Here is a 115,343-nt window from a genome sequence, read left to right as displayed (position 1 = left end):
GGACGCGGTGCTGCTGGCCGAAAAACTCGCTGCCGTGCGCGACGCGGGCGCCACTGCGCTGGCGATTGAGGTAAGCTCCATCGGGCTCGGGCAAGGCCGTACCCTGGGCATGCATTTTGACGTTGCGCTGTTCACCAACCTGACGCGCGACCACCTCGATTATCACGGCACCATGGATTGCTACGAAGCGGCGAAGGCCAAGCTGTTCGCGTGGCCAGGATTGAAAACAGCAGTGCTTAACCTCGACGACCCGGCTGGACAGCGCCTGGTCAACCAACTGATCTCCCAGCCTGGCGGTGCTCCTTCCGTGACCGGCTACACCCTGCGCGACGTTGCGGCCCAGCCCGACATCGCCGGCGTCACCATGCTGCGCGCCTCGCAGTTCCGCAGCCGCCATGCGGGCACCGAATTCCATCTCGATTCGCCGCTCGGCAGCGCCCAGGTCAAGACGCGCCTGGTGGGCCACTTCAACATCAGCAACGCGCTGGCGGTACTGGGCGCGCTGCTGGCCAAGGGCGTGGCCCTGCGCCCCGCGCTCGACGCCATCGAAGCACTGACCCCGGCCCCGGGCCGCATGCAGCAGATCGGCGGCCAGGACGCGCCGATGGTGGTCATCGATTACGCCCACACGCCGGACGCGCTCGAGCAAACGCTGGGCGCGCTGCGCCAGGTCGCGCACGAACGCGGCGGCCAGCTGTGGTGCGTGTTCGGCTGCGGCGGCGACCGCGATCCGGGCAAGCGCCCGCAGATGGGCGCCATCGCCCAGATCGCCGAACACGTGCTGGTCACCAGCGACAACCCGCGCAGCGAGGAACCGGCCGCCATCATCGCCCAGATCGTCGCGGGCATGGATGCGGCCCATCCGACATCGCGCTTCCAGGCGATCGAAGACCGCGCCGCCGCGATCCTGTCGGCGATCAAGCACGCGGCCAAGCCCGATGTGATCCTGCTGGCCGGTAAAGGCCACGAGCCGTACCAGGAAATCAAGGGCCGCAAGATGCCGTTTTCCGACGCCGACCACGCCGCGCTGGCGCTGGCCGCGCGCGTGACCATGATGAGGACTAACTGATGCGCGGCTCGCTCGCGCAACTGGTCGCCGCCATTCCGGGCGCGCGCATGACGGCCGACGCTTGCTTCGAGAGCGTCTCGACCGACAGCCGCAGCGCCGGCGCCGGCGCGTTGTTCGTCGCCCTGCGCGGCGAGACCTTCGACGCCCACGATTTCCTGGAGCAGGTGGCCGCCAGCGGCGCCGCCGCGGTGGTGGTGGAGAGTCTGCCGGACGGCTGGACCCTGCCGGCCATCGTGGTGCCCGATACGCTGGCCGCATTGGGCCGCATCGCCCATCACTGGCGCGCGCAATACGCCATTCCCGTGATCGGCGTCACCGGCAGCAACGGCAAGACCACGGTCAAGGAAATGATCGCCGCGATCCTGGCGGCCGGCCTGTCCGACGAGACGCGCCTGGCCACGCGCGGCAACCTGAATAACGAAATCGGCGTGCCGCTCACGCTCATGCGCCTGACCGCCGCACACAAGGCGGCCGTGGTCGAACTGGGGATGAACCACCCGGGCGAAATCGCGCGCCTGACCGCCATCGCCGCGCCGACCATTGGCCTGGTCAACAACGCCCAGCGCGAGCACCAGGAATTCATGCACACGGTCGAAGCGGTCGCGCGCGAAAACGGCGCCGTGCTGGCCGGCCTGGCGCAAGACGGCGTGGCCGTGTTCCCGGGCGACGACGAATACACGCCGCTGTGGCAGGGCATCGCCGCCGGCCGCCGCACGGTCACCTTTGGCCTTGACGCCGCATCGAACGTGAGCTGCGTGCACCGCGCCGCCGATTTCGGCAGCGAACTCGATGTGACCGTGCGCCTTGACGGCGCACCGCTGCGCATGTTCGTCGTCAGGCTGGCCGCGGCCGGGCTGCACAATGTGCGCAATGCGCTCGCCGCGATCGCCTGCACCATGGCCGCCGGCGTCAGCCCCGACATCGTGGCGCGCGGCCTGGCCGCGTTCGAGCCGGTCAGCGGCCGCCTGCAGCGCAAGCAGGCCGCCGGCGGCGCCACCGTCATCGACGACACCTACAACGCCAATCCGGATTCGGTGCGCGCCGCCATCGACGTGCTGGCGCAGGCGCATGCGCCGCGCATCCTGGTGCTGGGCGACATGGGCGAAGTGGGCACGCAGGGGCGCGAGTTTCACGAAGAAATCGGCGCCTACGCGGCCGCGCGCGGCATCGACACGGTGCTCGTCACCGGCGAACTGACGCGCCACATGGCCGCCGCGGGCGCACGGCATTACACGCAGTTCGACGAATTATTGGCAGCACTCGATACTCTATTGGGCAGCACATCTGACGCAACTGTACTGGTGAAGGGCTCGCGTTTCATGAAGATGGAACGCGTCGTCGCTCACCTTGTCGGATCAATCAACACAAGTAAGGAAGCCCACTAACATGCTGCTCTGGCTCGCACAAATGTTCCAGGACGAACTCGGTCCTCTGCGAATCTTCAACTTCATCACGTTCCGCGCGGTGTTCGCCACCATCACGGCGGTGCTGATCGGCCTTGTCGCCGGCCCCGCCGTGATCCGCAAACTCACCTCGCTCAAGGTCGGCCAGGCAGTGCGCCAGGACGGTCCGCAGACGCACCTGAAAAAACACGGCACCCCGACCATGGGCGGAGTGCTGATCCTGATCGCCATCGGGGTTTCGACCCTGCTGTGGTGCGACCTGTCGAACCGCCTGGTGTGGCCGGTGCTGGTCGTGACCCTCGGGTTTGGCGCCATCGGCTGGGCCGACGACTACCGCAAGGTGGTGTACCAGGACCCGGAAGGCATGCGCTCCGGCGAAAAATACTTCTGGATGTCCCTGATCGGCGTCGCCGCGTCGCTGTACCTGGCGTTCTCGGTGTCGGCGCCGACCCCGGGCAAGGTCTGGGAACTGTTCTATGCGTGGGTGCAGTCCGGCTTTTCGCTCGACCTGCCGCCCAAGGCCGACCTGATCGTGCCGTTCGTGAAAACCATCAGCTATCCGCTCGGCGTGTGGGGCTTCATCGCGCTGACCTACTGCGTCATCGTCGGCACCAGCAACGCGGTCAACTTCACCGACGGCCTCGATGGCCTGGCAATCATGCCGACCGTGATGGTCGGCTCGGCCCTGGGCCTGTTCGCCTACCTGACCGGCAGCGCCACCTACTCGAAATACCTGCTGATTCCGCACATTCCGGGCGCGGGCGAACTGCTGATCTTCTGCGGCGCGATGGCCGGCGCGGGCCTGGCCTTCCTCTGGTATAACGCGCATCCGGCCCAGATGTTCATGGGCGACGTCGGCGCGCTGGCGCTGGGCGGCGCGCTCGGCACCATCGCCGTCATCGTGCGCCAGGAGATTGTCCTGTTCATCATGGGCGGCGTGTTCGTGGCCGAAACGGTCTCGGTGATCATCCAGGTCAGCTGGTTCAAGTACACCAAGAAGCGTTACGGCACCGGGCGCCGCGTATTCCTGATGGCGCCCTTGCACCACCACTTTGAACAAAAAGGCTGGAAAGAGACCCAGGTCGTCGTGCGTTTCTGGATTATCACGATGATGCTGGTGCTGGTCGGCCTGTCCACCCTGAAGCTGCGCTGATGAACCACCTCGAACAATACGCCGGCAAGCACGCCCTGGTCCTCGGGCTGGGCGAATCCGGCCTGGCGATGGCCCAGTGGCTGGCGCGCTGCGGCGCGCGCGTGCGCGTGGCCGACACGCGCGAAGCGCCGCAGCGCCTGCAGGCGCTGCGCGAGGCGCTGCCGGGCGCCGAATTCATCGGCGGCGGACTCAATGCGGAATTTAGCGAGACGCTGCTCGACACCATCGACTTCGTCGCCGTCAGCCCGGGCCTGGCGCCCACGCGCGAACTGGCCGCCATCGTGCCGGCCGCCGCCACGCGCGCCATTCCGGTGTGGGGCGAGATCGAACTGTTCGCCCAGGGCCTGGCCGCGCTCAAGGAAGAACGCGCCTATGCGCCGAAAGTCATCGCCATTACCGGCACCAACGGCAAGACCACCGTCACCAGCCTGACCGGCTTGCTGTGCCAGCGCGCCGGCCTGTCGACCCGCGTGGCCGGCAATATCAGCCCGGCGGCGCTCGACGTGCTGCGCGAAGTGCTGGACCAGGCCGGGGGCGCAGACGACGTGTTCGATCAGACCCTGCTGCCGCAAGCCTGGATCCTGGAGCTGTCGAGCTTCCAGCTGCATTCGACCTTCAGCCTGCGCGCCGATGCCGCCACGGTACTGAACATCACCCAGGATCACCTGGACTGGCATGGCGACATGGCCGCCTACGGCGCCGACAAGGAACGCATCTTCGGGCCATCGACGGTGCGCGTGCTCAATCGCGACGACGCGCTGGTCGCGCGCATGGCCGCGCCGGGCGCCGACGTGCGCACCTTCGGCACGGGCGAGCCGAAAGAAGCCGACAGCTTCGGCCTGCACAACGAACGCGGCGTGCTGTGGCTGACCGTGGCCGTGGCCGGCGAAGAGAGCGAGAAGAAGCGCAAGAAAAATGAACCGGCCGAAGTCGTGCCGTGCACGATCAGCCGCCTGATGCCGGCCGACGCGCTGCGCATCCGCGGCCTGCACAACGCCGCCAACGCGCTGGCCGCGCTGGCCCTGTGCCGCGCCATCGGCCTGCCGTTCGCGCCGCTGCTGCACGGCCTGCGCGACTATCAGGGCGAGCCGCACCGGGTCGAACTGGTGGCCGCCATCGACGCCATCGATTACTACGACGACAGCAAGGGCACCAATGTGGGCGCCACCGTGGCCGCTTTGACCGGCCTGGGCAAGGCCTTCGGCGGCGAATCGCAGAAAATCGTGCTCATCGCCGGCGGCGACGGCAAGGGCCAGGAGTTCGAACCGCTGGCCGAACCGTGCTCGCGCTACGTGCGCGCGGTGGTCCTGATCGGGCGCGACGCGCCGCTGCTGCGCGCGGCCATCGAGCCGTCCGGCGTCGAGATGATCGATTGCGCGACCTTGCCTGAAGCGGTGCGGCGCGCAGCTTCCATGGCGCAGGGCGGCGATTGCGTGCTGCTTTCGCCGGCCTGCGCCAGCTTCGACATGTTCACCGGCTATGCGCAGCGCGCCCAGGTGTTCGTCGACGCCGTGCGCGAACTGGCGCTGGAAAAAGGACAGGATCTCTGATGGCCTTCCAGTTTCCATTCAAATTCGCCGGTTCGGCTTCGGACGCTCTGTCCGGGGACCGCACACGCCCGTCGAAAATGATGGAATACGACCAGCTGCTGGTCTGGGTCACCGTGCTGCTGATGCTGTTCGGGATGGTGATGGTGTACTCGGCCTCGATCGCGCTGCCCGATTCGCCCAAGTACGCCAACTACAAGACAAGCTACTTCCTGCAGCGCCAGGCCATTTTCATCATGGTCTCGATGCTGGCCGGGTACTTCGTGTTCCGCATCCGGATCGCGCTCTGGCAGCGCTACGCGTCCGTCATGTTCGTCGGCAGCCTGGCGCTGCTGGTGCTGGTGCTGGTGCCGCACATCGGCTTTTCGGTCAATGGCGCGCAGCGCTGGCTGGACCTGAAACTGTTCAAGCTGCAGCCGTCCGAAGTGATGAAGATCGCGGCCGTGCTGTACGCGGCCGACTACACGGTGCGCAAGCAGGAATACATGCACAAGCTGACCAAGGGCTTCCTGCCGATGGCCGGCGCCATCGGCCTGGTGGGCCTGCTGCTGCTGCTCGAACCCGACCTGGGCGCGTTCGGCGTGATCGTCTGCATCGCCATGGGCATCCTGTTCCTGGGCGGGATCAACGCGGTCTGGTTCGGCGGCATCGGTGCGCTGCTGGTGACCATTTTCGGCGCCATCATCTTCTTTTCTCCATTCCGGCGCGCGCGCATTTTCGCCTACCTGGACCCGTGGAAGGAAGGCAATGCGCTCGACAAGGCTTACCAGCTGACCCACTCGCTGATCGCCTTCGGGCGCGGCGAATGGTTCGGCGTGGGCCTGGGCGCCAGCGTCGAAAAACTGCACTACCTGCCCGAAGCGCATACCGATTTCCTGATGGCCGTCATCGGCGAAGAACTCGGCCTGGTTGGCGTGCTGGTGGTTATCGCCATGTTCTACTGGCTGGTCAAGCGCGCCTTCGATATCGGCCGCCAGGCCATCGCCATCGACCAGATCTTCGCCGGCCTGGCCGCCAAAGGCATCGGCATCTGGCTCGGGGCGCAGACCTTTATCAACATGGGCGTGAACCTGGGCATCCTGCCGACCAAGGGATTGACCTTGCCGTTGATGAGTTACGGCGGTTCGGGCGTCCTGATCAACTGCGTCGGACTGGCGATTTTGCTGCGTATCGATTATGAAAACCGTGTGTTGATGAGAGGTGGACGGCCATGAAGCGTTTGATGATCATGGCAGCCGGCACCGGCGGGCATATCTTCCCGGGGATCGCGATCGCGCAGACCATGCGCCAGCGCGGCTGGGACGTGAGCTGGCTGGGCACCTCGCACGGCATGGAGCAGGACCTGGTGCCGAAGAACGGCATCGCCATCGACAGCATCGATTTTTCGGGCATGCGCGGCAAGGGCCTGAAGCACAGCGTGACGGGCGCGTTCAAGATGGCCGCCAGTTTCGTGGCTTGCCGCCGCTTCATCAGGCAGCGCAAGCCCGACGTGGTGCTCGGCATGGGCGGCTACGTGTGCGTCCCGGGCGGCATGATGGCGCGCTTGGCCGGCGTGCCGCTGGCGCTGGTCAATGCCGACGCGGCGCTGCTGTTGTCGAACAAGACGCTCGCGCCCCTGGCCAGCAAGGTGATGTTCGGCTTTCCCGCCGATTTCGGCAGCGCCGCCGCCAAGGCCATCGTCACCGGTAACCCGGTGCGCAAGGAAATCCTGGCCATGACGGCGCCGTCGCAGCGCTTCGAGGGCCGCAGCGGCGCGCTGCGTATCCTGGTGGTCGGCGGCAGTCTGGGCGCCAAGGTATTGAACGACAGCGTGCCGGCCGCACTGGCGCTGCTGCCCGAAGAGCAGCGCCCGCACGTGACGCACCAGTCGGGCAAGAAGAATATCGATGCGCTGCGCGAATCGTACGCCAAGGCCGGCGTGACGGCCGACGTGGTCGACTTCATCGACGATATGGCCGGCGCCTACGCCGCGGCCGACGTGGTGATCTGCCGCGCCGGGGCGATCACCGTGTCGGAACTGACGGCCGCCGGCGTGGCCAGCGTGCTGGTGCCGTTCGTGGCCAGCACCACCAGCCACCAGCGCGACAACGCGCAGTGGATGGACAAACAGAAGGCGGCAATCCATTTGCCGCAAACGGAACTGAGCGCGCAGCGCGTGGCGCAGCTGCTGCAAGGCCTTGGCCGCGATGCCTGCCGCGCCATGGCGCAGGCCGCGCTCGCGGTCGGCAAGCGCAACGCCAATGAAGCAATCGCGGATGTACTCGAACAACTGGCAGGATCGACAGACAGAATTGAAACAAGAACATGAAACATAAAATCAAGAACATTCACTTCGTCGGCATCGGCGGCAGCGGCATGAGCGGCATCGCCGAAGTGCTGCTCAATCTGGGCTACAGCGTGTCCGGCTCGGACCTGGGCAGCAACGCGGCCAGCCAGCGCCTGGCCAGCCTGGGCGCGCAGGTCATGCTCGGCCACGCCGCCGACAATATCCTCGGCGCCGACGCCGTGGTCACCTCGACCGCGGTCAAGGAAGACAATCCGGAAGTGGTGGCGGCGCGCGCAGCGCAGATTCCCATTGTGCCGCGCGCGATTATGCTCGGTGAATTGATGCGCTTAAAGCGCGGCATCGCCATTGCCGGCACCCACGGCAAGACCACCACCACCAGCCTGGTAGCCTCGGTGCTGGCCCAGGGCGGGCTCGATCCGACGTTCGTCATCGGCGGACGCCTGAACAGCGCCGGCGCCAACGCCAAGCTGGGAACGGGCGAGTACATCGTGGCCGAAGCCGACGAATCGGACGCCTCGTTCCTGAACCTGACGCCGATGATCGAAGTGATCACCAATATCGACGCCGATCACATGGAAACCTACGAGCACGATTTCGAAAAGCTCAAGCAGGCGTTCGTGCATTTCACGCACCGCCTGCCGTTCTACGGCCGCGTGATGCTGTGCATCGACGACCAGCATGTGCGCGACATCATTCCCTTCGTGACCAAGCCGATCACCACCTACGGTTTTTCGGAAGCTGCCCAGGTGCGCGCGGTCAATGCCAGCGCCATCGGCCTGCAGATGCATTTCACGGTGGTCCAGGAAGGCTATCCGGATACACAGTTCATCCTCAACCAGCCCGGCATGCATAATGTGCAGAATGCCTGTTCGGCGATTGCCATCGCGCGCGAAATCGGCATCGACGACAGTGCGACACAGCAGGGCCTGGCGGAGTTTCACGGCGTGGGCCGGCGCTTCACGCGCTACGGCGACGTTGCCATTCCGGGCGGCGGCAGCTTCGCGCTGGTGGACGACTTCGGCCACCACCCGGTCGAGACGGAAGTGACGTTGGCCGCCGCGCGCGGCGCCTACCCGGGCCGGCGCCTGGTGCTGGCGTTCCAGCCGCACCGCTATTCGCGCACGCGCGACCTGTTTGAAGACTTCGTCAAGGTGCTGGCCACGCCCGACGTGCTGCTGCTGGCCGAAGTGTATGCCGCCGGCGAAGCGCATGTGGTGGCCGCCGATGGCCGTGCGCTGGCGCATGCGCTGCGCGTGGGCGGGAAAATCGAGCCGATTTTTGTCGAGGCGATCGCCGACATGCCGGCCGCCATCATGAACGTGGTGCGCGACGGCGACGTTGTCATCACCATGGGCGCCGGTTCGATCAGCGGCATTCCGAATAAACTGCTTACCCCTGTGGAGGCTTGAAGATGAGTGTATTTAATTCCGGCGACGCGGCCGCACTGGGCAAAGTCGGCGTGCTGTTCGGCGGCCGCTCGGCCGAACGCGACGTGTCGATCATGTCCGGCACCGGCGTGCTCGCGGCGCTGCGCAGCAAGGGCATCGACGCCCATCCGTTCGACACCGGCCAGCGCAGCATCACCGAACTGGCGGCCGAGGAATTCGACCGCGTGTTCATCGCGCTGCACGGCCGCTACGGTGAAGACGGCACCCTGCAGGGCGCGCTCGAGCAGCTCGGCATTCCCTACACCGGCAGCGGCGTGATGGCGTGCGCGATCGCCATGGACAAGATCTACACCAAGATGATCTGGCTGATGCGCGGCCTGCCGACGCCGCGCTACGCCACGCTGGCAGCCGATACCGACCTGGCGCAGGTGGTGCAGCAGCTTGGCCTGCCGCTGATCGTCAAGCCGCCGCACGAAGGTTCGAGCGTGGGCATCACCAAGGTGCGCGCCGCCGCCGACTTCAAGGTGGCCTATGAGGTGGCGGCCGGTTTCGACGAAGTGGTGCTGGCCGAGGAATTCGTCACCGGGCGCGAGCTGACGGTCGCGGTGCTCGGGCGCGGCGCGACTGCGCGCGCGCTGCCGATCGTCGAAATCGTGGCGCCGGACGGCAATTACGATTACCAGAACAAGTACTTCACCGACGACACCAAGTATGTTTGCCCGGCCGAGCTGGACGAAGCGACCAGTGCGGAAGTGGCGCGCCTGGCGGTGGAAGCCTACCGCGCCGTCGATTGCGAAGGCTGGGGCAGGGTCGACGTGCTGCTGCGCGCCAGCGACAACAAGCCGTTCCTGATCGAGGTCAATACCTCGCCGGGGATGACCACTCACTCGCTCGTGCCGATGGGCGCGCGCGCGCTGGGCATCAGTTATGAAGACCTGTGCGTCGAGATTGTGCGTTCGGCACGCTTGAAAATGGCCCAGGGCCAGGGTTAATACAGTAATGTGGCATGACGTAAGAGCTTTGAACGCAAGCGCGAGCGGCCTGATGGCCGTGGTGGTGATCGCCTGCCTCGCGTCTGCCGTGTGGTGGTTGTCGCAGCTGCCGATGTTCACTCTGCGCACGGTGCGGGTCGACAGCGTGCATGGGATGGAACTGAAGCACGTGAACAAGCTGACCTTGCGCGCCGGCGTGGTGGGCCGCATCAAGGGAAATTTTTTCACGACCAACCTGGAACAGGTGCGCACCGCCTTCGAAGCGGTACCCTGGGTCAGGCGGGCCACGGTGCGGCGCGAATGGCCGGACCAGCTGATCGTGGAAGTCGAGGAACACGAGGCGCTCGGCACCTGGGGCGAGGATGGGCGCCTGTTGTCGATGAAGGGTGATGTATTTACCGCCAACCTGGCCGAGGCGGACGAGGATCATCCGCTGCCGGCGCTGGACGGACCGGAAGGCAGCGAGAAGGAAGTACTGGCGCGGTTCCTGGAGTTGCGCGCGCTGTTTTCGCCGATCGCGCTGGTGCCGGAAAAGCTGGACCTGTCGAGCCGTTACGCGTGGACCGTGAAACTCGATAACGGCATGAGCGTGGCGCTGGGACGGGAGCAGGACAAGACGACGCTGAAGAAGCGGGTGCAGCGGCTGGTGGGGATTTATCCGCAACTGGCCAGCCGCCTGCAGGACGGCATCGACACGATCGACATGCGGTATCAGAACGGCCTGGCGCTTTCCGCCGCCGCCCTGGTGCTGCCGAGCGATCCGCACAAGCCTGTGAAGGCGGCAGTAAAAAAAGAAGTGAAACCGAACAGCAGATCAACCAGCAGCAAGACAAAGCAAAGACAGTAGGCGACAGCACATGACAAAAGACGCGAAAAACCTGATCGTCGGCCTCGATATCGGTACCTCGAAAGTGGTGGCCGTGGTGGCCGAAGTGATGTCCGACGGGCGCCACGAGGTGATCGGACTGGGTCAGCACGAGTCGCGCGGACTGAAAAAAGGGGTGGTCGTCAATATCGAGGCGACCGTCGAATCGATCCAGCGCGCGCTCGAAGAAGCCGAGCTGATGGCCGACTGCAAGATCCGCAATGTGTACGCGGGCATCGCCGGCAGCCATATCCGCTCGTTCAATTCGAGCGGCATGGTCGCGATCAAGGACAAGGAAGTCACGGCCACCGACGTGGCGCGCGTGATCGAAACGGCCAAGGCGGTCAACATCCCGACCGACCAGCAGTTGCTGCACACGGTGCCGCAGGAATTCATCGTCGACAGCCAGGAAGACGTGCGCGAGCCGATCGGCATGAGCGGCATCCGCCTGGAAGTGCGGGTGCATATTGTCACCGGTGCGGTATCGGCGGTACAAAACATTGTAAAGTGCGTGCGCCGCTGCGGCCTTGAAGTGTCGGACCTGATCCTGCAGCCGATGGCATCGGCCGATGCGGTGCTCACGCTCGACGAAAAGGAACTGGGCGTGGTGCTGATCGACATTGGCGGCGGCACCACCGACATCGCGGTGTTCTCCGACGGCGCGATCCGGCATACGGCGGTCATTCCGATCGCCGGCGACCAGATCACCAACGACATCGCCATGGCGCTGCGCACGCCCACTTCCGAAGCCGAAGAGATCAAGATCCGCTATGGTGTAGCCAAGCAGGTGCTGGCCGATCCGCACGAGTCGCTCGAAGTGCCGGGACTGGGCGACCGCGGTCCGCGCAACCTGTCGCGCCAGGCGCTGGCGGCGGTGATCGAGCCACGCGTTGAAGAATTGTTCGCAATGGTGCACCAGGTGGTGCGCGAGTCGGGTTACGAAGGCGTGCTCTCGTCGGGCATCGTGCTCACCGGCGGTACCGCGATCATGCCCGGCATGGTCGAGATGGCGGAAGATATTTTCCTCAAGCCGGCGCGCCTCGGCACGCCGGATTACCGCGGCCAGCTGGCCGACGTGGTGCGCAGCCCGCGCTACGCGACCGTGCTCGGGCTGCTGCTCGAAGCGAAGAAGCAGTATCTGCGCGGGCATATCGTGACGCGCCAGGACGGCTCGGTGAAAGCGGTCTGGCAGCGCATGAAGGAATGGTTTTTAGGGAATTTTTAAGTCGGCACAATTTGGAATACTACGCACACGGGTTCTTGTTATTTAACGGTTAACGCAGTTTTCAACCTCCAGGTTTCATACGACTATGAGTCCTGGCGCTTGGAAACCGCACTTTGATTAGGAGTTCATCATGGAGTTTGATATGGTCGATAACGCAGCACTAGGAACCGTCATCAAGGTCGTCGGCGTCGGCGGAGCAGGTGGCAATGCGGTTCAGCACATGATCAACAAGGGCGTGTCGGGCGTTGAATTCATCGCGGCCAATACCGATTCGCAGGCACTGGCCGCGTCGAGCGCCCACAACATCATCCAGATCGGCGAGTCGGGCCTGGGCGCCGGCATGAAGCCGACCGTCGGCCGCCAGCTGGCCGAAGAGTCGCGCGCGCGCATCGAAGACGCGCTGCGCGGCGCGCACATGGTCTTTATCGCAGCCGGCATGGGCGGCGGCACCGGTACCGGCGCAGCGCCCATCGTGGCCGAAATCGCCAAGTCGCTCGGCGCGCTGACGGTGGCCGTGGTGTCGAAGCCATTCTCGTACGAAGGCCAGAAGTGCATGGACGTGGCCGAGAGCGGACTCGAAGAACTGTCGCAGCACGTCGATTCGCTGATCATCATCCTGAACGAAAAACTGGAAGAGATCTACGAAGACGAAAGCATGATCGAGTGGATGCGCCATGCCGATGATGTGCTCAACAACGCAGTGGCCGGCATCGCCGAGATCATCAACGTGCCGGGCCACATCAACGTCGACTTCAACGACGTCAAGACCATCATGGGCGAGCAGGGCAAGGCCATGATGGGCACCGCGACCGCCAGCGGCGTCGACCGCGCGCGCATCGCGGCCGAGCAGGCAGTCGCGTCGCCGCTGCTCGACGGGATCGACCTGTCGGGTGCGCGCGGCGTGCTGGTCAACGTGACCGCCAGCCGTGGCCTCAAGGGTAAGGAAATCAAGGAAGTCATGGCTGCCGTGCGCGCGTTTGCGGCGCCCGATGCGTCGATCGCGCAGGGTATCGCGTACGACGACGACATGGGCGACGACATCCGCGTGACCGTGGTGGCGACGGGCCTGGGCAAGGCCAAGAAGGCCATGCAGCTGGTGCAGCAGCCGATGCTGCGTACCGGTACCCACAATGGTCCGATGATGGCCGGCGGCGGCGCTGGCGCCACCGTGGGCGTGTCGATGGGTGCCGGCTCGGCCAGCGGCCACGCGATGGAAGGCATGAAGCAGCCAGCCGTGTGGCGCCGCGAGCAGGCTTCCGAGCAGGTGCAGGCGATGCAGCGCAATGGCGTGGAAACCTACGACATTCCGGCGTTCCTGCGCAAGCAAGCCGATTGATCGGATCGCAGTGCTGACGAAGCCGGGGTTCGCCCCGGCTTTTTTTACGCCGTTTTTTCCGGACGCGGACAGTGCGGCGGCGCGCCAGGGAGGCGCCGGCCTGCAAGGTCGGCGAGGATCAGGCATACTAGCCGTCTTATCAATCCCATATTATGGAGCCTCGAATGACTATTAAAATCGGCGACCGCCTGCCGGAAGGCACCCTCTCTGAATTCGTCGAGACCGAAACCGAAGGCTGCTCGCTCGGCCCGAACACCTTCCAGGTAGCTGATCTGGTCAAGGGCAAGAAGATCGCCATTTTCGGCCTGCCGGGCGCCTACACCCCGACCTGCTCCGCACAGCACGTGCCGGGCTACGTCAAGCTGGCCGACGAACTCAAAGCCAAGGGCGTCGATGAAATCTGGTGCATCTCGGTCAATGACGCTTTCGTCATGGGCGCCTGGGGCCGCGACCAGAAAGCCACCGGTATCGTGCGCATGATGGCCGACGGTAACGCCGCCTACAGCAAGGCACTGGGCCTGGACGCGGACTTCTCGAAGTTCGGCATGGGCACGCGCTCGCAGCGCTACTCGCTGCTGGTCGACGACGGCGTCGTCAAGCAGCTCAACGTGGAGCAGGGCGGCGCGTTCGACGTATCGAACGCCGAAACGCTGCTCAAGCAAGTCGCTTAACTACCCACCCGGAACCACTTCCGCAAAGACGGCGCCGCGGCGCCGTTTTTTACATCGCCATGCATATTCGAACCGAAACCCCGCGCCAGAGCGACATCATCGCCATGCTCGAACGGCTGGACGCCTATTTTGCCGGCCTCTATCCGGCCGAGAGCAACCACCTGATGGATGTCGACTCGCTGACCCGGCCCGGCGTGGTGTTCCTGGTCGCGCGCGACCTTGACGGCCGCGCGCTCGGCTGCGGCGCCTATGTCGACCGTGGCGGCTACGGCGAAGTCAAACGCATGTACGTCGATCCGGCCCGGCGCGGCAAGGGCGTGGGCGGCAAGCTGCTGGCCGAGATCGCGCAGCGCGCCGCCGCCGCCGGATTGCCGGCGCTGATGCTCGAAACCGGCATCAGCCAGCCCGAAGCCATCGGCCTGTATGAGCGCGACGGCTTTATCCGCTGCGCGCCGTTCGGCGACTATCAGGCCGATCCCCTCAGCCTGTTCATGGTCAAGCGCCTGTGACGCAGGGCAAAGGCAACCTGCGCGCGATCTACGCGATGCTGATCGCGGTGGCCATGTTCTCGCTGATGGACACGGTGATGAAGCTGCTGTCGGCGCATTATCCGGCGCTGCAGGTGGCCGCCCTGCGCGGCCTGTCGTCGCTGCCGCTGGTGTTTGCCTACGTGGGCTGGCGCGGCGCCTTCGGCACTGCCCTGCAGGTGCGCTGGCCGCTGCACCTGCTGCGCGCGGGCCTGAGCATCACCATGCTCGGGCTATTCGCCTTTGGCCTGCGCAAGCTGTCGCTGGCCGAAGCGTATGCAATCTTCTTCATCGCGCCCGCGCTCATCACCGCCTTGTCGGTGGTGTTCCTGAAAGAGAGCGTCAACCTGGCGCGCTGGATCGCCATCGCGGTCGGCCTGGGCGGGGTGCTGGTGGTACTGCGTCCGAGCGGAACCGGCATGCTGACCCTGGGCGGACTGGCGGTGCTGGGCGCGGCCGGCTGCTACGCGGTGTCGGCCATTACCACCCGCATCGTCGGGCGCACCGACCGCGCCGAACACATGGTGCTGTGGCTGATGGTGTTTTTGGCCATCGGCGCAACCACCCTGGCCGCGCCCAACTGGGTGCCCGTGCGCGGTGCCGATGTCTGGCTATTGTGCGCGCTGTCGCTCTCGGGCTTCCTGGGCCAGCTGGCGGTCACGGAAGCGTTCAATTCGGGCGAAGCGTCGCGCGTGGCGCCGTTCGAGTATTCGGGCCTGGCCTGGGGCGTGGCGCTGGACTGGATCCTGTGGCATACCTTGCCCGACCGGTACACGCTGATCGGCGCGGCCATCATCATCGGCAGCGGCATCTACCTGGTGCGGCACGAGCGCTCGCATGCGCAGGCCGAGCACCCCTAGACGCCCGGCAGCGCCGGCCCATCAAGTTCGCTATAATCGGCGGATGTTAAAACAAAGAACCGTCAAACAGCTGGTGCGCACCGTCGGCGTCGGGCTGCACTCCGGGACCAAGGTCGAACTGACCCTGCGTCCGGCCGCGATCGATACCGGCATCGTGTTTCGCCGCGTGGACCTGAACCCGGTGGTGGAGTTTCCCGCCAGCGCAGGCGTGGTGGGCGACACCCGCATGGCCTCGGTGCTGGTCAAGGACGATGCGCGCGTGTCCACGGTCGAGCACCTGATGTCGGCCTGCGCCGGGCTCGGGATCGATAATCTGTACGTGGACGTGTCGGCCGAAGAGATTCCGATCATGGATGGCTCGGCCTCGTCGTTTGTCTTTTTGCTGCAACAGGCGGGCGTGCAGGAGCAGGACGCGGCGAAGAAATTCATCCGCGTGCTGAAAGACGTGGAAGTACGCCAGGGTAGCGGCGCCAACGAAAAATGGGCGCGCCTGACCCCGTACGATGGCTTCAAGCTCGATTTTTTCATCGAATTCAACCATCCGGCGGTGGACGGCACGACCCAGCGCGCGTTTGTCGACTTCGGCGACGTATCGTACGTGCACGACGTGGCGCGCGCGCGCACCTTCGGCTTCATGCAGGATGTGGAAAGCCTGCGCGGCATGGGCCTGGCGCGCGGCGGATCGCTCGAAAACGCGATCGTGATGGACGAGTACCGGATTCTCAATTCCGATGGCCTGCGCTACGACGACGAGTTCGTGCGCCACAAGATCCTCGACGCGATCGGCGACTTGTACCTGGTCGGGCACCCGCTGCTGGCCGGCTACGAAGCGCACAAGTCGGGCCATGCGCTCAATAACCTGCTGCTGCTCGAACTGCTCAAGCATCCGGATGCCTACGAGATCGTGGGGTTCGAGAAGCCCGGCAGCGCGCCGCCGTCGTACGTGCGCCAGATGGCGCGCGAGTGGGCGCTTACCTAAGTACCTTCAGGCTTGTGGTCACGATATTCAAACGCAAAGCGCTCTAGCGCTGGCGCGCCGCCATTGCCTTGACGGCAGCGATCAAGGTGGCGTTGGCCGCCGTTTTCGGCAGCGCGTCGCCGAGCGCTTCAAAGGCCGACAAGGCCGTGCCGGGCAAAATCAGCTGATGCGTGTGCACCACCGGCGCGATGCTGCGCGTGACCTGCACTTTCAATTTGATCTCGTCGATATGCCAGCCGCGCTTTTGCAAGGCGCCCTGCAGCTTGGGCAGTTGCTGTTTGAGCTTGGCCGCCACGGCCGAACTGGGCGTGGCCAGCACCAGGCGCGCGTCTTCGAACGAGAGCACGTCGCAGTTGCCGAACATCGGCGGCAGCGCCTTGGCGCAGTCGCTCTGCAGGCTGGCCATGCGCATCGCCGTCGGCAGCAGGGCCGCGATCTTGTCATTGCGCTTGAGAAAATCGGTGGCGACAATCGAGGTGCGGCGCGTCTTGGTTCCGTAGATATGCATAAGGCGCAACATAGCACAGCGCGCGCCGCCCCGCCATAGCGCCCGGAACGCGTTGTCGGAGTCATTTTATTAACTTTGTTTTGCCCTCGCCCCTTGAGTTCCGGGCCAATATCCCCAAGTGTGGCGAGATCGCATGATAAAATCACAGTCTTTTTGCCATAGTCGGCCGTTGGGTGATATGTTTTTGCTATCATTACGGCTTCTTTTTGCGGCGTCTTTTTCAAGAATTCAAGCATGTCATTACTGACCCAGATTTTCGGTAGCCGCAACCAGCGGCTGCTTAAGCAATATCAAAAAACCGTGCGCGAGATTAACGCGCTCGAGCCACAGATCGAAAAGCTGTCGGACGCTGAACTTCAAGCGAAGACGCCGCAGTTCAAGGAGCGCGTCGCCAAAGGCGAAACGCTCGACCAGCTGCTGCCGGAAGCGTTTGCGGTCTGCCGCGAGGCGGCCAGGCGGGTGCTCAAGATGCGCCATTTCGATGTCCAGATGATCGGCGGCATGGTGCTCCACTACGGCAAAATCGCCGAAATGGGCACCGGCGAGGGCAAGACGCTGATGGCGACTTTGCCGACCTATCTGAACGCGCTGTCCGGCAAGGGCGTGCACGTCATCACGGTCAACGATTACCTGGCCCAGCGCGATGCCGAGTGGATGGGACGCCTGTACAGCTGGCTCGGCCTGACGACCGGCATCAACCTGTCGCAGATGGACCACAGCGTCAAGCAATCGGCTTACGCGTCGGATATCACCTACGGCACCAACAACGAATTCGGTTTCGACTACCTGCGCGACAACATGGTGTTCGAGGCGGGCGAGCGGGTCCAGCGCGGCCTCAATTTCGCCGTGGTCGATGAAGTCGACTCGATCCTGATCGATGAAGCGCGTACGCCGCTGATCATTTCGGGCCAGGCTGAAAACCATACCGAGCTGTATCACCAGATCAATTCGCTGCCGGCCAAGCTGACCTTGCAGGTCGGCGAAGAAACCCCGGACGGCAAGGGCGTGATCTCGGTCCCGGGCGACTATACCAAGGACGAGAAGGCGCACTCGGTGCTGCTGACCGAACGCGGTCACGAGAACGCCGAGGCGATGCTGACCCAAATGGGCTTGCTGCCGGAAGGCGCCTCGCTCTACGACGCCGCCCACATCACCCTGATTCACCACCTGTACGCGGCCCTGCGCGCGCACGCGCTGTACCACAAGGACCAGCATTACGTGGTGCAGAACGATGAAGTGGTGATCGTCGATGAATTCACCGGCCGCCTGATGACCGGGCGCCGCTGGTCCGACGGCCTGCACCAGGCAGTCGAAGCGAAGGAAGGCGTGCGTATCCAGAACGAGAACCAGACCCTGGCCTCGATCACGTTCCAGAACTACTTCCGCATGTACACCAAGCTGTCCGGCATGACCGGCACGGCCGATACCGAAGCGTACGAATTCCAGGAAATCTACGGCCTCGAGACCGTGGTCATTCCGCCCAACCGTCCGTCGCAGCGCAAGGACCGCCAGGACCAGGTGTACAAGTCTTCGGACGAAAAATACAACGCCATGCTGATCGATATCCGCGATTGCTACGAGCGCGGCCAGCCGGTCCTGGTGGGTACCACCTCGATCGAAAACTCCGAGATGCTCTCGGCGATCCTCGACAAGGCCAAGCTGGCGCACAACGTCCTCAATGCGAAGCAGCATGCGCGCGAGGCTGAAATCATCGCCCAGGCAGGCCGTCCGAAGATGATCACCATCGCCACCAACATGGCCGGCCGTGGTACCGACATCGTTTTGGGCGGTAACGTCGAAAAGCAGATCCAGATCATCGAAGCCAATGCGGCCTTATCAAGCGACGACAAGGCCGCCCAGGCCGAAAAGCTGCGCAGCGAGTGGAAGTCGCTCAACGAGCACGTGGTGACCGCCGGCGGCCTGCACATCATCGGCACCGAACGCCACGAATCGCGCCGCGTCGACAACCAGCTGCGTGGCCGTTCCGGCCGCCAGGGCGATCCGGGTTCGTCGCGCTTCTACCTCTCGCTCGACGACGCGCTGCTGCGCATCTTCGCGGGCGACCGCGTGCGCGCCATCATGGACCGCCTGAAAATGCCGGAAGGCGAACCGATTGAAGCGGGCATCGTCTCGCGCTCGATCGAGTCGGCCCAGCGCAAGGTCGAGGCGCGCAACTTCGACATTCGCAAGCAGCTGCTCGAGTACGACGACGTGTCCAACGACCAGCGCAAGGTGATCTACACCCAGCGTAACGAACTGCTCGAGACGACCGACATCAGTGAACTGATCGCATCGCTGCGCGCCGGCGTGTTCACCGACGTGGTGCATGCGTACGTGCCGGAAGAATCGGTCGAAGAGCAATGGGACATCGCCGGCCTGGAAGCGACCCTGGCCAGCGAATGGCAGCTCAGCGTGCCGCTGGCGCAGATGCTGGCGACCGATACCAGCATGACCGACGACGACATCCTGGCGCGCGTGCTGGCCGCGGCCGACGCTTCGTACGAGAGCAAGATCGCCATCGTCGGCAAGGAATCGTTCGGCGGCTTCGAGCGCAACGTCATGCTGCAAAGCGTGGACAGCCACTGGCGCGAACACCTGGCGGCGCTGGACCACCTGCGCCAGGGTATCCACCTGCGCGGCTATGCGCAGAAGAACCCGAAGCAGGAGTACAAGCGCGAAGCGTTCGAGCTGTTCGGATCGATGCTGGACATGATCAAGAACGAAGTGATCCGCATGGTGATGACGGTGCGCATCCAGTCGCGCGAAGAAATCGACGCCGAAGCGGCGATGCACCAGTCGCACGTGGAAAACGTCAGCTACCAGCACGCGGACTTCAACCCCGACGCGGCGCCGGAAGATTTGCTGGCGCCGCTCGGCAATCCGGGCGAAGACGAGATGCCCGGACCGAAGGTCGGCCGCAACGATCCATGCCCTTGCGGCAGCGGCAAGAAGTTCAAGGCATGCCACGGCAAGCTCGCATAAAGCGCCCGGCATGACCAAAAGGGGAGGCAGAACGTGATGTTCGGCCTCCCTTTTTTTACGCCCACATCAGATTACATTCCTATCCAATCAAGGAGCCTCTCATGACCTCTCCGGTTCACCGCAGCGCCCTGGCGGCGTGCGCGCTCGCACTCGTCATTTCTTCGCCGCTGGCGCACGCGGGAAAATACGATGCCGACCGCCCCGGCAGCGCCGATCATCCGCTGGTGTCGCGCTATGCCGGCTCCACCTTGTACCTGCATGGCGAAGAAAACTACGCCGGTGCGCGCACGCTCGTTGCCGGTAAAAACGGCCCGGTCGAGAAAACGGTCGAAGGCAAGATCTCGAACCGGATCTATTTCGGACCGAAGGGACGCGGGTCGCTCGAGATCTTCCGCAATTACCAGGCCGCGCTGCGCAGCGCCGGCTTCGACACCCTGTACGAATGCGAGGCGGCGCAGTGCGAGAAAGACCGCACCCAGTCGAAGATCGTGCGCTGGGCCCAGGGCGCGCAGTGGGTCGACAATGGCAATAGCGATGCCTATGTGATCCGCCTGTTCGAATACAAGCCGGGCTTCCACTACATCCACGCGCGCAAGGATGCGCCGGCGGGCCCGGTGGAGGTGCAGATTGCGCTGCGCACGGGCGAGGAGAGCGACGCCAACGTCCAGGGCCGCGCCCAGCAATTCATGCAGGTGATCGAGTCGGCCAGGGTAGAACAGGGCAATGTGACGGTCGACGCCAGCGCCATCGGCTCGGCCCTCAAGAAGGATGGCCGCATCGCCTTGTACGGCATTCTGTTCGATACCAGCAAGGCGGTGATCAAGCCGGAATCGAAGGACACGCTGGAACAAATGGCCAAGTCGCTCAAGAACGACCCGGGCGTGAACGTGTTCATCGTCGGGCACACCGATAACCAGGGCGCGGTCGATGCCAACCTTGCGCTGTCGCGCAAGCGCGCGCAGGCGGTGGTGGACGCATTAAGTGGGCAGTATGGGATTGCGGCGGCGCGCTTGCAGCCGCACGGCGTGGCCAACCTGGCGCCGGCGGCAAACAATGCCGGCGACGATGGGCGCGCGCGTAACCGCCGCGTTGAAATGGTGGTGCGTTGATGCGCATCCCATTGACGCTGCTGGGCGCCCTGCTGGCCGGGGGCGCGGTCGCCGCCGCTCCGGCGATCGAGCAGATCCTGCCGCCGGCCGGCTTGTACCGGCTCGATTCGGCATCCACCAGCAGCATTCCGGCGCCGGCGCCGGCCAACCGGGTCGACACCAGGGTCAATGGCGCGAACGGCGACATCGTGCGGCGCGAACGCGTCGCCGGGGCCGACTCGGGCGAGAAGCTGTATGAAGGCAAGGGGCCGGTTACGCATTGCATCCGGCCGCGCCGCATCTCGGACGCGCTGTATTCGTCGGCGCTGGCGCTGGCGTCCTGCCCGGACCAGTCCAGCCAGGTCGGCGCGGATGGGGTGGTGGTGCATACGGCGAACTGTCCGGCGGCGGTGGTCACGCTGACCATCCGCCGCATCGACAAGGTCACGTGGGAATACGATACCGTCAGCGCCACCCGCGCCGGCGATCCCGCGGCGGACCTGGCATGGATGCGTCCCGTGCTTGAACGCGAAGCGGCCGAAGGCAAGACGCCCGAGGCGCGCGCCAGGGCGGCGCAGCAGTTGCTTGACTTGCCACGCCTGCAGCGCGAACTGGCGGAAAAGCAGGTGGCGGTCAATGTGCAGTACGCAAAAGCCCTGCGCGAGGCGAAGACGCCCGCGCAAGCGGCAGCGGTGCGCGCAACGATGGCGCAATCGGGCAAATCGGTGGCTACCGAGGCGCGCCAGCGGGTGCGCTGGACCCGTATCGGCAGCAACTGTGCCGCCGGCGCAGGCAAGTGAGGCGGACGGCCGGCGTCGTGCCGGCGCCACGCTCGTGTCATTGCTGATAGGTAAGATTGGTTTTAGTTGATGACACACAACAATAGCAAGCGCGCTTCCTGCAATGGTTAGGTTTCATTGCCAACCAGGAGGACGTTATGAAAGCCATTTTCGCCGCTGTCGCTGTTTCGGCATGCTTGCTGCTCGCGGTGCTGGGAGGAGTGCTCCCGTTGCGATCCGCACCAACCGACGCGGGTGCGGACGCTCGGCAGAGCGGCCTGCGGTGCCCGGCTAACAGCATGTTGGAAGGAAACCGGTGCGCGTGCCCGGAAGCGACCAGCTGGACCGGGTCGGAATGCATGCAGGTGTGGTCCAGTTCCGGCCGCAAGGTGGCCGCCGTGGCGCCACCGCAGCCGGCGCAGCAGTAGCGTGCTGGCGCGCTGACGTAAAGAGATTGAGGCGGCCATCGGACGATGGCCGCCGCTTGATGCTTATTGCTTACTTGACGCGGCGCTTGGCCGGCTTTTTGGCGCCAGCCGCCGGCTTCTTGCTGTCCGTCGGCAGGGCGATCGCCTTGCCGTTGACGGTCAGCTTGCCCGCCTTGAATTCAACCATCGATACCAGCACGCCATCTTCCAGGCGCGCATAGCCGTCGGCGGTTGCCTTGTCCACTGCCATGTCGGCCAGGCTCTTGGCGGTCGAGTCCAGCAGCTCCGTCGATGGCGTTTCGCCCTTTTTGGTGGCCTGGGCCTGCGCCACATTGCGCGCGATCGCGGTGACCAGCGCCACCGGCACGCGCATTTCAAAGCGCCCGTCCAGCTTTTTCATCAGGGCCGCGGTCGAGTTGAAGTCCTTGTCGGCCATCTTGCCCAGGGCCAGGCGGCCCTTCATCAGCGCGCGGTGACCGCGGTAGCCGGCACTCATCTCGGTGATTTCGATCGCCGTGCCGCGTGCCGCCATGCCCTTGGCGAAGGCCTTGAGCTGCGGACCGATAGCGGCCAGGTCCGGCTCGGCGCCGGGCTTGGTCGTCCTTTGCATGGCTTTGCTCAACTGCTCCAAGGACATCATGTCGAGTTTGGTCATCCGGAACGACATGCGCATGTCGTCGATCTTTTCATCCATGACCGTGATCAGCCTGATGCCGAAGTCGCTCCCGACGTCGTAATCCTTGCCGTTCTCGGACACCTCGGAGGTGACCGACAGGCCTTCCATTTTCATGACCACCGGCTTGTCCTTGCCGGTTACGTCGATCGACTTGACGTCCGCCCGCGCCGTGCCGAGCCATACATCGTCGCTGTTGCGGCGCTGGCTGGTTTGCATGGTCATGTCGTTGACGATGACGTCGGCGCTTTTCGCGTTGACCGTGAGGCTTGGCCAGGTGCCGGTGCCCGTCATGGTGCGGCCGGCCTCGTCGGTCACCACGTTCATCTTGAGCGCGTCCCACGACCAGTTCTGCTCGTTCAAATCGGCGTAGCTGTGCGCCGGAAGCGCAATATCGAAGCCGACCATGCCAGCCGCCGCCGGCGCGCGCGTCACGCTGTACGGCCGTGCCGAGCCAAAGACCGTTTTCAGTTTCGCGGCGGTCGGCGCGGAGAACTCGAACACCGCCAGCTTGTCGAAAATGGGAATCGGATTGCCCTTGGCCCAATAGAAATTGCGTTCAAGTTCGTCCGCTGCCGCCGCAACGGCCTCGGCCATGTTCGATTCGATCCTGGCCACGGGCGCCTTGGCGGTGTCGGGACGTTGCGCGGCGAAGGCGGGGAAGGAGGTCAGCAGGGCTGTGCAGAGGAGAAGTTTTTTCACTGGGTTCATTGGTAAATAGTTAATGTTTAACATTATCAAGCAAATGACTTTACTTGTCATCAAGCATTTTTACGGTTGTGATTAAGCAACAAGCCAATTGCCCGGCCTCAGTCCGCGGGGAAAGTCGGGGTCTCGAAGCCGTATTCCAGGAACTTGCGTTGCATTTCCGCGACATTGGCGCGCTGGCTTGCGTTCAGTCCGGCCCACGCTCCCGGCAGTACCTTGCGCAGGTAGCGCGCCCCCTTGTCGAAATCCTCGCGCGCCTCATCCTTGCGCCCCAGCGCTTCGAGCGCCTGGCCGCGCATCCAGTACGCATCCGTATAGTCGGCTTGGGCGGGCAGACCGGCGGTGATGGCGCTGACGGTTTCCTCGTAGCGTTTCAGCGTGAAGAAGGCGCGCGCGAGCTTGTATTGCACCGGCATGCTGACCCAGCCCATGGCACGGTCCAGCTCCTCGGCCTTGTGCAGCGTTTCCAGTTCTTCCCTGTATTCCTTGCGGCCGCGCTGGGCCGCGGCGTGCTGCATCGTCTCGGTGAGCAGGCGCCGCAGCCGCACCTTGCGCGCGGCCGCCTGCTTGCTGTCGAACTGCGGATCGGCCAGCGTGCTGGTGGCGCAGCGGGCATGGGTCGCCGCGCCATTCTCGCCCCACGCGCGCAGGTCGATCTGCTGGCCGAGGCGCGCGAGCACGGGCGCCATGGCGCCGACATCGTTGGCCAGGCAGGCGAAATAGGCGTACGCGTTCAGGTTCCACGGGTCCGGATACTGCGCGACCAGGGCCTCGAAGCTGGCGCGCATGGTCGGCCAGTCGGCCTGGCTGACCTCGAAGATTTTTCCCTTGTAGGCCGATTGGTCCATGTACCAGTACAGGCGCGCATACATGGCGCCCTGTTCCTTGCCGCCGACATTGTTCAGGTCTTGCGCGAGCTGCTCGACCGCGTCCGGCGCGCCGCCCCAGTGGGCCATCGAGTATCCGGCGGCCGTGAAATACGCTTCGTGGTAGTTGGGATGGCGCGCCATCGCCGCGCCAATCTTCTTCTGGTAGCGCTCTTGCGTGAACTGGCTCGTCAATGGCAACACCTTGAGCATGGCGCGATGCCATTCCGGGTCATCGGCTTTGGCGGCCAGCGCCTGCGTTTCTTCCAGCACCCGCATGGCCGCCGCCGAACCCTGGCTCAGATCGCGCCGCTGCTTTTCCGTGAGCGTGTCGTAGTAACCCGAACCGCGGTTCGCTTCGGCGCGCTTGATCAGCATATAGGCCTCGAACAGCCGCGCCGGCACCGACTTGGGATATTGTTTCTGCCACGCCTTGGCCTGACCCTGCACCGTGTCCCAATAAGCCGCATCGGTGCTCCACTGGCCGAATCCGCGCAGCTGGTTGTAGAACTGCGCCTGTTTCCAGATGCCGCTGGGGGTGCGCTGGCCGGACCCCCGGATCTTCTGATACAGCGCTTCGAGGCCCTTGTAATCGCGCGCCTGCAGATAGCGCAGCGTTTCGCTGGCCAGCGCTTCGCGCGCATGCATGTCGGCGCTGCCTTGCACTGCCGTGGCGGCTGGCGGCTGCGGTGCGGCTTGGCTGAGCGAAGGCGCGGCGAGGCAGGCCAGCAGGATGGCAAGGCGGGCCGGCCGGCGCGCGCGTGAAAACAGGGTCGGAAGAATCAAGGCAGTCCTTTGGATCGATGATGTTCGGGCGGCGCCCGGCGGCGTGGCGCCGGCGCTGACGGTGATGCCAGATGGATATTGTTACACATCAGCACAGCGGCGCCCCGGTATCGCGTTCCGGCCGCCCCGCCACCGGCCGCACGCTGCGCCGTGGCAGTTGCATCCCGCATATCGTTTCAAGCGTTACAATAGCGCCTTCCCACTTCACTGCTAGAGAATCCGCCATGGCCGTTAATTCCCCTCTCCCCGTCGCCGCCGACCTGAAGCCCGTCAACGGGATCGAGATCGGTTTTGCCGAAGCCGGCATCAAGAAGCCGAACCGCAAGGATATCCTGGTGATGAAGCTGGCCGACACGGCCACCGTGGCCGGCGTGTTCACCACCAACCGCTTCTGCGCCGCGCCGGTGCAGGTCAGCAAAGCCAACCTGGCGGCCGTGGCCGCGGGCGGCGCGCCGATCCGCGCGCTGGTGGTCAACACCGGCAACGCCAACGCGGGCACCGGCGAGACGGGCCTGGACAGCGCCAACGCCACCTGCGCCGCGCTGGCGCGCCTGCTCGACTGCGAGCCGCACCAGATCCTGCCGTTTTCGACCGGCGTGATTCTCGAACCGCTGCCGGTTGCCAAAGTCGTCGGCGCGCTGCCGGCCGCCATCGCCAACCTGAAGGCCGACAACTGGTTCAGCGCCGCCGAGGCGATCATGACCACCGACACCCAGCCGAAGGCGGCGTCGCGCACGGTCGACATCTGCGGCCACAGCGTCACCATGACCGGCATCAGCAAGGGCGCCGGCATGATCCGGCCGAACATGGCGACCATGCTGGGCTACCTGGCGATCGACGCCAAGGTTTCGCAAGACGTGCTCGATGAACTGGTCAAGCATGCGGCCGACCATTCGTTCAACTGCATCACCATCGACGGCGACACCTCGACCAACGATTCGTTCATGCTGATCGCCACCGGCACCGGCAGCCTGGCCATTGCCAACACCGATTCGACCGAATACGCCGAACTGAAAACCGCCGTGACCGACATCGCCCGTTCGCTGGCGCAGATGATCATCCGCGACGGCGAAGGCGCCACCAAGTTCATCACCGTCACGGTGGAAGAGGGCGGCAACATGGAAGAGTGCCGCAAGATCGCCTACTCGATCGCCCACTCGCCGCTGGTGAAAACCGCGTTCTTCGCGTCCGATCCGAACCTGGGCCGCATCCTGTGCGCGATCGGCTATGCCGGCGTGGACGACCTGGACGTGACCAAGCTCGATCTGTATCTCGACGACGTGCTGGTGGCGAAAAGCGGCGGGCGCAATCCCGCCTACCAGGAAGCCGACGGCCAGCGCGTGATGCAAAAGAGCGAAATCACGGTGCGCGTGCGCCTCGGGCGCGGCGCCCACAGCGCCACCGTCTGGACCTGCGACCTGTCGCACGAGTACGTGACCATCAACGCCGACTACCGTTCCTGAGCCGCGCCTTGACCACGCCACTCGAACAGTTCCTGCTGCGCGCCGAAGCGCTGCTGCAGCGGGTCGAGGCGGTGCTGCCGCCCGCGTATCCGCGCGAGCCGGACTGGCGCCTCTCGACCGCATTCCGCTGGCGCAAGCGCGCCGGCAGCGGCGTGAGCTACCTGCAGCCGGTGCTGCATGCCTCAGGCATCGCGCTGTCGGACCTGCACAACGTGGCGCCGCAAAAGCTGCAGATCGAGCGCAACACGCGCCAGTTCGTGCAGGGACGCCCGGCCAACAACGTGCTGCTGACCGGCGCGCGCGGCACCGGCAAGTCCTCGCTGATCAAGGCTTGCCTGAACCAGTTCGCCGCCGATGGCCTGCGCCTGATCGAAGTCGACAAGGCCGACCTGGCCGAACTGCCCGACATCGTCGACCTGGTGGCCGGGCGTCCGGAGCGCTTCATCATCTTTTGCGACGACCTCTCGTTCGAGGAAGGCGAGGGCGGCTACAAGGCGCTCAAGGTGGCGCTCGACGGCTCCATCGCGGCCCAGTCGGACAATGTGCTGATCTACGCCACCTCGAACCGGCGCCACCTGCTGCCCGAGCGCATGAGCGACAACGCCAGCTACAGGCATGACGGCGACGGCGACCTGCATCCGGGCGAAACGGTGGAAGAGAAGATATCGCTGTCCGAGCGCTTCGGCCTGTGGCTGTCGTTCTATCCGTTCAAGCAGGACGACTACCTCGGCATCGCCGCGCACTGGCTGGCCAGCTACGGCTGCAGCGCGCAGCAGATCGAGCAAAGCCGCCCGGAGGCCCTGCAATGGGCCCTGCAGCGCGGTTCGCGTTCGGGCCGGGTGGCGTGGCAGTTCGCCAGGGATTACGCTGGAAAGCTGCCTCAATGAGCGATAAGACTGGAAAGAAGCCGATCGATGTCGCGGTCGGCATTTTAATGAAACCCAATGGCGACGTGCTGCTTGGCCAGCGTCCCGCCGGCAAACCGTACGACGGCTATTGGGAATTCCCGGGTGGGAAAGTAGAAACCGGCGAAGCCATACTCGACGCGCTCAAACGCGAATTCGTCGAGGAGCTTGGCGTTCATATCCTGAGCGCGAGCCAATGGTGCGGGGTGGAGCACGTGTACGAACACGCGCATGTACGCCTGCACTTCTTTATCAGCCGCGAATGGCGCGGCGAGCCGCAAAGCCTGGAAGGCCAGGCCTTTGCGTGGCAGGGCGTGGTCGGCGTGTCGCCGCTGCTGCCGGCCACCATTCCGCTGCTCGAATGGCTCGACCAGCTGCGCTATCCGTAGCGACGTTCTTTTTCCGCCCTTACGCAATAACGCACCGCAAGGAAGTCCGTGAAAATTATCGTCTTGGGCAGTGGCGTGGTGGGTACCACGTCGGCCTATTTTCTGGCCAAAGCCGGGCATGAAGTGACCGTCATCGAGCGCCAGGGCGGCGCCGCGCTGGAAACGAGTTTCGCCAACGCAGGCGAAGTCTCGTCGGGCATGGCCGCGCCGTGGGCGGCGCCGGGCATTCCGATGAAGGCGCTGCGCTGGCTGGCCATGAAACACAGCCCGCTGGTGATCCGTCCCTCGTTCGATCCGCGCATGTGGCGCTGGCTGTTCCAGATGCTGGGCAACTGCAATCCGGCCAGCTATGCCGTCAACAAGAGCCGCATGGTGCGCCTGGCCGAGTACAGCCGCGATTCCCTGATCGCGCTGCGCAAGGAAACCGGCATCGCCTACGACCACCGCAGCAAGGGCACCTTGCAGGTATTTCGCAATCCGCGCCAGCTCGATGAAGCACTGGAAGACATCGCGGTGCTCAAGCGCTATGGCGTGCCGTACGCGCTGCTCGATCCCGCCGGCTGCGAAGCGGTTGAGCCGGCGCTGGCGCGGGTGCGCGGCAAGATCGTCGGCGGCCTGCACCTGCCCGGCGACGAGACCGGCGACTGCTTCAAGTTCACCCAGGCGCTGGCGCAGATGGCGGCCGGCGCGGGCGTCGTTTTCCGCAATAACGTGGAGATCCGGCGCCTCGTGACCGACGGCGGCGCGGTCAGCGCCGTCGACACCTCGCAAGGGGAGCTCAGGGCCGATGCCTTCGTGATGGCGATGGGGAGCTATTCGCCGCTGATGCTGGCGCCCCTGGGGATCAGGATACCGGTGTATCCGGTCAAGGGATATTCGATCACGCTGCCGATCGTCGATGCGGCCAGCGCGCCCGAGTCGACCATCATGGAAGAGACGTACAAGGTCGGCATCACGCGCCTGGGCGATCGCATCCGGGTTGGCGGCACCGCCGAAATCGCCGGTTACGACCTGCGCCTGCATGCCGCGCGCCGCGCCACGCTGGTGCACGCGGTAAGCGAGTTGTTTCCGGGCGGGGGCGATGTGGACAAGGCCACCTTCTGGTGCGGCTTGCGGCCGATGACGCCGGACGGCACGCCGGTGATCGGGCCGACACCGTATCGCAACCTGTTTCTCAATACCGGGCATGGGACGCTGGGGTGGACCATGTCGTGCGGTTCGGCGCGGGTGCTGGCCGATATGGTGTCGGGCCGCGCGCCGGACATCGATACCGAAGGCTTGCTGATGACGCGCTACGGGCGCTGACGACGCTGACTTTGAAACCGGGGCCGTGGCAATTGCCAGCGCCGCATTTGCGCCACCATCGTCGCCCCGGCGCGGAGAATCAGCCCTCGGCGCTTTTCGGCGCGCGCGGCAAGTGCGCCGTAAAGGTCGTGCCGCACTCCGCGCTGGACGTCACCGTCAGGGTGCCGCCATGCGCCGCGGCGATCTCGCGCGCGACGAACAAACCCAGTCCCAGGCTGGTGCGCGGCCGTTCCTCGGCTTCACCGTCGCCCGGCAGCTGGATCAGCGGACTGAAAATGCTTTCGAGCGACGCTGGCGGAATCACCGGGCCGTCATTCGTCACGGCCACCGTCACCGCATCCGGATGGGCGCGCGCCTCGATGCGCACGGCGGTGCCGCGCGTGCCGTACTGGGCGGCGTTGACCATCAGGTTGGTCAGCAGCTGGTGCAGGCGCACGGCGTCGTACTGGCCGCTGAGCGCTTCATCGGCATCCATCTCGAACCGGGTGGCCGGATGGGTGGCGTGGGCGTCGGCCAGCGCCGCGCGGCACACATCGCCCAGGTTGACCTCGCGCAGCTGGGTCGGCATGCCGCCGCCGAGCTGGGTGCGGGTGTATCCGATCAGGTCGTCCACCATGCTGCTCATCAGGCGCGCACCGCGCTTGACCCGGGCGCCGATCTCGCCAGCCTGGGTGGCATCGACCTGCGTGCGGGTGAGCAGGTCGCCCGCCATCGACATGCTCGACAGCGGCGCGCGCAGGTCGTGTCCGAGGATGGCCAAAAACAGCTCGCGCATATGGTCGGCGCGCGCCGAATAGGTCACCACCGATTCGGCCAGGGCCTGGTCGATGGCTTCGTTAAAACGCACCATTTCGTCGGCGGCGTCGGACGTCATGCGGCTCACCTGCGGCAGCCACAGGCGCAGCACGGTGGCGCGCAGGGCGCGAAATTCCGCACTGAGCTGGAGCAGGGAAAAATTGCTGGCCTGGCGCAGCGCGCCGTGGATCGAGGCCGCGCTTTCGCCCTCGACGGTGTCGGGTGCGAGGCCCTGCGACTTGGCGATCTGCTGTTCCGGATTCTGGAACGTTTCGATGTCGAGCGCGATGGCCTGCAGGATCTGGCGCGCGTGGTCGCGCAGCGCCAGATCGGTCATCTGGCTCGCGGCCGGCAGCAGGGTCTGGGCGAATGCCTGCCACTCAGTCAGGATTTCTTCCATGCGCTCATTGATGAAACGGTCGAGTCTCATCGCACTGCCCTTGGCATTGACATCTGGTTGCATCCTTTGCATGATGAGCGGTCAGTCATTGTAAGCTGTTTGCGCCGCTCCGGCAAAAGATGGACGCAGCGCTACTGGGGCAGGTTGTCGTCGTCGAGCAGGGGATCGGAAGGGGCGGCGCCGGGAATGGTGTATTTTTCTTCGGCCCAGGCGCCCAGGTCGATCTGTTTGCAGCGTTCCGAACAAAACGGGCGGAACTTGTTCGCCTCGATCCATTCGACTTTCTTGGCGCAGGTGGGGCAGGTAACGACGGTCATGGCAACATGGGATCTAAAAATTACAGAGCGTGAGCTCGAACGGGACATCTTCTTCCAGCGGCTTGGGCTTCAAGTCCCCGCCCTGCGTGGTAAAGCGTACCCACAACATGTATTTGTTGGCGGAAATCTCGGGAATCGCCCCCATCGCTTCATCCATGGTCAGGCGCAGCATCTGGTAGACCTTGCCTTGCAGCATTTGCTGGTAGCTGCCGGCGATGGCGATCATCTTGACCGGGCCGCCCGAATCGCGCAGCAGGCGCAGCACCAGGGCCAGGGCGTCGAACAGGGGCGCCAGCGGGGCGAACCAGTTGACGATATCGTTGAAGCGCTGCTCGGCCGGGCGCTTTTGCCAGGCGTAGTAGGACGGCAGGTCGAATTCGCAGGCGCCGCCGGGAATGATGGTACGGCCGCGGATGCTCATCAGCCATTCATTGTCGCGCACGTTCTGGCCGGTCTTGCCCTGGGCCGCGACCAGCGCGCTGCTGACCGTTTCGACTTCAAGCAGGACGGCGTCGAGCATGTCGGCGGCGACGTTTGGATTGGACCGGTAACTCAGCAAGCTTTGCTTCTGGCGTTCGAGTTCCTGCAGCAGGTCGGACTTGAGATCGGCGCGGCCGGCCACTTCGAGCATGTCGAAGATGGTGGCCAGGGCGACGTGATGCTGCATTGCATGTTCCTGGTGCACAAAGAACTTGAACTTCTCATACAGGTCTTCCAGCCGCAACAACGTGCGTATGCGCTCGTTGAAAGGGTATTCGTAGACGATCAAAATGACATCCCTTTACATGGCAGGAGAAGAATCCCGTGATTCTGAACCAAGCGAAGCAAAATTACAAACGCTGCACCGGGAATAGTGCCATTCTCTCGGAAAATGCCATATATTTAGCATGCATTAGAGCAATTTGACGGTCCAGCGCCTCCAGGCCGCCATCGTTGGTGATCACATCGTCGGCCGCTGCCAGCCGCTCGGCGCGGCTGGCCTGGTTGGCCATGATGGCGCGCACCTGGGCTTCGCTCATGGCGTTGCGGCGCATCACGCGCGCAATTTGCAGTTCTTCAGGGCAATCGATGACCAGCACGCGCGCCACCCGCTCGCGCCAGCCGCCGGACTCGATCAGCAGCGGCACCACGTAGATCAGGTAGGCGCCGCTGGCCACAGCGGCGGCGGCAGCGGTGGCGGCGCGGATGCGCGGGTGCAGGATCGCTTCCAGGCGCGCCTTGGCGGCCGGGTCGGAGAACACCAGTTCGCGCATGCGCACGCGCTCGAGCGCGCCGTCGGCGGTGACGAACTCCGGGCCGAACTCGTGCAGGATGGCCTCCATGGCGGCACCGCCGGGAACGGTCAGCGCATGGGCGATGAGGTCGGTATCGATGATGCTCGCGCCCAGCGCGGCAAAGCGGTCCGAAACGGCCGTCTTGCCGCAGCCGATGCCGCCGGTCAGGCCGACGCTGAACTTGCCGGCATCAGGGATGGGCGTGCTGTTCACTCAGCTCGCCAACTGCTTGAGGATGATCTCGGTCATGACGCCGATCGGTTTGCCCCACACCATCACGATGAAGCCGGCCGCGGCCAGGTAAGGGCCGAAGGGAATCTTGACATTGCGCGCGCGCCCGCCGAACACGATCAGGCAGATGCCGACCACCGAGCCGACCGCCGACGAAATCAGGATGACGCTCGGCAGCACGGTCCAGCCCATCCAGGCGCCCAGCCCGGCCAGCAGCTTGAAGTCGCCATGGCCCATGCCGACTTGCCCGCGCACCTTCTCGTACAGCGTGGCCACCGACCACAGCGACAGGTAGCCGACCGCCGCGCCGATGACGGCGTCCTGCAGCGGCACGAAGCTGGCGTTGACATTCATCAGCAGGCCGATCCACAGCAGCGGATAGGTCAGTTCGTCGGGCAGCAGCTGGGTATCGGCGTCGATGAAGGTCATCGACAGCAGCAGGTAGCCGAACACCAGGGTGGCCAGACCCGCATAGCCGCTGCCGAAGGTCCATATCAGCAGGGCCGACATCAGCCCGGTCACCAGTTCGATGATCGGATAGCGCGGCGAAATCTTGGCCTTGCAGCCTTTGCACTTGCCGCCCAAGACCAGATAGCTGATGACGGGGATGTTTTCCAGCGCGCCGATCTTGTGGCCGCAGTGCGGGCAGGCCGAGCGCGGCGCCCACAGGCTGAATTTGTCGGTGTGCACCTTGCGGGTGCCGCAGCCGCAGCCGTACTCGCCGGCCAGGTAGTCGTTGTATTCGCGATCCATGATCTTGGGAAGGCGGTAGATGACGACATTCAGAAAGCTGCCGATCAGCAGGCCGAACAGGCCGGCGGCGAGGGCCGGGCCCAGGGAGCCGGGGGCGGCGAACAAGAGTGTTTCCGGTAGCATGATGCTCCACGTTAAGAATTGATCAAAGCAGTTCTGTACAACAAGGTATTTTAGGGCGTTTCGCGCACTTTGGGGGAGGCCGATCGACGCTTGGCCCGGCGCAAGGCCGATGTTGTGGCATTTGGACCGCCGAAGGCGTGAGCGCGCCAAACTGGACGCCTGACCGTTCGATGCGCCAAGGTTGCGATGATTGCTAAGGAGAACTACTTTTATCTGCTCGACGGTATTCGGGGCGTGGCGGCGCTGGTGGTGATGGTGCGCCACACCGGATATTTCTGGGGCAGCTGGACCATTCCGCAAAGCTATCTGGCGGTCGATCTCTTCTTCGTCCTGAGCGGCGTGGTGGTGGCGAATGCCTATGAGTCGCGCTTGCACGGCGGCATGTCGGTGGGCCGCTTCGCCATGGCCAGGCTGATCCGCATGTATCCGCTGTATTTCCTGGGCAGCGCCGTCGGCCTGCTTCCCGTCATTGCCGCCATGCTGGGGCTGGTGCCGTCATCGATCACGGCTCCCCTGCCGCTGGTGCTGCTGGCGGCCGGGCTGATGCTGCCCCTGGTATCCGAACCGAACCTGTTTCCGCTCAATTCGCCGTCCTGGTCGCTGTTCTTCGAGCTGGCCGCCAACCTGGCGTACGCGGCCTTGCTGCGCCATCTGAACGGCATGCTGCCCGCCGCGCTCATGCTGGCCTGCGCATGCGGCCTGGCGCTGGCCTTGCAGGCCGATCCGGGCGCCGGCCTGCACGGGGGCTTTTCCCCCGAGACCATGGCGGTCGGCCTGTACCGGGTGGGGTATGGATTTTTTGCCGGCGTCGTGCTGTTGCGCCAATTCAGGCGCGCCACGCGCGCACCGGTGGCGGGCGGCGGCCTGCGCGCAGGGCTGTGCGGCGCGCTGTTGCTGGCCTTGCTGCTGGCACGGCCGTCGCCGGCCCTGCGTCCCTGGTTCGACTTCATGGCCGTGACCATGGCCTTTCCGGTGCTCGTTTACGTGGCGATGGGCTGCCGCATGACGGGCCGCGCGGCGCGCGCCTGCGCGCTGCTGGGCGCCATCTCGTATCCGCTGTATGTCCTGCATGTGCCGCTGGGCAGGCTGGTCAACGGCGTGCTGGGCAAGCTGCCCATGGCGCCGTTGCCGGTGCCGTGGGCCGGGCTGGCGTTCGTCGCCGTGCTGCTGCCGCTGTGCTGGCTGCTCGACCGGCGCGGGCCGCGAACAACCGCCGTAGCGGGAGGGGCGCGCAGCACCCATGATGTTCGATCGTACGGCATCCGGCGCGGCGCGAACCGCGCCATGTAAAAGGCAGCAGGTTTGCGCGGCAATCCGTGCAAAACTGCTGCCAATGAGATGCGAAGCACTGCAATGGTTCCAAGATGCCGCGAGGCATCTTGAAAACCCGCAGGTGTGTCTTACACCACCGCGCCCAGTTTGAAGATCGGCAGGTACATGGCGACGACCAGGCCGCCGATGATCACGCCCAAAATCACCATGATCAGCGGTTCCATCAGCGACGCCAGGGTGGCGACGGCCTCGTCGACTTCATCTTCGAAGAAGCCGGCGACCTTGCCCAGCATCGAATCGAGCGCGCCCGATTCTTCGCCGATGGCGACCATCTGGGTCACGATCGGCGGGAACACATTGGCGTTCTGCATGGCGGCGGTCAGGCTGGTACCGGTGCTCACCTCGTTCTGGATGCGCTTGGTCGCTTCCAGGTACAGGGCATTGCCGGCCGCGCCGCCGACCGAGTCGAGCGCTTCGACCAGCGGCACGCCGGCCGCGAACATGGTGGCCAGGGTCCGGGTCCAGCGCGCAATGGCCGCCTTGCGGATCACGCTGCCGAAAATCGGCGCCTTGAGCAGGGCCAGGTCCATGAAGCGCTGCATCTTGGCCGAACGCTGCCAGGTCTGGAAGAAGAAATACAGGCCGGCAAACAGGCCGCCGAAAATCGCCCACCAGTACGAGACGAAGAAGTCGGAAATGTCCATCACGATCACGGTCGGCGTCGGCAGGTTGGCGCCGAAGCTGGAAAACACCGATTTGAACGCCGGTACCACCCAGATCATGATCACGGCGGTGACGATGAAGGCGATGCCCAGGATCGACACCGGATACATCAGCGCCGACTTGATCTTGGCCTTGATGGCCAGGGTTTTTTCCTTGTAGATCGCCAGACGGGTGAGCAAGTCTTCCAGAATACCGGCCTGTTCGCCGGCGCCGACCAGATTACAGAACAGCGGGTCGAAGTAGAGCGGGTACTTGCGGAAAGCATTGTTCAGGCTGGTACCGGTTTCGATGTCCGAGCGCAGCTCGAGAATCAGCTTGGCCATCGAGGGATTCGAGTGGCCCTTGCTGACGATGTCGAACGATTGCAGCAGCGGCACGCCGGCCTTCATCATCGTGGCCAGCTGGCGCGTGAACAGGGAAATATCCTTGTCCGTGATCTTCTTGCCGCTGCGATAAGTCTTTTTCTTTACCTTGGTCACCATGACACCCTGGCGCCGCAAGGTCACATTGACCACGGCTTCGCCGCCGGCGCGCAGTTCGCCGCGCACGGTCTTGCCGGTCTTGTCCTTGCCTTCCCAGGCGTAGACCGACTCCTTGACGGCGGCGGCGGTTTTAGATTGAGCGAGTGCCATACTGTATTTTCCTATTCGTTGGTGCAGCCAAGAACTTCTTCAAGGCTGGTCAAGCCTTGCTTTACTTTCATCAGGCCGGAACGGCGCAGGGATTTGACGCCTTCCAGCTCTGATTGCGCGGCAATTTCCATCGAATTGCCGTGCGCCAGAATGATTTTTTCGATCGCCGAGGTGATCGGCATGATCTGGTAGATGCCGACCCGGCCCTTGTAACCGCCGCCCAGGCAACGGTCGCAGCCGACCGGACCGTAAGGCTTCCAGCCGCCTTCCAGTTCCTCTTCCCGAAAGCCCGCCGCGAGCATGATTTCGCGGCTGGTTTCAACCGGTTTCTTGCAGGTGCACAAGCGCCGCGCCAGGCGCTGCGCCGTGATCATGATCACCGACGAGGCGATGTTAAACGGCGCCACGCCCATGTTCATCAGGCGCGTCAGGGTCGACGGCGCATCGTTGGTGTGCAGGGTCGAGAACACCATGTGGCCGGTCTGGGCGGCCTTGATGGCGATGTCGGCCGTTTCCAGGTCGCGAATCTCGCCGACCATGATGATGTCCGGATCCTGGCGCAGGAAGGACTTGAGCGCGACCGGAAAGGTCAGGCCGGAGCGTTCGTTGATGTTGACCTGGTTCACGCCCGGCAAGTTAATCTCGGCCGGGTCTTCCGCCGTCGAAATGTTAATGCCCGGCTTGTTGATCACGTTCAGGCAGGTGTACAGCGACACCGTCTTGCCGGAACCGGTCGGGCCGGTCACCAGCACCATGCCGTACGGGCGCTGGATGGCTTCGAGCAGCAATTCCTTCTGGTCCGGATCGTAGCCGAGCGCATCGATGCCCATCTGGGCCTGCGTGGCGTCCAGAATCCGCATGACGGTCTTTTCGCCGAACAGGGTGGGGCAGGTGCTGACCCGGAAGTCGATCGCCTTGGTGGGCGAGAGGATCAGGCGCATGCGGCCATCCTGCGGCACGCGCTTTTCGGAAATGTCGAGCTTGGAGAGCACCTTGATGCGCGAGACCAGCTTGTCGCGGATCGTGATCGGCGGCTGGGCATGTTCTTTCAGCATGCCATCGACGCGCAGGCGGATGCGGTAGAATTTTTCGAACGGTTCGAAGTGGATATCGGACGCGCCGAGGTTGATCGCGTCCATCAGGATCTTGTTGAGGAACTTGACGATCGGCGCATCTTCGATATCGGCGGCTGCGGCCTGGTCGACCACCGTCGGCGCATCGTCCTCGCCGAACTGGATGTCTTCCTGGTCGCCGACCATGTCGTTCAGATTCTGTTCGGCGTTGCGGCCCAGGCTGGCCAGCAGGGTCAGCAGGGCGTCGTGCAGCACGATCACCGGCTCGACCGACGCTTCGCTCTGGAACTTGATCTGGTCGAGCGCCTGGATATTGGTGGGGTCCGAAATGGCGACCGACATCTTGTTGCCGCGCTTGGCCAGGGCGATCACGCGCTGGGTCTGCATCAGCTTGCCGTCGATGGCGTTCGGCGGCAGGGCGTCGATATTAAAGCTTTGCAAATCCATCAGCGGGTAGCCGAAGGTTTCCGCGCAAAAGGCGGCCAGGGTGCGCGCATCGAAGGTACCCGTGAGCAGCAGGGTATCGATGAACGGACTCTTGTCGGTCAGCGACTTCTTGTGCAGCGTATCGGCTTGCTGCGCGCTGAGGCGGCCAGCCTGCATCAGGGCGCGGGCCAGGCCCGGCATGGGCGTTCCGGGGGTCGTGTTGGGGAGGACTGCAGCCATATGCGCGCTTGGTTTAAATAGTACGGAGAACGACAAAGCGCCGTCCAGTGGTGACTGTTGCGGCGAACTGCCTTGGATCATGCCTCCGAGCATCACATTTGTAAAGTGTTTGCTGCATGGGGGAGGCAACCATACCACGTAGCCAAAATGGAACGTTCAGTTGCTACTTGGAACTTCTATGGCTGAACTGAAATTGTTAGTGACAGTCTGATTAGTGCGCCGGCGGGCGAGTCAGCTTGACGACCTTGATTGCCTGGTCTTTGACCTGGATGACTTCGATCACAACATTGCCGATTTTCAGGCTGATCGGGGCGTCGGGAATCTCCTGCAATTGCTCCAGCATCAGGCCGTTGACGGTCTTGGGGCCGTCCAGCGGAAAGGCCAGGCCGAGCCGTTTATTGATCTCGCGCAAGGGCGCCGTGCCTTCGAGCAGGCATTCGCCGCGCGCATCCCAGCAAACGCTGTCGCCGCGCGCCGCGCCGGGCACCGAGGTGGTGAAATCGCCAATCATTTCCTCGATGATATCGTCGAGGGTGACCAGGCCTTGCACTTCACCATACTCGTCGACAATGATCCCCAGGCGCTCCTTGTTTTCCTGAAAATATTGTAACTGAGTAAAGACGCTCGTATCCTGGGGAATGAAATAGGGTGTTGTTAATAGTTCACGAAAATGAGCGATGCTCAGTTCGTCTTCCTCGTTGAGCAGGGCCACCGCGTGGCGCACGTGCAGGATGCCGATGATGCGGTTGATCTCGCCTTCATACACCGGCAGCTTGTTGTGGTAGCAAGTCGTCAGCTGGGCCTTGAGCTCGGCCACCGGCACGGCCAGGTTGAGGGCCTCGATCTGGGAACGCGGGGTCATGATGTCTTCGATCGAGACGGTTTCCAGGTCGAACAGGTTGAGCAGGATGCTTTTGTGCTTCTGCGGAATGAAATTGCCGCTTTCGAGCACGATGGCGCGCAATTCTTCCGGCGAGACGCGGTGCTGCGCCGCGCCGTCGACCGGCTTGACGCGCAGGATCGCCAAAAACAGGCGCACGAACAGGTTGACGAACCAGATCAGCGGCTTGGACACGGCCATCATCGGCCTGAGCAGGGTGCTGGCCACCAGCGAAATGGTTTCCGGATAGGTGGCGCCGATGAACTTGGGCGCGATTTCCGCGAACACGATCAGCACGAACACCAGGAGCGCGATGGCGATCGCGATGACGCTCTCTTCATAGCCGAACAGCAAAATCGCAATTGCGGTCGCCAGCACCGTCGCCATGGCGTTGACCAGGGTATTGGCGATCAGGATCAGCGAGAGCAGCTTGTCGGTGCGCTCGAGCAGCCACAGGGTGGTGATGGCGCCGCGGTGGCCGCGCTTGGCCAGGCTGCGCAGGCGGAATTTGTTGGCGGCCATGAGCGCCGTTTCCGCCATGGCGAAAAAGGCTGAACACAGAATCAGGAAGACAAGCGCGGCGACGAGCACCCAGGGCGACACGGTATCCAAGGGTCAGCGTACCGCGGTGGTGGAAAAACAGGGGAGCATGAAAAGCGGGCCAAGCCCAGAATGGTGCGCTCGCCGGAACGGCAACCGCAGAGCTGCTGATTTTAAGTCAAGCCCCGTCTCCATGCAAGTTTGACCATGATTTGTGTGTCACGTAGTGCGGCAACTTTTTACCGCCGCGCTATCTCCCCCTTAGCCGTTCCACCAGTGCGAGGTGGTGCCGGCGCCCGGCAGGCGCGCCTGCGTCGCCTTGTGGATGATGCCGGCCGTCACGGCCTGCTCGGCGTCGTAGATGCGCGCATTGCCGAACAGATTGGTGCGGATATCGTCCTGGGCGCCGGCCTCCCTGGTCGCTTCCTCGAAAATGCAGGCATAGCGTTCGGCGTCGAAGTCGAGGCAGTCGCGCCATTCGCTCACGCGCGAGTGGTCGGCCGCGACCAGGCTGCCGAAGCCCCAGTGCAGGGGATGGACCAGGAAACGCGTGCCGGGACAGGCGTAGCGCTTGCCGCCGGCGAGGAAAATCACCACGCCCACCGATTCGACGCTGCCGATATTGTGGGTCGTCAGCGGCAGGGGCAGCGACTTGAGGAAGAAATACAACGCGAAGCCGGCCGTCATGTTGCCGCCTTCGGTCGACATGTGCAGCTCGATCTCGCTGGCGCCGCTCTGCAGTGCCTGCAGGCAGAGGTTGCGGATGGTGCATACCGCGCTATGATTGATGGGGCCGATAAAGTGAACGATGTGCAGCGACATTATCTCTCCTGAAGCTTTCTGCCCAAGAATAGCAAGTTTTTGCCCGCTGCACGGTTTCCTTGGTATTTCAGCTACCGCGATACGTGGAATACGACCACGGCGTCACCACCAGCGGCACGTGATAATTCTGGGCCGGATCGGCAATCCCGAAGGCCAGTGTCACCTGGTCGATGAAGCGCGGCTCCGGCAGGTTCACGCCCTGGGCGGCGAAATAGTCGCCGGCGGCGAACACCAGCTCGTAGCGTCCGGCCCGCATGGCGTCGCCTTCGAGCAGGGGCGTATCGACGCGGCCGTCGCGGTTGGTGGTGACGGTCTTGATCAGGGTGCGCGCGCCCGAAGCGACGGCGTACAGTTCAACTACCACCCCGTCCCCGGGTTTGCCTTGCGTTGTGTCAAGCACGTGCGTACTAAGTTTTCCCATGGTTCTTCCTATATGACAATAATGACGCTTGTTATCTGGCAGATCATATACTGAGGTGTGAACACCAATATATGATGCGAACTATACCCTCCATGCATTACCTTCCATCCCGAGCTTGCCCATGACGACTTATGACAACTACCCACGCGACCTGACCGGCTACGGGCGCACGCCGCCCCATCCGCAATGGCCGGGCCAGGCGCGGGTGGCGCTGCAGTTCGTGCTCAACTATGAAGAGGGCGGCGAAAACAATGTGCTGCACGGCGACGCCGCCTCCGAAACTTTTTTGTCGGAAATTATCGGCGCGGCTGCGTTCCCCATGCGCCACATGAGCATGGAGTCGTTGTACGAATACGGCTCGCGCGCGGGCCTGTGGCGCCTGCTGCGCATGTTCGAACAGCGCAAGCTGCCCCTGACCGTGTTCGGCGTGGCGATGGCGCTCAAGCGCAATCCGGAGGCGGTGGCCGCGTTTCAGGAGCTGGGCCACGAAATCGCCTGCCATGGCCTGAAGTGGATTTCCTACCAAAACGTGGATGAAGCGACCGAGCGCGCCCACATGCTTGAGGCCGTGCAAATCATGCGCGAACTGACCGGCTCGGCCCCGCAGGGCTGGTACACCGGACGCGACTCGCCCAGCACGCGCCGCCTCGTGGTCGAGCACGGCGGCTTTGCCTACGATGCCGATCATTACGGCGACGACTTGCCGTTCTGGCAACACGTCGAGCACGCGGGCGGCGTGACCCCCCATCTGGTGGTGCCCTACACGCTCGACACCAACGACATGCGCTTCGCCGCCATGCAGGGCTTCAACTCCGGCACCCAGTTCTTCGATTATCTGAAAGATGCCTTCGACGTGCTGTACGCGGAAGGCGACCCGGATGGCCTGAACCAGCCGAAAATGCTCTCCATCGGCCTGCACTGCCGCATCGTGGGACGTCCGGCACGCGCGGCGGCGCTGGCGCGCTTTCTCGATTACGTGCAAAGTCACGACAAGGTATGGATCACCCGGCGCATCGATATCGCCGAGCACTGGAAGGCCGTGCACCCGGCATAGTGCTTTTTGCTGATAAGCGACATCTGCAAATAGATATAATTGCGGATGCCCCGGGTGTTAGCCTTGCAGACTGGGATAAAGCCGAGGCAACAATGTCAGAACCGATTCGTTTTTACTATCAGGGCGCCGTGCGTGTAGTGACGCAGGCCGCGCCGACGCAGACCATCCTCCAGCATTTGCGCGAGGACCTGCACTGCACCGGCACCAAGGAAGGCTGCGCCGAAGGCGACTGCGGCGCCTGCACGGTTGTCATCGGATCCCTGGGCGCGGACGGCCAGGTCGAGATGAAGGCCGTCAATTCCTGCATCCAGCTCACCCCCACGCTCGACGGCAAGGCCCTGTTCTCGGTCGAAGACCTGGAGCAGCCCAACGGCTTGCTGCACCCGGTGCAGCAGGCCATGGTCGAATGCCACGGCTCCCAGTGCGGCTTTTGCACGCCCGGTTTCGTCATGTCCCTGTGGGGCATGTACCTCAAGCAGGAAGGACGAACGCCCGCCCGCTGCCAGATCGACGACGCCCTCTCGGGCAATCTGTGCCGCTGCACCGGCTACCGGCCCATCATCGAGGCGGCCAAACGCATGGGCGAACTGCCCGCCGTGCACTTCGACCGCGCCGCGCTGGCGGCACAGCTGGCACCCCTGCAGCGCGGCGCCATGGCCACCTACAGCGCCGCCGGCGCGCACTTTCACGCCCCGCGCACGCTCGATGAACTGGTGCGCATCCGCGCCGGCAAGCCCGATGCCGTGCTGCTGGCCGGATCCACCGACATCGGCCTGTGGGTCACCAAGCAGATGCGCGAGCTGGGCGACATCATCTACCTCGGCCACGTCGACGCGCTCAAGCGGGTATCGCAGCAGGACGGCATGATCGACATCGGCGCCGGCGTGACGCTGGAAGAGGCCTACAAGGCGCTGGCCGCGCACTATCCGGCCGAACTGTCGGCCATGTGGCAGCGCTTCGCCTCGCTCCCGATCCGCAACGCCGGCACCCTGGGCGGCAACGTCGCCAACGGCTCGCCCATCGGCGACTCGATGCCGTGGCTGATCGCCCTCGGTGCGCGCGTCGTGCTGCGCGGCGCCGCCGGCGAACGCGAGATGGCGCTGGAAGACCTGTACCTCGGCTACCAGAAAAAGGACATGCAGGCGGGCGAATTCGTCCAGTCCGTGCGCGTGCCGCTGCCGCGCGCCGGCGTGCAGTTCCGCACCTACAAACTGGCCAAGCGCTTCGACCAGGACATCTCCGCCGTGTGCGCCGCCTTTGCGCTGCGCGTCGACGGCGATGTGGTGGCCGAGGCCCGCATCGCCTTCGGCGGCATGGCCGCCACCCCCAAGCGCGCCGCGCAGACCGAAGCCATGCTGGTGGGCCAGCCGTGGAGCGAAGCCACGGTGGATGCCGCCATGGCCATGCTGGCGCAGGATTACGCGCCGCTGTCGGACATGCGCGCGTCGAGCGAATACCGCATGAAGGCGGCGCAGAACCTGCTGCGCCGCTTCTGGTTCGAGACCCGTCAACACAACCCGCTGGCGGCCGATGCCGTCAACGCCTTTGCCGTGCGCGCGTAAGGAGAACACCATGAACGACGCAGCTACCCCAGCGCTCAAAGCGGCGGCGTGGACCGGCGTGGGCGTCTCGCGCGCGCACGAATCGGCCGCGCTGCACGTGCTCGGCCAGGCCACCTACACCGACGACATCCCGGAAGTGCAGGGCACCCTGCACGCGGCGCTCGGCTTGTCGAGCAAGGCGCATGCCAATATCACCGCCATCGATCTCGCCGCCGTGCGCGCCAGCGTGGGCGTGGTGGCCGTGCTGACGGTCGACGACATCCCAGGCACCAACGACTGCGGCCCCATCATCCACGACGACCCGATCCTGGCCGATGGCCTGGTCATGTACGTGGGCCAGCCGATCTTCATCGTTGTCGCCGACACGCACGACCATGCGCGCCGCGCCGCGCGCTTAGGCCACGTCACGTACGAGGAACTGCCCGCCATCCTGACGCCGCAAGCCGCGCGCGCCGCGCAATCGTACGTGCTGCCGCCGATGCGCCTGGCACGCGGCGACTACCAGGCCGCCTTCGAGAAGGCGCCGCGCACGGTCAAGGGCGAGCTGTATGTGGGAGGGCAGGAGCAGTTCTACCTGGAAGGGCAGATTTCGTACGCCATTCCGAAGGAAGACAAGGGCATGCTGGTGCTCTGCTCGACCCAGCACCCTAGCGAAATGCAGCACGTGGTGGCGCATGCGCTCGGGGTGCACTCGCATAACATCGTGGTCGAATGCCGGCGCATGGGCGGCGGTTTCGGCGGCAAGGAGTCGCAATCGGCGCTGTGGGCGGCCGCTTCCGCGATCGCCGCGTCCAAACTCAAGCGCCCGGTCAAGCTGCGCGCCGACCGCGACGACGACATGCTCGTCACCGGCAAGCGCCACTGCTTCCACTACGAATACGAAGTCGGCTACGACAACGACGGCCGCATTGTCGCCGCCAAGGTCGACATGGTCACCCGCGCCGGCTATTCGGCCGACCTGTCGGGGCCAGTGGCCACGCGCGCGGTCTGCCACTTCGACAACACCTATTATTTGTCCGACGTCGACATCCGCGCCGCCTGCGGCAAGACCAACACGCAGTCCAATACCGCCTTTCGCGGCTTCGGCGGCCCGCAGGGGGCGATTGCCATCGAATACATCATCGATGAAATCGCGCGTACCCTCGGACGCGATGCGCTCGACATCCGGCGCATCAATTTCTATGGCCGCGACGAGCGCAACGTCACGCCGTACGGCCAGGTCGTGGTCGACAACGTGATCCACGCACTCTCCGCCGAACTGGAAGAGACGAGCGAATACCGCGCACGCCGCGCGGCGATTGCCGCTTTTAACGCCACCAGCCCGGTGCTCAAGAAAGGACTGGCGCTCACGCCCGTCAAATTCGGCATCGCCTTCAACGTCACGCACCTGAACCAGGCCGGCGCACTGGTGCACGTGTACGTCGATGGGTCCATCATCGTCAATCACGGCGGCACCGAAATGGGGCAGGGCATCAACACCAAGGTCATGCAGGTTGTCGCCCATGAACTGGGTGTGGACATCGTGAACGTGCGCGCCACCGCCACCGACACGAGCAAGGTATCGAACACCTCGGCCACGGCCGCATCGACCGGCGCCGATTTGAACGGCAAGGCGGCCCAGGACGCGGCGCGCCAGATCCGCGAACGCCTGGCCGCCTACGCGGTCAAGCTGTATGGCGGCGAGGCGGGCGAGGTGGTGTTCGCCGGTGACACGGTGTTCGTCAACGGCCACGAAGTTGCCTTCCCGGTGCTGGTGCAAAAAGCCTACCTGGCGCGTGTGCAGCTCTGGTCCGACGGGTTTTACGCCACGCCCGGCCTGCACTGGGACCCGAAGACCATGAATGGCCGCCCATTCTCGTACTACGCTTACGGCGCCGCCGTGGCCGAAGTGGTGGTCGATACGCTCACCGGCGAATGGAAACTGCTGCGCGCCGATGCGCTGTACGACGCCGGCAAGTCGCTCAACCCGGCTATCGATATCGGCCAGGTCGAAGGCGCCTTCATCCAGGGCATGGGCTGGCTCACCACAGAGGAACTGTGGTGGAACCCGGCCGGCAAGCTGATGACGCACGCGCCGTCGACCTACAAGATTCCGGGCGTGTCCGACTGTCCGGAGGATTTCCGGGTGCGCCTGTTCGACAACCGTAACGTCGAAGACAGCATCCACCGCTCCAAGGCCGTGGGCGAGCCGCCGCTGCTGCTGCCGTTCTCGGTGTTCTTTGCGATCCGCGATGCGATTTCCAGCGTCGGCGGGCACAAGGTCAATCCTCCGCTGAACGCCCCGGCCACCAGCGAAGAAATCCTCAAATCCATTTCCGCTGTCGAGGCGGCGCTCAAGGCGGCGTGATGGACGACTGGCTCAGCGCCACCGGTCCAGCCGTGCTGGTGACCGTGGCCATCGTCGAAGGCTCCGGGCCGCGCGAGTGCGGCGCCAAAATGCTGGTCGGCGCGACCCGTGTATTTGACACGATCGGCGGCGGCCATCTGGAGCATCGCGCCATCGAGACCGCACGCGCCATGCTGGCAGGCGCCCGCACGCGCCACTTCGAACGCTATGCGCTCGGCCCAAGTCTCGGCCAGTGCTGCGGCGGCGTGGTGCACCTGGCGTTCGAACTGGTCGATGCGGCGCAGCTTGCAGTGCTCGGGCAGCGCCGCCAGGACGATAGCTGGCGCGTGGCCGCCATCGACGGCGCGCCGGACAGCGCGCTGTTCGATGGCGATGGGCGCTGGCTGCTTGGAGCCCGCCCGCCCGTGTTCGCGCGCGACCGCGGCGCCTACGTCATGCAGGAGCCGGACGGGCGGCGCTGGCTGGTCGATCCCGTGTTCGCTCCGCGCGCGCACCTGGTGCTGTTCGGCGCCGGCCACGTGGGCACGGCCATCGTGCGCGCACTGGCGCACCTGCCGTGCCACGTCACCTGGGTCGACGAACGCGACGACATGTTCCCCCAACAGGTGCCGGCCAACGTCACCATCGAAGCGTCCGACGTGCCCGAAGCACTGGTCGCCGCGGCGCCAGCCGGTGCCAGTTACCTTGTCATGACGCACAGCCACGCGCTCGACCAGCGCCTGACCGAAGCGATCATGGCGCGCCCGGATGTGGGCTGGTTCGGCCTGATCGGATCGAAAACCAAGCGCCGCCAGTTCGAGCATCGCCTGCGCGCGCGTGGCGTGGACGCGGCGCGCATCGACGCCATGGTCTGCCCGATCGGGCTGGCCGGCATCACCAACAAAGCGCCGGCGGTCATCGCCGCTTCCGTCTGCGCGCAATTACTGACCGTGTGGGAAGCCATGCAAAGGACGCCCACAGCGTCCCGGCAAGCCACGGCCGCAATCACCGAAAGAGTCTGATGTCTACCGTACCGCCAACCACCGTGCAAGCCTACCGAGCCAGCTTGCTGCATTTTCACGCCGACCCGGCCTTCAACCCGGATGCCTGCCTGTGGCATGAAGATGGGCTGCTGATCGTCGCCGACGGTAAAGTCAGCGCGGCCGGCGACTACGCGCAGCTGTTTCCGACGCTGCCGGCCGGCGCGCTGGTGATCGATTACCGCGGCAAGGTGATCATGCCGGGCTTTATCGACACCCACCTGCATTTTCCGCAGACCGACATGATCGCCTCGCCGGCGCCTGGTCTGTTGCCATGGCTGGAGACGTACACCTTCCCGACCGAGCGCCAGTTCGGCGACCCGGCGCACGCGCGCGAAGTGGCCGACTTCTTCCTCGACGAGCTGCTGCGCTGCGGGACCACCACAGCCATGGTGTACTGCACCGTGCACCGCGAATCGGTCGACGCGTTTTTCGAGGCCAGCGCAGCGCGCAACCTGCGCATGGCGGCGGGGAAGGTGCTGATGGACCGCAACTGCCCCGAATTTTTGCGCGATACGGCCGAAAGCGGGGCGCGCGACAGCGAAGACCTGATCAAAAAATGGCACAACAAGGGCCGCGCGATGTACGCGATCACCCCGCGCTTTGCGCCCACCTCCACCGAGGCGCAACTGCGGATGACGGGCGAGCTGGCGGCGGCCTATCCGGACACGTTCATCCAGACCCACGTGTCGGAGAACGCGGACGAGTGCAGCTGGGTCAAGTCGCTGTTTCCGGACGCGCGCAGCTATCTGGACGTGTACGACCACTATGGGCTGATGCGCGAGCGCGCCATGTTCGGCCACTGCATCTGGCTCGACGACCGCGATTTCGCGCGCATGGCCGACACCGGGTCGGCGGCGGCGATCTGCCCGACCTCCAATTTCTTCCTCGGCAGCGGCTTGTTCGATTTTGAAAAGGCCGACGCGGCGCGGGTATCGCTGTCGCTGGCGACCGACGTGGGGGCGGGGACTTCCTTCTCCATGTTGCAAACTATGAATGAAGCCTATAAAGTAGCGCGACTGAAAGGCAGCTACCTGCCGGCCGCGCGCATGTTTTACCTGGCGACGCTGGGCGCGGCGCGCAGCATGCAACTCGAAGGGACCATCGGCAGTTTCGTGGCCGGGGCGGAGGCCGATTTCATCGTGCTCGACCCGAAAGCGACGCCGTTGCTGGCGCGCCGCACGGAGCGCTGCAATAATCTCGAGGAGCTGCTGTTCGCGCTGGCGCTGCTGGGCGATGACCGGTGCGTGGGTGCGACCTACGCGGCCGGGCGAAAGGTGCATGAGCGCGCGAGTACAACGCAAGCGTAAATACCGCTCCGTCGCTCCCGCCGAGTGCCGCCTTGGCGCGGGAGCGACGTTATTAATTGAGAGAAGAAACCCATGATCCGTAAAACGAGCAGCCTGTTGATCGCCCTGGCCGCCAGCGCGTATGCCGCCAACGCGCACGCCGCCGCGCCGACCGCCAAATCGAAGGCCAACGAAGCGGCCACCGCGCGCCATCTGGCGGGCCTGATCGCCGGCGCCGAGCCGAAACTGTCCGAACTGACCCTGTTCTTCTCGCAGATGCCCAAGGGCGCCGACCTGCACCACCACTACTCCGGCGCCCTCTACGCCGAACAGTACGTCGACTTCCTCGACAAGCAGGGCCTGTGCGTCAACAAGCAGACCTACCGCATCGAGACCAGCAAGGCCGTGATCGACGCCCAGCGTGCGCTCCCCGCCGCCGAGCGCACCTGCCTGTCTTCGGCCGAGGTGCTGGCCGACGACTTCACCTACCGCGAGCTGCTGCAGCGCTGGTCGAGCAAGGACTTCGACAACCACGGCGCGATCCAGCCGCCGCCGGACCGCCAGTTCTTCCAGACCTTCGGCTTCTTTGGCCCGGTCTCGAACGCCAATTACAACGAAGGCTTGCTGGAGCTGAAAAAGCGCGCCATCGCCGAAAACGTCGGCTACATCGAAACCATGTTCAAGCTCGCGCCCATGACGGGCAACGCCGATGCCGACAGCGCCATGTGGAAAGCCGGCGACGACGCCGCGCTCACCGCCGCCATGCGCGGCTGGATGGAGACGCTGGAAAAAGACCCCACCTTCAACCAGAACCTGGCCGAGTACGTCGAGCGCATCAAGGCCAACCACGCCAACATCGACGACGAGCAGTTCACGATGCGCTACCAGGCGTATGTACTGCGCCTGCTCAATCCCTCGCTGGTGTTCTCGTCGATGCTGGCCGGCTTCAAGGCCGCCAGCCAGAGCGAGCTGGTTGTCGGCGTCAATATCGTCGGCCAGGAAAGCCTGGCGCCGTCGATGCGCGACTACGCGCTGCACATGAAGATGTTCCGCTTCCTGAAAACCCGGTATCCGAAGGTGAAGCTGTCGCTGCACGCGGGCGAGCTGGCGCTGGGCGACGTGCCGCCGGAAGGGCTCAAGTTCCACATCGACCAGGCCCTGAACGTGGCCGGCGCCGACCGCATCGGCCACGGCATCGACCTGGCGCACGAGACGAATGCGACCGGGATCATGAAGACGATGCGTGAAAAGGACATTCCGGTCGAGATCAACCTGACCAGCAATGCCTTCATCTCCGGCATCAAGGGCGCTAACCATCCGGTGACCTTGTATCGCAAATTCGGCGTGCCGTACGTGATTTCGACCGACGACGCCGGCGTCACGCGTCACAACCTGTCGCAGGAATACACGCTGTTCGCCAGCCGCTACCAGCCTTCGTACGCCGAAATCAAGAAGGTTTCGTACAACGGCGTGCGCTACGCCTTCCTGCCGGAGCAGGAAAAGCAGCGCCTGACGCGCCAGCTCGACGAGCGCTTCGCGCGCTTCGAGGCACAGGTGGCCTCCTGGCCAGCCGCCGCCAGCGCCACGCCACGCGCGCGCTGAGCTGTTTCGCCCCGTCGTTTCCGCCGCTGGCAGGAACGACGGGGGCACCGCCCCGGCTCGCCGGGTCTGCCGCGCCCCCAATTCTGCCGTTTCCCCGCTCCGACCTCCCAAACGCTGCACAACTTCAGCCGCGCACCTTGCGCGGCACCAGACATCCCTTCGTTTGTTGTGAAAAATGATTTACGGAATGGAAAGTTTGTGGCCGTCCCGCTACACATTTGCGCGTCCGGGCAAACGTTTGTCGAAAATCCATATGAAAGGATTTCACCTTGGAAGGGACGATTTATAATCCGCCAAGGCAAGAAGCCCGGAAAAATGCCTGCCTCAGTCGATCTAGCACTACTTTATGCATGAATTTATATGATCGATATATAAATGCATAAACGAAATGGTATTTGTCAGCCGCGCGGGCGCTGCTGCATAGTTGGCTGAGGATGTTTCGGGAAACAGGAATATTGGCTGTTGCCCCATGGTCATGGTGGTGACACATTCGGCAAGTAGACTTGCGCGCTGCGCAGGAACACGCCACGGCCGGGCGCTCTCGCTCGACGGGCACGACGGATGACAATCAAGACGGCTTCGCTTTATTTGACAGGCTTTTTCGTGGTGGCGCCACAAGCGCCGCCAGCGCAGATTTGCAACAAAGTACAGAGGGAAGGCTCCACGGCTTTCCACCATAACATGTCTTTTTTTGGGATTACACAATGATCAAACATAATCGGATGCAGGTCACCAAGCTGGCTCTGGCGCTATCGATCGCGCTGGCGACCTTGCCGGCCATGGCGCAGAACACCACGTCGGCCATCGGCGGACGCATTTCCGCTGCCGACGGCAAGCCTGCCAGCGGCGCGACCGTGTCCATCGTCCACGCAGAATCCGGTTCCGTCAGCAATGTCGTCACCGACGGCGAGGGACGCTACGTTGCGCGCGGCCTGCGTTCGGGCGGTCCGTACACGATCATCGTCACCAAAGACGGCATCACCGAAAAACGCGAAGGCGTGTTCATTCAGCTGGCCGAGACCGCTTCGGTCGATGCCACCCTGGGCGCGCCAATGCAGTCCGTGACCATCGCCGGTTCGGTTGCCCGCTCCGACAAGTTCTCGAAATCGAGCATGGGCGCCGGCACCAACATCGGTTCGGCCGAGATCGCCACCCAGGCATCGATCCAGCGCAACCTGCAAGACTACGCCCGTGCCGACCCGCGCGTGGCCCAGACCGACAAGGAACGCGGCGAAATCTCCGTGGCCGGCCAGAACTCGCGCTACAACTCGCTGACCATCGACGGCGTGGCCGTCAACGATACCTTCGGCCTGGAATCGAACGGCAGCCCGACCGCCAAGCAGCCGATCTCGATCGAAGCGATCCAGACCGTGCAGGTCAACGTCGCCAACTACGACGTCACGCAAAAGGGCTATACCGGCGGCAACATCAACGCCGTCACCAAGTCCGGCACGAACACGGTCAAGGGCAGCCTCTACTACGTGTTCCGTAACGACAAGATGTCCGGCGACCGCTTCAACAACGCCAACAGCAGCTACTACGCGCCGCCATCGTCGAAGGACACCACCGCCGGCTTCACCCTGGGCGGCCCGCTGATCCAGGACAAGCTGTTCATTTTCGCTAACTACGAGAAGCTCGAATCGAGCCGTTCGGCGCCGGCCTTCGGCCCGCTGGGCAGCTCGCTGACCAACGTCGGCATCACCCCGTCGCTCATTTCCGCGGCCCAGGGCATCGCCAAGAACCAGTACGGCTTCGATGCCGGCACCACCGATGTGCCGAGCGGCGCCAAGCTGAACGTGGAAGATGCACTGGTCAAGGTCGACTGGAACATCAACGACGACCACCGCGCGATGTTCCGCTACGCGAAGACGTCGCAGTCCGAGCCGCAATTTGCCGGCATTTCCGCCACCGGCCTGTCGCTCAACTCGCAGTGGTACGCGCAGGACAAGACGATCGAAACCTTCGTCGCCCAGCTGACGTCGGACTGGAGCCCGAACTTCTCGACCGAATTCAAACTGTCGCAGCGCGACTATGACAGCGTGCCGACCCTGAACTCGCGCCTGCCGGCGATCAGCCTGTCGATGACCGGGCGTAATCCGGATGGCACGCCGGCAACCGTGCCGACCACCAACCGTTCGCTGAGCTTCGGTACCGACAGCAGCCGTCACCGCAACATTCTCGCTACCAAGACCGACGACGTCTATCTGGGCGCGAACTGGGGCCTGGGCGACCACGAAGTCAAGTTCGGCACCGACTACAGCAACAACACCATTTTCAACGCTTTCCAGCAAAACATCTACGGCAACTATTCGTTCAACTGCCAGAACAGCAGCGCGGCCTGGACCTACAGCTTCGGCGCGATCACTTGCGCCAGCGCGACGCCGGCCCAGGTTGAACAAGCCATCCTGGAAAACTTCGCCAAAGGCCGTCCAAACTCGTACCAGGTGCAGGTCGCCGCTCCGGGCGTGAACCTGAACAATGCCGTCGCCAACTTCTCGCTGAAGAACTACGGCGCCTTTGTGCAGGATACCTGGACCATCAGCCCGCGCCTGACGGTCAGCGCCGGCGTGCGTCTTGATGCCGCCCGCATCAGCGACCGTCCGCTGCGCAACAATGCCGTCGCCGCACCTAAGATCGAAGGCAATGTTGCCACCGGCCTGCGCGAAAAGGGTGGCTATGGCATGGACAACACCAACACCTTCGACGGCCAGAATCTGATACAGCCGCGTTTCGGCATCAACTACAACTTCGACACCGCCCGCAAGATGCAAATCCGCGGTGGCGCCGGCCTGTTCCAGGGTAACGCTGCCGCGGTATGGCTGTCGAACCCGTTCTCGAACCCTGGCGTGGCAACGACGACCGTCGGTTGCGGCACCGGTAACTTCGCAGCGTGCGGCGGCGCCAGCATCTTCAACGCCGATCCGGACCAGCAAAAAACCAGCTTCGGCGGCAGCGCTGCCATGCCGGCGGCCAACGTCGACATCCTGGCGCAAGGCTTGCGCCAGCCGTCGGTCTGGAAAGCCAATATCGCGTTCGACATGGAACTGCCATGGTACGGCCTGGTCTTCGGCGCCGAGTACCTGCACGTCAAGTCCAAGGACGCCATCTTCTATCAGAACCTGAACCTCGGTGCCGCAACGCGCCAGGGCAGCGATGGCCGTTCCCTGTACTACACCAGCCAGGGTTACAACTCCGCGTGCTGGAGCGCGACCGGCAATGCCATCACCAGCGGCACCGGCTGCGCTGGTTTCCGTTCGAAAGCACTGAGCAACGAATCGTTCGCCAACGTGCTGCTGGCGCAAAAAACCGACCAGGGCGGCAGCGGCATGGCTACCCTGTCGCTGAGCCGTCCGATGACGGCGGGCCTGGGCTGGTCGATGGCGTACACCTACACCGACGCCAAGGAAGTGTCGCCACTGACCTCGTCGACCTCGAACTCGAACTTCACCGGCCGTTCGATCTTCAATCCGAATGAAGAAGTCAACGCCAATTCGAGCTACCTGGTCAAGAACCGCGTCAACGCGATCGTCAACTTCCAGAAGAGTTTCTTCGGTGCGTACAAGACCCGCTTCGGCATGTTCTACGAAGGCCGTTCGGGCAAGCCATACAGCTGGACCGTCAACAACGACTTGAACGGCGACGGTTCCGGTGGTAACGACCTGATGTACATCCCGTCGGCGCCAGGTTCGGGCCAGGTGGTGTTCGCAGGCGACACGGCAACGAGCCACGCCAACGAAGACAAGTTCTGGGGCGTCGTCAACAGCAACAGCGTGCTGAAAAATGCCGCCGGCGGCGTGGTTGGCCGTAACTCGGACTTCTCGCCATGGAGCAATAGCTTCGACATGCGTATCGCCCAGGAACTGCCAGGTCTGTTCGCCAAGAACAAGGCCGTGTTCAGCCTCGACTTCTTCAACTTCGGCAACTTGCTGAACAAGAAATGGGGCCGTATCAATGAAGTCGCCTTCCAGGGCGCGGGCGCCCAGGCGCGCAGCTTCGTCGACTACGTCGGTCTCGATGCGAACGGCAAGTACATCTACAAAGTACGCGACAACGTCGAATCGCTCGACGTTCGCCAGACCAAGGGCGAGTCGCAGTGGGCCATTCAAGCGACCGTCAAGTACGAATTCTGATGCGGCGCTAGCGTAGTTTGAAGAACGGCCGGTGGCGACACTGGCCGTTTTTTTTCGTCCCGCCTGTGCGTGATTTTTTGCCTTGATCGATACATACCCGATACATATTGGAGGGCGTGGCGTCCGCTGCGGCGCGCGCTCTTCGGTTATCCTATACCCTATGACACTATTCTCAAGGCCCCTCTGCGCCGCGCTCGCCGCGGCCTTCCTGTCGGCGGGCTGCGCCACGCGCCCGACGGCCCCGATCGAGATCAACCTGGTTGCCCTGAACGACTTCCACGGCCACCTCGACTCCACCAAATTCCAGTACCACAGCATCCATGCCAGCGGCCAGCAGACCGCGCAGGCCGGCGGCATCGATACCATCGCCGCCGCCGTCCAGGCCTGGCGCAAGGAAGACAAGGACTTGCTGTTCGTCGGCGCCGGCGACCTGATTGGCGCTTCCCCCGCCATGTCGTCGATGTGGGCCGATGAGCCGGCGCTTGAAGCGCTGACCCTGGCCGGCATGCGCATCTCCTCGGTCGGCAATCACGAATTCGACAACGGCCGCGCCGAACTGCTGCGCCAGCAGCGGGGCGGCTGCGACTCGGTGCGTCCCGAAAAAGCCTGCCAGTTCACCAAAGACTTCCGCGGCGCCGGCTTCACTTACCTGGCCGCCAACGTGATCGACGACGCCACCGGCAAGCCGTTCCTGCCGGCTTACCGGATCGAAGACGTCAAGGGCGTCAAGGTTGGCCTGATCGGCGCCGTGCTGCGCAACACTGCATCGGTGGTGCTGGCATCGGGCATCGTGGGCTTGACGTTCGAGGACGAGGCGACGGCGATCAACCGCGTCATCCCCGCCATGCGCGCGCAGGGCGCACAGGTGTTCGTGGTGCTGATTCACGAGGGCGGACACACGCCGGAACCGTTCGACAAGCCCGATTGCAGCGACCTGAAAGGCCCGATCGTCGATATCGTCAAAAAGCTCGATCCGGCGATTCGCGTGATCGTCAGCGGCCACTCGCACACGGGCTTCCAGTGCAAGGTCGATGGCCGCGTGGTGACCCAGGGCGAGATGGGCGGCCATGTGCTGTCGCGCATCAAGATGATGGTGGACCCGGCCAGCGGCGCGGTGGGCGACATCGGGGTGCGCAACGTGGTGATGAAAGCGGGCCAGTATCCGCCGGATGCGCGCGTGTCGGCCTACCTCAAGCAAGCCAGGGAGCGCAGCGAGGCGGCGCTGGCGCGGCCGGTGGCGCGCGTGGCCACCCGTTCGATCAACCGCAAGGAAAGCGCGGGCGGCGAAACCGTGCTCGGTGGCCTGATCGCCGATGCCGTGCTGGCGGCCACCAAATCGCTGGGCGTGCAGATCGGCTTCATGAACATGGGCGGCATGCGCCAGGACCTCGATGTGGGCGCCAGTCTTACCGCCACCTACGGCGACGTGCAGATCGTGCTCCCGTTCGGGAATACGATCGTGGCGATGGACATGACCGGCGCCCAGATCCGCGCGCTGCTCGAGCAGCAGTGGGCGCGTCCGGGTGCGAGCAGCGTCTCGGTGCTGCAGGTATCGGACGGCTTCAGCTACCGCTGGAACCCGGCCGCGCCGCCCGGCCGGCGCATCATCCGCGACAGCGTCACCTTGAACGGCAAGGTGCTGGACGATGGCGCCGTGGTGCGCGTGGCGGGCAACAACTTCCTGGCCGAAGGCGGCGACAGCTTCCCGGCATTCGCCGCCGCGACCAACAAGCGCGATACGCAGATCCGCGATATCGACGCCGTGGTCCAGTTCATGATCAGGCAGGACAAGGCGGGCAAGCCGGTGGGCGCGGCCACGCCGGCAGGGCGCATCGGGACGGTGCAATGACGCCGCTTCGCCGTGCGCTGGCCGCGCTGCTGGCGCTGGTCCTGGGGCCGCAGGCGCAGGCCGGGTTTTCCATTCCCGGCTATGAACTGGTGCACACCGCGCCGGTGGAGACCACGCTCGTCAACGCCGACCTGCGCAGCAGCGCGGCAGTCTGGTCGCAGCTGTTCGACGAGGCGCGCAGCGAGATCGTGATCGGCCAGTTCTATGCCATCAGCAAGGCCGGCACGCCGTTCGAGAAAGTGGTGGAGCGGCTGGAGGCGGCCGGCGCGCGTGGCGTGAAGATCCGCTTTTTGCTCGACAAGAAGGGCATCGGCCTGTCCGATCCGGCTACCCTGGAGCGGCTGCGCAAGATCCCCAACCTGGACATGCGCGTGCTCGATTACGCGCAGCTGACCGGCACCGGCATCATCCACGCCAAGTACATCGCGGTGGACAAAAAATCGGCCTTTATCGGCAGCCAGAACTTCGACTGGCGCGCCTTTACCCATATCCAGGAGACAGGCCTGTTGATCACCGATGCCGCCATGGTGGCGCAGGTGCGGGCCGTGTTCGAGCGTGACTGGCAGGCGCAGTCGCTGCTGGCGTCCAACCTGGCGGTGCCGCGCGCAGCACTTGTGGCCATGGCGGCGCCCGGGGCCGCCCAGCTGGTCGCCAGCCCGGCCGCTTTCAATCCGCCCGGCGTGGCCGATTCCGAAGTGGTGCTGCCGGCGTTGCTGGCCGACGCCAGGACCGAGGTGCGCATCCAGCTGCTCGACTACGCGCCGCTGGGCTACGGGCCTGACAGCACGCGCCCGTACTACGGCGTGATCGACAACGCGGTGCGCGCGGCGGCCGGGCGCGGGGTGAAGATCAAGCTGATGGTCTCGAACTGGAGCACCGGCCAGCCGGGCATCGCCTACCTGAAAAGCCTGGCGCTGCTGCCGAATGTGGAGGTGCGCATCGTCACCTTGCCGCTTGCCGCGAGCGGACCGATTCCGTTCGCGCGCGTCATCCACAGCAAGACCATGTCGATCGACGGCAAGCTGGCCTGGATCGGCACCAGCAACTGGGCCGGCGGCTACTTCGACAAGTCGCGCAACCTCGAAGTCGTGCTGCGCAACGAGAAGATGGCGCAGCGCCTCGGCGCGCTGCACGAGCAGACGTGGAGTTCCTCGTACGCCCAGCCGATCGAGATCGGCAAAGACTATCCAAAACCGAACAAGGGAAACGAATAATGAAAAAACTGGCTTGTGTACTGGCGCTGTCCGGCGCCTTCGTCTCGGTGGACGCGCTGGCGTGGGGCGCCGAAGGGCACCGCGCGGTCGGCGCCATCGCGGAAAAACTGATCAAGGGCAGCAACGCCGAAAAGCAGGTCGCGGCCTTGCTGCTGCCGGGCGAAAGCCTCGAATCGATCACGGTGTGGGCCGACAGCGCCAAGGGCGGCGCCGGCTACACGCCGCCGACGCCGGAGATGAACGCCTATACGGCGGTCAATCCGCGCCACAACGAATACCACTACACCGACATCCCGTTCCAGAACGAGCACTATCACGATGGCGCGGTGGGCACGGCCGATGTGGACATCGTGCAAACGCTCAAGCAGGCTATCGCTGTCTTGCAGGGCAAGACCGATCCGGCGCTCAACCCGCACAAGCTGACCAAGCGCCAGGCGCTGCTGCTGGTGGCGCACATGACCGGCGACATCCACCAGCCGCTGCACGTGGGTGCGGCGTTTGTCGGCAAGGACGGCAAGTTCGTGGTGCCGAAGAAGCACGAGGATATCGATAGCCTCAACATCTACGATTCGCGCGGCGGCAACAGCCTGCTGCTCGACGACGACAAGCTGACATCGCTGAGCGCGGGCCTGATTCCGGGCGAAGCCAAGCCGCTGCCGCCTGGCGCGCAAAAGTGGACGACCAGGCCGTTCCACGCGTACTGGGACAGCACCGTGGTCGATTACGCGATGCGCCGCATCAGCACCAAGACGCCGGAGCAGTTCGCGCAGAAGGTCATCGACGGCAAACCGGTGGTGGCGATGAACACGGGCGACGCCACCAGCTGGCCGTACCAGTGGGCGAACGACGCGCTGGCTGCGTCCAAGCTGGCCTATTCGGACGTTACGCCGGGCGCGATCGGCAAGCAGGTGAACCGCAAGGGCGAGACGTATTACACATTCGGGCTGGAGATGGGATCGAACTACCCGGTGCCGAGTTCCGCGCTGGCCAAGACGCAGCTGATCAAAGGCGGGTACCATCTGGCGTCGCTGCTGCAAACGATCTGGCCGTAACTGCAAATGCCGGGACATCGCTGTGCAGTCCCGCGCATTGGCCAGTACGGCCGGCCGCCTCCCCACGTCATCCCCGCGCCAAGGCGTCACTCGGCGGGGATCCAGGTTCGTCGATCCACCCGTGAGCATCCGCATGAAACCAGCCCCACAATTGGCCGCCATCCTTCTGGCCCTCCCCATTGCCGCTTCCGCTGTGCCGGCCGAAGACAAACCGCTTCCGCTGTGGGAAGCCGGCGTCCTTGGCGGCGTCGCCTCCACGCCCGCCTATCCCGGCTCGGCCGACCGCTCGACGCGCGGCTTGCTGCTGCCGTTCCTGATCTACCGCGGCAAGGTATTTCGCGCCGATCAATCCGGCATCGGCGCGCGCCTGGTCAAGCGCGAGGCGGTCGAACTCGATGTTGGCCTGGCGGCTTCGCTGCCGGCCCGCTCCGACGACGTGGCTGCGCGCTCCGGCATGCCCAACCTGGGCACCTTGCTCGAATTCGGGCCGCGCCTGAAGGTGCGCATCGCCGAGCCGAGCGCGTCGAGCCGCGTGCGCCTCGACATCCCGCTGCGCGCCGTGATCGAAGCGCGCGCCGGCGTGCGCACGCAGGGCTTCACGTTCGAGCCGAAGGTGGTATACGAGATGCGCAGCGCCGACGGCCTGTGGACCTTCGATGCCAACGCCGGCGTGGTCATCGGCGACAAGAAGGTGAACCGCTATTTTTACGAAGTGCAGCCGCACTATGCCACCTCCACGCGGCCTGGCTATCGGGCCGACGCGGGGCTGATGCTGACACGGGTGGGCGCAAGCGCGTCGCGCATGATCAATCAGGACGTGCGCGTGTTCGGCTTCATGCGGCTTGAGAGTTATGCGGGTGCCGCCAACGAAGACAGTCCGCTGATGAAGAAGAAATCCGGCGCGTCGGCCGGCGTGGCGTTTGCCTGGACCCTGGGCCGTTCGACGCGCCTTGCCGGCGACTGACCCGTTTTGCAAGCGCTGCCGCTCCTCAGTGGCAGCGCGATGACGGTGCGATGTTGCAACCACCGTTTTGTTCTACCGCAAGCTGACATGCATTAAATAGATTGTCGGGAAAACTTACGTTAAGTCATTAGCTAAGATTTCATGTTCGATAGGCTGTGAGACTCCGTTTCTTCACGCAAACCGCGTCGCTGAAAGGCGACGCGCGCTGCCTACCGTGAAATGAGACCTTGCCCAATGTCGAACCTATGTCAGAACACGCTCAATAGCGCCTCGCCAGAGGCAACGCAGGCCGCCGCAGCCGAACATCCATCCGCCGTTAACGACACGTTCTTCCGCAAGGAGGTGGCGCAAGCGCACGCCAGTCAATGGATGGGTGCGATCCGGCTTGCCCAGCCGATGTCGGTCAGAATCGTTGCGTGCGTTGCTTTGCTTATTGCGCTGTGTGTTCTTGCATACATTTTCTTCGGTACCGTGACCAGAAAAGCGCGGGTGACAGGCATGACCTTGCCTGCCGGCGGAAGCTTGACGATCTCCGCGATGACCCCGGGAATTCTGACCCGCAGTTTCGTGACCGAAGGTCAAGCTGTTACCGCCGGGCAACCGCTATTCGAGGTATCGACCGAACGCCAGGGAAGCAGTGGCGAAATTTCCATGCTGGTGGCTCAACAGTTAACGATCCAGAAAAACACGCTGGCGTCCGAGCGCCGCACCCGGATGGCTCAGCATCGCGATAAGACAAGCGCAATCGATGAACGTTTGTTGAACGTCAATGCGGAGACGCTTGAGTTGGAGCAGGAAATCGCGTTGGCGCAGCGGCGCCTCGAACTCGCCAAGTCGAGCCTTGCCAAGTACGAAACCTTGCAGGGAAGCGGGTTCGTCTCCGCGGCACAGACGCAGCAAAAGCAAGAGGAGCTGATCGATCTTGGCTCACGGGTGAGCACGCTCACCAGAGCAAAGCTGCAGCTGCAAGCCAGCCGGCTGAACCTGGCCGCGGAACGCACCGCCAGTGTGAGCGAGCTGGACAACACGATGAGCCAGTTGCAGCGCTCGGAGGCCAGCATCGACAAGGAAATCGCCGAAAATCACAGTCGGAAAACCAGTCTGATACTCGCACCGCAGGCAGGGGTGGTGGCGACGATTACTTACCGCTCCGGGCAAGCGGTCGCTGCCGCTCAATCCCTGGCGCTGCTGATACCTCAGGCGAACGGAAAGGAGCACGGTGAACCATTCGAGGTCCAGTTGTATGCGCCCAGCCGGATGATGGGTTTTGTCGCCGCCGGGCAGACGGTCTTGATACGTTACCAGGCCTATCCCTATCAGAAATTCGGCCTGCATCACGGGCGCATTGTCGATATCAGCAAGGCGCCGTTTGCGCCCAATGATCTTCCCCCTCATCTGGCCAGCACGATTCTCAGTCATGCCCAGCAAAGCGCCCCGGGCGGGAACAGCAGCGAGGCCTTGTTCCGAATCCGGGTGCAGTTGTCGCGCCAGAGCGTCGATGTCTACGGCGTGGCGCAACCGCTGCGGGCCGGCATGACGCTGGAAGCGGACATCGTGCAAGACCGGCGCCGCATCTGGGAATGGATCGCCGCGCCTTTGCTGGCGGCTGCGCAGCGTTAAATCAATCTGAGGGAGCCGGAGATGAAAGCCATTCTACAGACCGAGTCGAGCGAATGCGGCCTGGCTTGCCTTGCCATGGTGGCCAGCCATTTCGGCAGTCATATGGACCTTGCGGATTTACGCCGGCGCTTTTCGATCAGTCTCAAGGGCGCGAGCCTGGCTCAATTGATGCGTCACGCGGGCTCGATGCATCTTGGGTCGCGGCCGCTAAGACTGGCGCTGGACGAGTTGGGCGCCTTGAAGTGCCCGTGCATATTGCATTGGAATCTGAATCACTTCGTCGTCCTGAAGAAAATCAAGCGCAGCTTGCGCGGCGCCACGACCGTCGTTATCCTCGATCCGGCTGTCGGTGAACGACTCCTCACGATGGCCGAGGTGTCGGACCATTTTACCGGCGTCGCACTGGAACTGATGCCGACGGCGGAATTCGAGCAGAAGGACGCCACCCGGAGGATGTCGATCAAACAGCTGACCGGACCGGTTGTCGGATTGCGCCGGGCGTTATTGCAGGTGTTTGCGCTGGCACTTGCGCTGGAAGTGTTTGCGCTTGTTTCGCCGCTGTTCAATCAATACGTGATCGATGAGGTGATCGTCAGCGGCGATCACCAGTTGCTGCAGATATTGGTGATCGGCTTTGCTCTCCTGCTGGTGACGCAAACGCTGATCGGTATTGCGCGCAGCATGGTGTTGATGAGATGGAGTATCGACGTTGGCCTGCAATGGTCGGCCCGTGTGTTTTCCCATCTGATCAGCCTGCCCACGGTGTTTTTTGAAAAACGTCACCTGGGTGACGTGCTGTCCCGTTTCGGCAGCATTACCGCGATCCAGCAGACATTGACCAGCGTCTTTGTGGAAAGCGTGCTGGATGGTTTGATGGCGCTGCTGGCGTTGGGGATGATGTTGATGTACAGCGCGGAGCTCACGCTGATCGTCGCCATCAGCGTCGCGTTGTATGCGGCATTGCGGTGGATTTTTTACCAGCCGCTCAGAATCGCATCGCAGGAACGCCTGATCCTCGCCGCAAAGGAAAATACGCATTTCGTGGAAACCGTGCGGGCCATCGTTCCCCTCAAATTGTTCGGACGGGATGCCGAGCGCAAGGCGCGCTGGCAAAACCTCAAGCAGGATGTCGTCAACCGCGATGCCAGGACCGAAAAACTCACCATCCTGATCAAGGCGGCGAACAGTACGATCATCGGCTTGCAAGGTCTGATCGTATTCTACATCGGTGCGGGGCTGGTGCTGCGAAACGCGCTGACGGTGGGAATGCTGATGGCATTCATCAGTTACGCGGCGACATTCGCCGGCCGCATGGTCAGCCTCGTGGACATGCTGATCAGCCTGAAGATGCTCGGGCTGCATGCAGAGCGGCTGTCCGATATCGTTCTGGAGCCGGCGGAGCCCACGAGCATGTGGGAAAGCGATTTAAGTCGGATTACTCCCAGCATCACCTTGCGCGACGTGAAGTTTCGCTATGCAGACGGTGAGCCGTGGATTCTGGACGGCGTGAATCTGCACATACCGGCGGGGCAGAGCGTCGCGTTGGTCGGTCCAAGCGGATGCGGCAAGACCACGATGTGCAAGATCCTTCTCGGCTTACTCGCGCCCACCGAAGGGGAGGTGATGATCGATGGAATTCCGATTCAGCAGCTTGGTCTGCAGGCGTATCGGCAACTGGTCGGTACGGTAATGCAGGATGACGTGCTGCTGGCAGGTTCAATCATCGACAACATCAGTTTCTTCGACAGCAAATGCGCGTATGCCGATGTGGAGAGGTGCGCGCGGCTGGCGGCGGTGCATGACGAAATTGTCGCAATGCCGATGGGGTATCAAACCTTGGTGGGCGATATGGGCAGCAGTTTGTCGGGCGGGCAGAAACAGCGTATTTTACTGGCCCGGGCGCTTTACAAATCTCCCAAAGTGCTGACATTGGATGAAGCGACCAGCCATCTTGATATTCAAAACGAACAGCTTGTGAATGCGGCGTTGAGCGAAATGGCGCTGACGCGCATCATGGTGGCGCATCGGCCGGAAACGATTAATTCGGCGGATCGGGTTGTTGGTCTGAAAGCGGGTAAAGCTGTTGAGTTGAGTAACCATAGCTCGACCCCTCAAGTTCGTTGAAACACGGTTGGGACTTGATTGTTTTGTGACAATGGCGACTTGCGAAACCATGTGAAAATATAAATATGCAAATCGATTGAAAATTTTTGTGATGGCGAGTCAGCATCAACACATGAAATTTTCAAGCAGCGTTTATTAATCAGTTTGTTGACAGATTTTCTAGTCTTTTTTAGTGGCATGAAATCGATCTCGCAATCCGGCGAGATTGATAACTAATGAGGAATTGTTATGCAAGTAATCGATAATGTTTCTATTCTCAATGCAATCGGTGGTGGTGAACTCTCTTGCTCAGTCTCCACAAAAGAGGTCGGCTGTACTGGTAGTCCGGCCGACTTCGCCAACGCAATTTCCTCAGGTTTTAATCAGCTACAGAGTTGGGGTGGAAGTTTGGGACGTTGGTTCTACGACATGATTCACGAGTAAAAATAGCGGATAGGCGTATCCGCGATTAAAAACTGGGTGGTGGAGCTGGCTGGAACTGCGCTTCGCCACTCTTAAAAACGTTAAGAGTTTGCTTTGGGGGGGAGATGCTGAAAATAGAAACTTCAGTTGTGCCTGCGGTTTCACACGCGGCTCCTGTTAAGGTATACGAGATTCTTATCGTATGGATGGTTGTGACTACTGCATGGCACGAGGCTTGTGTTTACATCGGAAGTGGAATAACTAATTTCATATACTTGCAGTGGGTCGGCATTGTGATAACAATGATTATTGTAAGCAAAAATTTGTTAAGTAGAGAAAATCTTACTTTTCCAAAAATGATGGGAAACGAAATATCACGTACAGCCTTTATTGAGCTGGCGATCGTGATCCTGGCAACTGTATTGTCTGGCATTGGATGCTGGGCGTTGCTTGTTCTTTTTAGCGCGCAGATAAATGTTGAATGGGCCTACCGGCATTGGAACCTTGCTTCGGCTTCGGCATTTGAGGAGGCGAAATGGTTGCGCAGTTGGCTAGTTCTCGAAGCCATGACAATTGTGGTCATCGGTCCGATTATTGAGGAAATTATTTTTCGCGGTTTTATACTGCGACGTTTGCGCGAAAAATGCCAATTAAGCTACGCTATCCTTGTCTCATCGATTTTGTTCGGCGCTTTTCATATTGACCAAAGTTTTCTGGGTAGTTTTGTTCACGGAATTATTTATGCAATTTTAGCTGTGCGGTTCGCTTCGTTATATGCTCCCATCTTCGTTCACGGTGCCTACAACGCGATCATTTTTTTTATTGGGCGAGGGTACGGCATATCTTTAGTCGCCGAAAAATCGCAGATTGATTCAATCGGCTATTGGCTGCCAGAACTAGCGCTACTGCCGTTCTGTATGATCGCCTTGGTTTGGTACTGGAAAATGTTTTTTCGTACCCATGAAGTAGCATCGCCAGCGCTGGTACAGCGTGGCTGAGCTATTTGATGCCTCTGAGGTGCAGCGCCATGAACTGGCCGATGCGCGATTCGTACTCCCTCATCGCGACGCCATGAAAGTCGGTATGCGCTGCTCCGGGCACGATCCAAAGCTGCTTCGGTTCGGGCACGGCGGCGTAAATCCGGCGCGACTCAAGCTCGCTGGTGTGATGATCTTTCTCGCCGCCCACGACGAGGGTAGGGCAGGCCAGCGCGCTTACCGCATCAATCGGCCGTAGCTGATCCAAAGTCAGGTCCAGCCGCAGCGGCACCTGCCATAGCAACAGCGGCGCCAGGCCGGCGCCCGCGCGTCCCAGATGCAGGCGCAGGCGATTCTCGATGGCTTCTTCAATGGTCGGATACATCGCCTCGATCACCAGCGCATCGATTCCACGTCCGGGTTTCGACAGCACCACGGCAGCGGCGCCGAGCGACACGCCAATCACGCCGATCCGTTCACCGGGCTGTTCGCGCTTGAGGTAAGCCAGCGCGGCGCGCACGCCGTCGGCCTCGCGCACGCCAAAGCTGATGCGCGCACCGGCGCTTTCGCCGTGCGCCTGCTGGTCGATCAGCAGCACGCCATACCCCAGTCGCGACAGAAATCGCGCGCGCCCCAGCATATGCAGGCGGTTGCCGCGCACGCCGTGCAGCAGCAGGACCGCACCAGCGCCCGAGGTGCCACGCGCCATCCAGCCCTGGAGCGGGCCGGCGGCGGTAGAAATCGTCACGGAGGAGGCGGGGAAGTCGGGCGGCGCGGCACCGATCTGGCGCCGCGCGGGAGCACTGAGATATTCGCCGGCGCCGAACAGCGCGCCCAATCCCGGCAAAAGCAGACAGGCGAAGGCGATCAGGCCGCGCTTCGCCATCGCGGGTTTAACGCGACTTGACGAAGGGCTTGCCGATCGCTTTCGGCGCCACCGATTTGGCCATCAGACCGGCCAGCACGATCACGGTCACCACGTACGGCACCATCTGGATCAGCGAGCCTGGAATGCGCCCGATGCCCGGCAGGTCGACGCCTTCGATCTGGATCTGCACGGCGCTGAAGAAGCCGAACATCATGCAGCCGAGCGCCGTGTACATCGGCCGCCAGTTACCGAACACCAGCGCGGTCAGCGCCAGATAGCCTGCCCCGGCCGACATGTCGCGCAGGAAGAAGCCACTCTGCACGATTGCCAGGTAAGCACCCGAGAACGAGCACAGGATACCTGCCACCAGCATCGCCATGTAGCGCGTGGTGGCGACACTGATGCCGGCCGCATCGGCCGCGTGCGGGTTCTCGCCACAGGCGCGCAGGCGCAGGCCGAAGCGGCTGTGGTAAATCACCCAATGCACCAGCGGGATCAGCGCGAACGCCAGGTACACCAGCGCCGAATGGCCGCCGATCACGTGCCCATAGAACCAGCCGATAAAGGGAATGCCCGCCAGCGCTTCGGTACCCGGCAAAACGATGTCGAACAGGCGCGCCTGGCCCAGGTCCGGCGTACGGCCGCCCTGCTGGTAGAAGAACTGGGCCAGCACGAAGGTCAGGCCGCTCATGGCGATGTTGATCGCAATGCCGCCCACCAGCTGGTTGCCCTTCTGGGTGATGCTGACGTAACCCTGCAGCAGCGCCAGTGCGGCCGATACGGCCACGCCGGCGGCCACGCCGTACCAGGCGTTCTGCGTGGTGAAGGCGACAGCGGCCGAGACGAACGCGCTGGCGAGGATTTTGCCCTCTAACGCGATATCGACCACGCCGCTGCGTTCGGCGAACAGGCCGGCCATGGCGGCAAAAATCAGAACGGGCGCATTGCGGATCGTGGAGACGACAATGCTCGACAAATGGAGGTCTTCAAACATGGCTTATCCTTTGCGAATGTTAAGCAGCTTCAGGACAGCGGGCGCATACAGATTTTCCATCGCGCCGCAGAACAAAATGATCAGCCCCTGGATGAAAATGAAGGTCTCCTGCGGGATGTTCGGTTTTTCCAGCGACAGGTCGAAACCGCCCTGGATCAGTGCGCCGAACAGGACGCTCGACAGGAAAATACCGACCGGGTGCTGGCGCCCCATCAGCGCAATCGCGATGCCGATAAAGCCCGCGCCGGCCGGGAAGTTCAGGCTCAGGTAGTGGGTCGAGCCCATGATCGAATTGACCGCGCCCAGACCCGCCAGCGCGCCCGAAATGAGCATCGCCACGATGATCATGCGGCTGATCGACACGCCCGCATAATGGGCCGCGCTTTGATTCAGACCGGTGGCGCGCAGCTTGTAGCCCCACGAGGAACGCCACACCATCACGCCGTAGATGGCCAGGGCGGCAATCGCAATCAGGAAGCTGACGTTGAGCGGCGTGTCGCCCAGGATCGGGAACCATTCGTTCAGGCGCGGCATGGCGCCTGCTTCCGAGAACACGCGGCTGGCCGGGTTTTGCTGGCCTTCCGGGATCAGGTACTTGACGATGATGAAGTTCATCAGGCTGGCGGCGATGAAGTTGAACATGATCGTCGTCACCACCACGTGGCTGCCGCGCTTGGCCTGCAGGTAGCCGGGCAGCCATGCCCAGGCCGCGCCGAATACCGCGCTGCCCAGCATCGCGGCCGGAATCAGCAGCCAGGCAGGCAGCGAGTGGTCGAGCGTGAGCATGACCACGGTCAGCCCCAGGCCGCCGACGTACATCTGGCCTTCGCTGCCGATGTTGAACAGCCCGGCCTTCATGGCGATCGATACCGACAGGCCGGTAAAGATGAAGGTACTGGCGTAGAACAGCGTGTAGCTCAACCCCTCGGGATTGATCACGGCGCTGTCGATCAGGATGCGCAGCGACTCGGTCGGGCTTTCGCCCAGCAGATGGATCACCAGCGCGGCCACCAGCAGGGCCGAGAGCAGGTTCAGTACAGGCAGGACAAACGCGCTTGCCCAGCGTGGGAGTTCGGTCGTTTTCATGTTTTGTGCATCCCGCCCATCAGCAGCCCGATGCGGGTTGTGTCGAAATCTTCAATCTTGAGTTCTCCGGTAATGCGTCCGCCGGACATGACGATGATGCGGTCGGCCAGCGCCCGCACTTCTTCCAGTTCCACCGACACCAGCAGGATCGCCACGCCTTCGTCGCGCATCTTGAGCAGCTGCGTGTGGATGCTTTCGATGGTGCCGATGTCGACCCCGCGGGTCGGCTGGCCGACCAGCATCAGCTTCGGTTTGGCCGACACTTCGCGCGCGATCACCACTTTTTGCTGGTTGCCGCCCGAGAGCAGGCCGATACGCAGCTCCGGATTGGCCGGACGCACGTCGAAAGCCTTGAGCAGGCCGCCGCAGCGCGCCGCGATGGCCTTGAAGTCGAACAGGCCCCAGCGGTTGCAGACCCGGTCCTGGTAGCCGAACACGGTGTTCTGCATGACCGAAAAATCCTTGATCACGCCGTCGCGCAGGCGGTCTTCCGGCACGTGGCCGATGCCCAGCTTGCGGAACGTGGCCGGCAAGCCGTCGGCGTCCGAGCGCTTGGCGTAGGGCAGTTCGGTGCCGAGGAAGGCGACCTTGCCGCCGCTCGGCAGGCGCATGCCCGACAGGATTTGCAACAATTCGCTCTGGCCGTTGCCCGACACGCCGGCAATCGCCACGATTTCGCCCGCGCGCAAGGTGAAGTCGATGTCGGCCAGCAGGCGCACGCCCGCGGCGTCCTGCAACTGCAGGCCGGCCACTTCCAGCACGGCGGGGCCGGGGTTGTACGGTGCGCGCGGCAGTTCGCCCTGGATCGGGCGGCCCACCATCATGTTGGCCAGTTCTTCCTTCGACGTCGTCGCGGTCTGCACCGCGCCCGCCACGCGCCCGGCGCGCATCACGGTCACCTGGTCGGTGATCTCCATGATTTCGCCCAGCTTGTGGGTGATCAAAACGATGGTCTTGCCCTGTTCCTTGAACAACCGCAGGATTTCGAACAGCGACGCGGTTTCCTGCGCCGTCAGCACGGCGGTCGGCTCGTCCAGGATCAGGATGTTGGCGCTGCGGTAGATCTGCTTGAGGATCTCGACGCGCTGCTGCGCGCCGACCGACAGGTCTTCGATCTTGGCCAGCGGGTCGACATCGAGCCGGTAGCGCGTGCAGATCTCGCGCAGCTTCGCTTCCGTCGCGGCGCGGTGCGAGGCGAGCTTGAAGCCGCCTTCGGTGCCCAGCATGACGTTGTCGAGCACCGTGAAATTCTCGACCAGCATGAAGTGCTGGTGCACCATGCCGATACCGAGGGCGATCGCCTGTTGGCTGGTGCGGATGTCCTGCGCCTGGCCGTCGATCAGCAGCGCACCGCTGTCGGCATTGTAGTAGCCGTACAGGATGCTCATGAGGGTCGACTTGCCGGCGCCGTTTTCGCCGATCACGCCATGGATCGAGCCCTTGGCGATGGAGAAGCTGACGTCGGCGTTCGCCTGCACGGCCCCGAAGGCTTTGCAGATATTGCGAAATTCTACAGCTGGCTGCATAGCGGTCAGTGGTGAGTAGTAAAGGTAAATGAGTTCAAAAGCGCGCCGGGCCGATCAAAACCGGCGCGGCGCGCTTTTCTGGAGTGCGGGGAGAATCTAGACCGGGCAGCTGCTGCCAACGCGGTAGTCGACCACTTTGACCTTGCCGCTGATGATATTGGCCTTGGCTTCGTTGACCTTTTTTTCGATCTCCGGCGTGACGACCGCGCGGTTATCCTTGTCCAGCGCCCAATCGACGCCGCCTTCTTTCAGGCCCCGGTAGGTGACGCCGGCTTTCCAGCTGCCGTTCTTCATCTGCATGAACGAGTCGTAGATGGCCAGGTCGACCCGCTTGACCATGGAGGTCAGCATGGTGCCCGGATGGAGGTAGTTCTGGTTCGAGTCGACGCCGATGGCCAGCTTGCCTTTTTCCTTGGCTGTCTGCAGGGTGCCCATGCCGCTGCCGCCGGCAACGGCGAACACCACGTCCACGCCGCGGTCGAACTGCGCGCGCGCCAGCTCACCGCCCTTGGCCGGGTCGTTCCAGGCCGCGCTGGTGGTGCCGACCATGTTCTGCAAGGTCTCGATTTTGGGATTGGTCGCTTTCGCGCCCTGGGCGTAGCCGCAGGCGAAGGTGCGGATCAGCGGAATGTCCATGCCGCCGACAAAACCGATTTTCTTCGACTTCGATGCGATGGCGGCGGCCACGCCGACCAGGTACGAGCCTTCTTCTTCCTTGAACAGGATCGAGTTGACGTTGTTACCCTTGGCGACAGCGTCGATCAGCACGAAACGCACGTTGGGGAATTCCTGCGCGACCTTCTGCACGGCCTGGGTCTGCGAGAAACCGACGGCGGCGATCAGGTCCAGCTTCTTGCGCGCCAGGCCGCGCAGCACTTGCTCGGCCTGGGTATCGCTGCTGGCCTGCACCTCGATGTATTTGATGTTGGTCTCTTTTTTGAAGCGCTCGGCGCCTTCAAACGCGGACTGGTTGAACGACTTGTCGAACTTGCCGCCGGCGTCGTACACGATGCCCAGTTTTGGGTCGGCAGCCGTGGCGCTCGCCGCGACGCACAGCGCCGCGATCGTGATACTAAGTTGCTTAAATTTCATGAGTTCACTCCTGGAAAGCGATATTGTACCCGGCACACCGGCTGCGATGGGGCGAAAGGAATGCGTAAGCTTAACGACACTAAGCAAGCAAAGCCAGCAAATTGGCGTGTGCTTGCTCGAATTGTGTCAGGCCGGAGCGCAAGAGGTCGTTACCAATTGTATCGAGTCCGATGCCGTGCCGGCCCAGCTGCGTCAATACGGCGCGCGCGCCGTCCACGTCATCGACCAGCGACAGGCGCGCTTCGCCATGGTCGCGGAAGGCGGCCAGGGTCGCATCGGGCACGGTGTTCACGGTCGCTTCGCCGATCAGTTCTTCCACGTAGGTGACGTCGCGCATGGCCGGATTTTTTACGCCGGTGCTGGCCCACAGCAGCCATTGCGGGGTGGCGCCGAAGGCGGTGAAGATGGCAAAGCCGCTGTCGTTCTGGAACTCGTGGTAGGCCACGCGTGCGGCGGCGATGGCCGCCTTGCCGCGCAGGGCGCTGGCTGCCGGCGGCAGCAGCGCGTCGACGGCGGCATCGACGCGGCTGATAAAGACGCTGGCCACGCTGGCGATGCGCTGCACCGACAGCATCGCTTCCAGGCGGCGCGCCAGGCCACGGCGGTGCGCCGCGCGCACGGCGGCCAGCTGGGTGGCGCTGAAAATGAGGGTGACGTTGACGTTGATGCCGGCGTAGATCACTTCTTCGACTGCGGCGATGCCCGCATCGGTAGCCGGAATCTTGATCATCGCATTGGGCCGGTCGATCGCGGCCCACAGGCGGCGCGCCTCGGCCACGGTGCCGGCGGCATCGTGCGCCAGGCGTGGCGCGACCTCGAAGCTGACAAACCCCGCATGGCCGTCGCTGTCGGCGTACAGGGGCGCGAACAGGTCGCACGCGGCCTGCACGTCGGGCAGCACCAGCGCTTCGAAGCGCGCTTCCGGGTCAAGGTGGGCCAGGCGCAACGCCGGCAGCGCGGCCTGATAGGCGGCGTCGTTGCGGATCGCGTTATAGAAGATGGATGGATTCGAGGTCACGCCCTGGATGCCGTCGTCGGCGATCCAGCGCGCCAGCTCGCCCGAGGCGAGCAGCTCGCGGCTGAGGTTATCGAGCCAGATTTGCTGGCCCAGGCCGGCTACGGCCTTGAGGCGGCTGGCGGATGCACTAATTTGGTTCATGGCAACTTTCCTGGCGGGCTATGTCGTATTGTTGCAACAACTCATGTGGCGAAAATCACGCGTCTTTACGTGTTGAACTTTGCTCGTCCAGGCCCGGTGCAAGGTGGGCCGTGTCGTCGCCATGTTCGCTACGCCCGGGAGTGCGTAAGGCTAGGGAATATTGCGCCGCGCCATATGGCACAGGTACAGCTTTAGAACTATGCATCACCGTTAATATGTATGGCAAATACGATTTTGCTTCGTCATTTATATGATCGAAATATAAATGAAAACGTAATTCCCATGATTTCGAGTCAATTCTTTTCATGCTAGGATGCCCAGGCACTATCAAGATACAGACGGAAGCGTAGTCACAGCGGGGTGATGAAGGCTGTTTTGTGCGCTGCAAGGCGTGCGGGCGGCGCACGTCGCCGGAGCGGATGCGAACCGGAACGCAGGATTCATGAGATGGTTAATCGACCTTAGGAATTACTTAAATGACAATAAAAAGCAAGCAGTTCGCCACCCGTTCGCTGATCGCCCTGGCCGTTGCCAGCGCCTTTCCGCTGCACGTCGCGATGGCCCAGGACAAGCCAGCCGAAGAAGCCAAGCCGCAAGCCGGCCAGCTGGAAACCGTCATCGTGACCGCGCAGCGCCGTTCCGAGAACATCAAGGACGTGCCGATGGCGATCACCACGCTCAAGGGTGAAAAACTCGACGTGCTCACCGCCGGCGGCCAGGATATCCGCTTCCTGTCGGGCCGTTCGCCCAGCCTGAACGTCGAATCCGACTACGGCCGTTCGTTCCCGCGCTTTTACATCCGCGGCCAGGGCAATACCGATTTCGATCTGAACGCATCGCAGCCGGTTGGCCTGGTGGTCGACGACATCGTGCAGGAAAGCCCGATGCTCAAAGGCTTCCCGGTCTTTGACGTCGACCAGGTCGAAGTGCTGCGCGGGCCACAGGGCACGCTGTTCGGCCGTAACTCCCCGGCCGGCGTGATCAAGTTCGACTCGGCCAAGCCGCAGATCGGCAAGACCGACGGCTACGCCACGGTCGGCATCGGCAACTACCGCTCCAAGAACTTCGAAGGCGCGGTCAACCTGCCGATCAGCGACACTGTCGCCGCGCGCGTATCGGCGCAGTCGCAGAACCGTGGCGACCGCGTACATAACAACCGTCCGGGCAACGGCACCAAGGATTTCGAGGGTTACCACGACGATGCACTGCGCCTGCAAGTGCTGGTCAAGCCGACCACCAACTTCAGCGCCCTGTTCAACGTGCACGCGCGCGACATGGATGGCAGCGCTACCCTGTTCCGCGCCAATATCCTTAAAAAAGGCAGCAATGAACTGGTCGACGGCTTCCAGTACGGCCGCTACGACAGCGACGGCGTGAACGAACAGCGCCTCTCGACCGAAGGCGCCAGCATGCGCCTGCGCCTGGACCTCTCCGGCGTCACGCTGCACTCGATCACGGGTTACGAATCGGCCGACTTCTACAGCCGCGCCGACGTCGATGGCGGCTATGGCGCGGTGTACGCGCAGCCGATGGGCCCGAGCTACGCCAACCAGGCCGCGTTCATTCCGTTCGTGGTCGAAACGGCGGATGTGCTGCCGAAGCACCGCCAGTTCACCCAGGAGTTCCGCGCGGAGTCGGTCAATACCGGTCCGCTGCAGTGGATCGCCGGCCTGTTCTACTTTAACGAAGACATCCAGATCGACAGCATCAGCTTCGACTCGCTGGCGCCGGGCAATCCGCAGAATCCGTTCTTCGCGACCCAGTACCAGGACACCAAATCGTGGGCCGCCTTCGGTTCGCTGAACTACACCGTGTCCGACAAGTTCAAGCTGCGCGGCGGCCTGCGCTACACCAACGACAAGAAGAACTTCGCCGCCAGGCGCGTCGAGTTGACCACCGCCGGTCCTTTCGGGATCAGCAACGAGTCGACCAACGTGAGCTGGGATATGTCCGGTACCTACGCGCTCAGCGCCGACAGCAACCTGTTCGCGCGCGTGGCCACCGGTTACCGCGCACCGAGCATGCAGGGTCGTCTGAACGGCCTGGCCGATCGTCCGTCGTTCGCCGAAGCTGAAAAGGCGCTGTCGTACGAAGCCGGTATCAAGCAGGACCTGTTCAACCGCCGCGCGCGCCTGTCGGCCAGCGTGTTCCAGTACCGCGTCAAGGACAAGCAGCTGACCGCCGGTTCGGGCCAGATCAACATGAACCAGTTGATCAACGCCGACCGCGTGACCGGCCAGGGCGTGGAACTGGACTTCCAGGCCAACCTGTCGGACGCATTGCGCATGACCCTGGGCGGCAGCTTCAACGACACCGAGATCAAGGATTCCAAGCTGTTCGTCCAGACCTGCGGCAACGAGCCAAATACCAAGGGTGTGAACGGCTGCACGCCAACCGGCGTGGCGGGTCCTTTCGCGTACACGCAAAAACTGAACGGCAACCCGCTGCCGCGCGCACCTAAGTGGCAGGGTAACTTCACGCTGCGTTACAGCGTGCCGGTGGCCGATGGCGAGTTCTTTGCGTACACCGACTGGGCGTATCGCAGCACCTACAATATGTTCCTGTACGAAGCCAAGGAATACAAAGCCAAGTCGCTGGTCGAAGGCGGTCTGCGCATGGGCTACAAGTGGGATAACTACGAAGTGGCAGCCTTCGCGCGCAACATCACCGACAAAGTGCAGTCGGTCGGCGCGATCGACTTCGACAACCTGACCGGCATGGTCAACGAGCCGCGCAGCTTTGGCGTGCAGCTCAAGGCGACGTTCTAACTAGCGTCGCCGTTCCCGCACCGGGCCCCGCACGTCGCAAGATGTGCGGGGTTCTTTTTTTTGGAAGACCATGAAACCACTTTATCCATGATCGCGGACCAAGCGCAATTTCGTGGCGATTCGCATCACGGGATAGGATAGCGAAGAAGAGTAGGGCGCGGCACCGGTATCGGGTAAGATTCCCCGTCCTGCATTCAGGCCGCTACCCCCACCGCCGTCGTTCCCGCCGAGTGCCGCCTTGGCGCGGGAACGGCGGGTCATCCGGAGAATCCATGCAATCAGCAGTGAACCTTTGGCCGCTCGTCGGCGTCGCCGTCATCATCGTCGGCTTCGTGCTGCGCGTGCATCCCGTGCTGGTCGTCGTCGCCGCCTGCGGCGCCACCGGCCTGGCCGTGTCGATGCCGGTCGAAGCGCTGCTCGCCTCGCTCGGCACCGCCTTCATCAAAACCCGCAACCTGCCGATGATCCTGCTGCTGCCGCTGGCCGCCATCGGCCTGCTCGAACGCTTCGGCCTCAAGGAACACGCGCAAGCGAGCATCGCAAAAATCAAATCGGCCACCACCGGCCGCCTGCTGATCGTCTACCTGTTCGTGCGCGAAGTGTCGGCCGCCTTCGGCCTGACCAGCCTTGGCGGCCACCCGTCGATGGTGCGTCCGCTGGTCGCGCCCATGGCCGAAGCGGCCGCCGAAACGCGCAACGGCACCATCAGCGACAAACTGCGCTACCGCATCCGCGCCATGTCGGCCGCCACCGACAACATCGGCCTGTTCTTCGGTGAAGACGTCTTCGTCGCCTTCGGCGCCATCGTCCTGATGCAAACCATCCTCGCGGCCGAAGGCATTCCGGTCAATCCGCTGCACATGGCAATGTGGGGCATTCCCACCGCGATCACCGCCTTTATCATTCACGCGTGGCGCCTGCACCGCTTCGATGCCGAGATCGCGCGCGACGGAGCCGGCAAATGATCATCCTGCTCGACTACTTCTATCTGGCGCTCGGCGCCATGCTGGCAGCATCCGCCGTCATGTCCCTGCGCGACAAGGATAATCCGCGCCGCTATTCGAGCGCCCTGTTCTGGGCCCTGTACGCCGCCGTCTATCTCGTTGGCGAACGGCTGCCGGCGGCGATTGTCGGCGTGATCATGATCGTGATGGCCCTGATCGCCGGCTGCGGCGGCGTCACCCTGGGTAAATACGGCGTGCGCACGCCCGAGGAAAAGAGCTCCAGCGCGCGCCGCCTCGGCCACCTGCTGTTCATTCCCGCATTGATCATCCCGGTGGTGACCATGATCGGCTCGACCCTGCTCAAGGACGTTCACATCGGCGGCCTGCTGCTGCTCGAAACGAAGCACCTGACGCTGGTCAGCCTCGGTTGCGCTTCGGTGCTGGCGGTCGGCGCGGCTTGCTGGCTGACGCGCTCCACGCCGGCGCAGGGCATGCGCGAATGGCGCCGCCTGGTCGACGCGGTCGGCTGGGCGGTGGTGCTGCCGCACATGCTGGCCGTGCTCGGGCTGCTGTTCGCCGAAGCGGGCGTCGGCAAGGCGGTCGCGCACATCACCACCTCGTACATCAACATGGATTCGCGTTTCGTGGCGGTGGTGGTGTTCTGCGTCGGCATGGCGCTGTTCACGATCATCATGGGTAACGGCTTCGCTGCCTTCCCCGTAATGGCCGGCGGCGTCGGCATTCCCATCCTGATCGGCCAGTACGGCGCCAACCCGGCGGTGATGGCCGCCATCGGCATGTTCAGCGCCTACTGCGGCACCCTGATGACGCCCATGGCCGCCAACTTCAACGTGGTGCCGGTGGTGCTGCTCGAACTGCCCGACAAGCACGCGGTGATCAAGGCGCAGATACCGACCGCGTTGCCGCTGCTGGTGGCGAATATCTTCCTGCTGTATTTTTTGATGGACCAGAAATGACCAGAACAGTACTGCTGACCGGCTTCGAGCCGTTCAATAAAGAGACGATCAATCCGGCATGGGAGGCGGTGCGCTCGCTGGCCGGCCACGAGGGCAGCGGCTACCGCATTGAAGTGCGCCAGCTGCCGTGCGTGTTCGGCGCCGCGGGCGAGGTGCTGCGCGCGGCGATCGACGAGGTGCGGCCCTCGGTGGTGATCGCGGTCGGGCAGGCCGGGGGCAGGGTGGACCTGTCGGTGGAACGCATCGCCATCAATATCGACGACGCGCCGATTCCCGACAACGCCCAGTGCCAGCTGGTGGACCGGCCGGTCGTGGAGGGTGGACCTGCGGCGTATTTTTCGACCCTGCCGATCAAGGCCATCGTGGCAAGTTTGCGCGAGGCCGGCTTGCCGGCGTCGGTGTCGCAGACGGCGGGCACTTTCGTGTGCAATCACGTTTTTTACAGCCTGATGCACCAGTCGGTGGGCCAGGATGTACGGGCAGGCTTCATTCACATTCCCTACCTGCCGCGGCAGGCTGCGGCGCACCCCGGCGCACCCAGCATGGCGCTGGCCGACGTGGTGCGGGGGGTGACGATTGCGCTGGAAGTGGCGCTGGCCGTGCGCGACGATGCGTGCGCGGCCGGCGGCGCGGTTTCCTAGGCGCTTGGATTGAGGATGTTCAGGAATGCCCGCACTACCGGCGCATCGTCGAGCGTGGTGTAGGTGATATACAGATTGGCCGATGGCGGATTGGTCTTGATCGGCAAAAAGATCACGCCCGGCCAGCCGATGCGGCTGGTCGTTTCCGGCATCAGCGCCACGCCCAGGCCCGCGCCCACCATCGCCAGCAAGGTTTGCGGTTCGGACGCTTCCTGGAAAATCGCCGGCTGAAAACCCGCCTTCACGCAGCACTGGATCAGGTAGCGCGGGAAGGCCGACTTGTCCAGCGCCAGGGTGAGCATCGGCTGGTCCGCGATGTCGGTCAGCTCGATCCACGGCTGCGTGGCCAGCGGATGATGCTCGTTGACCGCCACGCACACGTTCTCGCGAAAACACAGTTCCTGGCGCAGGTTGTCGTGTTTGAGTTCATCTTCATCGAGCTTGGGCTCGCGCCAGAAACCCACGTCGATCTGCTTGGCGCGCAGCGCCTCGTACTGCACGTTCGGCCCCGACTCGTGCAAGGTCCAGGTCACGCGCGGGAACTTGGTCTGGAATTCTTCGAGCAGGCTGGGAATCGGTCCCCACATGGCCGAACCGACGATCCCTACCCGCAGGCGCCCGACTTCGCCGCGGTCGATCTGGCGGATGGTGTCGATCGTCATGCGCATCTTGGCCAGCAGGTCCGACGCTTCCCCCATCAGTGCCTTGCCGGCCACCGTCAGCTCGAAGGTGCGGGTAGTGCGCGCGAACAGGCGCACGCCCAATTCGCTCTCGAGCTTCATGATCTGCTGGCTCAAAGGCGGCTGCGAAATGTGCAGCCGCTCGGCGGCGCGGCTGAAGCTCTTTTCTTCAGCCACCGCGAGGAAGTACTTGAGCTGTTTCAGGTCGATGGACATGTGGGTATGTGGGTGGGGTTAGAGCGGTTGCAGGCCTGGCAGGTTACGCATGGCCACGGCCAGCTCGGCGCCTACCTGCGCGTTGTGCTTGACCAGCGCGATGTTGGTCATCAGGCTGCGTCCTTCGGTCAGCGTCTTGATGCGGGCCAGCAGGAACGGGGTGACCAGCTTGCCCGCCACGCCGCCGTCGCGCGCTTCCTGCAATGCCTGTTCGGTGATGCTGTCGATTTCTTCCTTCGGCATCGCAAACGCTTCCGGCACCGGATTGCTGATGACGATGCCGCCATCGAGGCCGAGCTGCCATTTGGTCTGGATGAAGGCCGCCTGCTCGAGCGCCGAATCGAGCTGGAAGTCGGCCTTGAAGCCGCTGTCGCGGGTGAAGAAGGCAGGGAAGGCCGGCTGGCCGACGCTGATCACCGGCACGCCATGGGTTTCCAGGTATTCGAGCGTAAGGCCGATGTCGAGGATCGACTTGACGCCGGCGCACACCACCGCCACATTGGTGCGGGCCAGTTCCTGCAGGTCGGCCGAGATGTCGAAGCTGGTCTCGGCGCCGCGGTGCACGCCGCCGATGCCGCCGGTGACGAACACGTGGATGCCGGCCAGCTGCGCGCAGATCATGGTGGCGGCCACGGTGGTGGCGCCAAGGCGGCCTTGCGAGAGCACGTACGGCAGGTCGCGGCGCGATACTTTCATCGCGTCCGGCGACGTGGCCAGCAGTTCGAGCTGTTCGGCCACCAGGCCGATGCAGATTTTGCCTTCGATGATGGCGATCGTGGCCGGCACGGCGCCGGCGGCGCGGATCACGTGCTCGACTTCCTGCGCCATCGTGACGTTTTGCGGGTACGGCATGCCGTGCGAGATGATGGTCGACTCCAGGGCGACGATCGGCTTGCCGGCGGAACGGGCGGCGGCGACTTCGGGCGAGAACAAGAGGTATTGGTGCATGGTCAGTCCTGGTAAAGTGCGTTGAACGGCTGCTGGGCGCCGGGAAGGGCGTCGGGATTCGGAATCTCGGCGAGTACTTCCGCCGTCAGGTAAGGGCATACGGTTTCTTCGCTGGCGAGCGTCATGGCGGACAGTTGCAGGCCGCGGCGACAGGCCAGCGTCATGTCGTCGCTGCCCTGGAACAGGGACCAGCATACCGCAGCGGCAAAGGCGTCGCCCGCACCGGTGACGTCGACAATGTGCGCCGGCGGCGCGTCGAGCTGGGCGATGCCATCGGGAGTAGTGTAGACCACACCGGTGGCGCCGCGCGTGACGATGACGTCTTGCGCGCCCTTCGCCTGCAAGCTGCGGCAGGCCGCCAGGAAGTCGGCGTCGGTCAAAAGCCGCGCGCCGATGCGGGTTTCGAGCTCGCCCTGGTTCAGGATGAGCAGGCGCAGGCCGCGCAGGTCGTCCGGCAGGTTCGCCATCTTGGGCTGCGATACCGCCACCAGCACCAGCGGCACCGCGTCGCGCGCGGCGTCGTCGAGCAGGGCGCGCAGGGTGTCGCGCGGCAGGTTCAGGTCGGCCACGATCAGGGCGCCGACCGCGCGCTGCGGCTGGCGCGTGGCCAGAAAGGCGGGCGTGAGCGCGTCGTACAGGGCCATGTCGGCCAGCGCGAGTATCATTTCGCCGTGGTCGTCGAGTACCGCGGTGTAGGTGCCGCTGCACACGCCCGTCAGGTGCAGGGTGGCGCGGGTATCGATGCCGGTCGCCTCGGCGTGCGCCAGCAGCGCCTTGCCGGACGAATCGTCGCCGATGGCCGTGATCAGCGCCACCGGCGCCGACAGGCGCGCCAGGTTCTCGGCGATATTGCGGGCCACGCCGCCGAACGATTCGTCCTGGCGCGCGGGATTGGAGGTGCCCATTTTGAGCGTGGCGAGGGAGCGCAGTTTGCGATCGAGATTGGCCGCGCCGAGGCAGACGATCGGCCGGTTATCGGGCAGCACGTAGGCGCGCCCGAGCAGGCGCCGGTCGCGGATCAGGCCCGCGATGTAGCCGGCCACGGCGGAGCGCGACAAGCCCAGCACCGATGCCAAGTCCTGCTGCGAGATGAAGGGATTAGCGCGGATCAGTTCGTACAACTGGTCTTTTTTGGAGAGTTCGGTCACAATGAGCAATCATTAAACAATTGTTTGCGATAGTAGACAATTGTCTTAGTGCTGTCAATCAATGATTGTGTCTCGCTCTCCTATAGTGTGCCTGATTGGCGGCCGGGGTCCAATCGATTCTAGCGTGTATTTATATGTTACGCGTATAAATGAGGAAGAAAAATGGTATTTGCCATACATATCCCCGATCATGCATAGTTATAATAGTTAGCGAACCCATTCTCCACGCCGCCTGCATCCTCCGCGTCGCGTGGCAGCGCCCTCCCCGAACAGATAAGGAATCCTCATGTCGAACAATACCCCCTTCGAAGCCGCCGATATCATCCGCGCCCGCAAACCTGGTTTCGAGCCGCGCGTGGCGATGATCCTCGGTTCGGGTCTCGGCGTGCTGGCCGAGCAGATGACCGATGCGGTCTCGATCGGCTTCGACGAGCTGCCAGGTTTCCCGATCAGCACCGTGCACGGCCACGCCGGTGAGCTGGTATTGGGTACCCTGGCGGGCGTGAACGTGGTGTGCATGAAGGGCCGCGGCCACTTCTACGAAGGTTACGGCATGGGCGTGATGACCAGCGCCGTGCGCACCATGAAGCTGCTCGGTTGCGAGATGCTGTTCGTGACCAATGCCGCCGGTTCGCTGCGCACCGAAGTCGATGCGGGCAGCCTGGTGGCCCTGACCGACCATATCAACTGGCTGCCTGGCACGCCGATGGTCGGCCCGAACGACGACCGTTTCGGCCCGCGCTTTTTCAGCATGGCCAATGCCTACGACAGCGATATCCGCAACGTGGTCAAGGAAACCGCCGCCGCCAAGGGCATCACGCTGCATGAAGGTGTGTTCATCGCCTACCCGGGTCCGAACTTCGAGACCGCCGCCGAAATCCGCATGATGGCCAAACTGGGCGCCGACGTGGTGGGTATGTCGGTGGTGCCGGAAGTGGTGTCGGCGCGACATTGCGGTTTGAAGGTGGTTGGCGTGTCCGTGATTACCAACCTGGCGGAAGGCATGTCGCCGTTCCCGCTGTCGCACGAGCAGACGCTGAAATACGCGGCGATTGGCGCCAAGGATCTGGTTGCACTGATTCCGGCGTTCCTGGAGCGCGTTGCGCAACAGCCGCGCGCCGCTGCCTGATTTGCTCGTACTGCTTCGATGCTGTTAATGCTGTTAACCCGCTTGGACCCCCGCCTGCGCGGGGGCGACGGTGGTCTTTTTACCGTACCTGAACCTTTCTAAAGCGAGCGATCCCATGTCACGCGCATTTATCCTCCTGCTTGATTCCTTCGGCCTCGGCGCCACGCCCGACGCCGACAAATTCGGCGACGTCGGCGCCAACACCTTCGGCCATATCGCCAGCTGGGCTGCCGAACAGGGCAAGCCGATGCAGCTGCCCAACCTCGAACGCCTCGGCCTCGCCGCCGCCGCCCACCTGGCCAGCGGCGAATGGGCCCAGGGCTTCGACCAGCGCGACGGCTTCACCGGCGCCTACGGCGCGGCGCGCGAGCGCTCGACCGGCAAGGACACCCAGAGCGGACACTGGGAAATCGCCGGCGTGCCGGTCGAATTCGACTGGGGCTACTTCCCGCGCACCGTGCCGTCGTTCCCGGCCGAACTGACCGGCAAGCTGCAGGAACTGACCGGCGTGGCCGGCTACCTCGGCAACTGCCACGCGTCCGGCACCGACATCATCAACAAGCATGGCGACGAACATGTCACCACCGGCAAAATCATCGTCTACACCTCGGGCGACTCGGTCATGCAGATCGCCGCGCATGAAGAACACTTCGGCCTCGAACGCCTGTACGCCGTGTGCGAAGCCGCGTTTGAACTGGTCAAGCCGTATAACATTGGCCGCGTGATCGCGCGTCCGTTCCTGGGCGAGAACGGCAACTACCGCCGCACCAGCAACCGCCACGACTACGCCGTCCCGCCCCCCAGCGCGACCCTGCTCGACCACGTCAAGAACGAAGGCGGGGAAGTCATCGGCCTTGGCAAGATCAGCGACATCTTCGCGACCCAGGGCATCTCGCGCGTGGTCAAGGGCGTGGACAACATGGCGCTGTTCGACGCGCTGCTCAAAGTGACCGACGAAGCCGGCGACAAGTCGCTCACTTTTGTCAACTTCGTCGACTTCGACCAGGCCTTCGGCCATCGCCGCGACGTGGCCGGCTACTCGAACGCGCTGCATGAAATGGATGCGCGCCTGCCGGAGTTCATGGCCAAGCTGAAAGAGGGCGACCTGGTCGTCATCACCGCCGACCATGGCTGCGACCCAAGCTGGCCGGGCTCGGACCACACGCGCGAGCACATCCCGATGATCTTCTTCGGCCCGGGCGTCGCCCCGCGCGCGCTGCCGGTCTCGAACACGTTCTCCGACATCGGCGCCACCTTGGCCAAGCACCTCGGCGTCAAACCACTTTCCAACGGAACCGCTCTGCTATGACTCACAATCCCGCATTCAAACGCAACGAGGCGGTTGGCCTCGACCTCGGCTGGGTCAACCAGATCAAAGTGAACCGCAATGCGTCGGACCGCCGCGCGGCCAGCCTGGCCAATCGCCGCACCGTCAAAAAAGAATACCAGGCAGCGTGGCTGATCAAGGCCCTGCAGTGCATCGACCTGACCACTCTCGGCGGCGACGACACGCCGGGCCGCGTCGAGCGCCTGTGCATGAAGGCCATGCGCCCGCTGCGCACCGACCTGATGGAAGCGCTGGGCGTGTCCAACCTGACCACCGGCGCGGTGTGCGTGTACCACGAGATGATTACGCCAGCCGCCAAGATCCTGCAGGGCCGCTTGCCGATCGCCGCCGTGTCGACCGCGTTCCCGGCTGGCCTGGCCAGCATGGAAACCAAGGTGCGCGAGATTGAGTTGTCGGTCGCCGCCGGCGCTACCGAAATCGATATCGTCATCACGCGCCAGCACGTCCTGATGGGTAACTGGCAGGCGCTGTACGACGAAATGGTCGCTTACCGCAAAGCCTGCGGCGACGCGCACGTCAAAGCCATTCTCGCCACCGGCGACCTGCTTACGCTGGAAAACGTGGCCAAGGCCTCGTGGGTGTGCATGATGGCCGGTTCCGACTTCATCAAGACCTCGACCGGCAAGGAAGGCGTCAACGCCACCATTCCCGTGGCCCTGACGATGGTGCGCACGATCCGTGAATACCATGAGCAGTACGGCTTCCAGGTCGGCTTCAAGCCCGCCGGCGGCGTAGCGACCGCCAAGAGCGCGCTGCAGTACCTGACCCTGATGAAAGAGGAATTGGGACGCGAGTGGCTGGAGCCGCATCTGTTCCGCATCGGTGCATCGAGCCTGCTGACCGACATCGAGCGCCAGCTCGAACACTACGTCACCGGGAACTACTCGGCCAACCATCGCCACGCGCAACCATAAACATCAACGGATTCGTCATGCCAACAATCAACGAGATTCTTCAAACTATGGACTACGGCCCTGCACCCGAGAGCACCAAAGAAGCGCAAGCATGGCTGGACCAGCATGAGCGCCGTTTCGGACTGTTCATCGATAATGCCTGGAGCGATGCCGCCGACACCTTCGCCTCGACCAATCCGGCCGATGGCAAGGAACTGGCGCAGGTAAGCCAGGCCAGTGCCGCCGACGTGGACCGCGCAGTGGAAGCGGCGCGCCGCGCCCAGCCGGGCTGGGTGGCCTTGGGCGGCCATGGCCGCGCGCGCGTGATGTACGCGCTGGCTCGCCTGCTGCAAAAGCATGCGCGCCTGTTCGCGGTCATCGAAACGCTCGACAACGGCAAGACGATCCGCGAAACGCGCGACGCCGACCTGCCGCTGGCCGCGCGCCACTTCTACCATCACGCCGGCTGGGCGCAGCTGCAATCGGAAGAATTTGCCGACTACCGCGCCGTGGGCGTGGTGGGCCAGATCGTTCCCTGGAATTTCCCGCTGCTGATGCTGGCCTGGAAAATCGCGCCAGCGCTGGCCGCCGGTAACACGGTCGTCTTCAAGCCGGCGGAATTTACCTCGCTGTCCGCGTTGCTGTTCGCAGAGATCTGCCAACAGGCCGGCGTGCCGGCCGGCGTGGTCAACATCGTCACCGGCGACGGCCGCGTGGGCGAGGCCATCGTCAACCATGCGGGCATCGACAAGGTGGCCTTCACCGGTTCCACCGAAGTTGGCCGCATCATCCGCAAGGCCACCGCCGGCAGCGGCAAGAAACTCTCGCTCGAATTGGGCGGCAAGTCGCCGTTCATCGTGTTTGAAGATGCCGATCTGGACGCCGCCGTTGAAGGCCTGGTCGATTCGATCTGGTTCAACCAGGGCCAGGTCTGCTGCGCCGGTTCGCGCCTGCTGGTGCAGGAATCGATCGAAGAACGCTTCCTCGCCAAGCTGCGCGCGCGCATGGACAACCTGCGTCTCGGCTCGCCCATCGAAAAATCGGTCGACATCGGCGCGCTGGTCGATCCGATCCAGCGCCAGCGCATCGAAGGCCTGGTCGAAGCGGCCCGCGCCGAAGGCTGCACCATTTACCAGCCGGTTTGCGAACTGCCAGCCACCGGCTCGTGGTTCCCGCCGACCCTGATTACCGGCGCATCCACCTCGGCCGGCATCGCCCAGACCGAAATCTTCGGACCTGTGCTGGTTGCAATGAGCTTCCGCACCCCGGTTGAAGCGGTCCAGCTGGCGAACAACACCGTGTACGGCCTGGCTGCCTGCGTGTGGTCCGAATCGATCAGCCTCGCGCTCGACGTGGCCCCGCAGATCAAGGCTGGCGTGGTGTGGATTAACACCGCCAACCAGTTCGACGCCGCGTGCGGCTTCGGCGGCTACCGCGAGTCCGGCTTCGGCCGCGAAGGCGGCAAGGAAGGCATGTTCGAGTACATGACGGCGCTGTCCGAAGATGCGCGTCCGGCAGTACCGCTGGTAGAAGCGAAGGGCAAGGCCAAACCGGCCGAAGCGCCGGGACCGTTCGCCATCGACCGCACCGCCAAGATGTACATCGGCGGCAAGCAGGCGCGCCCTGATGGCGCCTACACGCGCGCGATCACCGGCGCCCACGGCGCCTTCGTCGGCGACGTGGGCGAAGGCGGCCGCAAGGACATCCGCAATGCCGTGGAAGCGGCGCACAAGGCATCCGGCTGGGCCAAGGCGACGTCGCATAACCGTGCACAGGTCCTGTACTACATCGCCGAGAACCTGGCGATCCGCGCTGACGAATTCGCAGCACGCCTGGCTGCCATGACCGGCGCCAGGAACCCTGAAAAAGAAGTGCAGGCATCGATCGAGCGCCTGTTCTACTACGCGGCGTGGGCCGACAAGTACGACGGCCTGGCGCACCAGCCGCCGATGCACGGCATTACAGTGGCCCTGAACGAGCCGGTTGGCGTGATCGGCATCATCTGCCCGAACGAATCGCCGCTGCTCGGCTTCATTTCGCTGGTGGCGCCTGCGCTGGCGCTGGGTAACCGCGTGATCGCGGTGCCGTCGGAAGCCTATCCGCTGGCGGCAACCGACCTGTATCAGGTACTCGACACGTCGGACCTGCCAGGCGGCGCGCTGAACATCATCACCGGCAGCGCCGACGAACTGGCCAGGACGCTGGCATCGCACTCGGATGTGGACGCCGTGTGGCGCCACGACGGTTCGGCTGAAGGCTGCGCCGAAGTCGAACGCCTGTCGGCCGAATCGCTCAAGCGCACTTGGGTGGGCGGCGGCAAAGGGCGTGACTGGTACGACACCAAACAGGCCGGCGGGCGCGCAGTGCTGGCGCACGCGAGCCAGGTCAAGAATGTCTGGATTCCGTACGGCGTTTAAGCCCGCGATCCATGAAAAACAACATCAAGTAAAGGCAGCACATGTTCTTAAATCAGGAAATCATCCGCAAAAAACGCGATGGCGGCGCTCTTTCGGCTGAAGAGATCCAGTTCTTCGTACGCGGCATCACCGACGGCAGCGTCACCGAAGGCCAGATCGCGGCACTCGCGATGGCCGTCTTCTTCAACGACATGAACATGGATGAACGCGTGGCCTTCACCCTGGCCATGCGCGATTCCGGCCAGGTTATGGAATGGCGTTCGCTGAACCTGCCAGGCCCGGTGGTCGACAAGCACTCGACCGGCGGCGTGGGCGACGTGGTGTCCCTGATGCTCGGACCGATGATCGCAGCCTGCGGCGGCTTCGTGCCGATGATCTCCGGCCGTGGCCTGGGCCACACCGGTGGCACGCTCGACAAGTTCGATTCCATTCCTGGCTACTGCACCGTGCCCGATCCGGAACTGTTCCGTACCGTCGTCAAGGACGTGGGTGTGGCCATCATCGGCCAGACCGCGCAACTGGCGCCGTCGGACAAGCGTTTCTACAGCATTCGCGACACCACCGCGACGGTGGAATCGGTGGCGATGATCACCGGTTCGATTTTGTCGAAGAAGCTGTCGGCCGGGCTCGATGCGCTGGTGATGGACGTGAAGGTCGGCACCGGCGCCTTCATGCCGAGCTACGACAAATCGGTCGAACTGGCCGAGAGCATCGTCGCTGTCGGTAACGGCGCGGGTACCCGTACGTCGGCACTGCTGACCGAGATGAACGAGTCGCTCGGTCCCGTGGCCGGTAACGCGCTGGAAGTGCGCCTGGCGATGGATTACCTGACTGGCCGTTCGCGTCCGGCGCGCCTGCACGAAGTGACGATGGCGCTGTGCGCCGAGATGCTGGTGCTGGGCAAACTGGCCGCCAACGAAACCGAAGCGCGCGCCAAGCTGCAGGCGGGTCTGGACTCCGGCGAAGCGGCCGAGCGCTTCTCGCGCATGGTGGCGGCACTGGGCGGCCCGGCCGATCTGGTCGAGCGTCCGGACGCGTATCTGGAAAAGGCGCCGATCATCGTGCCGGTACCTGCGCTGCAGGCAGGTTTTGCAACCGCGACCGATTGCCGTGGCCTTGGCCTGGCGGTGGTCAGCCTGGGTGGCGGACGTCGCCGTCCGGAAGACGCGATCGACTTTGCGGTCGGTTTGACCGGGCTGGTGGAGTTGGGCGACGCGATTGCGGTTGGCCAGCCGCTGGCGATGGTCCACGCGCGCACGCAGGCTGCGGCCGAACAGGCGGTGCGCGAGGTGCAGGCTGCGTACAAGGTTGGCGATACGAAGCCGGCTGCGAATCCGATCATCTACCGCACGATCCGTCCATAGAACGCCGTTCCCGCGCCAAGGCGGCCCGTGGCGCGGGAACGACAGTTTTGAGGGTATAGGAATGGATAAGGAACACCAATGAAATACGAAAAACTCATCACCGAAGCCACCGCGGCACGCCTGCTGGCCTACACCCCGTACTCCAATTTCCAGGTCGGCGCCGCCCTTGAATGCAAGGACGGCCGCATCTTCCGTGGCTGTAACGTCGAAAACGCCTCCTACGGCTTGTGCAACTGCGCAGAGCGCACCGCTTTCTTCAGCGCGCTCGCCCACGGCTACAAACCCGGCGACTTCACCGCGCTGGCCGTCATCGGCCAGACCGACGGCCCGATTGCACCGTGCGGCGCCTGCCGCCAGGTGATCCTGGAACTCGGTGGTAACGACCTGCCCATCGTGCTGACCAACCTGCATGGCGACATTCTCGAAACGACGGCGGCCGGACAGCTTCCGAACGCGTTCGGCGGCTGGGACCTGAAGAAGTAAGCTTTGAAAAAAACCATCGATGTACAGGCCGCGGTAGCACTGGCGGCCAACGAGGCCATCGCCGCCAAGACCCAGGGAACGTTCGGGGTCGGCGGCGTGCTGCTCGACCAGCATGGCAATGTGCTCAAGTCGCTGCAAAACAACGTGGTGCGCGACGGCCTGATTTTCGATCCGACCGCGCACGGCGAGCGTCAGCTGATCGACTGGTATTTTGCCGAACGCGCCAAAGGGCGCGCTTTGCCTGCGCCCGAAGAAATCACCCTCGTCACCTCGCTCGACCCCTGCGCCATGTGCACCGGTGCGATCCTGTCGGCCGGCTTCAGCGTGGTCGTCGCCGCGCGCGACGCCAAGGCCGGCATCAACCACGACGCCAGCTTTACGTTTGCGTGCCTGCCCGCGGGCCTGCGCGCCCAGGCCGGCGCCAGTTTCTTCTACCCTGCGGTGAAAGGTGCGTCGCCGTTCGCGCGCGAGAGCGCCGGCGTCGTGCCCAAGTCGTTTTTCATCGGGAAAACCATCGCCGAAGCGACGCAAGCGCTTTGCTCGCTGGTGTTCGAGGCCACATCCGACAAGGTGCAGGTCCTGCTCAACAGCGACCCGCCGCGCGAGCAGTTGAAGGACCCCGCGCAGCTGGCACCCGACCATCCGCTGGTACGCCAGCTCAAGATCTTGTATCCGCATGCGCTGGCGTACCGCTGCGCGCGCTACCTTCCGGATGCGGGCCTGGCGCCCTACCTGCGTGAGGCCATCGCGCGCGACCGCCAGCAGGGCGGGGAGGGCGATGCGGTGGCCTTGCTCGACTCCTTCGGCAACCTGCTGCTGTGCTCACCGGGCCGGCGCGCGCTGTCGGCGATCTGCACGGCGTTCATGGAATGCACGCGCCAGTACGCTCAGCTGCGCTACACGCTGATGCAGGGCCTGGACGCCGAGGCGCAGGCCGTGGTGCGCCAGTACCTCGCCCATCCGAAGGAGGGCACGTTCGTTTTCGCGCGCGGGCCCGACGCCAGCGCGCAGAGCTTCATGAACCTGGGCGCCTACGGTTCGACCATGGAAGGGCCGCTGCCGGCGGATAACCCGTCCCAGTTCCAGTATGTGAGCGCGTCGCTGGACGACGCGCAGCTGGAGGCGATCTGCGCGCACATGCCGCCGCTGTACAGGGACGTCATCCGCATCCGCCCGGTGCAGGTGGCCGACCAGGCGCTGGTGGCGGCGCTGTCGGAGCCGGTGCCCGTCATGCAGCCGTGATATCGGCCTGCATCATCCCGAACATATTCCCGTCCGGGTCCTTGACGTAGGCCAGCCAGCCGATCCCCGGCACCGCCATCTTGGGCACGCACACCACGCCGTGCAGCGAGCCCGATGCGGCTTTCGCCAGCGAGGCGTCGATATCTTCCACGTCGACCGTGATGACGAAGGCGTTGATCGCGGCCTGGCTCTCGGGCAGCGGGCCGCGGCGCGGCAGCAGGCCGCCGTTGATGCCCGGCTGGTCTTCCGGCCCGGTGTGCACCATCCAGTAATCGCCGCCCTCCCATTTGTTGAAGGTCCAGCCGAACAGGCCATGGTAAAAGTCGATCATCGCCTGCGGGTTCGACGCCTGGATTTCAAAGTGGACTGCACGTGACATGGTGTGCTCCTCGATGGCTTTTATTCGAACGGGTCGTAGGTGCCGAAGGTCCAGACGTGGCCTTCCAGGTCGCGGCAGGTAAAACTGCGCCCGCCGTAGTCTTCATCCTTGAGGTCCATGACGATCTGCGCGCGCGCCGAGATGGCACGGTCGTAGACGGCATCCGCATCGGTCACGACGACGCAGATGGTCTGGGTTTGCGCGCCGCCGATCTCGTCGGGCTGCTTCATCAGCTTGCTGTACTCGGAATCGATGGCCGACGTCGAGCCCAGCATCACCATGCCGTTGCCGAAAGACAATTGCGCGTGGAGGATGGTGTCGTTTTCGCCGGGGACGACGAGTTGTTTTTCAAAACCGAAAGTGCTGCAGAGCCAGTCGATGGCGGCCGGCGCATTGCGGTAGCGCAGGCAGGGGATGATATTGGCGCGGGTTTGCTTGGGTGTGGATGACATGTTCCTTCTCCCGGGTAGGTGATCGGAAAAGCAGGGTATATGGTACTGGATTATTGGACATCCGGGTGCACATCCACGCCGCCATGCGCGGCGCGATGGGCCTTACATTTGCTGGAACAGATGCGTGTGGTTCCGGCTCACTTCCAGCAGCACCGGATGATTGCGCACCCGGAGCATCTGGCGTCCGCGCTCGTCGCGCGTGACTTCGGCGATGGCATCGACGCGCACCAGGGTGGAGCGGTGGATGCGCCAGAATTCATCCGGATCGAGTTCGTCGGCCAGCTCCTTGAGCGTTTTGCGGATCAGCATTTCGGCCTGCGCCGTCTGCACCAGGGTGTACTTTTCGTCGGACTGGAAGAACAGCACTTCGCGGGTGCTGACCATGCGCAGGTTGCTGCCTACCTGCGCCTGGATCCAGCGCAGGTACGCGGGCTTTTTCGATTCGCCCTGCTGCAGGAGCTCGGTCAGCTGGCGCAGCTGCTCGCCGATGTTCTCGGGCGCCTTCGTCAGGCGCGTGCGCAGGCGCTCGCAGGTGACGCGCAGGCGCTCGGCCACCACGGGCTTGAGCAGGTAGTCCATCGCGCCCTGCTCGAAGGCGTCCAGCGCGTACTGGTCGTACGCGGTCACGAACACGATGTGGCAGCGGTTGTATAAATGCCGCGCCGCTTCGATGCCGCCCTGGCCCGGCATGCGGATGTCGAGGAAGACGATGTCCGGCTGGAGCTGCGCCGCCATGGTGACCGCATCGAGGCCGTTCGATGCCTCGCCCACGATCGCCAGGTCCGGCCACACTTCGGCCAGGCGTGAGCGCAGCTGGTCGCGCATGGGGGATTCATCGTCGACAATCAGGGCGCTGACAGTGGCCATTTCAGTTGGTCTCCTGAGAAGAGTGGGGAACGCGCAGCGACGCCAGGGCGCCGCCTTCGAGCGGCATTTCGATCACCAGCTCCGCACGCGATCCGAACAGCAGCAACAGGCGCTCGCGGATATTCGCCAGGCCCACGCCATCGCCGGCGTGCATGTTAAAGCCGACGCCATTGTCGCGCACATCGACATGCATGGCGTCGCCCACCAGGCGTGCGCCGACATCGATGCGGCCGCCCTCGATCTTCGGTTCCAGGCCGTGCTTGATGGCGTTCTCGATCAGGATCTGCAGCATCATCGGCGGAAAAGGCATGTGCTCCAGCTGCGCGGGCACGTCGAAACTGACCGTCAGCCGCTCCTTCATGCGCGCCTGCATGATGGCCAGGTAGGCGCGCGAGAGCTGGACCTGGCGCCCCAGCGTGCCGCCGCCGGCCGCGCGCATCTGCGGCAGGGTGGAGCGCAGGTATTCGATCAGGTGCATGTGGATGCGCGCGGCCTGCGGCGGATCGGTTTCGATCAGCTGGCCGATGAGCGCAAGGGTATTGAACAGGAAGTGAGGCTCGACCTGCGCCTGCAGGGTCGCCATCTGCGCTTCGAGCAGGCGCCGTTCGAGCACGGCGACCTTGGCTTCCTCGGTCGCTTCCCTGGCAGTCAGTTCGGCCTTGCGCTTGCCGCCGGCCAGCACTTTTACGGCGTACGACAGGATCACGTACCACACCGCCGGTTCGGGCAGGGTCAGGGCCAGCCCGAACGCCATGGCCAGGAACCAGGTGATGAACAGTTGCCGCCATTCCACCAATGCAAGCCAGTCGAAGAAGCTCCACCATAACACCGTGGCTTGCGCGAGGGAATCGCGCAGGAAATCCATCACCTTGTTCAGCTGGCTTGCCTTCACGCTGTTATTCGCCTTCCGTCTTCACAGGCGTGTAGGGCGTGGCCGGGCCACGGGTGGCGCGGTCGCTGACGTAGCCGGTCACCAGCTTGATGATCATGAGCAACACAAACAGCGTCAGCACCACCGGCACGATGGTCAGCAGCATGGCCAGGCCGACGGCGCTGAGCAGCAGGGTAGGCCAGGACATGGTGGCGATGGCGCTCACGGCGTAGCGGGCTACCTTCCCCAGCGTGCGGCCGAGGTCTTCCATGCTGGCGAAAAAAGAGGTGAATGCAGGGTTGTTCATGTGCTTCTCCAGGGGAGGGTTGTCGATGGAGAGACTGTAGCAAGTGCCGCGCGATTGCTCTACCGCTGTCCGATGAAGTGCATGAATTGGGTGATGACCGGTTTGCAGAGACGATAAACGGCCGGCGGGCAACGCTTCACGCCAGCGCGACGATCCTGCCGCCGTTGTCATCGGCTATCACCAGCATCTCGCCCGGTCCCGGCGCGGCGATCACCAGCGCGCCGCCGGAGGCCCAGATGGCGCTGCGGCCGGCGCTGTCGTATCCGCCCGAGGCGTGCGCGTGGTTGGCCATCAAGACCCCCATCCCGAACAGCTTTGCGTAGCCGGCCAGCTGGCCGGTATCCTTGTCGTATCCGCCCGCGGAGATCAGCGAGCCGGCCGCATACAGTTCGGCACCGGCCACCGCGGCGGCGTGCGCGTGCTGCTGCTGGCCTGTATCGGCGCAAATCGCCAGCGCTACCTTCATGCCGCGCACATCGTGCAGCTGGCTGATCGCGCTGCCGGCCGCGACGTGCCGCTCTTCGCCCGCATGCAGGAAGTGCTTGCGGTAGACCGAGCTGCGTCCGTCCGGATGAAAGGTGATGGCGCCGATGCCGGGCAGCGCATTGGCGTTGGCCAGCGGCGCGCCCACCACCACCGTCATGCTGGCGCTGGCGGCACGCTCGCGCAGGGGCGCCAGGCGGTCGTCGTCGGCCCTGAGCGCGCAGGCGGCCATGCCGGGCAGCTCGTAGCCGCTCAGCGACAGTTCGGGGAACACCAGCAGCTGCACACCGGCCTGGCTGGCGGCGTCGATAAAGGCGAGGTGACGCTTGACGTTGGCCGCGATATCGAGCGGCACCGACGCCGACTGCGCGGCCGCAAAGCGCAGGCCGGCCATCAGCTGTTTTCCCAGCCGCGCCGCAGCAGGCCATAGAAGGCGGTGTCGCAGATTTCGCCGTTGACGATCCAGCGCTCCGGCATGTAGCCCTCTTTTTGAAAGCCCATGCGCTCGAGCAGCTTGGCCGACGCCAGGTTGCGCGGGTCGATATCGGCTTCGATGCGGTTCATGTTCATTTCCTTGAACAGGTAGTCGAGGGTGGCGCGCATCGCTTCGCTCAGATAGCCCTGGCCCCAGTGGGCGCTGGCCAGCGCATAGCCGATTTCGCAGCGGCGGTTCTGTGCGTGGAAGGCGTGCGGCTTGATGGTGCCAATCAGCTTGCCCGTCTCGCGCAGGACGAGCGCGAGCTCCATGCTGCTGCCGCTGCTGTAGCCGTCCAGCGCGCGCGCAATGACCGCGTCGCCCTGCGCCGGATCGGTCCAGGCGGTGCCGCTGAAGTAGCGCATCACTACCGGGTCGGAGTGGATCGTGTACAGCGCTTGCGTATCGCTGGCGTGCAGAAAGCGCAGCGTCAGGCGTTCGGTTTGTAGGGTGACGGGAGCAATTTCTGGCATGGGACGGTTCTGCATGATGGGCAATTGGCAAGAATACACCAATGCCGCAAATCGGGTGTCCCGGCCGTCGTCCTAAGCACCGCTTGTTTCCGCGCGACAAAAATAGCACGACATCATCCCACGCCGACCCGAGGCATGGTCCTACCCGTCAGGATGGCTTGGAGTGCAAGAATAGCTGTTCGTTATCTTCTTCAGGAGGCAGGCATGAAAACCAAACTCGCGATTTCCCTCGTCGCTCTCATGGTCGGCGGCGCGGCATGGGCGCAAAGCCAGAGCGGCACCGCTACCAGCGGCAACAGCGGCACGAATGCGAGCGGGACCAACATCCGCGACGGCGCCGCCTTGGCCAATCCGGACCGCCAGCCTCGTAGCGGCATCAAAGCGCGCCAGAACCGCGACAAGTCGCAGGAAGAGCGCGATGTGATCACCGATCCGCGCGACACGACGAACAGCAGCACCAGTGCCAATACCAACCCGGCGCGCGACGCGGACATGACCGGTACCACCGGCACTGACATGCGCGGCTCGTCCGGCACCAGCGGCAGCACCGGCAGCGGCAATCCGCCCGTCACCGGCACGTCCGGCAACCGTGGCATGGACAGCACCGGCGCGGCCACCGGCACCTCGACCACCGACAAGAAGCCTACGGTGCCGCCGGTCCGCTGAGCGGCCGCACGCGCCGTCATCGTCCGATCAGCACGACCGTATATCCGCCGACGATTTCTCCGCCTATCTTCTGGCGCACGCGCAGTACCTGCGCCTCGCCGCGCTTGATGTCGGCGATGCTGGCGTGGAAGGGAATCGCTTGCCGGTCGCATCCGCGCAGCACGTCCTCGGCCGGCAGCAGCAGCTTGCGGCGCGCCTCGAACGGAATGTCGCTCAGCCGCTGCCGGCGCGCCTGGCCCACGGTTGCCGGCAGCAGCCCGTAGGCCACCGGGTTGGCGGGCGTGCGCAGGCCGGGATCGGCCAGGCCGGTGTAGAGCTTGAGCCAGTCCATGCTGTCCGGCGCGTCGAGGCTCGTTTCGATCCGGGCCGGCCCGGGGTTGGCCAGATAGCCCAGGTTCAGCGCCAGGTCGACCGCCGCCGGCGAGGACGACGGAATGACGGCGATATTGCGCTGCCCGATATGGCGGTCCGCCGGGGCCGAGAACTGGTCGGGCGAGACAGCATCGAGAATCGGTTCATGCACCCGCACCACCAGGCATTCATGGCCGCCGTTGACAAAGGCCGGCACCCAGCTTTGCGGACACTTGACGATGGCGTGGCAGCCGTGGCTCAGGTAGCGCCCATCCGGCCCGTTCACGACGCGCCATTCGGTGCCGTTGTTGAAGCGGTTGCCGAGGTCGACCCAGGTGGCGCCGATGAAGTTCGCTTCGGCGCGCGAGATGCCCAGCGTGGGATCGAACCAGTAAAATTCCACGCGCACCCGCAGCGCCGGCGCCTTGCCCAGGTTCCAGACGTGCGCATACAAGGTGTTGGGCGCGTTGGCGCGCGCAATGCCGCCCACCGTGGCCGGTTGCACTGGCGCGCTGGCCGCTTCCTGGTTGGGCACCACGTAGATATCTGGCGACTCCCAGAACACGCCGTTCAGCGGACGCGCGCCGTTGTCGCCGCCGTTGGCGCGGATCATCAGGAAGGGCAGGAATTCATCCTTGCGCGGACCGAAGGTCGGGCCGTCCTTGAGAATGCCTTGCAGCTGGCCGCGGAACCACGGAATTTCAGCGGGGCTGCCTTGCGGCGGACGGTTGACGCTTTCCGGCCGCTGCGGCGCGGTCTTGACCACCGGCGGAGCGTCGGCTTGCGGCAGTTCCACGGTGCCGGGAAACGGGCAGCGTGGCGGCGGCGGGCAGACCGGCCCGCGCGGCGGCTGGCACGGATCGCGGGCGCAGCGGCACTGCTGGCAAGGGCCGTGCGGCGCGCCTGGTGCATGGCAAGTGCAGGCGCAGGCGCGGTCTTGGTCGGATGGTTTCATGATGCCCCCCTGTCGTTGTCGCTGTCGCTGTTCTCGCTGTCGTCGCTGTCCGCATCATGCGTGGCCCCGCGCGCCAGTGCCGCCAGGATGCCGGTGCCCACATCCACTCCGCAGCCGGGATTGCGCACGCCGGCTTGGAGAAAGTAGATATCCAAAGGCTTCGTCGGATCGTGGAGTGTCGTGGGGTCTGCCTGCGACGGCCAGGTGCACGGCGGCTGGAACTTGAAGCCTTCGGGATCTTCAACACCGGGGGTGGTGAGGCTGCGCGCGAAGTCCCAGGTGTGGTAGCCGTAGCCGCGGTCCGCGTCCAGGTTCCAGTCGACCAGCGGCACGGCGCCGCCGCCGGGCTGAGGATTCTGGCGCGAATTGAGCCAGATCAGATAGCTCGAAAAGACGACCGCATCGCCCAGGTGGCGGTTCGCGCGCAGGGCCGGGCCGACCGCATCGGCCGCCTGCGGTGTCGTTGCGCTTTCGAGCGCGTCGCGGATCTGCGGGTCCGGACCCACGTTCTGGAACAGCACATCCGGGTTGGCGCGGCGCGGGTGCGGCCCGGCGAAGGTGGGCGCCAGTTCGACGCCGTGGTCCGCCGGGTACTGCCACGGGTGCTTGAAGTCGTCCTCCGCATGCACGCGCGGGTAGAGCCGGTCGCGGAAGGGCGTCAGATCGAGTACCGGCGTGTCGAAACCCGGCAGCACGTTGCCGACGTCGTTCAGCACCCCGGCAAAGGCTTGCGCATCGGGCATGCCGACCGTGATCAGCCCGACCGTGATTTCATCGTCCATCGGCAGCAGGTAGCCGGACATGACCAGCACCGCGCGGAACGATTTGAGCAGGTGGAACAGCGGCAGTTCGAGCGCGTAGTACAGGCCGAGGCGCAGCGGGTAGGTAGCGATATCGGCCAGGATCGCCCATGGCAGGGTCGCCAGGTACACCGCCACCTGCACGATGTAGAGCAGTATCTTGACGATCGAGAGGATGAAGTCGAGCAGGTCGTCCCACCAGCTGCTGTCGTCGTCGCCGGCGCCGGGGGCGCTGGCCTGTGGATCGTTAAAGGTGGGGAACTGCAGGTTGGGAAAAAGCTCTGGCGGTGGCGGCGGTTCGTGCGCGAAGCCGTCAACGGTGGTCATCTTGAGGAAGGTGAACAGCAGGCGGTAACAGGAAGCGATCAGGTCCTCGCCCGGCTTGCCGTCGTCCTCGCGCAGGATGCGCGGGTGCGCGCCATCCTTGTAATAGACCGCGGTAATGGTCTCGTGCAGCAGCTTGGCGATGGGGTCGGCCAGCTCAGAATCGACGTCGAGCAGGCGGCGCCGGGTCCAGTTTTCGCGCAGCGTATTGCCGCTTGGGTAGGCGGGACGCGCCACGCCGGCGCCGTCGTTCTCGCGAAAGGCGATGTCGAAGTACAGCGCCGATTCGGTCAGCTGCGGGTACTGGCCGCCGCGTGCCGGCCCGGCGCCGTCGCGCAGGTAGCGGAAAGCGTCCATGTGGTTCTCCACCAGGTGGTGGCGCTGCCAGTGCAGGCGGAACGGCCCGCCGGAAATGGCGTTGACCAGCGCATGGCCGGTAACGTCGGTGCCGATGTGCGTCATGTAGCCGAGCGCGTAGGCGCGCGCCTTGTCCTGCTGATCCTGGGACTCGAATCTGGCCGCCTGGTTCCACAATTCGCGCGCGAACTGGCCGGTGCGGCGGTAGTGCAGCATGTCCGACCACAGGAAAGCCTGCTCGTCGAAGCCCTTGTTCAGGCCCAGCGAAAAGAACTCGAACAGGTCCAGGCGCGTGACGACAAAATTTTCGAGCGCCGTGATCAGGATGCCGGACAGCTCGCCCGCGATATTGCCGACGCTCTCGGACAGGCCGCCGGTCAGGCGACTGAGTTCCTCGGCGGCGTTCTCGGTGATCGGCCCGAGATAACGTTCATATTTTTCGATGTAGGGGTCGAGCGCGTCGTACAGCCCTTCAAGCACGCGCAGCACCCCGATCAGGGCGCTCGATAGCGGGAACGGCCCCTGGTCGCGAAAATCCGGAAGGAAGAAAAACAGATCAGGGCCGATCGCGCCCAGGCTGGCGAAGTTGGGATGGCGCTGCATGATGCGCGCCAGTTCGGCGGTGTCCGCGCCGGTCCATTCGGGCTTGATGCGCGCGCTGCCGGCGGGTTGGAAATTGCCGCGCGCGAGTGCCCGGGCGGTCGCGCGCATGGCGCTGATGTGTATATACGGTCCGGGCATGATGCCCTCCACAAATGCGGTCGTCGGTCGGAACCAGCGGGCTGGTTGGTCGTCTGCATTTGTAACGGTAGACCTGCGCTAGCGCGCCGCCCTGTGGCATCGCAAGGGCGGCGCAATTGATGAGATTGGCTTAAACGGCGGGCTTGCCAGTCTCGGCAGCAATAATGCCGAAGCGCACGCGATAGCGTATTTTGCTGATGCGCTTCGCGCCTTCGAGTTCGACGTAGGGCGGTTCGCCATCGCCCATCGAGGCCGCACCGGCCGCGTACATGCCGCCCCAGTCCTCATCGCCGTAGGCGCCGGAACGACCGACCGCCGCCCCTAATTCCTCGACCTGCGAAATGAACGACAGCCGGACACCGGATTCCGATGCGATGAGCTGCGCCTTGCCGCGTGCGTCGGCAAGCGCCGCCGCGTGGGCTTGCGCGCGCTCGGCGTCGGATGCTTCGAATTGCGGCTTAAGCATCGACACGCTCAGGGTATAGCGCTGGTGCTCGAAAATCGGTTGCAGCGCGTCGAGCGCGGTGTACAGGCGTTTCGCTTCCGAACAGGTAATCAGAATCTTGAATGTGCGTTCCTGCCCCGGTTTGCTTTTTTTCCAGAACCACGGCTGCCAGATGGCGTTGCCGCCCTCGCTCATTTCGTCGGGGTCGATGCCCGAGCTTTTGAGGACGCGAATGCAATCGTCGCGCAGCGCGCCGGCTTCGCTGATGGCGGTATCGGCATGCGCCGCGCGCACCGACAGCGACAGGTCGGCGCGGTACGTGGTCACTTGTTCGACCAGCGAGGACTGGCCGGTTACTTCGATATAGGAATCCATGATGGTGTCGTTATGCTTTCAGGAGGTGTGTCCGGGGCTGCAATCATACGTGAGCTGGCCGTGGGTCCGCGATGGCGACCGCCGACAGCACCATATGGGTGATCATGGCCTCGGCGTCGTCGAAATCCTTGCGCGAAAGCTGTTTGCGGTTCAGCACCAGTGCCATCTGCGCCGAAAAATCGGCATACGACTGCGTCATCGCCCAGATGGCGAACAGCAGATGGGTGGCGTTGATCGGGCCGATGCGGCCTTCGCCGATCCAGCGCTCGAACACCTCGATATCCTTGCGCAGCAGCGGCACCACACGGCTCTGGATCTGCGGGCCGTACAGCTGCGCGCCGCTGATCACTTCCATTGCATACACGCGCGAAGCCCACGGCTGTTCGCGCGAAAAGCGCAGCTTGGCCTGGATGTACGCGCGCAGCACATCGCGCGGATCCTGGGTCGGGTCGCCCAGCGTCGCCATGCGCGCCAGCCAGTCATCGAGCACGCCATCGAGCACGCGCTCGTACAGCGCCTGCTTGGTTGGAAAGTAGTACATCAGGTTCTGCTTCGACAGGCCGGCCTGCTCGGCGATGGTGGCGATCGAGGTGCCCTCGTAGCCGCATTCGGCGAACACGCGCACGGCGACGTCGGCGATGTCGGCTTCGAGCTTGTCGCGATTGAGGACGCGGCGCTTGACGGCGGCGCTACGCGGTACGGTGACGGTCTTGGTGGCGGCCATGGTGACTTTCAGCGTTGCGATTGCAGGAACTGGATCAGCTGGGGCGCATCGGCGGCATACGCCACGTTGAAGCGGAACCAGATGCTCGGGGACGGGCGCAGCATGAAAAATTCGTACGGCGAGAGCAGGATGCCGGAGCGCAGCGCGCGGTCCGCGATGACTTTGCCGTTGAACTCCGGCGTGGGCGCCACCGGCCAGCCGGCGCTGACGAACATGCCGCCGCGCGGCCGCGCCAGCGGCTCCATGCCCGCCTCGCGCAGGCGTTCGATGGTGCGCTCGCGGCCCGACTGCAACTGGTCGGTCAGGCGTTCGAGCATGCGCTTGTAGGGCCGCGCGGAGATGGCGTGGTACACGGCGCGCTCGTTGATCTCGGACGTGGTCAGCCCGGTCAGCATTTTCACGCGCAGCAGTTCGGGAATGAGCGAATTCGATGCGCAGATCGAGCCGACCCGCAGCACCGGCGAGAGGGTCTTGGAAAAACTGCCGACCCGGATCACGCGCCGCAAGCCGTCCATGGCGGCAAGCGAAGCATCCCCACCGGCGGCCAGTTCGCGGTAGATGTCGTCTTCCACCAGCCAGAAGTCGAACTGCTCGGCGGCCAGCAGCAGCCGGTGCGCCTGCGCTTGGGTGAGCGAGGTGCCGAGCGGATTTTGCAGCACGGTGTTGACGAACATGAGCTTGGGCTGGAGCGCCGCCGCCTGCGCCATCAGGACCTCCATATCGAGTCCGTCCGGCCCGCGCTCAATGCCGACCGCGATGCAGCCGTGATGGCGGATCAAGGAGAGCAGGTTGCTGTAGCCCGGATCTTCGACAAACACCGTGTCGCCCGGCTTGGTGAGCGTGCGCAGGATCAGGTCGAACCCGTGGGTGGCGCCGTGGGTGAGCAAAATCTGGTCCGGGCTGGCCGCGAACAGATCGTCGGCCAGGGTGGCGGCCATGTGCTGGCGCAGGGTGGGGAAACCGAGCGGATGGCCGTAGCCGCGCAGGCGGCTGGCCGGAATTTTCATCGCGTGGCGCACCGCGTCGAGCACCGTGTCGTCGCCATACCATTCGGGCGGCAGCCAGCCCGCACCGACCGGCAGCGCGTCCGACACGCCGGAATACAGTTCGGGGGTGAGGGCGTCGATGGCGGCGGGCGTCGCTTGCAGCGCCAGTTGCTGCGGCGCGCTGGCCGCCTCGCTGCGGGCGACGAAAAAGCCCGAGCCGCGCCGTGAACTCAACAGGCCAAGCGTGAGCAGGCGGTCGTACGACTCGACCACCGTGAAGGTGCTCACCCCATTACACTTTGCGAAGCGTCGAACCGAGGGCATCTTTGTCCCCACGCGCAGTTCGCGCCGGTTTACCATCTGCGTGATGGCCGCGACGATCTGGTCGACCAGGCCGCCGCGCTTGCTGCGCTCGATCGCCAGCACCGGCCAGCCATCTCCGCAATTGCCAGGAGGCACTTCCTCATGCAGCACGTCGCTGTCATCCATCCACATTTCCTTTGTGCATTGCCGCAAACTGTATTGTTTGCGCCACCGATACGGTTGGCGGGTTTTGCGATTTGTGTATATGTGCCATAGTTGATCTGCTGACTATTATTGCATCATCATTTTGCCAACTGGTAAATAATTTTTTTAGTTGTAAAAACTCTTGGAGAGTCGCATGAACGAGTCCAGACCAGAATCGATGTCGTCGTTTTGGATGCCATTTACGAATAATCGCGACTTCAAAGCCAACCCGCGCCTGCTGGTGTCGGCCGAGGGGATGTACTACAAGGATGTCGACGGCAACACCGTGCTCGACGGCACCGCCGGCCTGTGGTGCGTGCCGTGCGGGCATGCGCAGCCGAAGATCGTCGCTGCCGTGCGCGAAATGGTCGGCCAGCTCGACTTCGCTCCCACCTTCCAGATGGGCCACCCGGCCGCTTTCGACCTCGCTGAAAAGCTGATGGACTACACCGGGCGCCGTTTCGGCCACGTCTTCTATACCAACTCCGGTTCGGAAGCGGTGGACACGGCGCTGAAGATGGCGCTGGCCTACCACCGCGCGCGCGGCGAAGCGGGGCGCACGCGCCTGATCGGGCGCGAACGCGGTTATCACGGCGTCGGCTTCGGCGGCATTTCGGTCGGCGGCATCGGCGGCAACCGCCGCACTTTCGGGCCGCTGCTGCCGGGTGTCGACCATCTGCCGCACACGCACAACCTGGAAAAGAACGCCTACTCGCGCGCGGAGCCGGAACATGGCGCCAACCTGGCCGATGAACTGGAACGCATCGTCGCCCTGCACGACGCATCGACCATCGCCGCGGTGATCGTCGAACCGGTGGCCGGGTCCACCGGCGTGCTGATTCCGCCAAAAGGATATCTGAAGCGCCTGCGCGAACTGTGCACCAAGCACGGCATCCTGCTCATTTTCGATGAAGTCATCACCGGCTTCGGGCGCCTGACCACGCCGTTCGCGTTCGATTACTTCGGCGTCGAGCCGGACATGGTCACCTGCGCCAAGGGCCTGACCAACGGCATGGTGCCGATGGGCGCCGTGTTCACCAAACAGCATATCCACGACGCCTTCATGGATGGTCCGGCCGGCATCGAGCTGTTCCACGGTTACACCTACTCGGGCCATCCGCTCGCCTGCGCCGCGGCGCTGGCCACGCTGGAGGTGTTCGAGGAACAGAAAATCCTCGACAACGCCAAGGCCGTGCAGGAGTACTGGACCGACGCGGTGCATTCGCTCAAGGGGCTGCCGCACGTGATCGATATCCGCACGATCGGGCTGGTGGCGGGCATCGAGCTCGCCGCCATCGACGGCAAACCCGGCGCGCGCGCGTTCAGCGCCTTTAAAAAGGCGTTTGCCGACGGCGTGTTGATTCGCACGACGGGCGACATCATCGCCCTGTCGCCACCGTTGGTGCTCGAGAAGAAGCACATCGACGAGTTGTTCGGCAAGCTGGCAACCATCCTCAAAAACCTGGACTGACCCCATGAGCAATCTCGACACCATCACCCACTTCATCAACGGCGCCAAAGTCGATACGGCCAGCGGCCGCTATGCCGATGTCTTCAATCCTGCCATGGGCGAGCCATGCGCACGGGTGGCGTTGGGCACCGCGGACGATGTGGATGCCGCCGTCGCCGCCGCCGCCGCGGCCTTTCCGTCATGGTCCGCCACGCCGCCGCTGACGCGCGCGCGGGTCCTTTTCAAGTACCTGCAACTATGCCAGGCGCATACCGACGATTTCGCGGCCATGCTCACGCGCGAACATGGCAAGACGTTTTCCGACGCGCAGGGCGAAGTGGCGCGTGGTATCGAGATGGTGGAATTCGCGGTCGGCATTCCGCAACTGCTCAAGGGCGAGTTCACCGACCAGATTTCGCGCGGCATCGATGCCTGGTCGATGCGCCAGGCGCTTGGCGTGGTGGCGGGCATCACGCCGTTTAACTTTCCGGTGATGGTGCCGATGTGGATGTTCCCGGTGGCGATCGCCTGCGGCAATACCTTCGTGCTGAAACCGTCCGAGCGCGATCCGTCGGCGTCGCTGCTGCACGCGCGGCTGCTCAAGGAAGCGGGCCTGCCGGACGGCGTGTTCAACGTGGTCCAGGGCGACAAGGTCACGGTCGACGCGCTGCTCGATCATCGCGATGTTCAGGCGATCAGCTTCGTCGGCTCGACCCCGATCGCCGAGTATATCTACGCGCGCGGCAGCGCGGCCGGCAAGCGGGTGCAGGCGCTGGGCGGAGCCAAGAACCATATGGTGGTCATGCCCGACGCCGACATGGAGATGGCGACCGATGCCCTGATCGGGGCGGCCTTCGGTTCGGCCGGCGAGCGCTGCATGGCCATTTCGGTGGTGGTGGCGGTGGGTGACGCCGGCGACAAGCTCATTGGCGCACTGGGCGAACGCACCGCCGCGCTCAAGATCCGCGACGGCATGGCGCATGATGCCGAAATGGGGCCGGTGGTCAGTGCGGCCGCCAAGGAACGCATCGAGCGTCTGATCGGCGAGGGCGTGGAGCAGGGCGCGACCCTGGTGGTCGATGGGCGCAACTGCAAGGTGGTGGAACGCGAGAACGGCTTCTTCGTGGGCGGCACGCTGTTCGATCATGTGACGCCCGATATGACGATCTACAAGGAAGAGATTTTCGGCCCGGTGCTGTGCGTGCTGCGCGCGCCGGACGTGGCCACGGCGGTCAATCTGATCAACGCCAACGAGTACGGCAACGGCGTGGCGATCTACACGCGCGACGGCGGCACGGCGCGCGAGTTCGTGCGCCAGATCCAGGTTGGCATGGTCGGTGTGAATGTGCCGCTGCCGGTGCCGATGGCGTTCAACAGTTTTGGTGGATGGAAGCGCAGCATGTTCGGCGACCACCATGCGTACGGTCCGGAAGGCGTGCGGTTCTACACGCGGCACAAGGCGGTGATGCAGCGCTGGCCGAACACGGCGAGTGCTGGCGTGGAATTTGCTTTTCCACAGATGAAGTAGAAAACCCCGCAAGCGAGTGGGTGAACACATTATAAAAACAGGGATGTAAAATGATCGAATCTCTCAAGCACCTGCCGCATGCGGCCGGCTCCAGCAGCGCACTGGCCGAACAGTTCACCGATCTCGCGCCGGCGCTGACCGAGCGCCAGGCCGCCATCGAAAGCGCGCGCTGTCTGTACTGTTACGACGCGCCGTGTACCCGCATCTGTCCGTCCGAGATCGACGTGGCCAGCTTTATCCGCAATATCCACGACAAGAACATCAACGGCGCGGCGGCGGGCATCCTCAAGCAGAACATCCTGGGCGGCAGCTGCGCCCGCGTGTGTCCCACCGAGATCCTGTGCGAAGACGCCTGCGTGCGCAATCACGACGAGGAAGGCCAGCCGGTCAAAATCGGCCTGCTGCAGCGGTACGCGCTCGATCACGCTTCCTTCAAGGCCTATCCCTTCCAGCGCGCCGAACGCACCGGCAAGAAGATCGCGGTGGTCGGCGCGGGGCCGGCCGGCCTGTCGTGCGCGCACCGCCTGGCCATGCTGGGCAACGATGTCGTCGTCTATGAGGCGCGCGAAAAATCCGGCGGCCTGAATGAATACGGCATCGCCAAGTACAAACTGACCGGCGACTTCGCTCAGCGCGAGGTCGAGTTCTTGCTCAGTATCGGCGGCATCGAAGTGCGGCATGGCCACATCTTGGGCGTGAACCTGCAGCTGCACGAACTGCATGCGCAGTACGATGCCGTGTTCCTCGGCCTGGGCCTGAACGCCAGCCGCCAGCTTGGTTTGACGGGCGAAAATGCGCCCGGCCTGATGGCGGCGGTCGACTACATCGCCGACCTGCGCCAGGCCAGCGACCTGACGGCGCTGCCGGTGCCGGAACGCGCCATCGTCATCGGCGCCGGCAACACGGCGATCGACATGGCGGTGCAGCTCAAGCGCCTTGGCGCGCAAGACGTGACGCTGGTGTACCGCCGCGGCTTCGAGTCGATGACCGCCACGCACCACGAACAGGATATCGCCAAGGCCAATATGGTGCGCATCCGCACCTGGGCGGCGCCTCTGGAAGTGCTGCTCGACGAAACGGGCCGCGTGCGCGGCATGCGCTTTGAAGAGACCCGTCTCGACGAAGGCCGCCTGATCGGCACCGGCGCCTTCATCGAGATCGCCGCCGAAGCCGTGTTCAAGGCCATCGGCCAGAGCATCGACCCGGTCGGCTTGTCGGACGACATGGCGCAGCAGATCACGCGCGAAGGCGACAAGATTCACGTCGACGCGCAGTTCCGCACGGCGCTGGCGGGCATTTATGCGGGCGGCGATTGCATCGCGCCCGGGCAGGATTTGACGGTTCAGGCGGTCCAGCATGGCAAGCTGGCGGCGATGGCCATTCACAATGACATCCAATTCAAGGTGGAGGCTTCCCATGGCTGACCTGAGCATCGAATTTTGCGGCATCAAGTCCCCCAATCCGTTCTGGCTGGCCTCCGCGCCACCGACCGACAAGGCTTACAACGTGGTGCGCGCCTTCGAGGCGGGTTGGGGCGGGGTGGTCTGGAAGACGCTGGGCGAAGACCCGGCCGCGGTGAACGTGTCGTCGCGCTACTCGGCCTTGTATGGCAAGAACCGCGAGGTGATCGGGTTTAATAACATTGAACTCATTACCGACCGCTCGCTGGAGATCAACCTGCGCGAGATCACGCAGGTGAAGAAGGACTGGCCGGACCGCGCGATGATCGTGTCGCTGATGCTGCCGTGCGAGGAAGCGCTGTGGGCCGAGATTTTGCCCAAGGTCGAAGCGACCGGCGCGGACGGCATCGAGCTCAATTTCGGCTGCCCGCACGGCATGCCGGAGCGCGGCATGGGCGCGGCGGTTGGGCAGGTGCCCGAGTATGTGGAAATGGTCACGCGCTGGTGCAAGAAGCACTCGAAGCTGCCGGTGATCGTCAAGCTCACACCGAACATCACCGACGTGCGCAAACCGGCGCGCGCGGCCAAGGCGGGTGGCGCCGATGCGGTGTCGCTGATTAATACGATCAATTCGATCACGCACCTGGACCTGGACCGCATGGTGGCGCTGCCGATCGTGGGCAACGCCAGTACGCACGGCGGCTACTGCGGCGCGGCGGTCAAGCCGATTGCGCTGAACATGGTGGCCGAGATCGCGCGCGATCCCGAGACGCACGGATTGCCGATTTCGGGTATCGGCGGCATCGGCAACTGGCGCGACGCGGCTGAATTCATCGCCTTGGGCGCAGGCTCGGTGCAGGTGTGCACGGCGGCGATGCTGCACGGGTTCCGGATCGTGGAGGAGATGAAGGACGGCCTGTCGCGCTGGATGGACGAGAAGGGCTACAAGACCATCGCGGAGTTTTCGGGCAAGGCGGTGCCGAATACGACGGACTGGAAATACCTGGACATGAACTACCAGGTGATCGCGCAGATCGATCAGGACAAGTGCATCAAATGCGGCAAGTGCTATGTGGCGTGCGAGGATACGTCGCACCAGTCGATCGCGCAGCTGATCGACGCGGCCGGCACGCGCACGTATGAAGTGATCAAGTCCGAGTGCGTGGGGTGTAATCTGTGCGAGATTACCTGTCCGGTGGAGGCATGTATTACGATGGTGCCGCAGCCGACCGGGAAGGCGTATATGAACTGGACGCAGGATCCGCGCAATCCGAGAGCCGAAGTCGTGAGTTAAGCCCGCGCCGTAAAAGCCGTCGTTCCCGCCGAGTGCCGCCTTGGCGCGGGAACGACGAAGTCGCGTCACCATTCAGGAGAAAACCACTGTGAGCAACGACCTGTCCGCCAACACGCAGCTCTGGAACGAAGACCTCGCGCCCACCTCCGACGCGCAGCGCACCTGGCGCTGGTATCACTTCGCCGCCCTGTGGGTCGGCATGGTCATGTGCATTCCGGCCTACACCCTGTCGGCCAGCCTGATCGAAGGCGGCATGTCCGGCTACCAGGCGGTGCTCACGGTCTTCCTCGCCAACGCCATCGTGCTGCTGCCCATGCTGCTGATCGGGCACGCCGGCACCAAATACGGCATTCCCTACGCAGTGCTGGCGCGTGCCTCCTTCGGCACCACGGGCGCCCGCATTCCCGCCCTGATGCGCGCCATCGTCGCCTGCGGCTGGTATGGCATCCAGACCTGGTTCGGCGGCAGCATGATCTACACGCTGCTCGGCGTGATGATGGGGGCCGAAATCGGCGGCGCGAAAATCGCGGGTCTCGGCATCAACGGCATGCAGCTCCTGTGCTTTCTCGCGTTCTGGGCCATTCAGTTCTACTACATCGTGCACGGCATGGAATCGATCCGCAAACTCGAAACCTGGACCGCGCCGCTCAAGATCCTCATCTGCTTCGTGCTGCTTGGCTGGGTCTACAACAAAGCCGGCGGATTCGGTCCGCTGCTCGAACAGCCGTCGCAGTTCGTCGAAGGCGGCAAGAAAGCAGGCCAGTTCTGGTCCACCTTCTGGCCGTCGCTGACCGCCATGGTGGGTTTCTGGGCCACGCTGGCGCTGAACATCCCCGACTTCACGCGCTTCGCCAAAACCCAGCGCGACCAGATCATCGGCCAGTCGGTCGGGCTGCCGGTGCCAATGGGGCTGCTGGCAGCGCTGGCCGTGATCGTGACGTCGGCCACGGTGGTTTTGTACGGCAAGGCGATCTGGGACCCGGTGGATCTGGCCAGCCGCATGACCGGCATCGCCGTGCTGATTGCGCTGATCGTGCTGCTGGTCGATACCGTCAGCGTCAACCTTGCCGCCAACCTGGTTGGCCCGGCCTACGACTTTTCGGCGCTGGCGCCGAAACACATCACCTACCGCGCCGGCGGCTACATCACGGCGGGCATCGCGCTGGTGATGATGCCCTGGAAGATCCTCGAATCGACCGAAGGCTATATCTTCACCTGGCTGATCGGCTACTCGGCGCTGCTCGGGCCTATCGCCGGCATCCTGATCATCGATTACTACTTCATCCGCAAGACCGAACTCGATGTCACCGACTTGTACCGCGATGATGGCGTCTACTCGTACGGGAACGGCTGGAACGTGGCCGCGATTGTCGCCTTCGTTCTCGGCGTGGCGCCGAATATTCCGGGCTTCCTGAATGCGGCCTTTCCGGCGTCGTTCCCGGACGTTGGCGCGGTGTTCAAGACACTGTATACATATGCGTGGTTCGTCGGGATCACCATTTCCGCACTGGTGTACGGCGTGATGATGAAGGGGAAGGCGCTGCCCACCCTCAGCACCGTGGCCCGTGCCTGAGTATCTGTTTGCCTTACAGGAGAGATTTATGACCACGATTATCCGCGGCGGCACGGTCGTCAATGCAGACCGCGCGTTTCGCGCCGATGTACTCACCGACGGCGACAAGATCGTCGCCATCGGCGAGAAGCTCGATGCGCCCGCCAATGCGACGGTGATCGATGCCAGCGGCCAGTACGTCATGCCGGGCGGGATCGACACCCACACCCACATGCAGCTGCCGTTCATGGGCACCGTGACCGCCGACGACTTCTTTACCGGAACCGCCGCTGGCCTTGCAGGCGGCACCACGACCATCATGGACTTCGTCATTCCCAATCCGCAGCAATCCTTGCTGGAGGCGTACCACACCTGGCGCGGCTGGGCCGCGAAGTCCGCAGGCGACTATACCTTTCACGTGGCGGTGACCTGGTGGAGCGACAAGGTGCACGAGGAAATGGGTGTGCTGGTGCGCGATCATGGCGTGAACAGCTTCAAGCACTTCATGGCTTACAAGAACGCCATCATGGCGGATGACGAAACGCTGGTGCGCAGCTTCACGCGCGCCCTGGAACTGGGCGCGATTCCGACCGTGCACGCCGAGAACGGCGAACTGGTTTTCCAGCTGCAGCAGGACCTGCTCAGGAAAGGCATCACCGGCCCGAGCGCGCATCCGCTCTCGCGTCCTCCCGAGGTGGAAGCGGAGGCCGCCAACCGCGCCATTGCGATTGCCAACGTGCTCGGGACGCCGGTGTACATCGTGCACGTGTCGTGCGCCGAATCGCTCGATGCGATTGCGCGTGCGCGGGCAAAAGGCCAGCGCGTGTACGGCGAGGCCCTGGCGGGACACCTGGTGATCGACGACAGCGTGTACCAGAGCGCGGATCTGGAATTCGCGCGCGGGCACGTGATGAGCCCACCGTTTCGCAGCAAGCATCATCAGGCCGCGCTGTGGCAGGGCCTGCGCGGCGGGAACCTGCATACGACGGCGACCGATCACTGCACCTTCTGCGCCGAGCAGAAAGCGGCGGGGCAGGACGATTTCACCAAGATCCCGAACGGCTGCGGCGGCGTCGAGGACCGCATGTCGGTGGTGTGGGACGCTGGTGTCAATTCGGGGATGCTGACGCCATCGGAATTTGTGCGCGTAACGTCCGCGAACGCGGCGCAGATTTTCAATATGTACCCGCGCAAGGGCGTGGTGGCGGTGGGCGCGGATGCCGACCTGGTGGTGTGGGACCCGGAAGGCACGCGCACCATTTCGGCCGGCACGCAGTTTGCCAAGGGCGGCTTCAACGTGTTCGAAGGGCGCACCGTGAAGGGCATTCCTTCGCATACCCTGCATGCGGGGAACGTGGTGTTTGCCAAGGGCGAGCTGCGCGCGGTGGCGGGCGCCGGGCGGCATGTGGACCGCCCTGCATTCACCAAGACCCATGCCTGACCTCCCGTCGCATGTCTTCAATTTTTGGAGTGATCAATGAACGATCTGCGCATTAACGGCGAGCGCCTGTGGGCCTCGCTGATGGAACTGGCCAAAATCGGCGCCACGCCAAAAGGCGGCGTCAAACGCCTCGCCTTGACGGACCTCGACAAGCAGGGCCGCGACCTCGTCGTCGGCTGGGCGAAGGAAGCCGGCATGTCGATCACGGTCGACCAGATCGGCAATGTCTTCATGCGCCGCGAAGGCCGCAATCCATCGCTGCCCCCGATCATGACCGGCAGCCATATCGACACCCAGCCCACCGGCGGCAAATTCGATGGCAATTACGGCGTGCTGGCCGGCCTGGAGGTCGTGCGTACCCTGAATGACCAGGGCATCACTACCGAAGCGCCGGTTGAAGTGGCCTTCTGGACCAACGAGGAAGGCTCGCGCTTCGTGCCCGTGATGATGGGCTCGGGCGTCTTCTGCGGCGCCTTCAGCCTGGAGACGGCCTACGCCGCCAAGGACACCGAAGGCAAAAGCGTCAAGGATGAACTGGCGCGCATCGGCTACATGGGCGAGCAGGTCCCCGGCCAGCACCCCATCGGCGCCTACTTTGAAACCCATATCGAACAGGGCCCGGTACTCGAAGACGCCGACAAGGTGATCGGCGTGGTTCCGGCCGTGATGGGACTGTCGTGGTACGACTGCGTGGTCACCGGCATGGAGGCGCACGCCGGCCCCACGCCCATGGGCCTGCGCAAGGATGCGATGCAGGTCTCCACCTACATCATGCAGGAGGTGGTGAAGATCGCGAACCGTTATCCGCCGTATGGCCGTGGCACGGTCGGCATGGTGCAGGTGTTCCCCAACAGCCGCAACGTGATCCCCGGCGAGGTCAAATTCAGCATCGACCTGCGCAACGTGAACGATGAACTGCTCAACACCATGCATGAAGAAATGCTGGCATTTATCGGCAAGACGCGCAGCGACTCCGGGCTGGCCATTTCGATCGAGCGCGTGTCGTACTATCCGCCTTGCCCATTCCATCCGGATTGCGTGGGTGCGGTGCGCGAGGCGACCGCCAGACTCGGATACTCCACGATGGACGTGGTGTCCGGCGCCGGCCACGACGCCATCTACGCCGCCCGCCTTGCGCCCGCCGGGATGATTTTCGTGCCCTGCAAGGACGGCATCAGCCACAACGAAATCGAGGATGCCAAGTCCGACCACCTTGAAGCGGGCTGCAATGTGTTGCTGCATGCCATGCTGGAACGCGCGAAAATCGTGTCCTCATAATTTCAGTTAAGAAATCGCGTCGGCATTCTCCTACTGGCACGTACGAACTCTGCTGATTCGTGCATGGGATTTTGCTTGTTACGCTGTCCTTTTCCATGAGGAGGACAGTTCATGCGCGCTTTAACCTATCACGGCAGCAACGACGTCAAGGTTGATAACGTTCCCGATCCGATTTTGCAGGATCCGGACGACATCATCCTGAAAGTGACTGCCACCGCCATCTGCGGATCGGACCTGCACATGTACCGCGGGAAGATCCCGGCGATGAAAAGCGGCGATATCCTGGGCCATGAATTCATGGGCGAAGTCGTCGAGACGGGGCCCAACGTCACCACGCTGCAGAAGGGCGACCGCGTGGTCGTGCCGTTCGTGATCGCGTGCGGCAGCTGCTTTTTCTGCGATATGGATCTGTACTCCGCGTGCGAGACGACCAATCCCGATCGTGGTTCGATCATGAACAAGAAAAGCCTGCGCTCGGGCGCGGCGTTGTTCGGGTTCAGTCATCTGTATGGCGGCGTGCCGGGCGGGCAGGCCGAATACGTGCGGGTGCCGAAAGCGAACGTCGGCCCGATCAAGATTCCGCTGACCTTGGCCGACGAGCAGGTGCTCTTCTTGAGCGATATTCTGCCGACCGGGTATCAGGCCGTGCTCAATACCGGCGTGGGCAAGGGCGGCAGCCTGGCGATTTTTGGTGCCGGGCCGGTGGGGCAGATGGCGGCGGCCAGTGCGCGCATGCTGGGGATCGAGAAAATCTTCATGGTCGATCATCACGCGTTCAGGCTTGAATTCGCGCGCAAGACGTATGGCGTCATTCCGATCAATTTCGACGACTGCGACGCTGCGGAGTTCATTCTCGATCACACCGATGCGCGCGGGGTCGACGGCGTGGTGGAGGCGGTCGGCTTCGAGGCCAAGGGCAGTACGGTGGAAACCGTGATGACCAACCTGAAACTCGAAGGCAGCAGCGGCAAGGCGCTGCGCCAGTGTATCGCAGCTGTGCGGCGCGGCGGAACGGTGAGCGTGCCTGGCTTGTATGCCGGGTTCATTCACGGCTTCCTGTTTGGCGATATCTTCGAGAAGGGGATCGGGATCAAGGCCGGCCAGACGCACGTGCAGAAGCACATGCCGGAACTGCTCAAGTTTATCGAGGAAGGCAAGCTGTATCCGAATGCGATCATCTCGCATCGCCTGAACCTGTCGCAGGCGGCGGAGGGATACAAGATGTTCGATAAAAAAGAGGATGAGTGCCGGAAGGTGGTGCTGACGCCTTAGCGCGGGAACGACGGAGCTATGTGAGGCTGCGCAGGAAGTCTAGCAGCACTTGCGCCGCCAGTTCCGCATCATCCGCCGTCATCGTCTCAAGCCGGTTATGGCTGATGCCCCCGTTCCCGCACCTTGTGAACAACATCGCCACATCGGTAATCTTCGCCATTGCCATCGCATCGTGCCCCGCACCTGAGGCGAGGTCATAACGCGGCAGGCCGGCGCGTTCGATTGCATCGCCCAGTTGATCCATCAGCGTTGACGCGCATGGCGCGGCCGGTGCCGACACGATCTGCTGCACCTCCACTTCCACATGACGCCGTCCGCAGATCGCCTCGATGCCGTCCAATATCTCCTTGACCGCCGCATGGCGCACAGCGTCGTCCGCAGCGCGGATGTCCAGCGACAGCTTGCAGTGGCCAGGAATCACATTCACCGATCCATTCGGCACCTGCAGCTGTCCCACCGTGCCCACCAGCGACCCGGCGCCGCTGCAGCGCCGCTCCACCAGCAGCACGATCTCCGCCGCGGCGGCAGCGGCATCCTTGCGCATGTTCATGGGCGTGGTGCCCGCGTGGCTGGCGAGTCCTGTCAGGTCGACCAGATAGCGCGAGCTGCCGGCAATCGCCGTCACCACGCCTACCGCCAGGCCGCGCTCCAGCAGCACTGGCCCCTGTTCGATATGCACTTCCACAAAACCCAGCAGATCATCAGGATTGCGCGCAATCGAGGCAATCGCGCCGGGATGGTGGCCAGCGGCTGTCAGCGCCTGCAGCATGGTGACGCCGTCGGCGTCGACCTGCTCCAGCAGCGCCATGTCGAACTGTCCGATCACCGCGTTACTGCCCAAGAAGGTACTACGAAAACGTACGCCTTCTTCCTCGGCGAAGCCAACCACTTCGAGGTGATAGGGCAGGCGTTCGCCGCGTTCGTGCAGGTGGCGCACCACCGCAATCGGCAGCAGGATGCCGAGGCGCCCGTCGTACTTGCCGCCGTCGCGCACGGTGTCATAGTGCGAGCCGGTCATCAGCGTCTTCGCATCCGGGTCGGCCGACAGATAGCGCCCGACCACGTTGCCCACGGCATCGATGCAGGTTTCCATGCCGGCGTCGCGCATCCATTCGGCCAGTTGCGCCGCGGTGCGCTGGTGCACGCCGGTCATGTAGGAGCAAGTCAGGCCATCATCCGCCTCGCTCCATGCGCCGATGGTTTCGGCCCATTGCATCACGGTGGGACCGAATACAGGCGTCAGTTTGAGCAGGTCGTTGATGCGCAGTTCGGCGATGCGGTGAATCTGGCGCAGGCATTCGGCCATCTCGTCGGGGCGCTGGTTTTTCAGGCGCCGCGTGAAGGTGTCGATGATGGCGCGCCGGGTCAGGCCGTTGCCGTCCGGGCCCTTGACCGCGAGGATGAACGGAAAGCCGAAGCGCGCGTTGTAGTCGGCATTGAGCTTGTGCAGGGTCGCGTATTCTTCCGCGCTGCACAGGTTCAGGCCGGACTTGGCCTGCTCATTGGTCGACTCCTGCGTCAGTTCACCGGCGATGGCGGCTTTGCCGGCCAGTTCGGGGTGGGCGCGGATCAGGCCAAGCTGTTCGTCGACGCTGGCCTTGGTCACTGCCGTTTGCAGCGCGTACTTGAGCGCCGTCACGGTCGCGAACGGACGTGCGGACAATGCGCGTTCCGGAATCCATGGCGAATGTTCGTAAATGCCGCGCAGGGTGTCGACAAAGGCCGCCGCGTCGCAGCTGTTCAAATCCGTCAGTGTAGTCATGTTATGCGTATTCCATCTTTGATTACCGATCATAAGCGCTGGCTGCGTTGTACACATACGAGCCAGCTGATAACCGCTATCGCTACTTCTGCACCAGCGCCTTGGCCGCGGCACTGACCTGGTCGCGCAGCCATTTGTGTTCGGGTGCCTGGTGCACGCGTTCGTGCCACAACTGGTAAAACCGCATCGGCGGGAATTTCACCGGCACCGTGAAGCTCTTGAGCGGCAGCGTCTTTTCGTAAAAACGCATGAACTGGCGCCCGGTGGTCAGTACCAGGTCGGTCTGCGTCAGCATATACGGAATCAGGCCGAAATAGGCCGATTCCACCGCCACCTTGCGCTGCATGCCCTGGCGTTCGAGGAAGGAGTCGATGACACCATGGTAACCGGGCAGCATCTGCGATGGCGCCACGTGGGGCAGGGTCAGGTAGTCTTCGATCGTCATCGCATCGCTGGCCGTGCGTTTGGCGTACGGGCTGTCGGCGCGCATGGTGCAGATGATCGGGTCCTCGAACAGCTTGGAAATGTGCAGGTGCGCGGGCGGCTCGTCCCAATTGGCGATGACGAGGTCCATGTCGCCGTCCGACAGCATGCGGATGTAGTCCACGCCGCCGCCAAGGCTGTGGATCACCACGCGGCTGTTGGGCGAACCGCGCCGCAGCGCCGCCACCACATTCGGCAAAAATTGGCTGTCGAGGTAATCCGGCGCGGCGATGTGGAAGGTGCGCGCTTCTTCCTGCGGCATGAAGGGCGATTTTTTGACGAACAGGCTTTCGGTTTCGTCGAGGATGCGCTTGGCCGGCTTGAGCAGGCTTTCGCCGTGCTGGGTCGGCACCATGCCGCGTGCTCCGCGCACCAGCAGCGGGTCGCCGGTCAGCTCGCGCAGTTTGCGCAGCGATGCCGAGATCGAGGGCTGCGGCTGATTGAGCTTGAGCGCCACGCGCGAGACGTTTTTTTCGACCAGCAGCAGGTACAAAATGCGGATCAGGTGCAGGTCGAGGTGTTGGGGAAGGCTGGACATCGGTATGTATATGAATTCGAGTATGTCGAATATACGCCATATTTCATGTTGTCGCACTTGAATCAGTTTATCTTGGGTAAATTCGCGCTACTATCGCCGCAGCCCACGCAACAAGGAACCCCATGGAAGTGTTCGGATACCTGATCCCCTACGGCCTCGAATGGCTCAACCTCATCGTGCGCTGGCTGCACCTTATCACCGGCATCGCCTGGATTGGCGCCTCGTTCTATTTCGTCTGGCTGGACAACACCATCCGCCCTCCGGCGCCGGGTTCCGACCTGGCCGACAAGGGCGTGTCGGGCGAATTGTGGGCGGTGCATGGCGGCGGCTTCTACAACCCGCAAAAATACCTGGTGGCGCCGGCCGAACTGCCGAAGGAGCTGCACTGGTTCAAATGGGAAGCCTATTCGACCTGGCTGTCCGGATTTGCGCTGCTCACCATCGTCTACTACTTCAACGCGCAGGCGATGATGGTCGATAAGGCCGTGGCGGACCTGAGTTCCTTGCAGGCGATCGGCATCGGTATCGGCAGCCTGGTAGTCGGCTGGACGGTGTACGACCTGCTGTGCCGCTCCCCGCTCGGCAAGCGCGACCTGCCGTTCGGGATTGTGATGTTCCTGTTCCTGGTCGCCAGCGCGTATGTGCTGAACAAATACCTGAGCGGGCGCGCCGCCTACATCCACGTGGGCGCGATGATCGGCACCATGATGGTGGCCAATGTGCTGATGCTGATCATTCCGGGGCAGCGCAAGATGGTGGCCGCGATGATGGCCGGCCAGAAGCCGGACCCGGTTCACGGCCTCAAGGCCAAGCAGCGCAGCGTCCATAACAACTACTTCACCCTGCCGGTCCTGTTCATCATGATCAGCAATCACTACGCCATGACGTACCGCCACGAGCATGCGTGGGCGGTGCTGGCCGGGATCATGGCGGCGGGCGTATTGATCCGCCACTTCTTCAACCTGCGCCACAAGGGCCGCGTGGAGTGGAAGTATCCGGTAGCCGGCGTGGCGCTGCTGCTGGCGGTAGCCATTGCTATCGCGCCCAAGGCGCCTGCCGCTGCGGCCGCGGGCGTCGATCCGGCGGCGCAGTTCGCGCAGGTGCAGGCCATCGTCATTCAGCGCTGCGCGACGTGCCACGCCGAGCGTCCGACCCAGCCCGGGTTTGCCAGTGCGCCGGCCGGCGTCATGCTGCACAACGCGGAACTGATTCGCCAGAACGCAGCGAAGATTTACCAGCAGTCGGTACAGCTCAAGGCCATGCCGATTGCGAACCTGACCAATATGACCGATGCCGAGCGCGCGCAGGTCGCCGCGTGGTTTGAAGCCGGCGCTAAATAGGAATAACGGGAATGACAATGCAAGCACAAGAAAAACTGATTGACTGGATCGACGCCCACTTCGACGAACAGGTGGCGTTTTTGCAGCAGGTGATCCGCATTCCAACCGATACGCCGCCGGGGAACAATGCACCGCACGCGGATGCCGTGGCCACGATGGTGGAAGCATTCGGCTGGAGCGCCGAGAAGCATGCGGTGCCGGCGCAGGCGGTGCGCGACTACGGCATGGAGAGCATCACCAACCTGATCGTGCGCCGGCCCTATGCGGCAGGCGGGCCGACCATTGCGCTCAACGCGCATGGCGACGTGGTGCCGCCGGGCGAAGGCTGGGTGCATCCGCCGTATGGCGGCGTGGTGGAAGATGGTTTCATTTACGGGCGCGCGGCTGCGGTGTCGAAGTGCGATTTTTCGACGTATATTTTCGCTGTGCGCGCGCTCGAAGCGCTGGGCGTGCCGCTCAAGGGCGGCCTTGAACTGCATTTCACCTACGACGAGGAATTCGGCGGTTTGCTGGGACCGGGCTGGCTGCTCGAACAAAAGCTGACCAAGCCCGATTTCGTCATCGCGGCGGGCTTCAGCTACAACATCGTCACGGCGCATAACGCCTGCCTGCAGCTGGAAGTGACGGTGCATGGCAAGTCGGGTCATGGCGCAATGCCCGAAACCGGGCACGATGCACTGCAGGCGGCAACGCGCATCCTGAATGCGATTTACGGGCAGCTGCCGGAACTGAAGAAAATCAAGTCGAAGGTGGCGGGCATCGATTCGCCGACCATGCTGGTGGGGCGCATCGATGGCGGCACCAACACCAACGTGGTGCCGGGGAAGGTCGTGCTGAAGATGGATCGGCGCATGATTCCGGAAGAAGATCCGGTCGCGGTGGAAGCGCAGGTGCGGGCGCTGATCGAGGATGCCGTTCGCGGCGAACCGGGGATTCGGGTCGAGATCAGGCGCCTGCTGCTGTCGCACGCGCTGCGGCCGTTGCCGGGGTCGGACAAGCTGGTGGCGAGCTTGCAGAAGAATGGCAGGCAGGTGATCGGCGAGGCGATTACGGCGCAGGGCACGCCGCTGTATGCCGATGCGCGTTTGTATGGCGAGCACGGGATTCCGGCGGTGCTGTATGGCGCGGGGCCGCGTACGGTGCCGGAGTCGAATGCGAAGAAAGCCGATGAACGCCTGGCGCTGGAGGATTTGCGCAAGGCGACCAAGGTGGTGGCGTTGACGTTGCTGGATTTT

General features: G+C 63.8%; 97 protein-coding genes (1 of these 97 running past the window's edge). 61 read left to right on the top strand and 36 right to left on the bottom strand.

What is annotated here, in order from left to right; genetic code table 11:
• From RBA41_RS09975 to lpxC, 15 genes are all read left to right on the top strand, one after another.
• On the top strand, positions 1-1,069 hold the 3' portion of the coding sequence (locus RBA41_RS09975; RefSeq protein WP_306623481.1) for a UDP-N-acetylmuramoyl-L-alanyl-D-glutamate--2,6-diaminopimelate ligase. Its footprint begins 464 nt before the window's first position; only the last 1,069 of its 1,533 coding nucleotides appear in the window; its start codon lies beyond the left edge, outside the window; its stop codon occupies positions 1,067-1,069.
• Positions 1,069-2,454 carry a UDP-N-acetylmuramoyl-tripeptide--D-alanyl-D-alanine ligase gene (locus RBA41_RS09970; RefSeq protein WP_306623480.1) on the top strand — a complete coding sequence of 462 codons (1,386 nt, stop codon included), beginning with the start codon at positions 1,069-1,071 and terminating at the stop codon, positions 2,452-2,454. Before RBA41_RS09975 ends, RBA41_RS09970 begins: the two co-directional genes overlap by 1 nt.
• A gap of 1 nt (position 2,455) precedes the next feature.
• Positions 2,456-3,625, top strand: coding sequence for a phospho-N-acetylmuramoyl-pentapeptide-transferase (gene mraY, locus RBA41_RS09965; RefSeq protein WP_306623478.1), 1,170 nt, complete (start codon positions 2,456-2,458; stop codon positions 3,623-3,625).
• Positions 3,625-5,175, top strand: coding sequence for a UDP-N-acetylmuramoyl-L-alanine--D-glutamate ligase (gene murD, locus RBA41_RS09960; protein ID WP_306623476.1), 1,551 nt, complete (start codon positions 3,625-3,627; stop codon positions 5,173-5,175). Before mraY ends, murD begins: the two co-directional genes overlap by 1 nt.
• On the top strand, positions 5,175-6,386 hold the full coding sequence (gene ftsW, locus RBA41_RS09955) for a putative lipid II flippase FtsW (RefSeq protein ID WP_306623475.1): 1,212 nt from the start codon (positions 5,175-5,177) through the stop codon (positions 6,384-6,386). The genes murD and ftsW overlap by 1 nt, the downstream gene beginning before the upstream one ends.
• Positions 6,383-7,480, top strand: coding sequence for an undecaprenyldiphospho-muramoylpentapeptide beta-N-acetylglucosaminyltransferase (gene murG / locus RBA41_RS09950; protein WP_306623473.1), 1,098 nt, complete (start codon positions 6,383-6,385; stop codon positions 7,478-7,480). Before ftsW ends, murG begins: the two co-directional genes overlap by 4 nt.
• The gene (murC, locus tag RBA41_RS09945) at positions 7,477-8,868 is read left to right on the top strand and encodes a UDP-N-acetylmuramate--L-alanine ligase (protein WP_306623472.1); all 1,392 of its coding nucleotides are present in this window, start codon (positions 7,477-7,479) and stop codon (positions 8,866-8,868) included. The genes murG and murC overlap by 4 nt, the downstream gene beginning before the upstream one ends.
• Positions 8,869-8,870: 2 nt before the next feature.
• Positions 8,871-9,839, top strand: coding sequence for a D-alanine--D-alanine ligase (locus RBA41_RS09940; RefSeq protein WP_306623470.1), 969 nt, complete (start codon positions 8,871-8,873; stop codon positions 9,837-9,839).
• A gap of 7 nt (positions 9,840-9,846) precedes the next feature.
• Entirely contained in the window at positions 9,847-10,686 is an 840-nt protein-coding gene (locus RBA41_RS09935; protein ID WP_306623468.1) for a cell division protein FtsQ/DivIB, read from the top strand.
• Between the two features lie 10 nt (positions 10,687-10,696).
• Positions 10,697-11,929, top strand: a complete 1,233-nt coding sequence (gene ftsA / locus RBA41_RS09930) for a cell division protein FtsA (protein ID WP_054266460.1) — start codon at positions 10,697-10,699, stop codon at positions 11,927-11,929.
• A gap of 130 nt (positions 11,930-12,059) precedes the next feature.
• Positions 12,060-13,265 (top strand): cell division protein FtsZ, encoded by a 1,206-nt coding sequence (gene ftsZ / locus RBA41_RS09925; protein WP_306623467.1) that lies wholly within the window; start codon positions 12,060-12,062, stop codon positions 13,263-13,265.
• Between the two features lie 164 nt (positions 13,266-13,429).
• The gene (locus RBA41_RS09920; protein WP_306623466.1) at positions 13,430-13,936 is read left to right on the top strand and encodes a peroxiredoxin; all 507 of its coding nucleotides are present in this window, start codon (positions 13,430-13,432) and stop codon (positions 13,934-13,936) included.
• Positions 13,937-13,995: 59 nt separating this feature from the next.
• Complete coding sequence (locus RBA41_RS09915) at positions 13,996-14,445, top strand: GNAT family N-acetyltransferase (RefSeq protein ID WP_306623465.1); 450 nt, start codon at positions 13,996-13,998, stop codon at positions 14,443-14,445.
• A gap of 35 nt (positions 14,446-14,480) precedes the next feature.
• Positions 14,481-15,323: a DMT family transporter gene (locus RBA41_RS09910; protein ID WP_099882094.1), complete on the top strand. Its 843-nt coding sequence runs from the start codon at positions 14,481-14,483 to the stop codon at positions 15,321-15,323.
• Between the two features lie 43 nt (positions 15,324-15,366).
• The gene (lpxC, locus tag RBA41_RS09905; RefSeq protein WP_306623464.1) at positions 15,367-16,302 is read left to right on the top strand and encodes a UDP-3-O-acyl-N-acetylglucosamine deacetylase; all 936 of its coding nucleotides are present in this window, start codon (positions 15,367-15,369) and stop codon (positions 16,300-16,302) included.
• 43 nt (positions 16,303-16,345) lie between these two features.
• On the opposite strand, the gene RBA41_RS09900 is transcribed toward lpxC, so the two are convergent.
• Complete coding sequence (locus tag RBA41_RS09900; protein WP_306623462.1) at positions 16,346-16,810, bottom strand: DciA family protein; 465 nt, start codon at positions 16,808-16,810, stop codon at positions 16,346-16,348.
• A 234-nt stretch (positions 16,811-17,044) separates the two neighbouring features.
• Between RBA41_RS09900 and secA the strand changes: the two genes are divergently transcribed.
• The 4 genes from secA (at position 17,045) to RBA41_RS09880 (ending at position 22,087) form a co-directional block, all read left to right on the top strand.
• The gene (gene secA / locus RBA41_RS09895) at positions 17,045-19,792 is read left to right on the top strand and encodes a preprotein translocase subunit SecA (RefSeq protein WP_306623460.1); all 2,748 of its coding nucleotides are present in this window, start codon (positions 17,045-17,047) and stop codon (positions 19,790-19,792) included.
• A 101-nt stretch (positions 19,793-19,893) separates the two neighbouring features.
• On the top strand, positions 19,894-20,901 hold the full coding sequence (locus RBA41_RS09890; protein WP_306623457.1) for an OmpA family protein: 1,008 nt from the start codon (positions 19,894-19,896) through the stop codon (positions 20,899-20,901).
• Entirely contained in the window at positions 20,901-21,680 is a 780-nt protein-coding gene (locus RBA41_RS09885; RefSeq protein ID WP_306623456.1) for a hypothetical protein, read from the top strand. The genes RBA41_RS09890 and RBA41_RS09885 overlap by 1 nt, the downstream gene beginning before the upstream one ends.
• Positions 21,681-21,958: 278 nt before the next feature.
• The gene (locus RBA41_RS09880) at positions 21,959-22,087 is read left to right on the top strand and encodes a hypothetical protein (RefSeq protein WP_306623454.1); all 129 of its coding nucleotides are present in this window, start codon (positions 21,959-21,961) and stop codon (positions 22,085-22,087) included.
• A gap of 70 nt (positions 22,088-22,157) precedes the next feature.
• Here the strand turns inward: RBA41_RS09880 and RBA41_RS09875 are convergent, their stop codons facing one another.
• Positions 22,158-23,462, bottom strand: coding sequence for a DUF945 family protein (locus tag RBA41_RS09875; RefSeq protein ID WP_306623452.1), 1,305 nt, complete (start codon positions 23,460-23,462; stop codon positions 22,158-22,160).
• A gap of 107 nt (positions 23,463-23,569) precedes the next feature.
• A complete protein-coding gene (locus tag RBA41_RS09870; RefSeq protein ID WP_306623450.1) occupies positions 23,570-25,120 on the bottom strand; it encodes a tetratricopeptide repeat protein in 1,551 nt (516 codons plus the stop codon).
• A gap of 224 nt (positions 25,121-25,344) precedes the next feature.
• Here RBA41_RS09870 and argJ point away from each other — a divergent pair, with 224 nt between their 5' ends.
• The 4 genes from argJ to RBA41_RS09850 are packed head-to-tail and all read left to right on the top strand — an operon-like array spanning position 25,345 to position 29,182.
• Complete coding sequence (gene argJ / locus RBA41_RS09865; protein WP_306623449.1) at positions 25,345-26,583, top strand: bifunctional glutamate N-acetyltransferase/amino-acid acetyltransferase ArgJ; 1,239 nt, start codon at positions 25,345-25,347, stop codon at positions 26,581-26,583.
• Positions 26,584-26,591: 8 nt separating this feature from the next.
• Positions 26,592-27,470, top strand: coding sequence for an ATP-binding protein (locus RBA41_RS09860; RefSeq protein WP_306623448.1), 879 nt, complete (start codon positions 26,592-26,594; stop codon positions 27,468-27,470).
• The gene (locus RBA41_RS09855; RefSeq protein WP_306623447.1) at positions 27,467-27,877 is read left to right on the top strand and encodes an NUDIX domain-containing protein; all 411 of its coding nucleotides are present in this window, start codon (positions 27,467-27,469) and stop codon (positions 27,875-27,877) included. The genes RBA41_RS09860 and RBA41_RS09855 overlap by 4 nt, the downstream gene beginning before the upstream one ends.
• Positions 27,878-27,925: 48 nt before the next feature.
• Positions 27,926-29,182: a D-amino acid dehydrogenase gene (locus RBA41_RS09850; protein WP_306623446.1), complete on the top strand. Its 1,257-nt coding sequence runs from the start codon at positions 27,926-27,928 to the stop codon at positions 29,180-29,182.
• Positions 29,183-29,261: 79 nt separating this feature from the next.
• Here the strand turns inward: RBA41_RS09850 and RBA41_RS09845 are convergent, their stop codons facing one another.
• The 5 genes from RBA41_RS09845 to RBA41_RS09825 all read right to left on the bottom strand — a co-directional run bounded on the left by RBA41_RS09845 (position 29,262) and on the right by RBA41_RS09825 (position 33,075).
• The gene (locus RBA41_RS09845; RefSeq protein ID WP_306623445.1) at positions 29,262-30,407 is read right to left on the bottom strand and encodes a sensor histidine kinase; all 1,146 of its coding nucleotides are present in this window, start codon (positions 30,405-30,407) and stop codon (positions 29,262-29,264) included.
• Between the two features lie 101 nt (positions 30,408-30,508).
• Complete coding sequence (gene yacG / locus RBA41_RS09840) at positions 30,509-30,694, bottom strand: DNA gyrase inhibitor YacG (protein ID WP_099874466.1); 186 nt, start codon at positions 30,692-30,694, stop codon at positions 30,509-30,511.
• 13 nt (positions 30,695-30,707) lie between these two features.
• Positions 30,708-31,463 (bottom strand): cell division protein ZapD, encoded by a 756-nt coding sequence (gene zapD, locus RBA41_RS09835; protein WP_099874467.1) that lies wholly within the window; start codon positions 31,461-31,463, stop codon positions 30,708-30,710.
• 61 nt (positions 31,464-31,524) lie between these two features.
• Positions 31,525-32,181: a dephospho-CoA kinase gene (gene coaE, locus RBA41_RS09830; RefSeq protein ID WP_306623444.1), complete on the bottom strand. Its 657-nt coding sequence runs from the start codon at positions 32,179-32,181 to the stop codon at positions 31,525-31,527.
• Positions 32,182-33,075, bottom strand: a complete 894-nt coding sequence (locus RBA41_RS09825; protein WP_306623443.1) for a prepilin peptidase — start codon at positions 33,073-33,075, stop codon at positions 32,182-32,184.
• A gap of 186 nt (positions 33,076-33,261) precedes the next feature.
• Between RBA41_RS09825 and RBA41_RS09820 the strand changes: the two genes are divergently transcribed.
• Positions 33,262-34,365, top strand: a complete 1,104-nt coding sequence (locus tag RBA41_RS09820) for an acyltransferase family protein (protein ID WP_306623442.1) — start codon at positions 33,262-33,264, stop codon at positions 34,363-34,365.
• A 110-nt stretch (positions 34,366-34,475) separates the two neighbouring features.
• Here RBA41_RS09820 and RBA41_RS09815 read toward each other — a convergent pair whose 3' ends face one another.
• From RBA41_RS09815 to uraH, 5 genes are all read right to left on the bottom strand, one after another.
• Entirely contained in the window at positions 34,476-35,702 is a 1,227-nt protein-coding gene (locus RBA41_RS09815; protein WP_306623441.1) for a type II secretion system F family protein, read from the bottom strand.
• Between the two features lie 11 nt (positions 35,703-35,713).
• The gene (pilB, locus tag RBA41_RS09810) at positions 35,714-37,441 is read right to left on the bottom strand and encodes a type IV-A pilus assembly ATPase PilB (RefSeq protein WP_306623440.1); all 1,728 of its coding nucleotides are present in this window, start codon (positions 37,439-37,441) and stop codon (positions 35,714-35,716) included.
• A 211-nt stretch (positions 37,442-37,652) separates the two neighbouring features.
• Positions 37,653-38,933, bottom strand: a complete 1,281-nt coding sequence (locus RBA41_RS09805; RefSeq protein WP_306623439.1) for an HlyC/CorC family transporter — start codon at positions 38,931-38,933, stop codon at positions 37,653-37,655.
• A 189-nt stretch (positions 38,934-39,122) separates the two neighbouring features.
• A complete protein-coding gene (locus RBA41_RS09800; RefSeq protein ID WP_306623438.1) occupies positions 39,123-39,683 on the bottom strand; it encodes an ATP-dependent Clp protease proteolytic subunit in 561 nt (186 codons plus the stop codon).
• 67 nt (positions 39,684-39,750) lie between these two features.
• Positions 39,751-40,104 (bottom strand): hydroxyisourate hydrolase, encoded by a 354-nt coding sequence (gene uraH, locus RBA41_RS09795; protein ID WP_306623437.1) that lies wholly within the window; start codon positions 40,102-40,104, stop codon positions 39,751-39,753.
• A 121-nt stretch (positions 40,105-40,225) separates the two neighbouring features.
• Between uraH and puuE the strand changes: the two genes are divergently transcribed.
• The 15 genes from puuE to RBA41_RS09720 all read left to right on the top strand — a co-directional run bounded on the left by puuE (position 40,226) and on the right by RBA41_RS09720 (position 63,330).
• Complete coding sequence (puuE, locus tag RBA41_RS09790; protein WP_306623435.1) at positions 40,226-41,158, top strand: allantoinase PuuE; 933 nt, start codon at positions 40,226-40,228, stop codon at positions 41,156-41,158.
• Between the two features lie 92 nt (positions 41,159-41,250).
• Positions 41,251-42,720, top strand: coding sequence for a xanthine dehydrogenase small subunit (xdhA, locus tag RBA41_RS09785; RefSeq protein WP_306623434.1), 1,470 nt, complete (start codon positions 41,251-41,253; stop codon positions 42,718-42,720).
• A 10-nt stretch (positions 42,721-42,730) separates the two neighbouring features.
• The gene (gene xdhB, locus RBA41_RS09780) at positions 42,731-45,067 is read left to right on the top strand and encodes a xanthine dehydrogenase molybdopterin binding subunit (RefSeq protein WP_306623432.1); all 2,337 of its coding nucleotides are present in this window, start codon (positions 42,731-42,733) and stop codon (positions 45,065-45,067) included.
• Positions 45,067-46,068, top strand: a complete 1,002-nt coding sequence (xdhC, locus tag RBA41_RS09775; RefSeq protein WP_306623431.1) for a xanthine dehydrogenase accessory protein XdhC — start codon at positions 45,067-45,069, stop codon at positions 46,066-46,068. The genes xdhB and xdhC overlap by 1 nt, the downstream gene beginning before the upstream one ends.
• Positions 46,068-47,396, top strand: coding sequence for a guanine deaminase (gene guaD, locus RBA41_RS09770; RefSeq protein ID WP_306623429.1), 1,329 nt, complete (start codon positions 46,068-46,070; stop codon positions 47,394-47,396). Before xdhC ends, guaD begins: the two co-directional genes overlap by 1 nt.
• Before the next feature lie 72 nt (positions 47,397-47,468).
• Positions 47,469-48,977, top strand: coding sequence for an amidohydrolase family protein (locus RBA41_RS09765; RefSeq protein WP_306623427.1), 1,509 nt, complete (start codon positions 47,469-47,471; stop codon positions 48,975-48,977).
• Between the two features lie 704 nt (positions 48,978-49,681).
• A complete protein-coding gene (locus tag RBA41_RS09760; protein WP_306623425.1) occupies positions 49,682-53,107 on the top strand; it encodes a TonB-dependent receptor in 3,426 nt (1,141 codons plus the stop codon).
• A gap of 160 nt (positions 53,108-53,267) precedes the next feature.
• Positions 53,268-54,956, top strand: coding sequence for a bifunctional metallophosphatase/5'-nucleotidase (locus tag RBA41_RS09755; RefSeq protein WP_306623424.1), 1,689 nt, complete (start codon positions 53,268-53,270; stop codon positions 54,954-54,956).
• On the top strand, positions 54,953-56,170 hold the full coding sequence (locus tag RBA41_RS09750) for a phospholipase D-like domain-containing protein (protein WP_306623422.1): 1,218 nt from the start codon (positions 54,953-54,955) through the stop codon (positions 56,168-56,170). The genes RBA41_RS09755 and RBA41_RS09750 overlap by 4 nt, the downstream gene beginning before the upstream one ends.
• Entirely contained in the window at positions 56,170-57,222 is a 1,053-nt protein-coding gene (locus tag RBA41_RS09745) for a S1/P1 nuclease (RefSeq protein ID WP_306623421.1), read from the top strand. Before RBA41_RS09750 ends, RBA41_RS09745 begins: the two co-directional genes overlap by 1 nt.
• A 133-nt stretch (positions 57,223-57,355) precedes the next feature.
• Positions 57,356-58,186, top strand: coding sequence for a MipA/OmpV family protein (locus RBA41_RS09740; RefSeq protein ID WP_306623419.1), 831 nt, complete (start codon positions 57,356-57,358; stop codon positions 58,184-58,186).
• A gap of 234 nt (positions 58,187-58,420) precedes the next feature.
• Complete coding sequence (locus RBA41_RS09735; RefSeq protein WP_306623417.1) at positions 58,421-59,806, top strand: HlyD family secretion protein; 1,386 nt, start codon at positions 58,421-58,423, stop codon at positions 59,804-59,806.
• A 21-nt stretch (positions 59,807-59,827) separates the two neighbouring features.
• Positions 59,828-61,930, top strand: coding sequence for a peptidase domain-containing ABC transporter (locus RBA41_RS09730; RefSeq protein ID WP_306623415.1), 2,103 nt, complete (start codon positions 59,828-59,830; stop codon positions 61,928-61,930).
• Positions 61,931-62,158: 228 nt separating this feature from the next.
• Positions 62,159-62,353, top strand: a complete 195-nt coding sequence (locus RBA41_RS09725; protein ID WP_306623413.1) for a hypothetical protein — start codon at positions 62,159-62,161, stop codon at positions 62,351-62,353.
• A 104-nt stretch (positions 62,354-62,457) separates the two neighbouring features.
• On the top strand, positions 62,458-63,330 hold the full coding sequence (locus RBA41_RS09720; RefSeq protein ID WP_306623412.1) for a CPBP family intramembrane glutamic endopeptidase: 873 nt from the start codon (positions 62,458-62,460) through the stop codon (positions 63,328-63,330).
• Between the two features lies 1 nt (position 63,331).
• Here the strand turns inward: RBA41_RS09720 and RBA41_RS09715 are convergent, their stop codons facing one another.
• From RBA41_RS09715 to tal, 6 genes are all read right to left on the bottom strand, one after another.
• Complete coding sequence (locus tag RBA41_RS09715) at positions 63,332-64,195, bottom strand: alpha/beta hydrolase (RefSeq protein WP_306623411.1); 864 nt, start codon at positions 64,193-64,195, stop codon at positions 63,332-63,334.
• 7 nt (positions 64,196-64,202) lie between these two features.
• Complete coding sequence (locus tag RBA41_RS09710; RefSeq protein WP_306623410.1) at positions 64,203-65,171, bottom strand: ABC transporter permease; 969 nt, start codon at positions 65,169-65,171, stop codon at positions 64,203-64,205.
• A gap of 3 nt (positions 65,172-65,174) precedes the next feature.
• Complete coding sequence (locus RBA41_RS09705; protein ID WP_306623409.1) at positions 65,175-66,257, bottom strand: ABC transporter permease; 1,083 nt, start codon at positions 66,255-66,257, stop codon at positions 65,175-65,177.
• A complete protein-coding gene (locus tag RBA41_RS09700) occupies positions 66,254-67,783 on the bottom strand; it encodes an ABC transporter ATP-binding protein (RefSeq protein WP_306623407.1) in 1,530 nt (509 codons plus the stop codon). The genes RBA41_RS09705 and RBA41_RS09700 overlap by 4 nt, the downstream gene beginning before the upstream one ends.
• Before the next feature lie 96 nt (positions 67,784-67,879).
• Positions 67,880-68,875 (bottom strand): BMP family lipoprotein, encoded by a 996-nt coding sequence (locus RBA41_RS09695; protein WP_306623405.1) that lies wholly within the window; start codon positions 68,873-68,875, stop codon positions 67,880-67,882.
• A 79-nt stretch (positions 68,876-68,954) separates the two neighbouring features.
• Positions 68,955-70,034: a transaldolase gene (gene tal / locus RBA41_RS09690; protein ID WP_306623403.1), complete on the bottom strand. Its 1,080-nt coding sequence runs from the start codon at positions 70,032-70,034 to the stop codon at positions 68,955-68,957.
• Positions 70,035-70,510: 476 nt separating this feature from the next.
• Between tal and RBA41_RS09685 the strand changes: the two genes are divergently transcribed.
• The 4 genes from RBA41_RS09685 (at position 70,511) to pcp (ending at position 75,364) form a co-directional block, all read left to right on the top strand.
• Positions 70,511-72,802, top strand: coding sequence for a TonB-dependent receptor (locus RBA41_RS09685; RefSeq protein WP_306623401.1), 2,292 nt, complete (start codon positions 70,511-70,513; stop codon positions 72,800-72,802).
• A 272-nt stretch (positions 72,803-73,074) separates the two neighbouring features.
• Entirely contained in the window at positions 73,075-73,767 is a 693-nt protein-coding gene (locus tag RBA41_RS09680; protein ID WP_306623400.1) for a DUF969 domain-containing protein, read from the top strand.
• Positions 73,764-74,723 carry a DUF979 domain-containing protein gene (locus RBA41_RS09675; protein WP_306623399.1) on the top strand — a complete coding sequence of 320 codons (960 nt, stop codon included), beginning with the start codon at positions 73,764-73,766 and terminating at the stop codon, positions 74,721-74,723. Before RBA41_RS09680 ends, RBA41_RS09675 begins: the two co-directional genes overlap by 4 nt.
• Positions 74,720-75,364, top strand: coding sequence for a pyroglutamyl-peptidase I (pcp, locus tag RBA41_RS09670; RefSeq protein ID WP_306623398.1), 645 nt, complete (start codon positions 74,720-74,722; stop codon positions 75,362-75,364). Before RBA41_RS09675 ends, pcp begins: the two co-directional genes overlap by 4 nt.
• Here pcp and RBA41_RS09665 read toward each other — a convergent pair.
• Genes RBA41_RS09665 through RBA41_RS09655 form a run of 3 tightly spaced genes read right to left on the bottom strand, consistent with a single transcriptional unit; the run spans position 75,361 to position 78,356 of the window.
• Complete coding sequence (locus tag RBA41_RS09665; protein ID WP_306623396.1) at positions 75,361-76,260, bottom strand: LysR family transcriptional regulator; 900 nt, start codon at positions 76,258-76,260, stop codon at positions 75,361-75,363. The two genes, pcp and RBA41_RS09665, sit on opposite strands and share 4 nt — an antisense overlap.
• Before the next feature lie 18 nt (positions 76,261-76,278).
• Positions 76,279-77,208, bottom strand: coding sequence for a pseudouridine-5'-phosphate glycosidase (locus tag RBA41_RS09660; RefSeq protein WP_306623395.1), 930 nt, complete (start codon positions 77,206-77,208; stop codon positions 76,279-76,281).
• Between the two features lie 2 nt (positions 77,209-77,210).
• A complete protein-coding gene (locus RBA41_RS09655) occupies positions 77,211-78,356 on the bottom strand; it encodes a carbohydrate kinase (RefSeq protein ID WP_306623394.1) in 1,146 nt (381 codons plus the stop codon).
• A gap of 286 nt (positions 78,357-78,642) precedes the next feature.
• On the opposite strand from RBA41_RS09655, the gene xapA reads away from it, so the two are divergent.
• The 7 genes from xapA (at position 78,643) to RBA41_RS09620 (ending at position 87,232) form a co-directional block, all read left to right on the top strand.
• Positions 78,643-79,485 (top strand): xanthosine phosphorylase, encoded by an 843-nt coding sequence (gene xapA, locus RBA41_RS09650; protein ID WP_166881416.1) that lies wholly within the window; start codon positions 78,643-78,645, stop codon positions 79,483-79,485.
• Between the two features lie 115 nt (positions 79,486-79,600).
• Complete coding sequence (locus tag RBA41_RS09645; RefSeq protein WP_306623393.1) at positions 79,601-80,794, top strand: phosphopentomutase; 1,194 nt, start codon at positions 79,601-79,603, stop codon at positions 80,792-80,794.
• Positions 80,791-81,747 (top strand): deoxyribose-phosphate aldolase, encoded by a 957-nt coding sequence (gene deoC / locus RBA41_RS09640; RefSeq protein ID WP_306623391.1) that lies wholly within the window; start codon positions 80,791-80,793, stop codon positions 81,745-81,747. The genes RBA41_RS09645 and deoC overlap by 4 nt, the downstream gene beginning before the upstream one ends.
• Positions 81,748-81,764: 17 nt before the next feature.
• On the top strand, positions 81,765-84,143 hold the full coding sequence (locus tag RBA41_RS09635) for an aldehyde dehydrogenase family protein (RefSeq protein WP_374709521.1): 2,379 nt from the start codon (positions 81,765-81,767) through the stop codon (positions 84,141-84,143).
• A gap of 41 nt (positions 84,144-84,184) precedes the next feature.
• Positions 84,185-85,507 carry a thymidine phosphorylase gene (gene deoA / locus RBA41_RS09630; protein WP_233295714.1) on the top strand — a complete coding sequence of 441 codons (1,323 nt, stop codon included), beginning with the start codon at positions 84,185-84,187 and terminating at the stop codon, positions 85,505-85,507.
• A gap of 78 nt (positions 85,508-85,585) precedes the next feature.
• The gene (locus RBA41_RS09625) at positions 85,586-85,990 is read left to right on the top strand and encodes a cytidine deaminase (protein ID WP_306623389.1); all 405 of its coding nucleotides are present in this window, start codon (positions 85,586-85,588) and stop codon (positions 85,988-85,990) included.
• A gap of 3 nt (positions 85,991-85,993) precedes the next feature.
• The gene (locus RBA41_RS09620; protein WP_306623387.1) at positions 85,994-87,232 is read left to right on the top strand and encodes a nucleoside deaminase; all 1,239 of its coding nucleotides are present in this window, start codon (positions 85,994-85,996) and stop codon (positions 87,230-87,232) included.
• On the opposite strand, the gene RBA41_RS09615 is transcribed toward RBA41_RS09620, so the two are convergent.
• The 7 genes from RBA41_RS09615 to RBA41_RS09585 form a co-directional block, all read right to left on the bottom strand.
• Positions 87,219-87,611 (bottom strand): VOC family protein, encoded by a 393-nt coding sequence (locus tag RBA41_RS09615; RefSeq protein ID WP_306623386.1) that lies wholly within the window; start codon positions 87,609-87,611, stop codon positions 87,219-87,221. The two genes, RBA41_RS09620 and RBA41_RS09615, sit on opposite strands and share 14 nt — an antisense overlap.
• A gap of 20 nt (positions 87,612-87,631) precedes the next feature.
• Positions 87,632-88,063: a VOC family protein gene (locus RBA41_RS09610; RefSeq protein ID WP_306623385.1), complete on the bottom strand. Its 432-nt coding sequence runs from the start codon at positions 88,061-88,063 to the stop codon at positions 87,632-87,634.
• A 102-nt stretch (positions 88,064-88,165) separates the two neighbouring features.
• A complete protein-coding gene (locus RBA41_RS09605) occupies positions 88,166-88,930 on the bottom strand; it encodes a LytR/AlgR family response regulator transcription factor (RefSeq protein ID WP_306623384.1) in 765 nt (254 codons plus the stop codon).
• A gap of 1 nt (position 88,931) precedes the next feature.
• Positions 88,932-89,822 (bottom strand): sensor histidine kinase, encoded by an 891-nt coding sequence (locus RBA41_RS09600; protein ID WP_306623382.1) that lies wholly within the window; start codon positions 89,820-89,822, stop codon positions 88,932-88,934.
• Between the two features lie 4 nt (positions 89,823-89,826).
• A complete protein-coding gene (locus tag RBA41_RS09595) occupies positions 89,827-90,108 on the bottom strand; it encodes a hypothetical protein (protein ID WP_306623381.1) in 282 nt (93 codons plus the stop codon).
• A 136-nt stretch (positions 90,109-90,244) separates the two neighbouring features.
• The gene (locus tag RBA41_RS09590) at positions 90,245-90,985 is read right to left on the bottom strand and encodes a carbon-nitrogen hydrolase family protein (RefSeq protein WP_306623380.1); all 741 of its coding nucleotides are present in this window, start codon (positions 90,983-90,985) and stop codon (positions 90,245-90,247) included.
• Positions 90,985-91,539 (bottom strand): GNAT family N-acetyltransferase, encoded by a 555-nt coding sequence (locus RBA41_RS09585; RefSeq protein ID WP_306623379.1) that lies wholly within the window; start codon positions 91,537-91,539, stop codon positions 90,985-90,987. The genes RBA41_RS09590 and RBA41_RS09585 overlap by 1 nt, the downstream gene beginning before the upstream one ends.
• A 204-nt stretch (positions 91,540-91,743) precedes the next feature.
• On the opposite strand from RBA41_RS09585, the gene RBA41_RS09580 reads away from it, so the two are divergent.
• Positions 91,744-92,205: a hypothetical protein gene (locus tag RBA41_RS09580; protein ID WP_306623377.1), complete on the top strand. Its 462-nt coding sequence runs from the start codon at positions 91,744-91,746 to the stop codon at positions 92,203-92,205.
• A gap of 16 nt (positions 92,206-92,221) precedes the next feature.
• Here the strand turns inward: RBA41_RS09580 and RBA41_RS09575 are convergent, their stop codons facing one another.
• The 5 genes from RBA41_RS09575 to RBA41_RS09555 all read right to left on the bottom strand — a co-directional run bounded on the left by RBA41_RS09575 (position 92,222) and on the right by RBA41_RS09555 (position 98,752).
• Entirely contained in the window at positions 92,222-93,511 is a 1,290-nt protein-coding gene (locus tag RBA41_RS09575) for a hypothetical protein (protein ID WP_306623376.1), read from the bottom strand.
• Positions 93,508-95,733, bottom strand: a complete 2,226-nt coding sequence (locus tag RBA41_RS09570; RefSeq protein WP_306623375.1) for a zinc dependent phospholipase C family protein — start codon at positions 95,731-95,733, stop codon at positions 93,508-93,510. The genes RBA41_RS09575 and RBA41_RS09570 overlap by 4 nt, the downstream gene beginning before the upstream one ends.
• A 130-nt stretch (positions 95,734-95,863) precedes the next feature.
• Complete coding sequence (locus RBA41_RS09565; RefSeq protein ID WP_306623374.1) at positions 95,864-96,553, bottom strand: SIMPL domain-containing protein; 690 nt, start codon at positions 96,551-96,553, stop codon at positions 95,864-95,866.
• A 43-nt stretch (positions 96,554-96,596) separates the two neighbouring features.
• Entirely contained in the window at positions 96,597-97,277 is a 681-nt protein-coding gene (locus RBA41_RS09560; protein WP_306623373.1) for a TetR/AcrR family transcriptional regulator, read from the bottom strand.
• Positions 97,278-97,285: 8 nt separating this feature from the next.
• Positions 97,286-98,752: an aminotransferase-like domain-containing protein gene (locus RBA41_RS09555; RefSeq protein ID WP_306623372.1), complete on the bottom strand. Its 1,467-nt coding sequence runs from the start codon at positions 98,750-98,752 to the stop codon at positions 97,286-97,288.
• A gap of 172 nt (positions 98,753-98,924) precedes the next feature.
• Here RBA41_RS09555 and aptA point away from each other — a divergent pair, with 172 nt between their 5' ends.
• The 8 genes from aptA (at position 98,925) to RBA41_RS09515 (ending at position 109,985) form a co-directional block, all read left to right on the top strand.
• A complete protein-coding gene (aptA, locus tag RBA41_RS09550; RefSeq protein WP_306623371.1) occupies positions 98,925-100,241 on the top strand; it encodes an omega-aminotransferase AptA in 1,317 nt (438 codons plus the stop codon).
• A gap of 4 nt (positions 100,242-100,245) precedes the next feature.
• Positions 100,246-101,748, top strand: a complete 1,503-nt coding sequence (locus RBA41_RS09545; protein WP_306623370.1) for a CoA-acylating methylmalonate-semialdehyde dehydrogenase — start codon at positions 100,246-100,248, stop codon at positions 101,746-101,748.
• 50 nt (positions 101,749-101,798) lie between these two features.
• Positions 101,799-103,172, top strand: a complete 1,374-nt coding sequence (locus tag RBA41_RS09540; protein WP_306623369.1) for an NAD(P)-dependent oxidoreductase — start codon at positions 101,799-101,801, stop codon at positions 103,170-103,172.
• Positions 103,165-104,442, top strand: a complete 1,278-nt coding sequence (gene preA / locus RBA41_RS09535; protein ID WP_306623368.1) for an NAD-dependent dihydropyrimidine dehydrogenase subunit PreA — start codon at positions 103,165-103,167, stop codon at positions 104,440-104,442. The genes RBA41_RS09540 and preA overlap by 8 nt, the downstream gene beginning before the upstream one ends.
• 88 nt (positions 104,443-104,530) lie before the next feature.
• Positions 104,531-106,015, top strand: coding sequence for an NCS1 family nucleobase:cation symporter-1 (locus RBA41_RS09530; protein ID WP_306623367.1), 1,485 nt, complete (start codon positions 104,531-104,533; stop codon positions 106,013-106,015).
• 28 nt (positions 106,016-106,043) lie between these two features.
• Positions 106,044-107,435, top strand: coding sequence for a dihydropyrimidinase (gene hydA, locus RBA41_RS09525; protein ID WP_306623366.1), 1,392 nt, complete (start codon positions 106,044-106,046; stop codon positions 107,433-107,435).
• Between the two features lie 36 nt (positions 107,436-107,471).
• Positions 107,472-108,713, top strand: a complete 1,242-nt coding sequence (locus RBA41_RS09520; protein WP_306623365.1) for a Zn-dependent hydrolase — start codon at positions 107,472-107,474, stop codon at positions 108,711-108,713.
• 111 nt (positions 108,714-108,824) lie between these two features.
• Positions 108,825-109,985 carry a zinc-dependent alcohol dehydrogenase gene (locus tag RBA41_RS09515; RefSeq protein WP_306623364.1) on the top strand — a complete coding sequence of 387 codons (1,161 nt, stop codon included), beginning with the start codon at positions 108,825-108,827 and terminating at the stop codon, positions 109,983-109,985.
• Between the two features lie 16 nt (positions 109,986-110,001).
• On the opposite strand, the gene RBA41_RS09510 is transcribed toward RBA41_RS09515, so the two are convergent.
• The gene (locus tag RBA41_RS09510) at positions 110,002-111,747 is read right to left on the bottom strand and encodes an allantoate amidohydrolase (protein ID WP_306623362.1); all 1,746 of its coding nucleotides are present in this window, start codon (positions 111,745-111,747) and stop codon (positions 110,002-110,004) included.
• Between the two features lie 82 nt (positions 111,748-111,829).
• A complete protein-coding gene (locus RBA41_RS09505) occupies positions 111,830-112,768 on the bottom strand; it encodes a LysR substrate-binding domain-containing protein (RefSeq protein ID WP_306623361.1) in 939 nt (312 codons plus the stop codon).
• Positions 112,769-112,890: 122 nt separating this feature from the next.
• Between RBA41_RS09505 and RBA41_RS09500 the strand changes: the two genes are divergently transcribed.
• Positions 112,891-114,108 carry a urate hydroxylase PuuD gene (locus RBA41_RS09500; protein ID WP_306623360.1) on the top strand — a complete coding sequence of 406 codons (1,218 nt, stop codon included), beginning with the start codon at positions 112,891-112,893 and terminating at the stop codon, positions 114,106-114,108.
• Positions 114,109-114,119: 11 nt separating this feature from the next.
• Positions 114,120-115,343, top strand: a 1,224-nt coding sequence (locus tag RBA41_RS09495; protein ID WP_306623358.1) for a M20/M25/M40 family metallo-hydrolase, incomplete at its 3' end; no start/stop codon positions are given.

The sequence above is a fragment of the Massilia scottii genome (assembly GCF_030846495.1).
In the GTDB taxonomy this organism is placed as follows: domain Bacteria; phylum Pseudomonadota; class Gammaproteobacteria; order Burkholderiales; family Burkholderiaceae_D; genus Telluria_A; species Telluria_A violaceinigra.
Note: the sequence above shows the minus strand (reverse complement) of the source record. Positions and strands in the feature narration are given on the sequence as shown.

What these genes read in the sequence shown, in the direction of transcription:
- murD (WP_306623476.1), top strand. Translation starts at nt 3,625, where the DNA reads ATGAACCACCTCGAACAATACGCCGGCAAGCACGCCCTGGTCCTCGGG.
- RBA41_RS09800 (WP_306623438.1), bottom strand. Translation starts at nt 39,683, where the DNA reads ATGTCGCTGCACATCGTTCACTTTATCGGCCCCATCAATCATAGCGCG.
- tal (WP_306623403.1), bottom strand. Translation starts at nt 70,034, where the DNA reads ATGAACCAAATTAGTGCATCCGCCAGCCGCCTCAAGGCCGTAGCCGGC.
- ftsZ (WP_306623467.1), top strand. Translation starts at nt 12,060, where the DNA reads ATGGAGTTTGATATGGTCGATAACGCAGCACTAGGAACCGTCATCAAG.
- RBA41_RS09935 (WP_306623468.1), top strand. Translation starts at nt 9,847, where the DNA reads ATGTGGCATGACGTAAGAGCTTTGAACGCAAGCGCGAGCGGCCTGATG.
- RBA41_RS09970 (WP_306623480.1), top strand. Translation starts at nt 1,069, where the DNA reads ATGCGCGGCTCGCTCGCGCAACTGGTCGCCGCCATTCCGGGCGCGCGC.
- RBA41_RS09575 (WP_306623376.1), bottom strand. Translation starts at nt 93,511, where the DNA reads ATGAAACCATCCGACCAAGACCGCGCCTGCGCCTGCACTTGCCATGCA.
- RBA41_RS09720 (WP_306623412.1), top strand. Translation starts at nt 62,458, where the DNA reads ATGCTGAAAATAGAAACTTCAGTTGTGCCTGCGGTTTCACACGCGGCT.
- RBA41_RS09710 (WP_306623410.1), bottom strand. Translation starts at nt 65,171, where the DNA reads ATGTTTGAAGACCTCCATTTGTCGAGCATTGTCGTCTCCACGATCCGC.
- murC (WP_306623472.1), top strand. Translation starts at nt 7,477, where the DNA reads ATGAAACATAAAATCAAGAACATTCACTTCGTCGGCATCGGCGGCAGC.
- RBA41_RS09500 (WP_306623360.1), top strand. Translation starts at nt 112,891, where the DNA reads ATGGAAGTGTTCGGATACCTGATCCCCTACGGCCTCGAATGGCTCAAC.
- RBA41_RS09555 (WP_306623372.1), bottom strand. Translation starts at nt 98,752, where the DNA reads ATGGATGACAGCGACGTGCTGCATGAGGAAGTGCCTCCTGGCAATTGC.
- RBA41_RS09940 (WP_306623470.1), top strand. Translation starts at nt 8,871, where the DNA reads ATGAGTGTATTTAATTCCGGCGACGCGGCCGCACTGGGCAAAGTCGGC.
- RBA41_RS09730 (WP_306623415.1), top strand. Translation starts at nt 59,828, where the DNA reads ATGAAAGCCATTCTACAGACCGAGTCGAGCGAATGCGGCCTGGCTTGC.
- RBA41_RS09705 (WP_306623409.1), bottom strand. Translation starts at nt 66,257, where the DNA reads ATGAAAACGACCGAACTCCCACGCTGGGCAAGCGCGTTTGTCCTGCCT.
- murG (WP_306623473.1), top strand. Translation starts at nt 6,383, where the DNA reads ATGAAGCGTTTGATGATCATGGCAGCCGGCACCGGCGGGCATATCTTC.
- secA (WP_306623460.1), top strand. Translation starts at nt 17,045, where the DNA reads ATGTCATTACTGACCCAGATTTTCGGTAGCCGCAACCAGCGGCTGCTT.
- RBA41_RS09685 (WP_306623401.1), top strand. Translation starts at nt 70,511, where the DNA reads ATGACAATAAAAAGCAAGCAGTTCGCCACCCGTTCGCTGATCGCCCTG.
- pilB (WP_306623440.1), bottom strand. Translation starts at nt 37,441, where the DNA reads ATGGCTGCAGTCCTCCCCAACACGACCCCCGGAACGCCCATGCCGGGC.
- xdhB (WP_306623432.1), top strand. Translation starts at nt 42,731, where the DNA reads ATGAACGACGCAGCTACCCCAGCGCTCAAAGCGGCGGCGTGGACCGGC.
- RBA41_RS09815 (WP_306623441.1), bottom strand. Translation starts at nt 35,702, where the DNA reads ATGGCACTCGCTCAATCTAAAACCGCCGCCGCCGTCAAGGAGTCGGTC.
- RBA41_RS09660 (WP_306623395.1), bottom strand. Translation starts at nt 77,208, where the DNA reads ATGCACCAATACCTCTTGTTCTCGCCCGAAGTCGCCGCCGCCCGTTCC.
- puuE (WP_306623435.1), top strand. Translation starts at nt 40,226, where the DNA reads ATGACGACTTATGACAACTACCCACGCGACCTGACCGGCTACGGGCGC.
- xapA (WP_166881416.1), top strand. Translation starts at nt 78,643, where the DNA reads ATGTCGAACAATACCCCCTTCGAAGCCGCCGATATCATCCGCGCCCGC.
- hydA (WP_306623366.1), top strand. Translation starts at nt 106,044, where the DNA reads ATGACCACGATTATCCGCGGCGGCACGGTCGTCAATGCAGACCGCGCG.
- RBA41_RS09605 (WP_306623384.1), bottom strand. Translation starts at nt 88,930, where the DNA reads ATGGCCACTGTCAGCGCCCTGATTGTCGACGATGAATCCCCCATGCGC.
- RBA41_RS09820 (WP_306623442.1), top strand. Translation starts at nt 33,262, where the DNA reads ATGATTGCTAAGGAGAACTACTTTTATCTGCTCGACGGTATTCGGGGC.
- RBA41_RS09910 (WP_099882094.1), top strand. Translation starts at nt 14,481, where the DNA reads ATGCTGATCGCGGTGGCCATGTTCTCGCTGATGGACACGGTGATGAAG.
- RBA41_RS09855 (WP_306623447.1), top strand. Translation starts at nt 27,467, where the DNA reads ATGAGCGATAAGACTGGAAAGAAGCCGATCGATGTCGCGGTCGGCATT.
- yacG (WP_099874466.1), bottom strand. Translation starts at nt 30,694, where the DNA reads ATGACCGTCGTTACCTGCCCCACCTGCGCCAAGAAAGTCGAATGGATC.
- deoA (WP_233295714.1), top strand. Translation starts at nt 84,185, where the DNA reads ATGTTCTTAAATCAGGAAATCATCCGCAAAAAACGCGATGGCGGCGCT.
- xdhA (WP_306623434.1), top strand. Translation starts at nt 41,251, where the DNA reads ATGTCAGAACCGATTCGTTTTTACTATCAGGGCGCCGTGCGTGTAGTG.
- RBA41_RS09585 (WP_306623379.1), bottom strand. Translation starts at nt 91,539, where the DNA reads ATGCCAGAAATTGCTCCCGTCACCCTACAAACCGAACGCCTGACGCTG.
- RBA41_RS09695 (WP_306623405.1), bottom strand. Translation starts at nt 68,875, where the DNA reads ATGAAATTTAAGCAACTTAGTATCACGATCGCGGCGCTGTGCGTCGCG.
- xdhC (WP_306623431.1), top strand. Translation starts at nt 45,067, where the DNA reads ATGGACGACTGGCTCAGCGCCACCGGTCCAGCCGTGCTGGTGACCGTG.
- RBA41_RS09735 (WP_306623417.1), top strand. Translation starts at nt 58,421, where the DNA reads ATGTCGAACCTATGTCAGAACACGCTCAATAGCGCCTCGCCAGAGGCA.
- RBA41_RS09725 (WP_306623413.1), top strand. Translation starts at nt 62,159, where the DNA reads ATGCAAGTAATCGATAATGTTTCTATTCTCAATGCAATCGGTGGTGGT.
- uraH (WP_306623437.1), bottom strand. Translation starts at nt 40,104, where the DNA reads ATGGGAAAACTTAGTACGCACGTGCTTGACACAACGCAAGGCAAACCC.
- RBA41_RS09595 (WP_306623381.1), bottom strand. Translation starts at nt 90,108, where the DNA reads ATGAACAACCCTGCATTCACCTCTTTTTTCGCCAGCATGGAAGACCTC.
- RBA41_RS09510 (WP_306623362.1), bottom strand. Translation starts at nt 111,747, where the DNA reads ATGACTACACTGACGGATTTGAACAGCTGCGACGCGGCGGCCTTTGTC.
- RBA41_RS09900 (WP_306623462.1), bottom strand. Translation starts at nt 16,810, where the DNA reads ATGCATATCTACGGAACCAAGACGCGCCGCACCTCGATTGTCGCCACC.
- deoC (WP_306623391.1), top strand. Translation starts at nt 80,791, where the DNA reads ATGACTCACAATCCCGCATTCAAACGCAACGAGGCGGTTGGCCTCGAC.
- guaD (WP_306623429.1), top strand. Translation starts at nt 46,068, where the DNA reads ATGTCTACCGTACCGCCAACCACCGTGCAAGCCTACCGAGCCAGCTTG.
- RBA41_RS09520 (WP_306623365.1), top strand. Translation starts at nt 107,472, where the DNA reads ATGAACGATCTGCGCATTAACGGCGAGCGCCTGTGGGCCTCGCTGATG.
- RBA41_RS09580 (WP_306623377.1), top strand. Translation starts at nt 91,744, where the DNA reads ATGAAAACCAAACTCGCGATTTCCCTCGTCGCTCTCATGGTCGGCGGC.
- aptA (WP_306623371.1), top strand. Translation starts at nt 98,925, where the DNA reads ATGAACGAGTCCAGACCAGAATCGATGTCGTCGTTTTGGATGCCATTT.
- RBA41_RS09845 (WP_306623445.1), bottom strand. Translation starts at nt 30,407, where the DNA reads ATGAGACTCGACCGTTTCATCAATGAGCGCATGGAAGAAATCCTGACT.
- lpxC (WP_306623464.1), top strand. Translation starts at nt 15,367, where the DNA reads ATGTTAAAACAAAGAACCGTCAAACAGCTGGTGCGCACCGTCGGCGTC.
- RBA41_RS09740 (WP_306623419.1), top strand. Translation starts at nt 57,356, where the DNA reads ATGAAACCAGCCCCACAATTGGCCGCCATCCTTCTGGCCCTCCCCATT.
- RBA41_RS09545 (WP_306623370.1), top strand. Translation starts at nt 100,246, where the DNA reads ATGAGCAATCTCGACACCATCACCCACTTCATCAACGGCGCCAAAGTC.
- RBA41_RS09680 (WP_306623400.1), top strand. Translation starts at nt 73,075, where the DNA reads ATGCAATCAGCAGTGAACCTTTGGCCGCTCGTCGGCGTCGCCGTCATC.
- RBA41_RS09610 (WP_306623385.1), bottom strand. Translation starts at nt 88,063, where the DNA reads ATGTCATCCACACCCAAGCAAACCCGCGCCAATATCATCCCCTGCCTG.
- RBA41_RS09825 (WP_306623443.1), bottom strand. Translation starts at nt 33,075, where the DNA reads ATGCTACCGGAAACACTCTTGTTCGCCGCCCCCGGCTCCCTGGGCCCG.
- RBA41_RS09765 (WP_306623427.1), top strand. Translation starts at nt 47,469, where the DNA reads ATGATCCGTAAAACGAGCAGCCTGTTGATCGCCCTGGCCGCCAGCGCG.
- RBA41_RS09570 (WP_306623375.1), bottom strand. Translation starts at nt 95,733, where the DNA reads ATGCCCGGACCGTATATACACATCAGCGCCATGCGCGCGACCGCCCGG.
- RBA41_RS09750 (WP_306623422.1), top strand. Translation starts at nt 54,953, where the DNA reads ATGACGCCGCTTCGCCGTGCGCTGGCCGCGCTGCTGGCGCTGGTCCTG.
- RBA41_RS09505 (WP_306623361.1), bottom strand. Translation starts at nt 112,768, where the DNA reads ATGTCCAGCCTTCCCCAACACCTCGACCTGCACCTGATCCGCATTTTG.
- RBA41_RS09880 (WP_306623454.1), top strand. Translation starts at nt 21,959, where the DNA reads ATGTTGGAAGGAAACCGGTGCGCGTGCCCGGAAGCGACCAGCTGGACC.
- RBA41_RS09675 (WP_306623399.1), top strand. Translation starts at nt 73,764, where the DNA reads ATGATCATCCTGCTCGACTACTTCTATCTGGCGCTCGGCGCCATGCTG.
- argJ (WP_306623449.1), top strand. Translation starts at nt 25,345, where the DNA reads ATGGCCGTTAATTCCCCTCTCCCCGTCGCCGCCGACCTGAAGCCCGTC.
- RBA41_RS09565 (WP_306623374.1), bottom strand. Translation starts at nt 96,553, where the DNA reads ATGGATTCCTATATCGAAGTAACCGGCCAGTCCTCGCTGGTCGAACAA.
- ftsW (WP_306623475.1), top strand. Translation starts at nt 5,175, where the DNA reads ATGGCCTTCCAGTTTCCATTCAAATTCGCCGGTTCGGCTTCGGACGCT.
- RBA41_RS09615 (WP_306623386.1), bottom strand. Translation starts at nt 87,611, where the DNA reads ATGTCACGTGCAGTCCACTTTGAAATCCAGGCGTCGAACCCGCAGGCG.
- RBA41_RS09665 (WP_306623396.1), bottom strand. Translation starts at nt 76,260, where the DNA reads ATGTCCATCGACCTGAAACAGCTCAAGTACTTCCTCGCGGTGGCTGAA.
- RBA41_RS09590 (WP_306623380.1), bottom strand. Translation starts at nt 90,985, where the DNA reads ATGGCCGGCCTGCGCTTTGCGGCCGCGCAGTCGGCGTCGGTGCCGCTC.
- RBA41_RS09540 (WP_306623369.1), top strand. Translation starts at nt 101,799, where the DNA reads ATGATCGAATCTCTCAAGCACCTGCCGCATGCGGCCGGCTCCAGCAGC.
- RBA41_RS09700 (WP_306623407.1), bottom strand. Translation starts at nt 67,783, where the DNA reads ATGCAGCCAGCTGTAGAATTTCGCAATATCTGCAAAGCCTTCGGGGCC.
- RBA41_RS09515 (WP_306623364.1), top strand. Translation starts at nt 108,825, where the DNA reads ATGCGCGCTTTAACCTATCACGGCAGCAACGACGTCAAGGTTGATAAC.
- RBA41_RS09635 (WP_374709521.1), top strand. Translation starts at nt 81,765, where the DNA reads ATGCCAACAATCAACGAGATTCTTCAAACTATGGACTACGGCCCTGCA.
- RBA41_RS09915 (WP_306623465.1), top strand. Translation starts at nt 13,996, where the DNA reads ATGCATATTCGAACCGAAACCCCGCGCCAGAGCGACATCATCGCCATG.
- RBA41_RS09560 (WP_306623373.1), bottom strand. Translation starts at nt 97,277, where the DNA reads ATGGCCGCCACCAAGACCGTCACCGTACCGCGTAGCGCCGCCGTCAAG.
- preA (WP_306623368.1), top strand. Translation starts at nt 103,165, where the DNA reads ATGGCTGACCTGAGCATCGAATTTTGCGGCATCAAGTCCCCCAATCCG.
- RBA41_RS09645 (WP_306623393.1), top strand. Translation starts at nt 79,601, where the DNA reads ATGTCACGCGCATTTATCCTCCTGCTTGATTCCTTCGGCCTCGGCGCC.
- RBA41_RS09755 (WP_306623424.1), top strand. Translation starts at nt 53,268, where the DNA reads ATGACACTATTCTCAAGGCCCCTCTGCGCCGCGCTCGCCGCGGCCTTC.
- RBA41_RS09625 (WP_306623389.1), top strand. Translation starts at nt 85,586, where the DNA reads ATGAAATACGAAAAACTCATCACCGAAGCCACCGCGGCACGCCTGCTG.
- RBA41_RS09885 (WP_306623456.1), top strand. Translation starts at nt 20,901, where the DNA reads ATGCGCATCCCATTGACGCTGCTGGGCGCCCTGCTGGCCGGGGGCGCG.
- RBA41_RS09760 (WP_306623425.1), top strand. Translation starts at nt 49,682, where the DNA reads ATGATCAAACATAATCGGATGCAGGTCACCAAGCTGGCTCTGGCGCTA.
- RBA41_RS09920 (WP_306623466.1), top strand. Translation starts at nt 13,430, where the DNA reads ATGACTATTAAAATCGGCGACCGCCTGCCGGAAGGCACCCTCTCTGAA.
- pcp (WP_306623398.1), top strand. Translation starts at nt 74,720, where the DNA reads ATGACCAGAACAGTACTGCTGACCGGCTTCGAGCCGTTCAATAAAGAG.
- mraY (WP_306623478.1), top strand. Translation starts at nt 2,456, where the DNA reads ATGCTGCTCTGGCTCGCACAAATGTTCCAGGACGAACTCGGTCCTCTG.
- RBA41_RS09890 (WP_306623457.1), top strand. Translation starts at nt 19,894, where the DNA reads ATGACCTCTCCGGTTCACCGCAGCGCCCTGGCGGCGTGCGCGCTCGCA.
- RBA41_RS09745 (WP_306623421.1), top strand. Translation starts at nt 56,170, where the DNA reads ATGAAAAAACTGGCTTGTGTACTGGCGCTGTCCGGCGCCTTCGTCTCG.
- ftsA (WP_054266460.1), top strand. Translation starts at nt 10,697, where the DNA reads ATGACAAAAGACGCGAAAAACCTGATCGTCGGCCTCGATATCGGTACC.
- RBA41_RS09715 (WP_306623411.1), bottom strand. Translation starts at nt 64,195, where the DNA reads ATGGCGAAGCGCGGCCTGATCGCCTTCGCCTGTCTGCTTTTGCCGGGA.